Origin of the sequence: Micromonospora sp. MA102 (assembly GCF_025460765.1) — a bacterium.
GTDB classification, from domain to species: Bacteria; Actinomycetota; Actinomycetes; order Mycobacteriales; family Micromonosporaceae; genus Micromonospora; species Micromonospora halotolerans.
The window spans coordinates 112,815-224,779 of the sequence record NZ_JAMWEG010000003.1; the positions used below are offsets into that span (position 1 = coordinate 112,815).

At 74.0% G+C, this 111,965-nt stretch carries 108 protein-coding genes and 1 tRNA gene (1 of these 109 only partly in view); 63 read left to right on the forward strand and 46 right to left on the reverse strand.

The annotated features are described in order from the left end of the window. Positions 1-326 precede the first annotated feature (326 nt). Together ftsH and folE are read left to right on the forward strand one after the other, a co-directional pair. Entirely contained in the window at positions 327-2,336 is a 2,010-nt protein-coding gene (gene ftsH / locus NFX44_RS07045) for an ATP-dependent zinc metalloprotease FtsH (RefSeq protein WP_262282690.1), read from the forward strand. Between the two features lie 35 nt (positions 2,337-2,371). Continuing rightward, complete coding sequence (folE, locus tag NFX44_RS07050; RefSeq protein WP_262283161.1) at positions 2,372-3,037, forward strand: GTP cyclohydrolase I FolE; 666 nt, start codon at positions 2,372-2,374, stop codon at positions 3,035-3,037. 55 nt (positions 3,038-3,092) lie between these two features. Here the strand turns inward: folE and NFX44_RS07055 are convergent, their stop codons facing one another. Then, positions 3,093-3,794, reverse strand: coding sequence for a hypothetical protein (locus NFX44_RS07055; protein WP_262282691.1), 702 nt, complete (start codon positions 3,792-3,794; stop codon positions 3,093-3,095). After that, positions 3,791-6,304: an FtsK/SpoIIIE domain-containing protein gene (locus NFX44_RS07060; protein ID WP_262282692.1), complete on the reverse strand. Its 2,514-nt coding sequence runs from the start codon at positions 6,302-6,304 to the stop codon at positions 3,791-3,793. Before NFX44_RS07060 ends, NFX44_RS07055 begins: the two co-directional genes overlap by 4 nt. Before the next feature lie 257 nt (positions 6,305-6,561). Here NFX44_RS07060 and NFX44_RS07065 point away from each other — a divergent pair, with 257 nt between their 5' ends. Then, positions 6,562-7,122, forward strand: a complete 561-nt coding sequence (locus tag NFX44_RS07065) for a hypothetical protein (protein ID WP_262283162.1) — start codon at positions 6,562-6,564, stop codon at positions 7,120-7,122. Between the two features lie 7 nt (positions 7,123-7,129). Here NFX44_RS07065 and NFX44_RS07070 read toward each other — a convergent pair whose 3' ends face one another. From NFX44_RS07070 to NFX44_RS07100, 7 genes are read right to left on the reverse strand one after another with little or no spacing between them, the layout of a single operon-like run. Further along, positions 7,130-7,720: a hypothetical protein gene (locus NFX44_RS07070; RefSeq protein ID WP_262282693.1), complete on the reverse strand. Its 591-nt coding sequence runs from the start codon at positions 7,718-7,720 to the stop codon at positions 7,130-7,132. A gap of 13 nt (positions 7,721-7,733) precedes the next feature. Next, on the reverse strand, positions 7,734-8,909 hold the full coding sequence (locus NFX44_RS07075) for a M23 family metallopeptidase (protein WP_262282694.1): 1,176 nt from the start codon (positions 8,907-8,909) through the stop codon (positions 7,734-7,736). Next, complete coding sequence (locus tag NFX44_RS07080; protein ID WP_262282695.1) at positions 8,906-9,466, reverse strand: hypothetical protein; 561 nt, start codon at positions 9,464-9,466, stop codon at positions 8,906-8,908. Before NFX44_RS07080 ends, NFX44_RS07075 begins: the two co-directional genes overlap by 4 nt. Then, positions 9,463-11,397 carry an MFS transporter gene (locus NFX44_RS07085; protein WP_262282696.1) on the reverse strand — a complete coding sequence of 645 codons (1,935 nt, stop codon included), beginning with the start codon at positions 11,395-11,397 and terminating at the stop codon, positions 9,463-9,465. The genes NFX44_RS07080 and NFX44_RS07085 overlap by 4 nt, the downstream gene beginning before the upstream one ends. 1 nt (position 11,398) lies before the next feature. Next, entirely contained in the window at positions 11,399-14,842 is a 3,444-nt protein-coding gene (locus tag NFX44_RS07090) for an ATP-binding protein (RefSeq protein ID WP_262282697.1), read from the reverse strand. A 49-nt stretch (positions 14,843-14,891) separates the two neighbouring features. Beyond that, positions 14,892-15,254 (reverse strand): hypothetical protein, encoded by a 363-nt coding sequence (locus NFX44_RS07095; RefSeq protein ID WP_091317037.1) that lies wholly within the window; start codon positions 15,252-15,254, stop codon positions 14,892-14,894. A 13-nt stretch (positions 15,255-15,267) separates the two neighbouring features. Continuing rightward, a complete protein-coding gene (locus NFX44_RS07100; protein ID WP_262282698.1) occupies positions 15,268-15,582 on the reverse strand; it encodes a hypothetical protein in 315 nt (104 codons plus the stop codon). Between the two features lie 361 nt (positions 15,583-15,943). On the opposite strand from NFX44_RS07100, the gene folP reads away from it, so the two are divergent. The 7 genes from folP to NFX44_RS07135 all read left to right on the forward strand — a co-directional run bounded on the left by folP (position 15,944) and on the right by NFX44_RS07135 (position 20,539). Then, the gene (gene folP, locus NFX44_RS07105; protein WP_262282699.1) at positions 15,944-16,810 is read left to right on the forward strand and encodes a dihydropteroate synthase; all 867 of its coding nucleotides are present in this window, start codon (positions 15,944-15,946) and stop codon (positions 16,808-16,810) included. Continuing rightward, entirely contained in the window at positions 16,807-17,166 is a 360-nt protein-coding gene (gene folB / locus NFX44_RS07110) for a dihydroneopterin aldolase (protein WP_148430943.1), read from the forward strand. Before folP ends, folB begins: the two co-directional genes overlap by 4 nt. After that, the gene (gene folK / locus NFX44_RS07115; protein WP_262282700.1) at positions 17,163-17,690 is read left to right on the forward strand and encodes a 2-amino-4-hydroxy-6-hydroxymethyldihydropteridine diphosphokinase; all 528 of its coding nucleotides are present in this window, start codon (positions 17,163-17,165) and stop codon (positions 17,688-17,690) included. Before folB ends, folK begins: the two co-directional genes overlap by 4 nt. Before the next feature lie 19 nt (positions 17,691-17,709). Beyond that, entirely contained in the window at positions 17,710-18,240 is a 531-nt protein-coding gene (locus NFX44_RS07120) for a DUF3180 domain-containing protein (RefSeq protein ID WP_262282701.1), read from the forward strand. A 119-nt stretch (positions 18,241-18,359) separates the two neighbouring features. Then, positions 18,360-19,589, forward strand: a complete 1,230-nt coding sequence (locus NFX44_RS07125) for an ABC transporter permease (protein ID WP_262282702.1) — start codon at positions 18,360-18,362, stop codon at positions 19,587-19,589. 65 nt (positions 19,590-19,654) lie between these two features. Beyond that, entirely contained in the window at positions 19,655-19,957 is a 303-nt protein-coding gene (locus NFX44_RS07130) for a hypothetical protein (RefSeq protein WP_262282703.1), read from the forward strand. Between the two features lie 81 nt (positions 19,958-20,038). Further along, a complete protein-coding gene (locus NFX44_RS07135; RefSeq protein ID WP_262282704.1) occupies positions 20,039-20,539 on the forward strand; it encodes a hypothetical protein in 501 nt (166 codons plus the stop codon). A gap of 33 nt (positions 20,540-20,572) precedes the next feature. Here the strand turns inward: NFX44_RS07135 and NFX44_RS07140 are convergent, their stop codons facing one another. Further along, entirely contained in the window at positions 20,573-21,559 is a 987-nt protein-coding gene (locus NFX44_RS07140; protein WP_262282705.1) for an ABC transporter ATP-binding protein, read from the reverse strand. A gap of 2 nt (positions 21,560-21,561) precedes the next feature. Here NFX44_RS07140 and NFX44_RS07145 point away from each other — a divergent pair, with 2 nt between their 5' ends. The 4 genes from NFX44_RS07145 (at position 21,562) to NFX44_RS07160 (ending at position 26,106) form a co-directional block, all read left to right on the forward strand. Next, positions 21,562-22,248 carry an ABC transporter permease gene (locus NFX44_RS07145; protein ID WP_262282706.1) on the forward strand — a complete coding sequence of 229 codons (687 nt, stop codon included), beginning with the start codon at positions 21,562-21,564 and terminating at the stop codon, positions 22,246-22,248. After that, positions 22,245-22,967 (forward strand): ABC transporter permease, encoded by a 723-nt coding sequence (locus NFX44_RS07150; RefSeq protein ID WP_262282707.1) that lies wholly within the window; start codon positions 22,245-22,247, stop codon positions 22,965-22,967. The genes NFX44_RS07145 and NFX44_RS07150 overlap by 4 nt, the downstream gene beginning before the upstream one ends. Before the next feature lie 157 nt (positions 22,968-23,124). Next, a complete protein-coding gene (locus NFX44_RS07155; protein WP_262282708.1) occupies positions 23,125-24,129 on the forward strand; it encodes a glycine betaine ABC transporter substrate-binding protein in 1,005 nt (334 codons plus the stop codon). A 144-nt stretch (positions 24,130-24,273) separates the two neighbouring features. Further along, positions 24,274-26,106 carry a hypothetical protein gene (locus tag NFX44_RS07160; RefSeq protein WP_262282709.1) on the forward strand — a complete coding sequence of 611 codons (1,833 nt, stop codon included), beginning with the start codon at positions 24,274-24,276 and terminating at the stop codon, positions 26,104-26,106. Between the two features lie 8 nt (positions 26,107-26,114). On the opposite strand, the gene NFX44_RS07165 is transcribed toward NFX44_RS07160, so the two are convergent. Together NFX44_RS07165 and NFX44_RS07170 are read right to left on the reverse strand one after the other, a co-directional pair. Beyond that, the gene (locus NFX44_RS07165) at positions 26,115-27,284 is read right to left on the reverse strand and encodes an NADH-quinone oxidoreductase subunit D (protein ID WP_262282710.1); all 1,170 of its coding nucleotides are present in this window, start codon (positions 27,282-27,284) and stop codon (positions 26,115-26,117) included. Beyond that, positions 27,281-28,294, reverse strand: a complete 1,014-nt coding sequence (locus NFX44_RS07170; RefSeq protein ID WP_262282711.1) for an SAM-dependent methyltransferase — start codon at positions 28,292-28,294, stop codon at positions 27,281-27,283. The genes NFX44_RS07165 and NFX44_RS07170 overlap by 4 nt, the downstream gene beginning before the upstream one ends. Positions 28,295-28,348: 54 nt before the next feature. Between NFX44_RS07170 and NFX44_RS07175 the strand changes: the two genes are divergently transcribed. The 7 genes from NFX44_RS07175 (at position 28,349) to nadC (ending at position 35,700) form a co-directional block, all read left to right on the forward strand. Beyond that, positions 28,349-29,626 (forward strand): phytase, encoded by a 1,278-nt coding sequence (locus NFX44_RS07175; protein ID WP_262282712.1) that lies wholly within the window; start codon positions 28,349-28,351, stop codon positions 29,624-29,626. 145 nt (positions 29,627-29,771) lie between these two features. Next, positions 29,772-30,719, forward strand: coding sequence for a Rossmann-like and DUF2520 domain-containing protein (locus NFX44_RS07180; protein ID WP_262282713.1), 948 nt, complete (start codon positions 29,772-29,774; stop codon positions 30,717-30,719). Positions 30,720-30,762: 43 nt separating this feature from the next. Beyond that, positions 30,763-31,611: a pantoate--beta-alanine ligase gene (panC, locus tag NFX44_RS07185; protein ID WP_262282714.1), complete on the forward strand. Its 849-nt coding sequence runs from the start codon at positions 30,763-30,765 to the stop codon at positions 31,609-31,611. 30 nt (positions 31,612-31,641) lie between these two features. Beyond that, complete coding sequence (panD, locus tag NFX44_RS07190; RefSeq protein WP_099163397.1) at positions 31,642-32,070, forward strand: aspartate 1-decarboxylase; 429 nt, start codon at positions 31,642-31,644, stop codon at positions 32,068-32,070. A gap of 96 nt (positions 32,071-32,166) precedes the next feature. Beyond that, positions 32,167-33,060, forward strand: a complete 894-nt coding sequence (locus tag NFX44_RS07195; protein WP_262282715.1) for a septum formation family protein — start codon at positions 32,167-32,169, stop codon at positions 33,058-33,060. A gap of 61 nt (positions 33,061-33,121) precedes the next feature. Then, positions 33,122-34,807, forward strand: a complete 1,686-nt coding sequence (locus NFX44_RS07200) for an L-aspartate oxidase (protein WP_262282716.1) — start codon at positions 33,122-33,124, stop codon at positions 34,805-34,807. Then, a complete protein-coding gene (gene nadC / locus NFX44_RS07205; protein WP_262282717.1) occupies positions 34,804-35,700 on the forward strand; it encodes a carboxylating nicotinate-nucleotide diphosphorylase in 897 nt (298 codons plus the stop codon). The genes NFX44_RS07200 and nadC overlap by 4 nt, the downstream gene beginning before the upstream one ends. Positions 35,701-35,703: 3 nt before the next feature. On the opposite strand, the gene NFX44_RS07210 is transcribed toward nadC, so the two are convergent. Further along, positions 35,704-36,807, reverse strand: a complete 1,104-nt coding sequence (locus NFX44_RS07210; RefSeq protein ID WP_262282718.1) for a hypothetical protein — start codon at positions 36,805-36,807, stop codon at positions 35,704-35,706. A gap of 118 nt (positions 36,808-36,925) precedes the next feature. Here NFX44_RS07210 and NFX44_RS07215 point away from each other — a divergent pair, with 118 nt between their 5' ends. Beyond that, entirely contained in the window at positions 36,926-37,684 is a 759-nt protein-coding gene (locus NFX44_RS07215) for a type III pantothenate kinase (protein ID WP_262282719.1), read from the forward strand. Between the two features lie 3 nt (positions 37,685-37,687). Here NFX44_RS07215 and NFX44_RS07220 read toward each other — a convergent pair whose 3' ends face one another. Beyond that, complete coding sequence (locus NFX44_RS07220; RefSeq protein ID WP_262282720.1) at positions 37,688-38,428, reverse strand: class I SAM-dependent methyltransferase; 741 nt, start codon at positions 38,426-38,428, stop codon at positions 37,688-37,690. Between the two features lie 60 nt (positions 38,429-38,488). Then, complete coding sequence (locus NFX44_RS07225; protein ID WP_262282721.1) at positions 38,489-39,229, reverse strand: class I SAM-dependent methyltransferase; 741 nt, start codon at positions 39,227-39,229, stop codon at positions 38,489-38,491. 91 nt (positions 39,230-39,320) lie between these two features. On the opposite strand from NFX44_RS07225, the gene lysS reads away from it, so the two are divergent. From lysS to NFX44_RS07240, 3 genes are all read left to right on the forward strand, one after another. Beyond that, positions 39,321-40,829 carry a lysine--tRNA ligase gene (gene lysS / locus NFX44_RS07230; protein ID WP_262282722.1) on the forward strand — a complete coding sequence of 503 codons (1,509 nt, stop codon included), beginning with the start codon at positions 39,321-39,323 and terminating at the stop codon, positions 40,827-40,829. A 112-nt stretch (positions 40,830-40,941) separates the two neighbouring features. After that, a complete protein-coding gene (locus NFX44_RS07235; RefSeq protein WP_091267630.1) occupies positions 40,942-41,292 on the forward strand; it encodes an Lsr2 family protein in 351 nt (116 codons plus the stop codon). 481 nt (positions 41,293-41,773) lie between these two features. Further along, positions 41,774-44,311 (forward strand): ATP-dependent Clp protease ATP-binding subunit, encoded by a 2,538-nt coding sequence (locus tag NFX44_RS07240; RefSeq protein WP_262282723.1) that lies wholly within the window; start codon positions 41,774-41,776, stop codon positions 44,309-44,311. Between the two features lie 98 nt (positions 44,312-44,409). On the opposite strand, the gene NFX44_RS07245 is transcribed toward NFX44_RS07240, so the two are convergent. Then, complete coding sequence (locus NFX44_RS07245; protein ID WP_262282724.1) at positions 44,410-45,315, reverse strand: A/G-specific adenine glycosylase; 906 nt, start codon at positions 45,313-45,315, stop codon at positions 44,410-44,412. A gap of 96 nt (positions 45,316-45,411) precedes the next feature. On the opposite strand from NFX44_RS07245, the gene NFX44_RS07250 reads away from it, so the two are divergent. The 3 genes from NFX44_RS07250 to NFX44_RS07260 all read left to right on the forward strand — a co-directional run bounded on the left by NFX44_RS07250 (position 45,412) and on the right by NFX44_RS07260 (position 47,385). Next, positions 45,412-45,924 (forward strand): glycine cleavage system protein R, encoded by a 513-nt coding sequence (locus NFX44_RS07250; RefSeq protein ID WP_262282725.1) that lies wholly within the window; start codon positions 45,412-45,414, stop codon positions 45,922-45,924. After that, entirely contained in the window at positions 45,921-46,484 is a 564-nt protein-coding gene (locus NFX44_RS07255) for a peptide deformylase (RefSeq protein ID WP_262282726.1), read from the forward strand. The genes NFX44_RS07250 and NFX44_RS07255 overlap by 4 nt, the downstream gene beginning before the upstream one ends. Before the next feature lie 130 nt (positions 46,485-46,614). Next, positions 46,615-47,385, forward strand: coding sequence for a hypothetical protein (locus NFX44_RS07260; protein ID WP_262282727.1), 771 nt, complete (start codon positions 46,615-46,617; stop codon positions 47,383-47,385). Between the two features lie 8 nt (positions 47,386-47,393). Here NFX44_RS07260 and disA read toward each other — a convergent pair whose 3' ends face one another. From disA to NFX44_RS07280, 4 genes are all read right to left on the reverse strand, one after another. After that, entirely contained in the window at positions 47,394-48,578 is a 1,185-nt protein-coding gene (gene disA, locus NFX44_RS07265) for a DNA integrity scanning diadenylate cyclase DisA (RefSeq protein WP_262282728.1), read from the reverse strand. A 142-nt stretch (positions 48,579-48,720) separates the two neighbouring features. After that, positions 48,721-50,169, reverse strand: coding sequence for a DNA repair protein RadA (radA, locus tag NFX44_RS07270; RefSeq protein ID WP_262282729.1), 1,449 nt, complete (start codon positions 50,167-50,169; stop codon positions 48,721-48,723). Positions 50,170-50,275: 106 nt separating this feature from the next. Beyond that, positions 50,276-51,091 (reverse strand): hypothetical protein, encoded by an 816-nt coding sequence (locus NFX44_RS07275; protein ID WP_262282730.1) that lies wholly within the window; start codon positions 51,089-51,091, stop codon positions 50,276-50,278. 142 nt (positions 51,092-51,233) lie between these two features. Beyond that, positions 51,234-52,073 carry a UbiA family prenyltransferase gene (locus NFX44_RS07280; RefSeq protein WP_262282731.1) on the reverse strand — a complete coding sequence of 280 codons (840 nt, stop codon included), beginning with the start codon at positions 52,071-52,073 and terminating at the stop codon, positions 51,234-51,236. Positions 52,074-52,118: 45 nt separating this feature from the next. On the opposite strand from NFX44_RS07280, the gene NFX44_RS07285 reads away from it, so the two are divergent. The 4 genes from NFX44_RS07285 to NFX44_RS07300 all read left to right on the forward strand — a co-directional run bounded on the left by NFX44_RS07285 (position 52,119) and on the right by NFX44_RS07300 (position 55,934). Then, complete coding sequence (locus NFX44_RS07285; protein WP_262282732.1) at positions 52,119-52,874, forward strand: methyltransferase domain-containing protein; 756 nt, start codon at positions 52,119-52,121, stop codon at positions 52,872-52,874. A gap of 43 nt (positions 52,875-52,917) precedes the next feature. After that, positions 52,918-54,084 carry an acyl-CoA dehydrogenase family protein gene (locus NFX44_RS07290; protein ID WP_262282733.1) on the forward strand — a complete coding sequence of 389 codons (1,167 nt, stop codon included), beginning with the start codon at positions 52,918-52,920 and terminating at the stop codon, positions 54,082-54,084. Positions 54,085-54,223: 139 nt separating this feature from the next. Further along, positions 54,224-55,273: a type III polyketide synthase gene (locus NFX44_RS07295; protein ID WP_262282734.1), complete on the forward strand. Its 1,050-nt coding sequence runs from the start codon at positions 54,224-54,226 to the stop codon at positions 55,271-55,273. A 40-nt stretch (positions 55,274-55,313) separates the two neighbouring features. Continuing rightward, positions 55,314-55,934 carry a hypothetical protein gene (locus NFX44_RS07300; RefSeq protein WP_262282735.1) on the forward strand — a complete coding sequence of 207 codons (621 nt, stop codon included), beginning with the start codon at positions 55,314-55,316 and terminating at the stop codon, positions 55,932-55,934. A 7-nt stretch (positions 55,935-55,941) separates the two neighbouring features. On the opposite strand, the gene NFX44_RS07305 is transcribed toward NFX44_RS07300, so the two are convergent. Next, positions 55,942-56,643 carry a hypothetical protein gene (locus NFX44_RS07305; protein WP_262282736.1) on the reverse strand — a complete coding sequence of 234 codons (702 nt, stop codon included), beginning with the start codon at positions 56,641-56,643 and terminating at the stop codon, positions 55,942-55,944. 327 nt (positions 56,644-56,970) lie between these two features. Between NFX44_RS07305 and NFX44_RS07310 the strand changes: the two genes are divergently transcribed. The 3 genes from NFX44_RS07310 to ispF are packed head-to-tail and all read left to right on the forward strand — an operon-like array spanning position 56,971 to position 58,704. Further along, a complete protein-coding gene (locus NFX44_RS07310) occupies positions 56,971-57,456 on the forward strand; it encodes a CarD family transcriptional regulator (protein ID WP_007073334.1) in 486 nt (161 codons plus the stop codon). A 53-nt stretch (positions 57,457-57,509) separates the two neighbouring features. Then, positions 57,510-58,205 carry a 2-C-methyl-D-erythritol 4-phosphate cytidylyltransferase gene (gene ispD, locus NFX44_RS07315; protein WP_262282737.1) on the forward strand — a complete coding sequence of 232 codons (696 nt, stop codon included), beginning with the start codon at positions 57,510-57,512 and terminating at the stop codon, positions 58,203-58,205. Positions 58,206-58,221: 16 nt separating this feature from the next. Then, the gene (ispF, locus tag NFX44_RS07320; RefSeq protein WP_262282738.1) at positions 58,222-58,704 is read left to right on the forward strand and encodes a 2-C-methyl-D-erythritol 2,4-cyclodiphosphate synthase; all 483 of its coding nucleotides are present in this window, start codon (positions 58,222-58,224) and stop codon (positions 58,702-58,704) included. Positions 58,705-58,739: 35 nt separating this feature from the next. Here the strand turns inward: ispF and NFX44_RS07325 are convergent, their stop codons facing one another. Then, positions 58,740-59,267 (reverse strand): hypothetical protein, encoded by a 528-nt coding sequence (locus NFX44_RS07325; RefSeq protein WP_262282739.1) that lies wholly within the window; start codon positions 59,265-59,267, stop codon positions 58,740-58,742. 188 nt (positions 59,268-59,455) lie between these two features. Between NFX44_RS07325 and NFX44_RS07330 the strand changes: the two genes are divergently transcribed. Then, a complete protein-coding gene (locus NFX44_RS07330) occupies positions 59,456-60,811 on the forward strand; it encodes a BTAD domain-containing putative transcriptional regulator (RefSeq protein ID WP_262282740.1) in 1,356 nt (451 codons plus the stop codon). Between the two features lie 52 nt (positions 60,812-60,863). Then, positions 60,864-61,901, forward strand: coding sequence for a tetratricopeptide repeat protein (locus NFX44_RS07335; protein WP_262282741.1), 1,038 nt, complete (start codon positions 60,864-60,866; stop codon positions 61,899-61,901). On the opposite strand, the gene NFX44_RS07340 is transcribed toward NFX44_RS07335, so the two are convergent. After that, positions 61,898-63,064, reverse strand: coding sequence for a homogentisate 1,2-dioxygenase (locus NFX44_RS07340; RefSeq protein WP_262282742.1), 1,167 nt, complete (start codon positions 63,062-63,064; stop codon positions 61,898-61,900). The genes NFX44_RS07335 and NFX44_RS07340 overlap by 4 nt on opposite strands. Positions 63,065-63,158: 94 nt before the next feature. Here NFX44_RS07340 and NFX44_RS07345 point away from each other — a divergent pair, with 94 nt between their 5' ends. The 5 genes from NFX44_RS07345 (at position 63,159) to NFX44_RS07365 (ending at position 67,583) form a co-directional block, all read left to right on the forward strand. Next, entirely contained in the window at positions 63,159-64,025 is an 867-nt protein-coding gene (locus tag NFX44_RS07345) for a hypothetical protein (protein ID WP_262282743.1), read from the forward strand. A 76-nt stretch (positions 64,026-64,101) separates the two neighbouring features. Then, on the forward strand, positions 64,102-65,301 hold the full coding sequence (gene fahA / locus NFX44_RS07350; protein WP_262282744.1) for a fumarylacetoacetase: 1,200 nt from the start codon (positions 64,102-64,104) through the stop codon (positions 65,299-65,301). A 140-nt stretch (positions 65,302-65,441) separates the two neighbouring features. Further along, on the forward strand, positions 65,442-65,651 hold the full coding sequence (locus tag NFX44_RS07355) for a DUF397 domain-containing protein (RefSeq protein ID WP_262282745.1): 210 nt from the start codon (positions 65,442-65,444) through the stop codon (positions 65,649-65,651). A 109-nt stretch (positions 65,652-65,760) separates the two neighbouring features. Then, positions 65,761-66,243, forward strand: a complete 483-nt coding sequence (locus tag NFX44_RS07360) for an SRPBCC family protein (protein WP_262282746.1) — start codon at positions 65,761-65,763, stop codon at positions 66,241-66,243. An 86-nt stretch (positions 66,244-66,329) separates the two neighbouring features. Beyond that, on the forward strand, positions 66,330-67,583 hold the full coding sequence (locus NFX44_RS07365; protein ID WP_262282747.1) for a PQQ-like beta-propeller repeat protein: 1,254 nt from the start codon (positions 66,330-66,332) through the stop codon (positions 67,581-67,583). A gap of 114 nt (positions 67,584-67,697) precedes the next feature. Here NFX44_RS07365 and hisC read toward each other — a convergent pair whose 3' ends face one another. Genes hisC through hppD form a run of 4 tightly spaced genes read right to left on the reverse strand, consistent with a single transcriptional unit; the run spans position 67,698 to position 71,808 of the window. Beyond that, positions 67,698-68,801, reverse strand: coding sequence for a histidinol-phosphate transaminase (hisC, locus tag NFX44_RS07370; RefSeq protein ID WP_262282748.1), 1,104 nt, complete (start codon positions 68,799-68,801; stop codon positions 67,698-67,700). Continuing rightward, a complete protein-coding gene (locus tag NFX44_RS07375; protein WP_262282749.1) occupies positions 68,798-69,853 on the reverse strand; it encodes an RDD family protein in 1,056 nt (351 codons plus the stop codon). The genes hisC and NFX44_RS07375 overlap by 4 nt, the downstream gene beginning before the upstream one ends. Before the next feature lie 22 nt (positions 69,854-69,875). Further along, positions 69,876-70,592, reverse strand: a complete 717-nt coding sequence (locus NFX44_RS07380; RefSeq protein WP_262282750.1) for an RDD family protein — start codon at positions 70,590-70,592, stop codon at positions 69,876-69,878. A gap of 10 nt (positions 70,593-70,602) precedes the next feature. Further along, entirely contained in the window at positions 70,603-71,808 is a 1,206-nt protein-coding gene (hppD, locus tag NFX44_RS07385) for a 4-hydroxyphenylpyruvate dioxygenase (RefSeq protein ID WP_262282751.1), read from the reverse strand. A gap of 140 nt (positions 71,809-71,948) precedes the next feature. Between hppD and NFX44_RS07390 the strand changes: the two genes are divergently transcribed. From NFX44_RS07390 to NFX44_RS07400, 3 genes are all read left to right on the forward strand, one after another. Further along, a complete protein-coding gene (locus tag NFX44_RS07390) occupies positions 71,949-72,440 on the forward strand; it encodes an Lrp/AsnC family transcriptional regulator (RefSeq protein WP_262282752.1) in 492 nt (163 codons plus the stop codon). Positions 72,441-72,512: 72 nt separating this feature from the next. After that, a complete protein-coding gene (locus NFX44_RS07395; RefSeq protein ID WP_262282753.1) occupies positions 72,513-73,946 on the forward strand; it encodes a PQQ-binding-like beta-propeller repeat protein in 1,434 nt (477 codons plus the stop codon). A gap of 77 nt (positions 73,947-74,023) precedes the next feature. Beyond that, complete coding sequence (locus tag NFX44_RS07400) at positions 74,024-75,691, forward strand: fumarate hydratase (RefSeq protein ID WP_262282754.1); 1,668 nt, start codon at positions 74,024-74,026, stop codon at positions 75,689-75,691. Between the two features lie 62 nt (positions 75,692-75,753). Here the strand turns inward: NFX44_RS07400 and NFX44_RS07405 are convergent, their stop codons facing one another. Next, positions 75,754-75,912, reverse strand: a complete 159-nt coding sequence (locus tag NFX44_RS07405) for a hypothetical protein (protein WP_262282755.1) — start codon at positions 75,910-75,912, stop codon at positions 75,754-75,756. Between the two features lie 339 nt (positions 75,913-76,251). Here NFX44_RS07405 and NFX44_RS07410 point away from each other — a divergent pair, with 339 nt between their 5' ends. Together NFX44_RS07410 and NFX44_RS07415 are read left to right on the forward strand one after the other, a co-directional pair. Next, the gene (locus NFX44_RS07410) at positions 76,252-79,233 is read left to right on the forward strand and encodes a BTAD domain-containing putative transcriptional regulator (RefSeq protein ID WP_262282756.1); all 2,982 of its coding nucleotides are present in this window, start codon (positions 76,252-76,254) and stop codon (positions 79,231-79,233) included. 35 nt (positions 79,234-79,268) lie between these two features. After that, on the forward strand, positions 79,269-80,678 hold the full coding sequence (locus tag NFX44_RS07415) for a class II fumarate hydratase (RefSeq protein WP_262282757.1): 1,410 nt from the start codon (positions 79,269-79,271) through the stop codon (positions 80,676-80,678). Positions 80,679-80,705: 27 nt separating this feature from the next. Here NFX44_RS07415 and NFX44_RS07420 read toward each other — a convergent pair whose 3' ends face one another. Then, complete coding sequence (locus NFX44_RS07420; RefSeq protein ID WP_262282758.1) at positions 80,706-81,251, reverse strand: CGNR zinc finger domain-containing protein; 546 nt, start codon at positions 81,249-81,251, stop codon at positions 80,706-80,708. An 82-nt stretch (positions 81,252-81,333) separates the two neighbouring features. Between NFX44_RS07420 and NFX44_RS07425 the strand changes: the two genes are divergently transcribed. Together NFX44_RS07425 and NFX44_RS07430 are read left to right on the forward strand one after the other, a co-directional pair. Next, positions 81,334-82,296, forward strand: coding sequence for a DMT family transporter (locus tag NFX44_RS07425; protein ID WP_262282759.1), 963 nt, complete (start codon positions 81,334-81,336; stop codon positions 82,294-82,296). Further along, positions 82,293-82,991 (forward strand): HAD family hydrolase, encoded by a 699-nt coding sequence (locus tag NFX44_RS07430; protein WP_262282760.1) that lies wholly within the window; start codon positions 82,293-82,295, stop codon positions 82,989-82,991. Before NFX44_RS07425 ends, NFX44_RS07430 begins: the two co-directional genes overlap by 4 nt. Before the next feature lie 60 nt (positions 82,992-83,051). Here NFX44_RS07430 and NFX44_RS07435 read toward each other — a convergent pair whose 3' ends face one another. Both NFX44_RS07435 and NFX44_RS07440 read right to left on the reverse strand, forming a co-directional pair. Further along, on the reverse strand, positions 83,052-84,191 hold the full coding sequence (locus tag NFX44_RS07435; RefSeq protein ID WP_262282761.1) for a hypothetical protein: 1,140 nt from the start codon (positions 84,189-84,191) through the stop codon (positions 83,052-83,054). Between the two features lie 156 nt (positions 84,192-84,347). Next, positions 84,348-84,995 (reverse strand): IclR family transcriptional regulator, encoded by a 648-nt coding sequence (locus NFX44_RS07440; RefSeq protein WP_262282762.1) that lies wholly within the window; start codon positions 84,993-84,995, stop codon positions 84,348-84,350. 63 nt (positions 84,996-85,058) lie between these two features. Between NFX44_RS07440 and cysS the strand changes: the two genes are divergently transcribed. Next, positions 85,059-86,474 carry a cysteine--tRNA ligase gene (cysS, locus tag NFX44_RS07445; protein ID WP_262282763.1) on the forward strand — a complete coding sequence of 472 codons (1,416 nt, stop codon included), beginning with the start codon at positions 85,059-85,061 and terminating at the stop codon, positions 86,472-86,474. Beyond that, complete coding sequence (gene rlmB / locus NFX44_RS07450) at positions 86,474-87,592, forward strand: 23S rRNA (guanosine(2251)-2'-O)-methyltransferase RlmB (protein ID WP_262282764.1); 1,119 nt, start codon at positions 86,474-86,476, stop codon at positions 87,590-87,592. The genes cysS and rlmB overlap by 1 nt, the downstream gene beginning before the upstream one ends. A 57-nt stretch (positions 87,593-87,649) precedes the next feature. On the opposite strand, the gene NFX44_RS07455 is transcribed toward rlmB, so the two are convergent. Beyond that, a complete protein-coding gene (locus tag NFX44_RS07455) occupies positions 87,650-88,741 on the reverse strand; it encodes an ABC transporter ATP-binding protein (RefSeq protein WP_262282765.1) in 1,092 nt (363 codons plus the stop codon). Positions 88,742-89,106: 365 nt separating this feature from the next. Here NFX44_RS07455 and NFX44_RS07460 point away from each other — a divergent pair. Continuing rightward, positions 89,107-89,183: transfer RNA gene (locus tag NFX44_RS07460), tRNA-Thr, on the forward strand. A gap of 116 nt (positions 89,184-89,299) precedes the next feature. On the opposite strand, the gene NFX44_RS07465 is transcribed toward NFX44_RS07460, so the two are convergent. From NFX44_RS07465 to NFX44_RS07475, 3 genes are all read right to left on the reverse strand, one after another. After that, positions 89,300-89,866: a hypothetical protein gene (locus NFX44_RS07465; protein ID WP_262282766.1), complete on the reverse strand. Its 567-nt coding sequence runs from the start codon at positions 89,864-89,866 to the stop codon at positions 89,300-89,302. A gap of 92 nt (positions 89,867-89,958) precedes the next feature. Beyond that, a complete protein-coding gene (locus NFX44_RS07470) occupies positions 89,959-90,483 on the reverse strand; it encodes an HIT family protein (protein WP_262282767.1) in 525 nt (174 codons plus the stop codon). A gap of 39 nt (positions 90,484-90,522) precedes the next feature. Beyond that, positions 90,523-91,164, reverse strand: a complete 642-nt coding sequence (locus tag NFX44_RS07475; protein ID WP_262282768.1) for a TetR/AcrR family transcriptional regulator — start codon at positions 91,162-91,164, stop codon at positions 90,523-90,525. A gap of 136 nt (positions 91,165-91,300) precedes the next feature. On the opposite strand from NFX44_RS07475, the gene NFX44_RS07480 reads away from it, so the two are divergent. Together NFX44_RS07480 and NFX44_RS07485 are read left to right on the forward strand one after the other, a co-directional pair. Further along, positions 91,301-92,038: an SDR family NAD(P)-dependent oxidoreductase gene (locus tag NFX44_RS07480; protein ID WP_262282769.1), complete on the forward strand. Its 738-nt coding sequence runs from the start codon at positions 91,301-91,303 to the stop codon at positions 92,036-92,038. Between the two features lie 84 nt (positions 92,039-92,122). Next, positions 92,123-92,809, forward strand: a complete 687-nt coding sequence (locus tag NFX44_RS07485) for a TMEM175 family protein (RefSeq protein WP_262282770.1) — start codon at positions 92,123-92,125, stop codon at positions 92,807-92,809. A gap of 21 nt (positions 92,810-92,830) precedes the next feature. On the opposite strand, the gene NFX44_RS07490 is transcribed toward NFX44_RS07485, so the two are convergent. Continuing rightward, positions 92,831-93,295, reverse strand: coding sequence for a nuclear transport factor 2 family protein (locus tag NFX44_RS07490; protein WP_262282771.1), 465 nt, complete (start codon positions 93,293-93,295; stop codon positions 92,831-92,833). A gap of 144 nt (positions 93,296-93,439) precedes the next feature. Beyond that, positions 93,440-94,342: a LysR family transcriptional regulator gene (locus tag NFX44_RS07495; RefSeq protein WP_262282772.1), complete on the reverse strand. Its 903-nt coding sequence runs from the start codon at positions 94,340-94,342 to the stop codon at positions 93,440-93,442. Between the two features lie 103 nt (positions 94,343-94,445). Between NFX44_RS07495 and NFX44_RS07500 the strand changes: the two genes are divergently transcribed. After that, the gene (locus NFX44_RS07500) at positions 94,446-95,279 is read left to right on the forward strand and encodes an oxidoreductase (RefSeq protein ID WP_262282773.1); all 834 of its coding nucleotides are present in this window, start codon (positions 94,446-94,448) and stop codon (positions 95,277-95,279) included. A gap of 71 nt (positions 95,280-95,350) precedes the next feature. On the opposite strand, the gene NFX44_RS07505 is transcribed toward NFX44_RS07500, so the two are convergent. Continuing rightward, entirely contained in the window at positions 95,351-95,815 is a 465-nt protein-coding gene (locus tag NFX44_RS07505) for a carboxymuconolactone decarboxylase family protein (protein ID WP_262282774.1), read from the reverse strand. 143 nt (positions 95,816-95,958) lie between these two features. On the opposite strand from NFX44_RS07505, the gene NFX44_RS07510 reads away from it, so the two are divergent. Beyond that, positions 95,959-96,813: a sigma-70 family RNA polymerase sigma factor gene (locus tag NFX44_RS07510; protein ID WP_262282775.1), complete on the forward strand. Its 855-nt coding sequence runs from the start codon at positions 95,959-95,961 to the stop codon at positions 96,811-96,813. Then, a complete protein-coding gene (locus tag NFX44_RS07515; protein WP_262282776.1) occupies positions 96,810-97,238 on the forward strand; it encodes a helix-turn-helix domain-containing protein in 429 nt (142 codons plus the stop codon). The genes NFX44_RS07510 and NFX44_RS07515 overlap by 4 nt, the downstream gene beginning before the upstream one ends. On the opposite strand, the gene NFX44_RS07520 is transcribed toward NFX44_RS07515, so the two are convergent. Then, entirely contained in the window at positions 97,207-99,090 is a 1,884-nt protein-coding gene (locus NFX44_RS07520; RefSeq protein ID WP_262282777.1) for a hypothetical protein, read from the reverse strand. The genes NFX44_RS07515 and NFX44_RS07520 overlap by 32 nt on opposite strands. A 200-nt stretch (positions 99,091-99,290) precedes the next feature. Here NFX44_RS07520 and NFX44_RS07525 point away from each other — a divergent pair, with 200 nt between their 5' ends. Then, complete coding sequence (locus NFX44_RS07525) at positions 99,291-99,710, forward strand: VOC family protein (RefSeq protein ID WP_262282778.1); 420 nt, start codon at positions 99,291-99,293, stop codon at positions 99,708-99,710. Between the two features lie 74 nt (positions 99,711-99,784). Further along, positions 99,785-100,399 (forward strand): histidine phosphatase family protein, encoded by a 615-nt coding sequence (locus NFX44_RS07530; protein ID WP_262282779.1) that lies wholly within the window; start codon positions 99,785-99,787, stop codon positions 100,397-100,399. Positions 100,400-100,495: 96 nt separating this feature from the next. Here the strand turns inward: NFX44_RS07530 and NFX44_RS07535 are convergent, their stop codons facing one another. Next, positions 100,496-101,155: a type 1 glutamine amidotransferase domain-containing protein gene (locus tag NFX44_RS07535; RefSeq protein WP_262282780.1), complete on the reverse strand. Its 660-nt coding sequence runs from the start codon at positions 101,153-101,155 to the stop codon at positions 100,496-100,498. 72 nt (positions 101,156-101,227) lie between these two features. Between NFX44_RS07535 and NFX44_RS07540 the strand changes: the two genes are divergently transcribed. Beyond that, positions 101,228-102,112 (forward strand): LysR family transcriptional regulator, encoded by an 885-nt coding sequence (locus NFX44_RS07540; protein ID WP_262282781.1) that lies wholly within the window; start codon positions 101,228-101,230, stop codon positions 102,110-102,112. A 9-nt stretch (positions 102,113-102,121) separates the two neighbouring features. On the opposite strand, the gene NFX44_RS07545 is transcribed toward NFX44_RS07540, so the two are convergent. Then, positions 102,122-102,574 (reverse strand): protealysin inhibitor emfourin, encoded by a 453-nt coding sequence (locus NFX44_RS07545; protein ID WP_262282782.1) that lies wholly within the window; start codon positions 102,572-102,574, stop codon positions 102,122-102,124. Between the two features lie 171 nt (positions 102,575-102,745). Between NFX44_RS07545 and NFX44_RS07550 the strand changes: the two genes are divergently transcribed. Together NFX44_RS07550 and NFX44_RS07555 are read left to right on the forward strand one after the other, a co-directional pair. Continuing rightward, positions 102,746-105,142 (forward strand): M4 family metallopeptidase, encoded by a 2,397-nt coding sequence (locus tag NFX44_RS07550; RefSeq protein ID WP_262282783.1) that lies wholly within the window; start codon positions 102,746-102,748, stop codon positions 105,140-105,142. A 98-nt stretch (positions 105,143-105,240) separates the two neighbouring features. After that, on the forward strand, positions 105,241-106,008 hold the full coding sequence (locus NFX44_RS07555; RefSeq protein ID WP_262282784.1) for an enoyl-CoA hydratase/isomerase family protein: 768 nt from the start codon (positions 105,241-105,243) through the stop codon (positions 106,006-106,008). A gap of 85 nt (positions 106,009-106,093) precedes the next feature. Here the strand turns inward: NFX44_RS07555 and NFX44_RS07560 are convergent, their stop codons facing one another. From NFX44_RS07560 to NFX44_RS07575, 4 genes are all read right to left on the reverse strand, one after another. Further along, positions 106,094-106,534: an HNH endonuclease gene (locus tag NFX44_RS07560; protein ID WP_262282785.1), complete on the reverse strand. Its 441-nt coding sequence runs from the start codon at positions 106,532-106,534 to the stop codon at positions 106,094-106,096. 215 nt (positions 106,535-106,749) lie between these two features. Further along, a complete protein-coding gene (locus tag NFX44_RS07565) occupies positions 106,750-107,892 on the reverse strand; it encodes a hypothetical protein (RefSeq protein ID WP_262282786.1) in 1,143 nt (380 codons plus the stop codon). Positions 107,893-107,960: 68 nt separating this feature from the next. Next, positions 107,961-109,496: an FAD-dependent oxidoreductase gene (locus NFX44_RS07570; RefSeq protein ID WP_262282787.1), complete on the reverse strand. Its 1,536-nt coding sequence runs from the start codon at positions 109,494-109,496 to the stop codon at positions 107,961-107,963. A 39-nt stretch (positions 109,497-109,535) separates the two neighbouring features. Continuing rightward, a complete protein-coding gene (locus NFX44_RS07575) occupies positions 109,536-110,027 on the reverse strand; it encodes an MSMEG_6728 family protein (protein ID WP_262282788.1) in 492 nt (163 codons plus the stop codon). A gap of 141 nt (positions 110,028-110,168) precedes the next feature. On the opposite strand from NFX44_RS07575, the gene NFX44_RS07580 reads away from it, so the two are divergent. Further along, a complete protein-coding gene (locus NFX44_RS07580) occupies positions 110,169-111,899 on the forward strand; it encodes an NAD-binding protein (protein WP_262283163.1) in 1,731 nt (576 codons plus the stop codon). Positions 111,900-111,905: 6 nt separating this feature from the next. On the opposite strand, the gene NFX44_RS07585 is transcribed toward NFX44_RS07580, so the two are convergent. Continuing rightward, positions 111,906-111,965, reverse strand: the 3' end of a protein-coding gene (locus NFX44_RS07585; RefSeq protein WP_262282789.1) for an APC family permease. Its footprint extends 1,182 nt past the window's final position; the window shows 60 of its 1,242 coding nt (coding positions 1,183-1,242); its start codon lies beyond the right edge, outside the window — the gene reads right to left on this strand; the stop codon is at positions 111,906-111,908.

Here is a 111,965-nt window from a genome sequence, read left to right on the forward strand (position 1 = left end):
CGGTCTACGGTAGAGGCCGGTGACGTGGAGGCACCCTCCATGCCCGACCCCTCGAACCGCGTGACCGGGCGGTCGGGTGGCGGGTGGGGAGCTCCCCGCCACGCCGGCTCAAACCCGGGTTCGCCGTACGCGTAAGTGCCGGGCTCGCAAGCTCGCATCTGGCGCGAACGGTGTACCGTCGAATGACCGTGGCGCGGCAGTTGAGGCGCCCCGGGGTCGGGGCCGGCCCGCACGGCGGCTGCGGCCGCCGCCCGAGGCGGCGACACCATTCAGACGGTCAGGACGTCGATCAGGAGGATGCGGGCGCCTCGGCGCCCGACAACAGCATGGAACGTACGCGTTTCTTCCGCCGACCGGTGGTCTGGATCATCCTGGTCATCCTCGGCGCCGTTGTGCTCAGTCAACTTTTCACGGCTGGCCCGAGCTACCACCGCGTGGACACGTCGGTGGCGCTGGACCAGCTCCACACCGCGAAGATCAACAAGGCGGTCTTCCAGGACAAGGAGCAGACGCTCCAGCTCGACCTGGCCCAGAAGACGAAGTTCGGCGACACCACGACCGACCGGATCGAGGCCCAGTTCCCCTACGAGGTGGGCGGTCAGGTCTGGAACGAGGTCCTGGACGCGAAGGCGGCCAACCGGGTCACCGGCCCGGCCGACACCAAGGTCTCCTCGGACAGCATCTGGGTGAGCCTGCTGGTCAACCTCCTGCCCATCGCGCTGCTCGTGCTCCTGCTGCTGTTCTTCATGTCGCAGATGCAGGGCGGCGGCTCGCGGGTGCTCAACTTCGGCAAGTCCAAGGCGAAGATGATCACCAAGGACACGCCGAAGACGACCTTCGCGGACGTGGCCGGGGCGGACGAGGCCGTCGAGGAACTGCACGAGATCAAGGACTTCCTGCAGAACCCCGCGAAGTACCAGGCCCTGGGCGCCAAGATCCCGAAGGGTGTGCTGCTCTTCGGGCCGCCCGGTACCGGTAAGACCCTGCTTGCCCGCGCGGTCGCCGGCGAGGCCGGCGTGCCGTTCTACTCCATCTCCGGCTCGGACTTCGTGGAGATGTTCGTCGGTGTCGGCGCCAGCCGGGTCCGCGACCTCTTCGAGCAGGCCAAGTCGAACGCGCCGGCGATCGTCTTCGTCGACGAGATCGACGCGGTCGGCCGGCACCGTGGTGCCGGCATGGGCGGCGGCCACGACGAGCGGGAGCAGACCCTCAACCAGCTGCTGGTCGAGATGGACGGCTTCGACACCAAGGGCGGCGTCATCCTGATCGCCGCCACCAACCGGCCGGACATCCTCGACCCGGCGCTGCTGCGCCCGGGGCGCTTCGACCGGCAGATCCCGGTCGACGCTCCCGACATGGAGGGCCGCAAGGCCATCCTGCGGGTGCACGCCAAGGGCAAGCCGTTCACGCCCGACGTCGACCTCGACTCGGTCGCCCGGCGCACCCCCGGCTTCAGCGGCGCCGACCTGGCCAACGTGATCAACGAGTCCGCGCTGCTCACCGCCCGCAAGGACCAGCGGGCGATCACCAACGACTCCCTGGAGGAGTCGATCGACCGGGTGATCGCCGGTCCGCAGCGCCGGACCCGGGTGATGAGCGACCAGGAGAAGAAGATCACCGCGTACCACGAGGGTGGGCACGCGCTGGTCGCCTGGGCGCTGCCGCACGCCGCGCCGGTGCACAAGGTGACCATCCTGTCCCGGGGCCGGTCGCTGGGCCACACCCTGGTCCTGCCGACCGAGGACAAGTACACGCAGACCCGGGCCGAGATGATCGACACTCTGGCGTACGCGCTGGGTGGCCGGGCCGCCGAGGAGCTGGTCTTCCACGAGCCCACCACCGGCGCCGGCAACGACATCGAGAAGGCCACCCAGCTGGCCCGCGCGATGATCACGCAGTACGGCATGAGCTCCAAGCTCGGTGCGATCAAGTACGGCACCAGCGGTGACGAGCCGTTCCTCGGCCGGAACATGGGCCACGAGCGGGACTACTCGGACGCGGTGGCCGCCGAGATCGACGGCGAGATGCGGGCGCTGATCGAGCTGGCCCACGACGAGGCCTGGGAGATCCTGGTGGAATACCGGGACGTCCTGGACAACATCGTGCTCGAGCTGATGGAGAAGGAAACCCTCTCCACGGCCGACATGGCCCGGATCTGCGCCCGGGTGGCGAAGCGCCCGCCGATGGCCCCGTACCACGGCTTCGGCAAGCGTCAGCCCTCCACCGAGCCGCCCGTGCTCACGCCCGCGGAGAAGGAGACCCTCAAGGCGCAGGCCCAGGCCGACGGCGCCTCGGTCGGTGGGGCTCCCTCGAACAACTCGGACGGTACCCACTGACCACCGACCCGACGGCCAGCTCCCCCGACCGGGAGCTGGCCGTCTCCGCGACCGAGCCCGACGGGGACGACGCGCTCGACTACGTCGCCGCGCGCCTGATCAGCGGGAAGCTGACCGGGCGGCCCGTGGAGGAGAGCGTCGACCTGGCCCGCATCGAGAAGGCGGTCCGGGAGATCCTGATCGCGGTCGGTGAGGACCCGGACCGGGACGGCCTCCGGCAGACGCCGGCCCGGGTGGCCCGCGCGTACGCGGAGCTCTTCGCGGGCCTGCGGGTGGACCCGGCGCAGGTGCTCAGCACCACCTTCGAGGCCAACCACGAGGAGTTGGTGCTCGTCCGGGACATCGACGTGATGAGCCTCTGCGAGCACCACCTGCTGCCGTTCCGGGGCAGCGCGCACATCGGCTACATCCCGGGGCCGGACGGCCGGATCACCGGCCTGTCCAAGCTGGCCCGGCTCGTCGAGGTGTTCGCCCGTCGCCCGCAGGTGCAGGAGCGGCTCACCTCACAGATCGCCGATCTGCTCATGAACAAGCTGGCACCGCGCGGCGTCGTGGTGGTGCTCGAGTGCGAGCACATGTGCATGGCGATGCGCGGCATCCAGAAATCCGGCGCCAAGACGATCACCTCGGCGGTCCGGGGCACCCTCCAGCACGACGCCAAGTCGCGCGCCGAGGCGATGGCCCTGATCATCCCGCGCTGACCGCACCGCCACCGGGCCCTTCCCCCACGGGAGGGGCCCGGTGGCGTGTCCGGAGTCAGCCGGCCAGCATGGCCAGCAGCAGGACAGCCGTGGTCAGCACCGCCGGGACCAGGCAGACCAGCGCGCCGAAGCGAGGCGTCCGATCCACCCGGTCGGCCGGGCGGGGCCGGAACAGCCGCCCCACGGCCAGCCAGCCCAGCATGAACGCGACCGCCGGCAGCGGCAGCCCCACCACCAGGGCGACCACCGTCACCGGGCCGGTGCCGGCGACGAGGAGCAGCGTGAGCTGGATGAGCGGCACCACCAGCGCCAGCGGCCCGTAGACCAGCAGGTTGCGCGGATACGCCGGCCAGCGGGCCAGCCGGGGCAGACCCCGCGCGGCGAGGCTGTCGTCCGCCGCGTCCGCCCAGCCCCGGGCGGTCCGCAGGGCCGCCAGCACAGCCGCGGGACCGGCCGCCATCGACCGGGCCGCCTCCGACACCTCCGGGGGCGTCGGCACCAGCGAGATCGCCGGGACGCCCAGCTCCCGCAGCCGGGACTGCTGCGGGGCGAGCCGCTCCCGGACCGCGGTCAGCTCCTCCCGGGCGGCCGCCACGGACCGGGCCTGCTCGCCGGCCGCGGTCGCCGCGGCCCGGCGCACGCCGTCGAGCTGCCGGGCGGCCGCCACGTAGTCCGCCCAGGCCGCACCGGCCGGGTCCAGGTCGACCGTCGGGCCGCCGGACCGGGGCGCGGGCACCGCCGTGCCGGTCTCACTCATGGGGCGTCCTCCCCGAACGGGACCAGCACCGTGCCCTGCTCGCCCGGGCCGTCCCAGAGGACCGCCCGGCCCGGCCGGGGCCGCCAGAGCACCGGCCGGTCGAAGAGCTGCTCCAGCCGGCCGCCCGGCACGTCGGTGACCACCACGGCGGTCAGCTTGTCCACCTCGCCCTCCGGGCCGAGCAGCCCGGCCAGCGGCGCCACCGTCCGCCACCAGCCGAGCAGGTGCCGGCCGGCCGGCGGCCCCTCCAGCAGCAGCGCGCGCAGCAGCTCGGGCGGCAGTTCGGTCGCGTCCGGCACGTCGAGCCCGAACACCACCAGGTAGCCGGGTTCGTCGGCGGCCATCGCCGCCCGCAGCCCGGTCACGTCCACCGTCTCCACCCGGTGCCGGCCGGCCAGCTCGGCGGCGAGGACGCCGGCCGGCTCGGCCGACCCGTTGGCCAGCGGCGCCAGCACGAACCGCGCCGCGCCGGGGTGGGCCGCCGCCGCGCTGCGCACCGCCGTGACCAGCAGCCGCTCGGCCTCCTCGTCCCGGCCCAGCACCGCGAGGTTCCGGCCGGCGGCCGGCCCGAGCGGCACGGCCACCGTGGAGCGCCGGACGTCCACCGCCCGGCCGAGCAGCGCGGCCGGGGCGTGCGCCCGGCCGGCCAGCGCGGCCCGGTGCCGGGGATCGTTGGCGAGCAGCGGGCGGGCGAACCCGGCGAAGACCACCGGCGGGGCGGCCCCCTCGGGCCGGGCCGACCAGAGCCGGTGCCGCAGGTCCGCGAGGACCGCCGGGTCCTCGTGCGGATCGGGGAACCGGATCATCCGCTCGTGACCCCGGGTCGCGCCCCGCGGGCCGCCCAGCCCGCCGGCCGTGTTCACCACGGCGGTGCCCACCGGCAGGCCGGCGGCCGAGTCGTTGGTCGGCTCCAGGACGGCCGACCCGCCCGGCAGCGCCACCCGGACCGGGAACTGGCCGAGCAGCGGGTCGCGCGGGCCGCCGATGCCGAGGTCGCCCTCGCCGGCCAGGACCAGGTGGATCCCGTACGACCGGGCGGCGCGGGCCAGCCCGTCGAGCCGGGCCAGCAGGTCGGCGGCGAGCCGGTCCCGCTCGCGCAGCAGCAGCGGGAAGTTGTCGATCACACAGACGATCCGGGGGAGGGACTGGTGCTGGCGCAGCTCGGCGTAGCGCTGCCCGCCGGCCCGCCGGGCCGCCTCCTCCCGGCGGTGCAGCTCGGCCTCCAGCTCGCCGAGCAGGTCCGCCACGTACTCGCGGTCGGCGGCCATCCCGGCGGCCCGGACCTGCGGCACCCAGGACCGGTCCCGCTCGGTCTGGAGGAACTCCACGAAGGACTCGCCGTCGTCGAGGTCGGCCAGGTAGAGGACCAGCTCGTCCGGGCCGTAACGGGCCGCCAGGCCGAACAGCGCGTCGGTGAGGAACGCCGACCGCCCGGCCTGTGAGCGGCCACTGACCAGCCAGTGCGGGGTCAACTCGGTGAAGCCCAGGCTGACCGGCCGGCCGGCGGCGTCACCGACCGTCGTGGTGAGCCCGTCGACCGAACCCTCCGCCCAGAGGTCGCCCTCGGGCAGCAGGTCGGTGAGGGCCAGGCGGGAGCCGTCCTCGATCTGCCGGGCCAGCCGCCGGCACACGCCGGTGACCAGCTCGGCGGGCGGATCCTCGTCGAGGAAGACCGGGCAGTTCAACCCACCCGGCGACTCCGCCCCCGGGCTGCTGAACCCGGCGGCGGGTGGGTCGCCGACCAGCGCGTACGCGGTGCGCACCGCGAGCGGAGTGGCCTGCGGCAGCGGCACCCCGGCGGGCCAGCCGGCCACCACGAGGTGCAGCCCGGCCCGGGGACCCTGGGCGGCCAGCTCGGCGAGCCGGTCGAGATCGGACGGTGCGGCCCCGTCGGGCAGGGCGGCCACCATGAGCAGCAGGGTGCGGTCGTGCCCGCGCTGGCGGGCGGTGCCGGCGGCCACCCACTGCTCGGCCTCGGCCAGCACCGCCCGGAGCCCGGCCAGGTCGGTGGCGGGCGGCGGCAGCAGACCCGCGTCGGCGAGCGCCGCGTAACCGGCGAAGGTGTCGCCCGGGGCGCCGTCGACCGCGCGGGCCAGCAGGGCGCCGGCCGGACTGGCCGCGAACAGCCGCAGCAGCAGGGCCCGGAGCAGCCCGGCCACGCGGGGATCGCCGGCGTCGGCGTCGATGCCCAGGTGTCCACTGCCGAGCAGCGGCACCAGCGCGGGGAACCGGGCGTCGTCCAGCGGCGCCGCGGCGCCCACCCGGACGAGCGCGGGTGGACCGTCCCCGGGCGGGGCCGTCGGGGCCAGCGTCTCCAGCGGGTCGCCGGCCCAACCCGGCGCGGCGACCGCCGCCGCGGCGCGGAGCCGCTCGGCCAGCTCGTACTGCCGGTGGTGGTCGGCGGGGGCGGGCCGGATCTCGTCGAGGATCCCGGCCGCCGCGGTCGCGGTGGCCTCGGCCCTGCGGTGCAGCGCGGCGGCCCGGCCGGCGCGCGCCTTCGGACTCGCCACCCGTCCACCTCTCTTCCCGAGGCCGACATCTCCTCCCCGGTGGTGACGGTATCCCAGCCGGCGGCCGTCCTCCGGGATGTCGGTCGGCGCGGTGCCCGGCTCCGCGGTGAGCAGCCTCACCCGCCAGCGATCCGCCACGGCCTTCATCCGGACGGAGCGGCGCCGGGCGGGGCGGAGGCCGAACCATGCCGCAGATCCGCCAGTTCTGAGGCATTGGGTACGCGGCGCGCAGCCGATAGCCTCAGGAGGTGGAATCAGTGCAGCCCCCCGCCGGTTCCCAGGTCTCCCGCGTACCGGCGCAGCGGACCCCGCCGGAGCAGTCGGCGCCGCTCGCGCCCGCTCCGGCGCCGGTACCGCCCAGGCGGCGGCTGCGGACCGTGCTCACCGTGGTCGCCGGGGTGCTGGCACTGGTCTGCGCGGGCGGCGGCATCGTCGGGTTCGTGCTGTACGACCGCGCCACCGCGCCCGACCGTAGCGCCCCGGACGTGGTGGTGGCCAACTACATCCAAGCCTTCTTGATCGATCGTGACGACACGAAGGCGCAGGAGTATGCCTGTAAATCCGGTGCGGATCTGGACGCAGTCCGGGCACTTCGGGCTGAGCTAGAGCAACGTGAGGCCAACTTCGATGTTGTCATCAAACTGAGTTGGGGCCCGCTCACCCGCGCAAAGGAAGGGGACGGCGAGTCGGTGACGACGACGCTCGCGATCTCAAGCTCGTCGGACGGGCAGCCGCGGAGCAGCCGCCGGGAGGTCTGGCGGTTCCATGTCGTGAATAGCGACGGCTGGCGAGTCTGTGGGGGCAGCAAGATCGGTTGAGCGACAGTCACTCAAGCCAGAGCAGGTGCACCGGGACCTCCAAGGTGGTGGGCGCCTGGCCGCGCCAGGCCCACCGGTACCACTCCAGTTCCGGGGCCACCCGGACGCAGATGTCCCCGTCCGCGCCGGAGTAGGTCTCGGTGACCGCGCGCAGGTCGCGCTGCTCGGTCGACCCGGCCACGTGCACCACGCGCCGACCCGTGACCGCGTCCGCCTCGAACACCGGAGTCGGCGGGCGCCGGGTGGGCACGTCGAGCGAGACCAGCCGGATGCCCGACTCGGCCGGCGGTCGCCGCTCGCCGACGGTCTCCACCCAGACCCGCTCCACCGGGACCAGCGGGGCGAAGACCTCCACCTGCTCGGACTCGGCGCGGTACCACTCGTGCTCGGGGATGACCGGCACGTAGGTCCGGCTGCCCTGCACGACCCGCTCGTCGGCGCGCAGGTCACCGCGCCAACCGAGGCCGGGCAGGCCGACCAGCACGCGGCGGCCGCGCAACTCGATCCGGCCGGTGGCCGGGACGACCTCGACCGGGCGGGGCGGCTGCGGGGCCCAGTCGGGCCGGTCCGCGAAAGGGTCGGGCAGCGGGTTGCTCATGTGCCGGTGCGCCTCACGAGGTCCCGTCCACCGGGGCGCCACGCTCGCGCATGAACGGCACCGGATTGATCGCCCCCCGGCTGGAGCGGTCGCTGTCCACATGCACCTCGAAGTGCAGGTGGGGGCCGGAGGAGTTGCCGCTGGTGCCGGAGAGCCCGATCACCTCCCCCGCCTCCACGAACTGGCCCGGGACCACCCGGGGGCGCTCGATCATGTGGCAGTAGCGGGTGACGTACCCACCGGCGTGCAGGATGTCCACGAACCAGCCGCAGCCGCCCTTGCCCGGCCAACCGTCGCGGTCGCAGTCGCGCTTCCCGGAGTGGTCGGGGTCGCAGCGGGCCACCAGCACCCGCCCCGTGGAGGCGGCATGGATTTCGGTGCGCTTGTCGGCGGCGAGATCGACGCCGTTGTGGCTGGGCCGCTGGGTGGTGCGGAAGCCGGAGACCACCCCGCCGGGCAGCGGCGCGGTCCAGCCCGAGGCGGCGATCCGTGCGCCGGCGGCGGCGTCGCAGACCGCCTTGCCGGCGATCTCGACGGTCCGGGCGGCCCCGCCGGCGAGCGCGTCCACGATCCGGCCCGCCAGGTCCTCGTGCTTGGCGTAGGCGTCCGGGAAGGCGCTGACCTGCACCCGCTGCGCCACCACGGTCAGCGGCCGGTCCTGCCAGTTCCGCACCCTGACCATCTTCTCGTAGAACTTCCGCGCCGTGTACGAGGGCGTCATCCGCTGTTCGACGCTGCCCCAGCCGGGCCGCTGCTGGAACAGGCCCAGTGAGTCGTGGTCGGCGCCGACGCCCTCGTGCGGCAGGGCCAGCGACGCCGGCACGGTGCTGTTGGCGAGGTTGCGCAGCGCGGATTCCTGCATCGCGGTGGCCAGCGCGATCACCCAGCCGCGGGCGGGCACCTTCATGTCCTGGCCGACCTTGATGATGACGGCGGCGTTGCGGAGCTGGGCGTCGCCGTACTCGGTGAAGCGCGGCATGTCCCCGGTGAGGTTGACCTGATAGGCCGGGTCGCAGTTCAGGCCGGCGAGCACCCCGTCCTTCTGGTCGCCGCCTAGTTCGGTGAGGAGGAACGCGCCCGCGCCGCCGACGCAGCAGAGCAGGGTGAGCACCGTGGTGACCGCGGTGAGCAGCACGCCGACCCGCAGCTTGCGGCGGACCGGCGCGGTGACGCCCGGCGTGGCGTTCACTGCCGCTCCCAGTCGACCGCGTCCACGAGCCACCGGCCGTCGGTGGCCACCAGTTCGAGCCGGAGCCGGCCGTCGTCGAGGGGGACCAGCGCCTCCACGAAGGACTCCGTCCGAGGCCGGAGGGTGACCGCGCCGGCCACCCGGCTGGCGGGCACGCTCTCCGGGTCGGCGCCGGTCATCTTGTCGAGGAGGGCGGGCGTGGAGAGCGGTCGCAGGCGCGACTGCCACGTCTCGCCGCTGCTGCCCGGACCGGTCAGCCACGCGGTGGTGAACCGGCTCGCGGTCTGCTCCGGGGTGGCCTCGCCCGGTCGGGTCTTCGGCGAGACCGCCGCGGGCGGGCTCGACAGGACCCCGTCGTCACCGGCATGCGGGTCCACCGTGCTGATCGGCTGGCTCGGGCGGGTGCTCAGACCGAGGGTCGGGTCGACCGGGCCGGAGACCAGCCGGGCCGCGCCGATCACGCCGAAGACCAGGACGGCGATCACCAGCGCGACACCGAGCCGGGAGCGCAGGACCCGGGTGACGAGGAATTCCAGTGCCCGTCGCACCGGTCTCACCGTGCCTCGGAGCGGATCCGCGGTGCCGGCTTCGGCGCCGGGGCGCGCTCGGCCGAGTCCGGCCGGTAGACGGCGAAGGAGGGCGCCTCCTCGGGCACGTCCGGCCCGGTCCAGCCCGCCGACCCGCGGCGCTGCCGGGGCGCGGCCGTGCGGCCCGAGCCGCGCTCGGCCGGCGGGGCGTCCTCGGGCCCGTCCCGTCCGTCGGGCCGTTCCCGTTCGACCACCCGGACGGTGTGCGCCGGGTCCTCGTGCCGGGCCTCCGGCCGCAGGCTGCGCTGTTCGGCGGTCACGGCGCGCCGCCGGCCCATCGCCGGCTCGGCGGTGCCACCGGGCTCGGCCACGTCCAGGCGGGCCGCGATGCGCATGTCCCGGAAGAACCGCCGGTGCCAGGACCCGGCCGAGCTGACCGCCTCGCTGCTGTCCTTGCCGCCGAGCTGCGTGATCCGCCGGTACGGGCGGAGCAGCAGCCAGCCCACCACGCCGCAGAGCCAGACCAGGACCACCTGGAGCCAGCCGGGCAGGGTGGGCGTGTTCATGATCAGATCGACGGCGAACAGGTAGATGGCCGCGCCGGTGCCGAAGATGGCGATGTTGAACACCGCGGCGACCACGGCATTGGCCAGGCGCCGGAGGCCGGCGCTCGCGGGGCGCATGAGCCCGACCGTGCCCAGGATCGGCGCGGCGATCACCGCCCACCGGAAGATCAGGAAGCCGAGCAGCACCAGCACCGAGGCGGTCAGGTCGAACATCGCGAAGAGCAGCGAGGCCAGCACCGCGATGAACCCGGCCCCGATCCGGTCCATGTCCCGGACGCCCTGGAGGTACTCGTACGCCTCCGGATCTTCCGACTTGATCTGCTCGGCCACCCGGGCCCACTGCTGCTGCTTGGCCTTGATGACCACATCACGGGTTGCGGGGTTCGCGCGGATCGACTCGGCTTCATCCCAGGTCAGCGACTTGGCGTCATAGAGCGCCGGGCCGTACTTCTTGGCGGTCTCGCTGTCGGCGGAGCCGAGCACTCCGCGCAACCAGTTGCGGTAGAGCATCGTCTCAGTCGCCGTGTCGCTGGCCCGCACGGCCGGCGGTCGGTGGTCCTTGCACGCCGCGGGGTTCGGATCATCGCACTGGCCCGGTGGCGTGTCCCGGGAAGCCGGGCCGACGGCGTCGTGCACCACGCCGAGGGTGGTGATCAGGGTGCTGTCGGCGATGTTCGCCGACTTGACCGGCCAGGCGGCCAGGGCGGTCACCGCCACCATCACCAGGATCGCCCAGCCGGCCGTGGTCATGGCGTTGCTCATGTCCGACTGGCGCGAGCGCCACAGCAGGTAGAGGCCGACCACACAGATGGTGATGATGCCGAAGACGCTGAACACCTTCTGGTAGACGGCCTTGGTGGCCTGCTCCACCAGCGGGTCGGCCCAGCGCCACATCGTCCGCGGGTCCCAGGCACGTTCGCGAAGCGCGTTGGACGCCCCGATGATCGCGTTGGCGAACATGAACTCGCCGTTCGCGACCATGGTGGTGAAGCGGTAGTCCGGATGCAGCACCGAGGAGGCGCAGCCGCCGTCGACGTCGTACGTCGTGTAGCTGTATCCGGCGTACCCGTAGTCGCTGTAGAGGCCCTTGGGGCCGGGCTGCTTGGCGGAGTCGGGACGGGAGGCGAACCAGCCGGCCAGACCGGAGTCCGGCGCCCCGGGCACCGGTGCGTTGCGGCACTCGACCTGGTCCTCGCTGACCGCCTTGAGCTTGGCGACGCAGGCGCGGAAGTCGGCCTGCCACTGCTTGGTGCTGCACAGCTCGGCCCGGGCCTGGGCGGTCGGCGCGGCGGCGTACGCGGGTGTCGCCCCGACCAGCGGCCAGGAGATGGTGGCCCCGGCCAACAGGCCGAGTGCGAGGAGGAGCGCCGCGATCCGTGCCCGGGCCCTCGCCATGTCACGCCTCCAGATCAGCCAGGACGGTCGGCAGCTGCCCGGCGGCCTGGGCGACCGCGGCGGGGGTGGTGTCCAGGTGGTCGAGCAGCCCGTCGACGTACGACACGTCGACCCGGACCTTCTGCACGCGACCGTCGACGTCGCGCATGACGAACTCGCGGAAGCCGAGCCGGGCGGCCGAGCCGCTGTCGGCCTGCGACAGCGAGGCGAGGGTGGCCTCGTAGCCGTCGTTGACCGGCACCCGGAGCAGGCGCAGCGCCTCGGAGGCGATCTCGGTGTCCTCGGCGATGCGGCCGACGAAGACGGTGGAGACCAGGTTCTGCACGTCGAGCCCGAGGATGTCCTTCGGGTTCTGCGATGCGACCAGCGCGGCGAGGTTCCACTTGCGGGAGTCGCGGGCCAGGCGGACCAGGAACGACCGGCCGGAGCGCCAGCCCTCCATGAAGTGCGCCTCGTCCAGGCCGACCAGCTTGCGGGAGGACATCGAGCCGCCGTAGCAGCGGCGGACGGCCAGCCGGTGCGCGGTGTGCAGCATCGGCAGGGCCAGGGCCTCCTCGGCCGACCAGTATTCTCGCTCGATCTTGAGGTCGGGCAGCCGGAGCCCGGCCATGGTGATCACGGTGAGCGCCGCGTCGGCGCCGAGCAGCCCCTCCGGTGGCCGGCCGAAGAAGAGCATGGCCAGCGGCATCTCGGCGGTGTCGAGGAGCAGGTTGGCCAGCTCCCGGCCGGCGTCGTCGTCGAGCCCCTGCAGGCAGGCGACCACGTCGTCCAGGGTGGAGGTCTCCTCGGCCGGCACCTGGCGTACGGCGTGCCGGAACAGGGTGGCCGTGGACGCCTCCCGGGCCACCTGCGGCGGCACCAGCATCATGCAGATGTCCTGCACCAGCATCCGGCGCTCGGCGCGGGCGTTGGAGACCGCGATCTCGAATTCCCGGTCGCCGGACGCCCCGGCGCCGAACTCGCTGCGCAGCGGCGTGGGGATCAGCGCGTACGGCGCCAGGGTGCCCTGCTCCGAGCCGGTCAGGTTGAGCACCCGCGAGTACGGCGCGAGCTCGGGCATGGCGCAGAGCCGGGCGAGTGGGCCGGACGGGTCGAGCAGGGTCACCTGCACGCCGCGCCGGGCGGCCAGGTAGCCGAGCGCGCCGAGCAGGGTGGACTTGCCACCGCCCGGCTCGGCGACGAAGACGGCGAGGCCGGAGCGCTCGCGGACCTCCATGGGGAAGTGCAGGTCGAGGAAGACCGGGCGGCGGCAGGTGCCGGCGGTCCGCCCGATCAGGTCGCCGCGCCGGTCGCCGACCGTGGAGGCGGCCTGGGGCAGGGCGGCGGCGAGCAGGTTGACCGGCATCCGCCGGACGTAGCCGGTGTTGGCGATCGGCTCGCCGGGGATGAACTCGCGGGCCAGCCAGTCCTGGTTCTTCGGGTGCTGGAGCGAGATGCGCAGCTCGCGCGAGTAGAGCTGGATGAGCCGGCGGGCCCGCTCCAGGCACTCCTCGCGGGTCCGGCCGCCGACCGCGATCCGGTGCCAGCCGTGCGCGCGGGCCGAGTCCACCGGCAGGCCGGTGGTCATCTCGTCGCCGATCACCAGCGCCCGCTTGGCCAGCCGCTCCAGCTCGGGCGGCGCGTCGATGCCGTGCTCGGCGTAGTCGAGTTGCTGGGAGCGGATCATCCGGAGCCGGTGTTCGAGGTTCCGGAAGGAGTCGCCCGGGCCGAGGATGTCGACCCGGGTGGAGAGCTCCATGGGCCACGGCAGCCGCTCGTGGAAGTGCAGCCAGGGCTCGTGCCGCTCGGGGATCTCCAGTGGCTCCATCCGGCCGACCGCGAGCACGGCCACGTGCCGCTCCTCGCCGGTCATCCGGTTGACCAGCTTCACCGTCGAGCCGTACGGGGTGCGGTAGCGCTCGACCTGCTCGGTGAGGGCCAGCAGGTCGCCGCGTTCCCACCGCCCGTTGGTGATCGGGGACAGCACGCCGGGCGGCGCCATGCACAGCGCCACCGAGCGGTAGAGCAGCCACTCCAGCTCCTGCGCGGTGACCCGGCGGCCGCGCATGCCGAACGCTCCGAGCACCTCGTCGAACTGTTCGACGGTGCGGCCCAGCCGGCGCCGCTCGCCGTCGGCGGTGCCGCGGCCGAAGGTGCGCAGCAGCCGTTCGGTGAGCGAGTCGCCCAGCGAGCGGCGGGCGAAGGTGACGCCGAGGTAGGTCTGCCCCTCGGCGTGGTTGACCGCCATGAGGTGCCGCTGCGCGGCGACCAGGTGGTCGGCCCAGCCGGTGGTGCCGGGCACGTCGGGCAGCGGCGCGGCGGTGTGCGCGTCGATGGTGCGGGCCCACTCGTCGGCCGGGAACGGTCGGGTGGTGCGGCGCAGGTGCAGCCGGAAGCCGGCCAGGCCGGCGTACTGCTCGGAGATCGCCGAGAGCAACGCCTCGCGTTCGGCGTCGGGGCGGAACGCCCAGCGGACCTCGGGCAGCCAGTACCAGGCGGTGACCGTGTTGGGGGTGAAGGTGAGGTGGCCGGCGATCTCCGTGATGGCCAGCTCGACCGAGGGGTCCCGATCGCCGAACTTGATCTTCGGGGCCCGGACCCGGACCGGCTTGGCGGGCTTCCCGCCGCGTTCCGGGGACCGCTGCCGGGGCGGGGCCACCTCCCGGCCGGGCGGCGGGGTCACCTCACGGGTCGTGGCGGTGGCCATCTCGCGCCCGTCGGGACGGGCCGGCTCGGTCGCCCGCCGGTCGGCCCGGCGGCCGGGGCGCTCGACCGGCCTTTCGAACTCGGCCGGCTCGGGCTCGACGGTGGACCGGAGCGCCGGGAGCCGGTCGCCGGCCTGGTGCGGCACCCGGGTGCGGGCGGGCGGCTCAAGAGCGGGCTGCTCGGGCGCGGCGTGCGCCGGCGGCCGGGCCGCCTCAGGCGTTTCGCGTGGCCGGCCCACCGGGCGGACGCCGGGCGCCTCCCGCAGGGCCGTGGTTGGCTCCGAGGGCAGGGCGGGCACGGCGGGCGGTGCCGGCAGGGCCGGCTCGATCGGGGCGGCGGGCGGGGCCGGAAGGGCCGGCTCGGCCGGGGCGGCGTGCTGGTGCGGGATGGGCAGCGGCTCACGGCCGACGCCGCGCCGGGGCGGCGCCACCACCGGCTCCACCGGAACGGGCGGGCCGGCGGGCGGGCTCGCGGGCCGGCGGACCCGGGGCTGCGCGCCGCCGAAGAGGTCGAGGAAGGGGCTGTCGATGTCGCCGCCGTCGGCGACCGCCGGCTCGCGCTGCTCGGCACCGCGGGGAGCCAGCGGCCGGGGCGGCTGGAAGACTCCGACGCGACCGTGCTGGGGGCTGGTCACCAGGGCCGGGTCGAGAGTGGCCTCGTCCAGCTCCTCGTCCGGTGGGTAGTCGAACGACCGCGCACGGTTACCGTAGGGCCCGGCCGGACGTCCGGCCGGGGATCCCGGCGTGGAAGAGCGACTCATGCGACCGCCTCACCCGCGTCGTTCGTCTGCGCCGTCGGCGTACGCCCGGTCATGCCAGTTCCTCCCGGATCCTGATCCGGCTCGCGACGAGGCGCGGGTCGCGCAGCTCGGCGGCCGGCTCCCGGGTGCGTCGCCAGTCGGTCAGCGCGGTCCGGATGACCATGCGCGCCGGCCGGTCCGGGTCGACGTACCGGAAGATGAACGAGGTGGTCACGATGGCGAGCGAGATCTCCCAGGCGGGAAAGAGCTCGACCTGGAGCGTGAACAACCAGTGGATGAACATGTAGAGGGGTACGAGCAGCATGAACAGGCCGTACTGGGCGTACGGCAGGTGGACGGGAAGGGTGTACCCGGGCGGCCCCAGGTAGACGAGGCGTGCCCGGTAGATGTCGTCGTCGGTGCGCAGCCGCATCGTCGCCCAACGCCTATTCGAAGATCAGCTTGATGAGGTAGTCGCCGACGAAGAAGAGTGTGGCGGCGCCGGCGATGAAGGCCAACCCGATGATCGCGATGGCGGAGCTGGTCAGCACCTTGGAGATCTCGCCCCGGCTGGCCCGGCCGATGAAGATCACGCCGAGAACCGCGAGCAGGATCGGCGCGATCTTGCTGGCGAAGAAGGAGACGACACCGCTGGTGTCGATGCCCTTGGGGGCCGGCTCGGCGAGTGGAGTCGACGCCAGGGTGTGGAGCGCGTGGTCGACGGCGGTGGACGCCGTCCCCATGAGCTCGATGGCGATCACTGGAAAACCTCCCCAAGGTCGCGGCCGGCGGCGCCGCGGTGGTGCATGTGGGCAAAGCCTGGCGGGATGGTGCTCGTTCCACACAGCGTCGACGACGCTGCGTTCGTCACCCACCACACAGGGTGGCGAGCTTTGGGGGAATTCGTCCCGCTTCGGCCCTCCCTCCAGGCTTCGCCATCTCGATGCTGGGCAATTCCAAAGCGTACGGCCCGGTCCCCTTTGCGACAACCCGCGAAGAGTCGACCCGGAACGGGCCCGAAGACCGATCGTACACCTGTTCCAATCGGCACGTCAGGGGCGCCGTCCGGCGGGGTCGCCCGGGCCGCCGGAAGCCCCCGTGCCGACCGGTACTGTCGGGTCCGTGACCGATCTGGTACGGGCGGAGGCCCCGGTGGTGATGGGCGTCCTCAACGTCACGCCCGACTCCTTCTCCGACGGCGGCAGATACGCCGACCTGGACGCCGCCGTCGCACACGGAGTGCGACTGCGGGCGGCCGGCGCGGACCTGGTCGACGTGGGCGGGGAGTCGACCCGGCCGGGCGCCGAGCGGGTCGACGCGGAGACCGAGATCGCCCGGGTGCTGCCGGTGATCCGCGAGCTGAGCGCCGCCGGCATCCCGGTCAGCATCGACACCAGCCGGGCCCGGGTGGCCGAGGCCGTCCTCGCCGCCGGCGCGGACGTGGTCAACGACGTCTCCGGCGGCCTCGCCGACCCGGACATGGCGCGGGTGGTCCGGGACGCCGGCTGCCCCTGGGTGCTGATGCACTGGCGGGGCCACTCGCGCGAGATGCGGGACCTGGCCCGGTACACCGACGTGGTGGCCGACGTGCGGGCCGAGCTGAGCCGGCGCGTCGACGACGCCCTGGCCGCCGGGGTGTCCGCCGACCGGATCATCGTCGATCCGGGGCTGGGCTTCGCCAAGACCGCCGCGCACAACTGGGAGCTGAGCGCCCGCCTGCCCGAGCTGGTCGACCTCGGCTTCCCGCTGCTGTTCGGGTCGAGCCGCAAGTCCTACCTGGGCCGGTTGCTGGCCGACACCGACGGCAAACCCCGGCCGACCGCGGAGCGGGAGGCGGCCACCGTCGCCACCAGCGTGCTCGCCGTGGCGGCCGGCGCCTGGGGGGTCCGCGTGCACGACGTGCGGGGCACCGCCGACGCGCTCGCCGTCTGGCGGGCCACCGGCCGCCCCCGCCTGGCCCGGCCCACCACGGAAGAGGACGAGCGATGACCGACCGGATCGAGCTGACCGGCCTGCGTGCGCACGGCCGGCACGGCGTCTACGACTTCGAGCGCGCCCAGGGCCAGGAGTTCGTGGTGGACGCGGTGCTCGAACTCGACCTCGCCCCGGCCGCCCGGTCCGACGAGGTGACCGACACCGTGCACTACGGCGAGCTGGCCGAGAAGCTGGTCGCCGTGGTCACCGGCGAGCCGGTCAACCTGATCGAGACGCTCGCCGACCGGCTGCTCGCGGTCTGCCTGGCCGAGCCGCTGGTCGCCGCCGCGACGGTCACCGTGCACAAGCCGGAGGCCCCGATCCCGCACACGTTCCGGGACGTTGCGGTGACGATGCGGCGTACCCGATGACCCGGGCCGTGCTGTCGATCGGCAGCAACCTGGGCGACCGCCTCGCCCATCTGCGCGCCGCGGTGGCCTCGTTCGGCGACACCGTGCTGGTGGTCTCCGGCGTCTACGAGACTCCACCGTGGGGGGACGCCGACCAGCCCGCGTACCTCAACGCGGCGGTGCTGGTCGGGGACCCGGCGGCGACCCCCCGCGACTGGCTGGCGCGGGCCCGGGCCGCCGAGGCGGCGGCCGGGCGCACGCGCGACCCGGAGCGGCGGTACGGGCCGCGCACCCTGGACGTGGACGTGATCGCGGTCTGGGACGCGGCCGGGGAGCCGGTGCGCAGCGGCGATCCGGAGCTGACGCTGCCGCACCCCCGGGCCCACCTGCGGGCCTTCGTGCTGCGGCCGTGGATCGACATCGAGCCGCACGGCCGGCTGCCCGGGCACGGCTGGCTGACCGACCTGCTCAACGCCGAGCCGCTGGCCTCCGACGCGCTGGAACTCAGTCCGCGCCCCGATCTGGCGTTAGAGTCGGACACATGACCCTGTGGAGCCGGACGGCATGAGCCAGGCGCAATCCCCCCGGGACCCGGACCGTTTCCGGATGGGTCCGACCCGGATCTCCACGCTGGTGGTGGCCGCGCTGGCCGCCGCCGCGCTGGCCTGGCTGCTGATCAGCGCCTTCTACTACGAGATGGCCCCCGACCTGCCCTGGCTGCCGGTCGTCACGCTGGCCGGCCTGGCCGTGCTGGAGGGGTACGCGGCGGTCAACACCCGCGGTCGCATCGAGCGCCGCCCCGGCCGTGACCCGGTGAACCCCCTGCTGGTCGCCCGTTTCGTGGTGCTGGCGAAGGCGTCCGCCCTGGCCGGGGCCATCTTCGCCGGCTTCTACGCCGGGCTGACCGGCTGGCTCTTCGTCGAGCGGACCAACGCCGCCGTCGGCGACCGGCCGGCCAGCGGGGCCGGGTTGCTCGCATCGATCGCCCTGGTCGCGGCGGCGCTCTGGCTGGAGCGGTCCTGCCGGGTCCCCGAGCAGGAGGACGACGAGGACCGCGAGCCCGGCGACCGGGAGACTCCGCGCGGCCGCCTCTGATCAGGGGGTTCCCAGCGTCTCCCCCCGCAGGTACCGTGCCTGGCGACCGGAGAGCAACGGCCGCCGCCGGTCCGCCCGCGCGTCGGACCACGCGGCCGGCCATGTGGGAGGCGCGGGCCATGGGGTACGACGAGACGGGCCGGACTGCGCCGGTGGAGACGTCGTCCGGAATACCCGCGGCCGTGCTGGAGAACGTCTTCGACGACCCCAGCCACGGCGAGCCCGGCCGGGACCGGATCGCCGTGCACGTGGTCTGGGAGTTCCTGCTGCTGCTCGGGCTGGCCGCGGTGACCTGGCTGCTCTGGCGCGAGGACGCGGACGCGCTGCGGGGCGACGCGCTGAAGACGCTGCTGGTCGACGTGGCCGGGCTCGGGCTGCTCACCCTGGCCGCCGGGCTCAGCCTGCGGGCCGCCGCCGTGAACCTGGCGGTCGGGCCGGTCGCGCTGGCCGCCGCGCTGCACTTCGCCGAGCAGGGCGACCGCGGCCTGCGGGAGGCGCTGCTACCGGCGCTCGCGGTGGCGGCGCTCGGCGGGCTGGCGCTCGCGCTGGCCGTGGTGGTGCTGCACGTGCCCGCCTGGGCAGCCAGCCTGGCCGGCGCGGCCGGCGTCATCGTGTACATCGAGCGGCGGACCACCCCGATCGTGGTGCAGGGCGGCTACGACCCCCGCCGCACCGCCCTCTACCTCTTCGTCGGTTTCGCCGCGGTGGCCGTCCTGGGCGGGCTCTTCGGCGCGATCAAACCGGTCCGCCGGCTGCTCGGACGGTTCCGGCCGGTCGCCGACCCGGCCCGGCGGCGCGGTGCCGCGGCCGCCACGGTGGCCGCCCTGGCCCTGGTCGGCTCGACGGTCCTGGCCGTGCTCGGCGGGGTGCTCATCGCCGCCAACGCGGACGGGCCGGTGGCCCCCACCACGGGCCTCGACTGGTCGGTGCTGGCGATCGGCGCGGTCATGCTCGGCGGCACCAGCGCGTACGGGCGGCGGGGCGGGATCTTCGGCACCCTGCTGGCGGTCTGCGCCGTGGAGGTCTTCCTGGCCTGGGCCGTGGCACAGGACTGGACGATCAGCCGGTGGGCCGTCGGCGGGGCGACCCTCGGCGCCGGACTGCTGGTCACCCGGCTCGTCGAGACGTTCGGGCGGCCCCGGCCGGCGCCACCGAACGCGCTCCCGGCCGGCCCGACCGGTCCCGCCGGCGACGGCGCGATCAGCACCGGCTGGGCGCTGACCCCACCGCCCGAACCGGGGGACGCCTGGCCGTCGGTGCTGCCGGTGCGGGACACCGACACGGTCGACTCGTGGGAGTCGCCGCGCTGGGAGAGCGAGCCGCGCCGCTGGGACGCCGGGGACCGCTGACCCCGGCGGCCGCCGGCGCCGAGTCCGGCGGGCCGGAGGTGATCTCGCCGGTTAGGCTCGGCGGCATGACGGACACTCCTGCCCCCGGCGGCCGCACCTTCGACGAGCTGGACAAGCTCTCCACCGAGGAACTGCGCGAGCAGGCGTTCCACCTGGCCCGGGAGCGCCGCGACGTCGAGTTCTTCTGGTCGGTGCTGCGGCACATGCCCAACGCGGACGAGGCCTCGATCCTGGACGGCGCCCCGAACTCGGTCGGGCCGATCATCGACGAGGCCAACGCCCTGTGGCGGGAGATGGCCGGGCACGGCTACGAGGAGTCCGCGCCGCTGCTGCGCGCCGCCTTCATCGACTACCTCATGAAGCACTGAGCGGTGGCCACCCGCCGGCCCTCGGCGGCAGACCGGGTACGCAGGTTTGCCCGGCGCGGTGCGCCGGGAACTGACCGCCCCATGGCCCTCACCAACCGCCCCCGCACCGTGGCCTCGTACGGCACGGCCGCCGGCACCGGCACGCTCGCCGTGCTCCTGCTCGTCGCGGTCGGCGGCAGCCCCACGTACGTGGGCTGGGTGCAGGACCACACCGACCCGACCGGGGCCGGCGGCTGGTTCCTCCGGCTGCTCGCCTGGCCGGCCTGGCGGCTGCACGCCGACGACCCGTCGCAGGGCGTGCTCGCCACCAACCTGCGGGCGATCCTGCTGGTCGTGCTGGCCGCGGCGCTGCTCTACCTGCTGCCCGGCCCGCAGGTGGCCCGGGTGGAGAGCTCGGGCAGCCAGTTCTTCTCCGGCTGGGGCGCGTACGCCCAGGCCGCCGGGGTCACGGCCCTGCTGGCCACCCTCCTCGGGCCGCACGGCTCGCTCTTCGCCGCCTTCCAGTCCGCCAGCACCGGGGTCACCTACGGCTTCTTCGCCGGCTGGATCGTCGGCCTGGCCAGCCTGGGCGGCCGGGCCTGACCGGTCCGCCCCGCGCGGCGTGGGTTGGACCTTTCAGTCCAGCACGCCGAGGCCGAGCACCCGGGCCCGGCTGAGCAGCCCCACCGGCCTGCCGTCCTCGGTGACCACCGCCTGCTCGGCGCCCGAGGTGAGCAAATCGCCCAGCGCGTCGTACGCCGAACCGCCCAGGGGCACGGTCGGCAGGTCGGCCACGCCGCCGGCCGGGAGCGGGTCGAGCACCTCGCGGGTCACCGGGGTGACGGCCAGCCGGCGGATGCCGCGGTCGGCGCCGACGAACTCGCGGACGAACGGCGAGGCGGGCGACCCGAGCAGGGCGGCCGGGACGTCGTACTGCTCCAGGCGCCCGCCCTCGGAGAGCACCGCGATCCGGTCGCCCAGCCGGACCGCCTCGTCGAGGTCGTGGGTGACCAGCACGATGGTCTTGCGGACCTCGGCCTGGAGCCGGAGGAACTCCTCCTGGAGGCGGGTCCGGACGATCGGGTCGACGGCCGAGAAGGGCTCGTCCATGAGCAGCACCACCGGGTCGGCGGCGAGCGCGCGGGCCACGCCGACCCGCTGCCGCTGGCCGCCGGAGAGCTCGTGCGGGTAGCGGCGGCCGAACTGCCCCGGGTCGAGGCCGACCAGCTCCAGCAGCTCGTCCACCCGCGCCCGGGTCCGCTCCCGGGGCCAGCCGAGCAGCCCGGGCACGGTGGCCACGTTGGCGGCGACGGTCTGGTGCGGGAAGAGGCCGACGTTCTGGATGACGTAGCCGATGCGGCGGCGCAGCGTCACCGGGTCGACCCGGGTGACGTCGTCGTCGCCGAGCAGGATCCGCCCGTCGGTGGGCTCGATCAGCCGGTTGATCATCCGCAGGACGGTGGACTTGCCGCAGCCGGAGGGGCCGATCAGCACCACCAGTTCGCCGGCCTTGACCTCCAGGCTCAGCTCCCGCACCGCCTCCGTGCCGTCCGGGTAGCGCTTGCGGATGCGCTCCAGGGTGATCGAGGCCGCGCCGTGTCCGGCGGCCGGGGTAACGTCCACGTGTGTCCCTCCACCTGAGCTACCGGGCCGCGCCCGGTAACCCGTGGTTCTCCTGGCAGTACGTGCGGGACAACTCTGACACGATCCTCGCCGCCTTGCGTGAGCACACCTGGCTGACCGCCCGGGCCGTGCTGATCGCGGCACTCGTGGCGCTGCCGCTCGCCGTGGCCGCGTACTGGTTCCGCTCGCTGGCCGGCCCGATCCTGGCCCTGACCGGGGTGCTCTACACGGTCCCGTCGCTGGCGCTGTTCGCCTTCCTCGCGCCCTACCTGGGCATCGGCGCGATCACCGTGCTCACCGTGGTGGCGCTCTACGCGCTGCTGGTCATCGTGCGCAACGCCCTGGCCGGGCTGAACCAGGTGCCTCCCGAAGTGCGGGAGGCCGCCGAGGGCATGGGCTACGGCCGCTGGGGTCGGCTGCTCCGGATCGAGCTGCCGCTGGCGCTGCCCGGCATCCTCACCGGCCTGCGGCTCGCCACGGTCTCCACCGTGGCGCTGGTCACGGTCGGCGTGGTGGTCGGCCGGGGCGGCCTCGGCCAGCTCATCTTCGCCGGCTTCCAGAACAACTTCTACAAGGCCGAGATCATGACCGGCACGGTGCTCTGCGTGCTGCTCGCGCTGGTGCTCGACCTGATCCTGGCCGGCGTCGGCCGGATGCTCACCCCCTGGCTGCGGAGGCGGAGCTCGTGAACCCGGTGCAGCAGGCGGTCGTCTGGTTGAACGACCCGCTCAACTGGTCCAACCCGGGCGGCATCCTGGACCGGCTGGGCGAGCACCTGACCATGTCCGCGCTGGCGGTGCTGCTCGGCTGCCTGGTGGCCTGGCCCATCGGGCTCTGGCTCGGCCACACCGGCCGGGGCGGCGGCCTGGTGCTGCTGGTGTCCAACGTCACTCTCGCCATCCCGACCCTGGCCCTGCTGACCATCCTGCCGCTGACGTTCCTCGGCTTCGGTCGGCCGGCGGTGGTGGTCGCGCTCGCGGTCTTCGCGGTGCCGCCGCTGTTGGCCACCGCGTACACCGGGGTGCGGCAGGCCGATCCGGAGGCCCGGGACGCGGCGCGCGGCATGGGGCTGTCCGGCGGGCAGGTGCTGCGCCGGGTGGAGCTGCCGCTCGCGGTGCCCTACCTGGCGGCCGGCTTCCGCACCGCCGCCGTGCAGGTGGTGGCCACCGCGGCGCTGGCCTCGTTCGTGAACGGCGGCGGGCTCGGGCAGATCATCCGCGCCGGTTTTGGGCTCGACATCGCGGCCGGCGGCGGCCAGATCATCGCCGGCGGCGTCCTGGTGGCCGGGCTGGCGCTGCTCGTCGAGGGGGTGCTGGCGCTGGTGGAGCGGGCGGCCACCCCGCGCCCGCTGCGCCGGGCCCGCCGGGCGGCGACCCGCCGCGCGGCCGACGCCACGGCGGGCACCTGAGCCGGCACCAATGACGATCCGGTGACGAATCTCGCTCGAAGTTGTCGGTCGGGCCCGGAAGATATTGGCTGGAGTCGCGGGCGTTCGATCGGATCGCCCGTCGGACACGCGGCCGGCCCGGGACGGGCCGCGCCGGGACACGGAAGGCGGGCAACTGATGCGCGCACGTTCACGGTTGGCTGCGGGAGCGCTCGGCGCCCTCGCCGCGGCCAGTCTCCTCACCGGCTGCGGTGGCGCCGGTTCCTCCGGCACCGACGCCCCCGAGCAGGGTGCCTCCGGGGCCGGCTGCGCCCCGGTGGCGGGCGACAAGCTGGTCGTCCTCACCGACGACAAGAAGCTCCAGAACACCGACAACGTCATTCCGGCGATCAACTCGAAGGCGGCCACCCCGCAGCTCGTCGCCGCGCTCGACAAGGTCTCCGCGAAGCTCGACACCCCCAAGTTGATCGAGCTGAACCGGGCGGTCGACGTCGACCGGAAGACCCCGCAGGTCGCGGCGAAGGAGTTCGCCGACGCCAACGGGGTGACCGAGGGCGTCGAGAAGGGCCCCGGCGGCCAGGTGACGGTCGGCGCCGGCAACTTCAGCGAGAGCCAGACGATCGCCGAGCTCTACAAGATCACGCTCACCGCGGCCGGCTACCAGGTCAAGGTGCAGACCATCGGCAACCGCGAGCTCTACGAGCCGGCCCTGGAGAAGGGCCAGATCCAGGTCGTTCCCGAGTACGCGGCGACGATGGCCGAGTTCCTCAACACCAAGGCCAACGGCAAGGACGCCCAGCCGGTCTCCTCGCCCGAGCTGGACAAGACGGTCAGCGCGCTGAAGGCCGCCGGCGACAAGGTCGGCATCAGCTTCGGCCAGCCCGCCCAGGCGCAGGACCAGAACGCCTTCGCGGTCACCAAGGCGTTCGCCGACAAGTACCAGGTCGCCAGCCTCTCCGACCTGGCGGCCAAGTGCTCCGGCACGGCCACCGTGCTGGCCGGCCCGCCCGAGTGCCCGCAGCGGCCGAAGTGCCAGGCCGGCCTCGTCGAGGTCTACGACCTCAAGGCCGGCTCGTTCAGCTCGCTCGACGCGGGCGGCCCGCAGACCAAGAACGCCTTGAAGACCGGCGCGGCCAGCGTCGGCCTGGTGTTCTCCTCCGACGCCGCGCTCGCCGCAAGCTGACCACCGCCGTCGCACCGGCGGGCCCCCGGGCCCGCCGGTGCGGGGCAGCCGCAGGGGCCGGGAGGGAAGCCCAGGTCACCGGCGTTTACATCGATGCTTTCGGCCCGTTCCCTACCGGGGCAACTCTCGGTAGTCTGCTCAGCCATGCCCGCCTCGGTCGCCCCCGCCGAAAACCGCAGTCCGCAGCTGCTGACCGTCCTGTTCTGGATCGGCGTCGCGCTCGCGCCCCTGGCGGCACTCATCCTGCTGGTCGCCGACGGCAACGGCCCGCTCCGGTTCGGCGCCGTGCTGGCGATCCTGGCCGTCGTGCTGATCGGCCTCTCCATCGCCTTGCGGGCGGAGAGCGGCGGCGGGGTCTCCGGTGCGGAGGAACTGCGCGAGGAGATCGAGCAGCTCCGCCGGGAGCTGCGTAGCGAGATCGTGGCCGCCGCCCAGCGCGGCAACCAGGCACTCGACCAGGCCCAGCGGACCCAGGAGTCGGTCACCGCGCTGCGCCGCCGGCTCGACGCCGCGGCCGCCGGCATCGCCGCCGCCGCGGGGCTGACCACGTCCGCCGCCGAGGAACCGCCCGGTGGCCGCGCCCGGGTGCCGGCCGCCGAGCCCTACGACGAGGGGCGCGCCCGCACCGAGCCGGGCCGGGGGCAGCCCACCCGGGACGAGGACGAGGCGAGCCGCCGCCCGCAGCCCGCCGCCCGGTACGGCGCCGACCCCGCCGCCGAAAACCCCCGCCACGGCGCCGACCGCCCCCAGGCCGGGGTCTACGGCAGCGACCGCCCGCAGTCCGGGGTGTACGGCAGCGACCGCCCGCAGTCCGGTGTCTGCGGCGCCGACCGCCCGCAGTCCGGTGTCTACGGCGCCCCCCGCCCTCCGGAGCCGGAGGTCCGGGCGGAGCCCCGGCAGGTCGGGGTGGTCCACCACACCGAGACCGTGCACGTCACCACCCGCCACACGATCGTGGGCGGGGACGCCGACCCGGCCGGCGCCCGCTACGGCGGCTACGCCGGCCGCTGGTCTCCGGCCCCGGAGGAGCGTCCGTGGAGCGGCGCGGAGCCGGAGGAGCGTCCCCGTGCCGGATACCGGAGCGCCGACGACGAGCGGTCCCGGTCCGGGCAGGTGGGCGGCGGCTGGTCCGGCTCCCGGGACGACGCCTCCTGGTCGGGGGCGCCCGGCGGCGAGCACCCGTGGGCGGGCGTCGGCCGGGCCGGCGACGACCGTGGTTGGTCCGCGCGGGAGGCCGACGACCGGGGCTGGTCCGGCGACCCGGCCGAGGACCGGTCCTGGTCGGCCGGTCCGGGCGAGCAGCGATCCCGACCGGCCGCCGATCGGACCTGGCGACCGGGCCCGGAGGGGCCGGCCGGCGACCGGTCCTGGCCGCCGGCGCCCGGCGGCGGCGAGGAGGCCGGCTGGGCCCCCACCCCGCGCGACGAAGCCGTCCACGGCGGCCAGGTGGGCTGGGCGGGGCAGGGCGACCGCACCGGGCCGGGCGGCTGGGCGGGCCAGGGTGACCGGGGCGGCTACGGCGAGCAGGCGGGGACCGGTGCGGGCTGGACGCCGGCCGAGCAGCCCGGCCGGGCGGTGGCCGACGACCCGGACGGTGACTACTGGTCGGAGCTGCGCACCGGCAACCGGTGGGCCGCGGTCCGCGACGACGAGCACGGCCGGGAGATCCGGGTCGGGGAGCGGCGGGCCGAGGTGCACGCCGACGGCGGGGGCACCGAGTACCGGGTCGAGGACCGCTGGGCGGCCGTCCGCGGTGGGGGCGTTTCCGGGGAGGCGGCCGGCGGCCGGATTGAGGACGGCCGGCCGGCGCTCCCGGCCGGCGGGGTGCCGGTGCCGGACGAGTGGCGGCCACCGACGCAGCGCAGCGGCCAGCCCGAGTGGCGTCAGGTCGAGCCCGAGCCGGCCCGCTACGGCTACCCGCCGCGCGACGAAGCCCCCCGGGCCGGGGGAGCGCGGGGCACCGACCGCTGGCGCTGAGCCCCGGGCTACTTGTCGATGTCGCCGACCACGAAGAACATCGAGCCGAGGATGGCGATCAGGTCCGGCACCAGGCAGCCCGGGAGCAGGGTCGCCAGCGCCTGCACGTTGGCGTACGACGCGGTGCGCAGCTTGAGCCGCCACGGGGTCTTCTCGCCCCGGGACACGAGGTAGTAGCCGTTGATGCCGAGCGGGTTCTCGGTCCAGGCGTAGGTGTGCCCCTCGGGCGCCTTGACCACCTTGGGCAGCCGCGTGTTCACCGGCCCGCTGAGCCGGTCCACCCGGTCCAGGCACTGCTCGGCGAGGTCGAGCGAGGCGTACACCTGGTCGAGCAGCACCTCGAAGCGGGCGTGGCAGTCCCCGGCGGTCTTGGTAACCACGGGCACGTCGAGCTGGTCGTACGCCAGGTAGGGCTCGTCCCGGCGCAGGTCCAGGTCGAGCCCGGAGGCCCGGGCGACCGGCCCGGAGGCGCCGAACGCGGCGGCGTCGGCCGCGGACAGCACGCCCACGCCGACGGTGCGGGCCAGGAAGATCTCGTTGCGCCGGATGAGGTTGTCCAGGTCGGGCATCCGGCGGCGGACCTCGCCGATCGCGGCCCGGGCCCGCGTGGTCCAGCCGGCCGGCACCTCCTCCTTGAGCCCGCCGACCCGGTTGAACATGTAGTGGATCCGGCCGCCGGAGACCTCCTCCATGACCGCCTGGATGGTCTCCCGCTCGCGGAACGCGTAGAACATCGGCGTGATCGCGCCGATCTCCAGCGGGTAGGAGCCGAGGAACATCAGGTGGTTGAGCACCCGGTTCAGCTCGGCGAGCGCCATCCGCAGCCAGACCGCCCGCTCCGGCACCTCCATGCCCATGAGCCGCTCGACGGCGAGCACCACGCCCAGCTCGTTGGAGAACGCCGAGAGCCAGTCGTGCCGGTTGGCCAGCACGATGATCTGCCGGTAGTCGCGGACCTCGAACAGCTTCTCCGCGCCCCGGTGCATGTAGCCGACGATCGGTTCGGCGGAGACCACCCGCTCGCCGTCGAGCACCAGCTTCAGCCGGAGCACGCCGTGCGTCGACGGGTGCTGCGGCCCGATGTTGAGCACCATGTCGGTGCCGAGCTGCTCCCCGCCGGCCCCGGTGCCGACGGTCAGTTCGCGGAGGTCGCCGGCGTCGGTGGTCATGCCCGTCATCGTGCCATGAGCGGATCGAGGGCGATGTCGACCGGTTGCAGCAGCCACCAGTGCCCGCCGAGGCCGGCCGGGTCGGTCAGCTCGGCCACCGCCGACGCGGCGGCGAGCGCCCGCACGTAGCCGGCCGGGTCCCGGGAGGCCAGGCTCAGCGGGGGTCGCCCGCCGTCGGCCCCGAGCGCCCGCAGCCCCTCCCGCTGCGACACCAGGGTGTACGCACACCGCGCGACCCGCTCACCGGCGGAGGCGACCGAGTCCATGGCCACGTGCGCCGTCACGTCACACGACCCGTCCGGCACGGGCGCGACCTGCCGCCCGTTCCGGTATCCGGTGAGGCTCCCGGCGACCGGCCGGTCGTCCCGCAGGTGTCCGTAGTCCACGGCCAACGCGAGCCCCCGGTCGAGGTGTCCCACCGCCGCCGCCCACGCTTCGTCGCGGGTTCGGCCGATCTCGGCTCGTGTGCCGGTGGGGGATTCCGGGCGGCCCGACCGGCTCCACCACCACCGGTCCAGCCAGTCGGCGTCCTCGGCGTTCGCCGGATCACCGGTCGACTCGGCACCCGTGGCCGGGTCCACCAACCGATACCGCCAGCCCGCCGGGGTGTACGCGGCGACGTCCAGCGGAACGTTGTCCAGCCATTCGGTGGCCACCAGCAGACCCGTGACGCCTTCCGGGATCTCGTCCACCCACTCGATCTCCGCCGGCAGGTCCACAGGGCGGGGCGCCTTCTCGACGGCGATGAGCCGTACCCGCTCGGCCAGCGGAGCCCCCACGGCGACCGACAACGACCGCAACAGCTCGCCCCGACCGGCACCGATGTCCACCACGTCAAGACGAGCGGGATGACCGAGCGCGGCATCGACGGAAGACAGCAGCCGGGACAGGCAGGAGGCGATGAGCGGGGACGCGTGGACGCTCGTGCGGAAGTGGGCGGCCGGGCCCGGGCCGGAGACGAAGAAGCCGTCCGGCCCGTAGAGGGCCTTCGACATCGCGTCGCGCCAGGGGAGCGCCATCAGTTCATTCCTCGTTCAGGGGGCGTCACCGTGCCGACCCTACGGTCAGCGGACATGAGACGAACCGCAATCCCCGCGCTCGCCGTCGTACCGCTGCTGCTGGCCGCCACGCCCGCGGTGGCCGCGCCGGCGGAAGCCGCGCCGCGCCCGGTCCGGGCCGTGACCGAGACCGCCTCCCTCTTCGACGACGAGGCCGGCGGCGACGCGGACGCCGACGACCCGGCGATCTGGGTGCACCCGACCGACCGGGCGGGCAGCCTGGTCGTGGCCACCGCGAAGAACGGCGGCCTGCGGGTGTACGACCTGCGGGCCCACGAGCGGCAGGCGATCGCCACGCCCCCGGCGCCGGGACCCGACGACGAGTCCGGGCGGTTCAACAACGTGGACCTGGTGGCCGGGTTCCGGCTGGCCGGGCGGGCCGCCGACCTGGCCGTGGTCACCGACCGGGGGCGCGACCAGCTGCGCTTCTACCGGATCGACCCGGGCACCCGGCTGCTCACCGACGTCACCGCTCCGGACGTGCCGTTCGCGTTCAGCCGGGACCAGGCTGAGGTGAACGAGCAGCGCACCGCGTACGGGCTGGGCACGTTCGTCGACACCGACGGCGCCGCGTACGCGGTGGTGAGCCGGCGCAGCACCCCCGAGGTGGGGGTGTTCCGGCTGGTGGAGCGGGCGGGCCGGGTCAGCTACCGGCCGGTGGACCGGCTGGTGCTGCCGTCGACGTTCACCCTGCCCGACGGGACCGCCTGGTCGCCGTGCACCGACCCGGGCGACGGCCCGCAGGTCGAGGGGACCGTGGTGGACCCGGCCACCGGCGTGGTCTACCTGGCCCAGGAGAAGGTCGGCCTGTGGCGGACCCCGCTGGTCGGCGGCCGGTTCGCCGGCGCCCCGCGGTCGGTGGAGCGGGTCCGCGAGTACGGCGTCCCGGCGGCCTTCGGCGCCGAGGAGGACGACTGTGTCACCGACTACTCCGCCGATCCCGGCGTCGGCGGGCGGATCGCCCAGGACGTCGAGGGGCTGACCATCCACCGGACCGGCCGGTTCACCGGCACCCTGATCGTCTCCAGCCAGGGCGACGACACCTTCTACACCTACGACCGGCGCACCAACCGGCCGATCGGGCGGTTCGCGGTGGTCGACGGCCGAGTCGACGGCGCGCAGGAGTGCGACGGTGCGGCCGTGACGGCCACCCCGTTGCCCGGTTTCCCGGGCGGTCTGCTGGTGGTGCACGACGGGCGGAACACCCCGGAGACGCTCGGCGAGGACGGCGGGGCGCGCCCCGACACGGACTTCAAGTTCGTCGACGCGGGGTTCCTCCGCAGCCCGCGCTGACGTAGCAGGAGGGGCCGCTCCGCGCCTCCGGAGCGGCCCCTCCGCGCTGTCGGTGAAGGTTTTCACACATCCTTGTTTCGGCTCTGTGGCCCCGGCGCATACTTGCGATCGACCGGTACCCCCTTCGAGGACTGGATCGATTGCCATGAGCGCACCCCTGCGTTCGCGTACGGCCGCCCCACCGCGGGCCGCCGACGCCCCGCTCGTCTTCCCGCGCACCCTCACGGTCGGCGTGATCGGCGCCGGCCGGGTCGGCGCCGTGCTCGGCGCGGCCCTGGCCGCCGCCGGCCACCGGGTGGTCGCCGCCGCCGGCGCCTCGGGCGCGACCCGGGCCCGGATGGCGCTGCTGCTGCCGCAGACCCCCACCCGCTCCGCCGCCGCCGTGGCGCGCGCCGCCGCTGACCTGCTGGTCGTGGCGGTCCCCGACGACGCCCTCGCCGGCGTGGTGGCCGGCCTGGCCGAGGCCGGTGCGCTCCGCCCCGGCCAGGTGGTCGCGCACACGTCCGGCGCGCACGGGCTGGCCGTCCTGGCCGAGGCGGCGGCCGCCGGCGCCCGGCCGCTCGCGCTGCATCCGGCCATGACCTTCACGGGTACGCCGGACGACCTTTCCCGCCTCGCCGGCATCTCCTACGGGGTGACCGCCCCGGCCGAGCTGCGCGCGTTCGCCGCCCGGCTAGTGGCTGACCTGGGCGGTGTGCCGGAGTGGGTGGCGGAGGGCGACCGGCCGCTCTACCACGCGGCGCTGGCGCACGGCGCGAACCACCTGGTGACCCTGGTCAACGAGGCCGCCGACCGGCTTCGCGACGCCGGGGTGGACCGGCCGGAGAAGGTGCTCGCCCCGCTGCTGCGGGCCGCCCTGGAGAACGCGCTGCGGCTCGGTGACGACGCCCTCACCGGCCCGGTCTCCCGGGGCGACGCGGGCACCGTGCGCCGGCACCTGGAGCGGCTGGCGGCGACCGCCCCGGAATCCGTGCCCCCCTACCTGGCGTTGGCCCGACGGACGGCGGACCGGGCGGTCGCGGCGGGCCGGCTGCGGCCGGTCGACGCGGCGCTGCTGCTGGACGTCCTGGACGGCATGCAGGTGCCGGCGTGAGCCGGTCCTGCGAGCCCCGCAGTCCCGAACCGAGGAGGCACTGATGGCGGAGTTGGTGCACACCCGCAAGGAGTTGGCGGCGGCCCGCGAGGGCCTCACCGGCACGGTCGGCGTGGTGATGACGATGGGCGCGCTGCACCCGGGGCACGAGACCCTGCTGCGCGCCGCCCGGGAGCAGGCCGACCACGTGCTCGTGACGATCTTCGTGAATCCGCTCCAGTTCGGCCCGAACGAGGACTTCGACCGGTACCCGCGCACCCTCGACGCCGACCTGGAGATCTGCCGGCGGGCCGGCGCGGACGTGGTCTTCGCCCCCGCCGTGGAGGACATGTATCCGGAGGGCCAGCCGACGGTGCGGCTGAACCCGGGCCCGCTCGGTGAGGACCTGGAGGGGCTGAGCCGCCCCGGCTTCTTCCACGGCGTGCTGACCGTGGTCATGAAGCTGCTCCAGCTCACCCGCCCCGACCTCGCCTTCTTCGGCGAGAAGGACTACCAGCAGCTCACCCTGGTCCGGCGGATGGTCCGCGACCTGGACGTGCCGACGGAGATCGTCGGCGTGCCGACCGTCCGCGAACCGGACGGGCTGGCCCTGTCCAGCCGCAACCGCTACCTGTCCGCGGAGGAGCGGCGGGCCGCGCTGAGCCTCTCCGCCGCGCTGCGGGCCGGAGCCGAGGCCGCCGACGGGGGCGCGGACGCCGGCGCCGTGCTGGCCGCCGCCCACCGGGCCTTCGACTCGGGTACGCCCGGCGCCCGCCTGGACTACCTGGTGCTCACCGACGCCGACCTGGAGCCCGGCCCGGTCTCCGGCGCGGCGCGGCTGCTGGTCGCCGCCTGGGTCGGCGCCACCCGCCTCATCGACAACACGGCGATCCACCTCGCCCCGCGTTCCTGACCCGACCAGATCCCTCGGAAAGGCACCCCGATGCTCCGGACCATGCTCAAGTCGAAGATCCACCGGGCCACGGTGACCCAGGCCGACCTGCACTACGTCGGCTCGGTGACCGTGGACGAGGACCTGCTCGACGCCGCCGACCTCATCCCCGGCGAGCAGGTCGCGATCGTCGACATCACCAACGGCGCCCGGCTGGAGACGTACGTGATCCCGGGGCGGCGGGGCAGCGGCGTGATCGGCATCAACGGCGCGGCGGCGCACCTCGTGCACCCGGGTGACCTGGTCATCCTCATCTCGTACGGGCAGATGGACGACGCCGAGGCGCGCTCCTACCAGCCGCGGGTGGTGCACGTCGACGCCGACAACAGGGTCGTCGACCTGACCGCCGACCCGACCACGGCCGCCCCGGGCACCGCCGGCGACCCGGTTCCCAACCCGCTGGCCGCCGCCCTCAACTGATCCCGGGCCGCACGCACGGTCTGTCACCGGAAGGTCATTTCCCGCTACCCTTGTCGGACCGTCGGAATCGACGGTCGTCGGGCTGGGGGAGGCGCGATGGGCCGGGCGATGCGGAGCCTCGTCGCCGCGTTGGTCGCGGGGGCGGCGCTGGCCGGCTGTGCGCCGTCGGGCGGGCTGGACGGGGATCTCACCGACGACTGGGCCGCCCCGCCGCCGGCCGGCGCGTTCACCCCGGCCGCCGGGGTCTGCCAGGTCGCCGACTTCACCCCCGCCGTGGGCCTGTCCGGCTACGACCCGGTGGGCTGCGACCTGCCGCACCGGGTGGAGACCGTGCACGTGGGGACGTTCACGGTCGAGCGGGCCGGCCCGCCGGTGCTCGGCTCGCCCGAGCTGCGGACGGCCTTCGCCGACTGCGACATCCGGGCCGGCGGCTACGTGGGCGACAACTGGCGGGCCGGCCGGCTGCGGCTGGCCGTGGCGCTGCCCACCGGGCCCGGCTGGGCGGCCGGGTCGCGCTGGTACCGCTGTGACCTGACCGAGCTGGCCACGGTCGAGGCGGCGGCGACCGTGGTGACCCGGACGGGCAGCCTGCGCGACGCCCTCAAGGGTCCGTCCCCGCTGCGGCTGGGCTGCCAGCGCACCGGCCGGGACGCGCGCCGGGTGCAGACGCTCACGCCGGTCGACTGCCGTACCGCGCACGACGCCGAGTTCGTCGGGGTGTGGGCGGCGCCGGACCGCCCGTACCCGACGAAGGACGCCGACTGGGCGCCCCTCTACACCGGCTGCAACACGGTCCTGGCGTCGTACGCCGGCGTGCCGGACGACCCGACGCTGCGGTTCCGCAGCGGGGTGGTGGTCCGCCCGCCCGGTGCCGGCCGGTGGGCGGTCGGCGATCGGGGTGTGCGCTGTTACCTCTGGCTCAGTGACCGCACGGTGACCGCCTCGCTCAAGGGGGCCGGCCCGGCGGGCCTCCCGGTGCGGACGAGGTAGCCGAAACCACTCGTCCCGCCCCCGGCGCCCGGGACGAGAGCCCTTCGGGTTGACTGTTCCCATGGACCTTCCGACCGTCGACCTGCCGGCCCTGCCGAGGCTGCTCGCCGCGCCCGCACCCGGCTGGGTGGAGACCACCGACGTGGTCGTCGTCGGCTCCGGGGTCGCCGGGCTGACCGCCGCGCTGCACCTGCGCGAGGCCGGCCTGCACGTCACCGTGGTAACCAAGGTCAACATCGACGAGGGCTCGACCCGCTGGGCGCAGGGCGGCATCGCGGCGGTGCTCGACCCGGCGGACACGCCGGCCGCGCACGCGTACGACACCGAGGTGGCCGGCGTCGGCCTCTGCGATCCGGCGGCGGTCCGGGTGCTGGTGGAGGAGGGCCCGACCCGGCTGCGCGAGCTGATGCGGATCGGGGCGGAGTTCGACCGGAACCCGGACGGCTCGCTCATGCTCACCCGCGAGGGCGGCCACCGGGCCGACCGGATCGTGCACGCCGGCGGGGACGCCACCGGTGCGGAGGTGCAGCGGGCGCTGCACGCCGCGGTGCGCCGCGACCCGTGGATCCGGCTTGTCGAGCACGCCCTGGTGCTGGACCTGCTGCGCGCCCCCGGTGACGGGCCGGACGGGCTCGGCCCGGCCTGCGGGATCACCCTGCACGTGCTCGGTGAGGGCAGCGAGGACGGCGTGGGGGCCATCCTGGGCCGTGCCGTGGTGCTGGCCACCGGCGGAATGGGGCAGATCTTCGCGGCCACCACCAACCCGGCCGTCTCCACCGGCGACGGGGTGGCGCTCGCGCTGCGGGCCGGCGCGACGGTCACCGACCTGGAGTTCGTGCAGTTCCACCCGACCGCGCTGATCGTGCCGGCCGGTGAGCCGGGCGCGGGTCTGGCCCAGCAGCCGCTGGTCTCCGAGGCGCTGCGCGGCGAGGGCGCGTACCTGGTCGACGGTGACGGCAAGCGGTTCATGGTGGGCCAGCACGAGCTGGCCGAGCTGGCGCCCCGCGACGTGGTGGCCAAGGGCATCCACCGGGTGCTGCTGACCACCGGCGCGGACCACGTCTGGCTGGACGCCCGCCACCTCGGCGGCGACTTCCTGGCCCGGCGCTTCCCGACGATCGTGGCCTCCTGCCTGGCCATCGGGGTGGACCCGGCCACGGACCTGATCCCGGTCGCCCCGGCCGCCCACTACGCCTCCGGCGGCGTCCGGACCGACCTGCGCGGCCGCACCTCGATCCCCGGCCTGTACGCCTGCGGCGAGGTCGCCTGCACCGGCGTGCACGGCGCCAACCGGCTGGCCAGCAACTCGCTGCTGGAGGGGCTGGTCTTCTCCCGCCGGATCGCCGAGGACATCGCCGCCGGGCTGCCCGAGCAGGCGAAGCCGGCCGAGGTCGGTGCCTGGGTGGGCGGTCAGGGCTGGCTCGTGCCGGCCGGGGCCACGCCGACCCTGCAACGGGCCATGACCCGGGGCGCGGGTGTGCTCCGCTCGGCGCCGACGCTCGCCGGGACCGCCGCCGCCCTCACCGAGCTGGGCCAGGCCCGGGGCGTGCCGCGCACCGCCGACTGGGAGGCGACGAACCTGCTCACGGTGGCGTCGACCCTGGTCGCCGCCGCGTACGCCCGCCGGGAGACCCGGGGCTGCCACTGGCGGGAGGACTTCCCGACGGCCGACGAGCGGTGGCGCGGCCACCTCGTGGCCGGCATCGGGGCGGAGGGCTTGTTGACCGAGCGCTGGGAGGAACAGTGAGGGAGTCGACGGAGCGGGCGCTGCGGGCCGGTGGCCTGGACCCGGAGCAGGTTCGGCGGGTGATCGTCGACGCGCTCACCGAGGACCTGGGCCCGAACTTCCTCGACGTGACGAGCGTCGCCACCATCCCGGACGCGCAGAACGACACCGCCGACCTGGTCGCCCGCGCCGACGGCGTGGTGGCCGGGCTGCCGGTGGCCGCGGCCTTGTTCGAGCTGGTGGGCGAGGTGACCCGGGCGGACCGTACCGTCGAGGTGTCGCTGGTGGCCCGCGACGGGCAGCGGGTGGCGCGCGGCGACGTGCTGGCCACGGTGACCGGCCCGACCCGGCTGCTGCTCACCGCCGAGCGGACGGCGCTGAACCTGCTCTCCCGGATGTCCGGGGTGGCCACCCACACCCGGGCCTGGGCCGACGCGCTGGCCGGCACCAAGGCGACCGTGCTGGACACCCGCAAGACCACCCCCGGCCTGCGCGCCCTCGAGAAGTACGCGGTCCGCGCCGGCGGCGGCACCAACAAGCGGATGGGCCTGCACGACGTCGCCATGATCAAGGACAACCACAAGGTGGCCGCGGGCGGGATCGGCGCCGCGTTCCGCCGGGTCCGGGAGGCGTTCCCGGACGTGCCCGTGCAGGTGGAGGTGGACACCCTGGCCGAGGCGGTGGAGGCGGTCGAGGCCGGCGCCACCTTCCTGCTGCTGGACAACATGACCCCGGCGCAGCTGCGCGAGGTGGTGGCCGCGGTGGGCGACCGGGCGGAGCTGGAGGCGACCGGGGGGCTCACCCTGCCGGTGGCCGCCGGGTACGGGGCGACCGGCGTCGACTTCCTCTCGGTGGGCGCGCTGACCCACTCCTCACCGATCCTCGACATCGCGCTGGACCTGCGGGAGGAGTGAGGGTCAGCCCAGCCGGGCGGTGAGCGCGGTGGCCGGCACCAGGTTGAAGATGACCTGGCTCTCGGTGTCGTCCCGGGCGTCCAGCCCGTACTTGGCGCGGAAGAGCTGGAGCGCGCGGTGGTAGATCTCGGCCTCCAGCTCGTCGGCCTCGGCGAGGGCGAACGCCTGCCCGGCCGCCTCCGGCCGGTTCGGCAGCACCACGGTCAGCCCGGCCAGCCCGTGCCGGGCGACGTTGCGGACGAGGTCGCCGCCGGCGATGTACCAGGTGCCGTCCAGCCGGACGTAGCGGGCGTCGCAGGACTCCAGCTCGGTGTCGCCCCGGCGGAGGCAGACGTTGAGCGTGAGGCAGGCGTCGAGGTCGCGCACCGGGGCGGTCTCCCACAGCTCGCTGAACCGGTCGTCGACGAACTCCCCGAGCGGGGTGGAGACGTAGGCCTCCAGCTGCTGGGCGTCGAAGGTCTTGCCGTGCACGGGAAAGAACGAGATGAACGCCTTGTCGTTCCAGCGGTACATCTGGACCGAGGGGGCGGTGGCGTAGATCCGTACCCGGAGGCGCGAGCGGGCGGCCGGCGCGAGCTGCTGCTGGAGTCGACTGAAGTGGTAGAGGTTGTTCATGATCGCGACGGCGGTGTCGGCGCGGCGCAGCTCCTCGGCGCGGAGCCGGACGGCGGGGGAGTCCGGGTCGAGCAGCAGCACCCTGACCGTGGCGCCGTTGGCCAGGGCGAAGCGCAGCGCGGCGAGGAACCGGGTCGTGTACGGCCCTTCCAGCATGCTGGTGAAGGTCTCCAGGATGGCCACCACCTCGCGGGACTGCGCCACCCGCTGGATCAGCGCGTCCCGGTCCAGCCGCGGGTGCTCGATGATGGTGGCGGTGCGGAGCTCCCGGAAGAGCGGGTTGAGCACCACATAGGTCAGGAGCGTCATGATCAGGGCGGCGCCGATGTTGAGGTAGAGGTCGCCGCGGAAGGTCTGCCCGTGGCGTTGCCACGACTGCCCGGCCTGGACGATCATCCAGAGCGCCCCACCGGCCAGCACCGCGAGCACCAGCACGTGCCGGCGTCGCCGTAGCAGGGCGCTGCGCCCCCGGACCCACCACATCCTCGACATGTCCGCTCCCCGTCCGGCCGTGCCGTGGATAGAACCATGTTCATGCCGCGATGTGTTCAGGATACGGTTCGGCCGCCGCTGCGCGCCCACCCGCCCGGCGGTTGTCTAGGCTGCGATCGTGCTGCTCTGCATCGACATCGGAAACACCAACACCGTGCTGGCGACCTTCGACGGCGACAAGCTGGTGCACAACTGGCGGATCAAGACCGACGCCCGGTCCACCGCGGACGAGCTGGGTCTGATGTTCCGCGGGTTGCTCGCCGGTGACGCCGTGGAGATCACCGGGGTGGCCGCCTGCTCGACCGTGCCGGCCGCGCTGCGCTCGCTGCGCACCATGCTGGCCCGCTACTACGCCGACCTGCCCAGCGTGATCGTCGAGCCCGGCGTGCGCACCGGCGTGCAGCTCGCCATCGACAACCCCAAGGAGGTCGGCGCGGACCGGGTGGTCAACACCCTGGCCGCGTACACCCTCTACGGCGGGCCGTGCATCGTGGTGGACTTCGGCACCACGACCAACTTCGACGTGATCAGCGGCCGGGGCGAGTTCCTCGGCGGTGCGTTCGCGCCGGGCATCGAGATCTCCTTCGACGCGCTCGCCGCCCGCGCCGCCCAGCTCCGCAAGGTGGAGGCCACCAAGCCGCGCTCGGTGATCGGCAAGAACACCGTCGAGTGCCTCCAGGCCGGCCTCTACTTCGGCTTCGCCGGCCAGGTGGACCGGATCGTCGAGCGGATGACCGAGGAGCTGGGCGAGGTGAAGGCCGTGATCGCCACCGGCGGTCTGGCCTCGCTGGTGCTCAGCGAGTGCCGCACCATCACCCACCACGAGCCGATGATCACCCTGATCGGCCTGCGGATGGTCTACGAGCGCAACCTCTGAGCCTCAGCGGCGGCGGGAGCGGAAGACGAGGGTGCGGTAGGGCAGCTCGACCGCCGCGCGGCCGGCCAGGTCGGGGTGGGTGGCGAAGAGTTCGCCCAGCTCACGGTCGACCCGCGCCCGCTCGTCGGGCGGTGCGGTCAGCCAGTACGAGCGGGTGTGCAGCATGCCGACCACCTCGTCCGGGGTCAGCGTGGTCGCGTGGGCGAACTCGCCCACCTCGACCGGCTCGAAGGCGGGACCGAAGTCGGCGTACTTCTCGGTCACGTCGCCGGCGTTGTCACCGAGATGGGCGATCCGGGTCAGCTCCGCCACCCACGTCACCCGCTCGTCCCGGACGTTCCAGAGCGGCGCGAACGTGCCGCCCGGCCGCAGCACCCGGGCGATCTCGGCGTGCGCCGGCTCCCGGTCGAACCAGTGGTAGGCCTGACCCACCAGCACCGCGTCGGCCGATCCGTCCGGAAGCGGCACCGACTCGGCGCTGCCGGCCAGCGCCGTGGTGCCCGCGGTGGCGGCCGCCAGTTGCGCCCGCATCCCCGGATCCGGTTCCACGGGTACGACCTCGTGCGCCAGCGCGAGCACCCCGCGGGTGAGGATGCCGGTGCCCGCGCCGAGGTCGACCACCCGGGCCGGTGCGGCCAGCCCGTCCAGCGCCCAGCGCAGCGCCTCCTCGGGATAGCGGGGCCGGAAGCGGTCGTACTCGGCGGCGGCGGCGCCGAAGGAGAGTGCCGGGGTGACGTCGACCATGAGGCGAGGCTAGTGCGGCGGCCGGCCGCACGGGGGGCGGCTGCGCCCGGCCGGGCGGGGTCAGTTCCGCCGCGCCCGGGCCACCAGCGTGCGGTAGGGGAGGTCGATCGTGTCCCGGCCGGCCAGCTCCGGGTGGCCGGCGAGGAGGTCGCGCAGCTCCGCGTCGACCGCGCGGCGGCGCTCCGGTCCGGCGGTCAGGTAGTGCGAGCGGGTGCGGACCATGCCGAGCAGCTCGTCCGGGGTCAGCGGGGTGGTGTGGTCGAACTCGGCCCATTCGGGCGCCGCGAACCGGGGACCGAAGCCGGTCACGGTCTCACGCAGGTGGTTGACGGTGTCGCCGATCTCGGCGATCCGGTTCAGCTCGGTCACCCAGCCGACCCGGTCGTCCCGGAGGTTCCACACCGCCGCGAAGAGACCGCCGGCCCGCAGCACCCGGGCGATCTCCGGGTGCGCCCGCTCCCGGTCGAACCAGTGGTACGCCTGGCCGACCAGCACCGCGTCCGCGTACCCGTCGGGCAGCGGGACCGACTCGGCGCTGCCCTCCCGGGCGGCGACGCCGGGCGTGGCGGCCTCGAACTGGGCGCGCATCGCCGGGTCGGGCTCGACGGCGGTCACCGCGTGCCCGAGGGCGAGCAGGCCACGGCTGACGATCCCGGTGCCGGCGCCCAGGTCGACGGTGCGGACCGGCAGGGTGAGGTCGCCGAGCGCCCAGCGCAGCGCGGCCTCGGGATAGCGGGGCCGGTAGCGGTCGTAGTCGGCGGCGGCCGCGCCGAACGACAGGGCCTCAGTGGGGTCGGTCATGGCGGGCAGGTTATCCCGTAACGACCCGGCAGCCCCTTGAGTACGCTCGGGGCCTGACCCCGCCCGAATTCTCCGTCTGAGGAAGCGTGCCGTGACCGAGCAGAACGCCCTGCCAGTAGACCCCGCCGACGACCTTCCGGAGCAGATGAAGGTCCGCCGGGAGAAGCGGGACCGGATGCTCGCCGAGGGCGTCGAGCCGTACCCGGTCGGCTTCCCGCGGACCAGCACGCTGGCGAAGATCCGCGAGCGGTACGCCGACCTGCCCACGGACACGGCCACCGGCGACCGGGTCTCGGTCACCGGCCGGGTGATCTTCGTGCGCAACACCGGCAAGCTCTGCTTCGCCACCCTGCGGGACGGCGACGGCACCGAACTCCAGGCGATGCTCTCCCTGGACCGGGTGGGCGCCGAGCGGCTGGACGACTGGAAGCGCCTGGTCGACCTGGGCGACCATGTCGGCGTGACCGGCGAGGTGATCACCAGCCGGCGCGGCGAGCTGTCGGTGCTCGTCGAGGAGTGGGCGGTGACCGCGAAGGCGTTGCGCCCGCTGCCGGTGGCGCACAAGCCGCTCAGCGAGGAGGCCCGGGTCCGCCAGCGCTACGTGGACCTGGTGGTCCGCCCGCAGGCCCGGCAGATGGTCCGCACCCGGGCCACCGCCGTGCGCAGCCTCCGGGACACCCTCCACGCGCAGGACTTCATCGAGGTCGAGACCCCGATGCTCCAGTTGCTGCACGGCGGCGCGGCGGCCCGCCCATTCGTGACCCACAGCAATGCGTTGAACACCGATCTGTATCTCCGAATCGCGCCGGAACTGTTTCTGAAGCGTGCGGTCGTCGGGGGCGTCGACCGGGTCTTCGAGATCAACCGCAACTTCCGTAATGAGGGCATCGACTCCTCGCACTCGCCCGAGTTCGCGATGCTCGAGACCTACCAGGCGTACGGCGACTACAACACGATGGCGGAGCTGACCCGAAATCTCGTGCAGCAGGCCGCTCTCGCGGTCGCCGGCTCGACGGTCGTCACCCACGCCGACGGCCGCGAGTTCGATCTGGGCGGCGAGTGGCGCTCGGTGTCGCTGTTCGGGGTTCTTTCCGAAGCGCTCGGCGAGGAGGTCACCGTCCGCACCGAAAGGTCACGCCTGGTCGAGTACGCGGACAAGGTCGGCCTCTCCGTCGACCCGAAGTGGGGCCCGGGCAAGCTGGCCGAGGAGCTGTTCGAGGAGTTGGTGGTCCCGTCGCTCCAGGCGCCCACCTTCGTCTGTGACTACCCGGAGGAGACCAGTCCGCTCACCCGGGCCCACCGCAGCGAGCCGGGGCTCGCCGAGAAGTGGGACCTCTACGTGCTCGGTTTCGAGCTGGGGACCGCGTACTCGGAGCTGGTCGACCCGGTGGTGCAGCGGGAGCGGCTGGTGGCGCAGGCGCAGCTCGCGGCGCGGGGCGACGACGAGGCCATGCGGCTGGACGAGGACTTTCTCCGGGCGATGGAGTACGGAATGCCGCCGGCCGGCGGTATGGGAATGGGAATCGACCGGCTCCTGATGGCGCTGACCGGCCTGGGAATTCGGGAAACCATCCTGTTCCCGTTGGTCCGGCCGGAGTAGCACACAAGCTTCTCCGGGTCGTTACCGCGTCCTATTGACGGAGCGAGCAGCGGGCGGGCTATTGTGCTCTTGTATTGCAGGAGCACAACCCTGCTCGAAAGGAATGTGGGACGTGGCCAAGCAGATCATTCACAAGCTGGTCGATGACCTGGACGGCGGGGACGCTGACGAGACCGTCAAGTTCGCGCTCGACGGTGTGCAGTACGAGATCGACCTCTCGGCTTCCAACGCTGAAAAATTGCGCGACGTATTCGCGCAGTACATCGCGCACGGCACGAAGGTCGGCCGTGGCGGTGTGGTCGTGGGTGGCCGGGCCGCCCGTGGGCGGGGTGGCGCGACCGCCGACCGCGAGCAGAACAAGGCCATCCGGGCCTGGGCCAAGAAGGCCGGCAAGGACATCTCCGACCGGGGGCGCATCCCGCAGGAGATCGTGGACGAGTACCACGCGAAGGCGGGGCACTGACCCGACGACCCGCAGCGGGCGACACGACGCCGGACCGGAGTGCCACTCCGGGCCGGCGTCGCCGTTTCCGCCCGCGCGCGCCGTCTGTCCGGTCCGTGCCGGGCGGGTGGCGCAGCGTGCTCCGGCACGGGAAGAAACCGGCGCCCGGGGCCGTTGTCCACAGGCGGTGGGGATTCTGTCCACAGGTTGTGGAAGACCGCGGCCGGGCGCCGACGCCCCCGCTCCAGCCCCTCGACCGGGCTTTTCCACCGGCGGTCGAATTTCGCTCTGCGCGTACAGGCGGGGGTACCGGAACACCTCCTGAGCGCGGACGGTTGTCAGAAACGACGCGTGCACGACCATTCGCGGGGACACACGACCTCAGCGGAGTCGGTCCGCGGCGATAGAGTAAGGAGGCACGGACGCCCGTCCCGGACGTCCGCGCACCGGCCCCGCCGAGATCTGACCATCAAGGCGCACGGCACGTGAGGAGCACGAGGGCATGTTCGAGCGGTTCACCGACCGAGCGCGACGGGTTGTCGTCCTGGCCCAAGAAGAGGCCCGGATGCTCAACCACAACTACATCGGTACGGAGCACATCCTGCTGGGCCTGATCCACGAGGGTGAGGGTGTCGCGGCAAAGGCCCTGGAGAGCCTCGGCATCTCCCTGGAGGGCGTCCGTCAGCAGGTCGAGGAGATCATCGGCCAGGGCCAGCAGGCGCCGAGCGGGCACATCCCGTTCACGCCGCGGGCCAAGAAGGTGCTGGAGCTGTCGCTGCGCGAGGCGCTGCAGCTCGGCCACAACTACATCGGCACGGAGCACATCCTGCTCGGCCTGATCCGTGAGGGCGAGGGCGTCGCCGCCCAGGTGCTGGTCAAGCTCGGCGCCGACCTCAACCGGGTCCGCCAGCAGGTGATCCAGCTGCTCTCCGGCTACCAGGGCAAGGAGCCGGCCGCGGCGGGCGCCGCGCCGGGCGAGGCCGCGCCGTCGACCAGCCTCGTGCTGGACCAGTTCGGCCGGAACCTGACCCAGGCCGCCCGTGAGGGCAAGCTCGACCCGGTCATCGGGCGCGAGAAGGAAATCGAGCGGGTCATGCAGGTGCTCTCCCGCCGGACCAAGAACAACCCGGTCCTGATCGGTGAGCCCGGCGTCGGCAAGACCGCCGTGGTGGAGGGGCTGTCCCAGAAGATCATCAAGGGCGAGGTGCCCGAGACGCTGAAGGACAAGCAGCTCTACACCCTCGACCTCGGTGCACTGGTCGCCGGTTCCCGCTACCGCGGTGACTTCGAGGAGCGCCTCAAGAAGGTGCTCAAGGAGATCCGCACCCGCGGCGACATCATCCTGTTCATCGACGAGATCCACACCCTGGTGGGTGCGGGTGCCGCCGAGGGCGCGATCGACGCCGCCAGCATCCTCAAGCCGATGCTGGCCCGTGGCGAGCTGCAGACCATCGGCGCCACGACGCTCGACGAGTACCGCAAGCACCTGGAGAAGGACGCCGCTCTCGAGCGCCGCTTCCAGCCGATCCAGGTGGGTGAGCCCTCGCTGGCCCACACCATCGAGATCCTCAAGGGCCTGCGGGACCGCTACGAGGCGCACCACCGGGTGAGCATCACCGACGCGGCTCTCGTGGCTGCCGCCACCCTGGCCGACCGCTACATCTCCGACCGCTTCCTGCCGGACAAGGCGATCGACCTGATCGACGAGGCCGGTGCCCGGATGCGCATCCGCCGGATGACCGCGCCGCCAGACCTGCGCGACTTCGACGAGCGGATCGCCCAGGTCCGCCGCGACAAGGAGTCCGCGATCGACGCGCAGGACTTCGAGCGGGCCGCGCAGCTCCGCGACAAGGAGAAGCAGCTCCTCGGGCAGAAGGCCCAGCGGGAGAAGGAGTGGAAGGCCGGTGACCTGGACGTCGTCAGCGAGGTCGACGACGAGCAGATCGCCGAGGTGCTCGGCAACTGGACCGGCATCCCGGTCTACAAGCTGACCGAGGAGGAGACCTCGCGCCTGCTGCGCATGGAGGACGAGCTGCACAAGCGCGTCATCGGCCAGGAGGACGCGGTCAAGGCGGTCTCGAAGGCGATCCGGCGGACCCGGGCCGGCCTGAAGGACCCGAAGCGCCCGTCCGGCTCGTTCATCTTTGCCGGCCCGTCCGGTGTCGGTAAGACCGAGCTCTCCAAGGCGCTCGCCGAGTTCCTGTTCGGCAGCGAGGACGCCCTCATCCAGCTGGACATGTCCGAGTTCCACGACCGGTACACGGTGTCCCGGCTGGTGGGTGCCCCTCCCGGCTACGTCGGCTACGACGAGGGCGGGCAGCTGACCGAGAAGGTGCGTCGTCGGCCGTTCTCGGTGGTCCTCTTCGACGAGATCGAGAAGGCTCACCCGGACGTGTTCAACACGCTCCTCCAGATCCTGGAGGACGGGCGGCTCACCGACGGCCAGGGTCGGATCGTGGACTTCAAGAACACGGTCATCATCCTGACCACCAACCTCGGCACGCGGGACGTCGCCAAGGCGGTGTCGCTGGGCTTCCAGGCCTCTGACGACTCCGAGTCGAACTACGACCGGATGAAGCAGAAGGTCAACGACGAGCTCAAGCAGCACTTCCGGCCCGAGTTCCTCAACCGGATCGACGACACCATCGTCTTCCACCAGCTGCGCGAGAACGAGATCCTCCAGATCGTGGACATCATGATCGCCCGGATCGAGACGCAGCTGAGGAACAAGGACATGGGCCTGGAGCTGACCGACAACGCCAAGAAGTACCTGGCGAAGAAGGGCTTCGACCCGGTGCTGGGCGCGCGGCCGCTGCGTCGCACGATCCAGCGCGACATCGAGGACAACCTGTCCGAGCGGATCCTCTTCAACGAGCTGACCCCGGGTCAGATCGTGGTGGTGGACTGCGAGGGCGACCCCGACAACATCGACAAGTCCAAGCTCGTCTTCCGGGGCGCCGACCGGCCGGTGGCCGTGCCGGACGCGGTCCCGGCGGACCTCGGCGGCACCGCCGCCACGGGCGCGGACGACGCCGCGTAGGTTCGGGCAACAGATCGAGGGCGACGGCCCCGGCAGGCGAAAGCCGCCGGGGCCGTCGCCTTTTCTCGTGCTGAGCCGGCCGGGACCGGGCCGGCGGGTCAGGGGCGGGGGAGCGGGACCGGAGGGCCGTCGCCGACGAGCCGGAAGGACTCCTCGCCGACCGGCTCGACCAGGCCGTCGGTGACCAGCCCGGCCAGCGCCCGGGCCCGCTGCACGTCGTCGTGCCAGACCTGGTCCAGCCGCTGGTGCGGCACCGGGGCGGAGGCGTCGCGGAGCACCGCGAGGAGCAGGCCGCGCACCTGCCGGTCGGTGCCGGCGTAGCGCTGGGGGCGGCGGGTCGGGCCGGCCGGGGCCGGCTGGCCGGAGGCCCGCCAGGCGCAGCTCGACTCCACGGGGCACACCCCGCAGCGCGGGGCCCGGGCGGTGCAGACCACCGCGCCGAGTTCCATGAACGCCGCACTGGCCAGGGCCGCCGCGGCCGGCTCGCCGGGCAGGAGCTCCTCGGTGGCGACCAGGTCGGCGGGGCGGGTGGCGGGTCCCGCATCGGGTTCGCCGGCGATCGCCCGGCACACCACCCGCCGGACGTTGGTGTCGACCACCGGGTGCCGCTGCCCGTACGCGAAGGCCGCCACCGCCCGGGCCGTGTACGTGCCGACCCCGGGCAGCGCCAGCAGGTGGTCGAGCCGATCCGGCACCTCACCGCCGTGCCGTTCCACGATGGCCACCGCACAGTCGCGCAGGCGTACGGCCCGGCGGGGGTAGCCGAGCCGGCCCCACATCCGGATCGCCTCGGCCGGCGTGTCCTCCGCCAGCGCGGCCGGCGTCGGCCAGCGGGACAGCCACGCCTCCCAGGCCGGCAGCACCCGGACCACGGGTGTCTGCTGGAGCATGACCTCGCTGACCAGGATCGCCCAGGCGCCGATGCCAGGCTCGCGCCAGGGCAGGTCGCGGGCGTTGCGTTCGTACCACCGGCTGACCAGGGTGGCGAAGGTGGGCTCAGACATCGCGCCGCCAAGGATGTCACGGGCGGCTTTCCCGCGGGTTGGGCGGGGCGGGCGGGCCGTCGCGGCCGTTCGACGGCGACGGGGCAGAATGTCCGGATGAACGAGCTCGCGATCACCGTCATCGGCCGGGACCGGCCGGGCATCGTGGCCGACGTCGCCGAGGTCCTCGCGCGGCTCGGCGCGAACCTCACCGACTCGACGATGACCCGGTTGCGGGGACACTTCGCCATGACCCTGATCTGCGTGGGGCCGGCCGCCGCCGACGTCGAGGCCGCGCTGGCGCCGCTCGCCGCCGAGGGCCAGCTGCTGGCCACCGTACGCGCGGTCACCCCCGACGGGGAGAACGCGCCCGGCGGCGAGCCGTACGTGATGGCGGTGCACGGCGCGGACCGGATGGGCATCGTGGCGGCGATGACCCGGGTGCTGACCGACGCGGGCGGCAACGTGACCGACCTGAGCACCCGGTTGACCGGTTCCCTGTACGTGGTGGTCGCCGAGGTCGAGCTGCCGCCGGGCAGCGCCGACGAGGTGGCCGGCCGGCTCGCCCGTACCGCCGCGGAGCTGGGCGTGGGGGTCAGCCTCCGCCCGGCGGACACGGACCTGCTGTGACCGCGGAGGAGTACGCCGGCCTGGGCGGCTGGACGCCGGAGAAGCTCGACGCCCCCGGAGCGGTACGCCCGGTCGTGTCCGCGCCGGACCCGGTGCTCAGCCGGCCCGGTCCGGCCGTCGACCCGACCTCGGCCGAGGTCGTCCGACTGGCCGCCGACCTGGTCGCCACCATGCGGGTGTCGCCGGGCTGCGTGGGCCTGGCCGCGCCGCAGGTGGGGGTGAGCGCCCAGGTGTTCGCGGTGGATGTGACCGGGCACCCGAAGGCCGTCACCGTGCACGGCGCGTTCGTGCTGTGCAACGCCACCGTGGTGGAGGCGAGCCGCTGGAAGGCCGGGCGGGAGGGCTGCATGTCGGTGCCCGACCTGACCGGTGACGTGAAGCGGGCCAGCCGGCTGGTGGTCGAGGGTGTGCTGCCGGGCAGCGGCGACCCGGTGCGGCTGGTGACCGACGGGTTCGAGGCGCGGGCGCTCCAGCACGAGATCGACCACTGCGCCGGCCTGCTCTTCCTGGACCGGGTCGCGGGGGCGCACGCCGTCTACCAGCGCAAGGTCTACCTCTGACCGGTCGTGACCGGGTGGCGCCGCTCAGCGAGCCGCTTCGTCCCCTGTGGAGTGTTGTGGAAGCCGGGCGGAGGGCCTTCGGCGCGTCGGACCGGCGGGCCGGGCGTCGCGCCGCTACGGTGAACGCATCATGCGTCTGACGGTCGGCCCACTGCCTCCCGCCGTGTACTGGCGGCGTCGAGCCGTCGTCTTCGGAGCCGGGCTGCTTTTCCTGATTGTCCTGCTCTATTCGTGCACCGGCACCGATCGCACCGACACCCCGTCGGGCAACGCGGGGGGCAATGCGGGCGGCTCGCCGTCGGCGGCCGCTCCCGGGCCGACCGGTTCGCTGCTGACCCCGCGGTCCACCAGCCCGTCGCCCACCCCGGGCGAGTCGGGCGGCGGCAACGGGACGAGCGACGGGGGCGGCACGGGCACCGACAACGGCGGCGGCCAGAACGGTGGCGGCACGAACGGTGGCGGCACGAACGACGGTGGCGCGCCGGCCGCCCCGGTGGCCGACGACGGCACCTGCGCCGACTCGGAGATCCAGGTGACCCCGGTGGCGCTGCCGGCCTCCGCGCAGCGGGGCACGGTGGTCACCCTGCGCCTCAGGGTCAAGAACATCTCGGAGCGCACGTGCAGCCGGGACGTCGGGGCCGACCTGCAGGAGCTCTACATCAAGGCCGGCGCGGCGAAGGTGTGGTCCTCGGACACCTGCGGCACCGGCAAGGGCTCCGACGTCCAGTCGTTCACGCCCAACTTCGAGCGCTCCTACGAGCTGGGCTGGAACGGGCGGGACGTGAGCCGCTGCGCCAACGGCGTGGCCGCCGGCCCGTACGCCCCGATCGGCACGTACCAGCTCTTCGCCCGGGTGGGCACCAAGCTCAGCGAGCCCGTGAAACTCACCATCACCGGCTGACCCGAGGGTCAGACGTAGCGCTCCAGGATGGACGCCTCGGCGAGGCGGGACAGCCCCTCACGCACGCCCCGGGCGCGGGCGTCGCCAACCCCCTCGACCGCCTGGAGGTCCTCCACGGTCGCGCCCAGCAGGCGCTGGAGGCTGCCGAAGTGCACCACCAGCCGGTCGACCACGGCCGCGGGGAGCCGGGGCACCTTGGCCAGCAGGCGGAAGCCGCGCGGGCTCACGGCGGCGTCGAGCGCGTCCGAGGCGGACGGGTAGCCGATCGCCTTGGCCACCGCGACCAGGTCGATCAGCTCGGTGGCGCTGAGCAGGTCCAGCTCGACAAGCGCCTCGTCGAGGGTGCGCGACTTCCGGCCCACCGGCAGGTAGTCCCGGATGACGAGGGTGCGGTCGGCGTCCACCCCGGCCATCAGCTCGTCGAGCTGGAGGGCGAGCAGGCGGCCGTCGGTGCCCAGCTCCACGACGTAGCCGGCGATCTCGTCGGCGATCCGCCGGACCATCTCCAGCCGCTGCACCACGGCCACGGCGTCGCGGACGGTCACCAGATCCTCGATCTCCAGGGCGGAGAGCGTGCCGGAGACCTCGTCCAGCCGGAGCTTGTAACGCTCGAGCGTGGCCAGCGCCTGGTTGGCCCGGGAAAGGATCGCCGCCGAGTCGTCCAGCACGTGCCGCTGGCCGTTCACGTAGAGGCTGATGATCCGCATGGACTGGCTGACCGAGATGACCGGGTAGCCGGTCTGCCGGGCCACCCGCTCGGCCGTGCGGTGCCGGGTGCCGGACTCCTCGGTGGGGATCGACGGGTCGGGCATCAGGTGCACCGCGGCCCGGACGATCCGGGTGCCGTCGCTGGAGAGCACCACGGCGCCGTCCATCTTGCACAGCTCGCGGACCCGGGTCGCGGAGAACTCGACGTCCAGCGGGAAACCGCCGGTGCAGATCTGCTCGACGATCTTGTCGTAGCCGAGAACGATCAGCGCGCCCGTGCGGCCGCGCAGGATCCGCTCCAGGCCGTCGCGCAGCGCGGTGCCCGGCGCCATGAGGGCGAGGTTGGCCCGCAACGGGTCGCCGCCGGCCCCGCCGACGCTTCCGGTGACGCTCACGCTGATGGGACGGGCGGGAGAGCCCACGGCGCCGGTGCGGGCGTGCGGCGTCGTCGCGGCGGGCTTGGTGGCATCGCGGTCGATCGGCACGGGCACAGTCTACGGACTGCGGTGCGGTGGGTGCTCTCGTGGTTACTGTGATGTGTCACGATGTCCGGCTCCCCCCGTCGCCGACCCGCTGCGCCGGCTGTCCGGAATCGCCCGGCCGGTCCCACCGTACGCCTACGGACGGTCACTCCGCCGACGCGCGCGCGGCAGCCTGGAGGGCCGCCCGGACGTCGGTGACCTCTATCACCCGCATGTTCTCCGGGGCCACCCCGCTGCTGCCCGGGCCGCAGCCGGGCGGCACGAGGGCCAGCCGGAAGCCGAGCCGAGCCGCCTCGGCCAGCCGGCGGGGCACCGCACCGACCCGGCGCACCTCGCCGGTCAACCCGACCTCGCCGATGGCCACCAGCTGCGGGTTGAGGGCCAGGTTGAGCCCGCCGGAGGCGACCGCCAGGGCCACGGCCAGGTCGGCCGCCGGCTCGACCACCCGGATGCCGCCCACCGTGGCGGCGAAGACCTCGCGGTCGTGCAGCGTCAGCCGCTCGGTGCGCCGCTGGAGCACCGCGAGCACCATGGCCAGCCGCGCGCCGTCCAGCCCGGAGACCGTGCGCCGGGGGGAGCCGGCGACCGTGGCGCCGATCAGCGCCTGCACCTCGGTGACCAGGGCGCGCCGCCCCTCCATGGCCACCGTCACACAGGTGCCCGGGACCGGCTCGGAGTAGCGGGTCAGGAACAGGCCGGACGGATCCGCCAGGCTGCTGATGCCACCCTCGTGCATCTCGAAGCAGCCCACCTCGTCGGCCGCGCCGAACCGGTTCTTCACCCCGCGGACCATGCGCAGCGAGGAGTGCTTGTCGCCCTCGAAGTGCAGCACCACGTCGACCAGGTGCTCCAGCACCCGGGGCCCGGCGACCTGGCCGTCCTTGGTGACGTGCCCGACCAGCACGGTGGCGACACCACGCTCCTTGGCGACCGCGACGAGCGCCGCGGTGACCGCCCGGACCTGGGTGACCCCGCCCGGAACGCCCTCGGTGCCGGTCGTCGAGATGGTCTGCACCGAGTCGAGGACCAGCAGCCCCGGCTTGACCGCGTCGAGGTGGCCGAGCACCGCCGAGAGGTCGCTCTCGGCGGCCAGGTAGAGCTGGTCGTGCAGCGTGCCCATCCGCTCGGCGCGCAGCCGCACCTGGCTGACCGACTCCTCACCGCTGACCACCAGCGACGGGCTGCCCGCGTTGGCCGCCCACTGCTGGGCGACGTCGAGCAGCAGGGTGGACTTGCCGACCCCCGGCTCCCCGGCCAGCAGCACCACCGCGCCGGGGACCAGGCCGCCGCCGAGCACCCGGTCGAGCTCGCTGACGCCGGTGGCCCGGGCCCGGGCGGGCGCGGCGCTGATGGTGGCGATCGGGCGGGCCGGCTCGGCGGGCATCCGGGAGCTGACCACCCGGCCGGAGACCAGCGGGCCGGTCACCGTGCACTCGACCACCGAGCCCCACTCGCCGCACTCCGGGCAGCGCCCGACCCACTTGGGGGGCTGGTGGCCGCAGGCGTCGCACTCGTAGGCCGGGCGGGGCTCGCGGGCGGCGCCGCGGCCGCGGCCGGCGGCGGCGCGGGGGGAGGTCGATCGGGGCTGGCTCACCCCAGGACGCTAACCGGACGGTACGACGAAAGCCCACCCGGAAACGACGACACCGCCGGGCGTGGCGCTGGCCACACCGGCGGTGTCGTCGGAGCTGGGTCGGGCGTCAGCTGTGGTTGCCGCCCTCGGTGCCGCCCTCGATGAGGCCGCCCGGGTGGCCGGCGCCGCCCTCCTCCTCGCGGGGCTGCACCACCGCCGAGGGCGGTGCGGCCGGGGTCAGCGGGACGCCGACCGCCGCGCCGGTCTTGATGACCTTGCCGCCCCCGAAGTCGAAGGTCAGGTTGACCGGCTGGCCGACGCGCAGGCTCTGGTTCAGGCCGACGAGCTGGAGGAACCGCGGGCTGCTGCCGGTCAGTTGGACGTAGCTGTTGGCCGGGATCTCGATCCGGGCCGGCTGGCCGGCCGGCGCCGACTCGCTCGCCGACGGCGACGGGTTCGCCGAGGCGGAGCCGCTGGCCGAGGCGGAGCCGCTCGCCGACGGGGACTCGCTGGTGCCCAGCGACTGGCTGGGCGAGGCGCTCGGGTCGGTCGCGGTGGGTGACGCGGAGGCCGGCTCGGTCGGCGAGCCGGTCGGGGTGGCCGCCTCGCTGCCCGCCCCGGCGCCGCTGAGCACGATCTCCCGGGCGCCGTCGGTGGTGACGGTCACGGTCACCGGCTGCTGGCTGTCGTTGTAGATGACCGCGTTGAGCCGCGCGTTGGCGCCGGACTTGTAACCCTCCGGGCCGGGGAACTCCATGTAGAGGCCGCGCACCTTGTAGAGGTTGTCGGGGGTCTGGACGCTGACGCCCTGCACCGACGGGATCTTGTTGGCGGTCTCGGCCACCTGGCCGGCGCCACACCCGGACAGCAGCAGGCTCGCTGCCGCCGCCGTACCGGCCAGCAACAGGGCCGCCGGCCGGGAACCCCTGATCGAGCGCGTCACGTCGGTCCTCCTCGTCACGATCCCCACCCGGCCGGACGCCGGACACGGGGGTGGCCATACCCGCGCAGACCGCGCTCCAGGGTAGTTGGAGCTGATCGAGGGCCGCACGCCGACCCGGTAATGCCACCTTCCAGGGGACCGGTCAGACCACCCGACCGCTCGCCACCAGGAGCACCACATCGATCAGCGCCACCACCAGCACCGCCCGGAAGGCGGCCACCGGCCGGGCGCCGGTCCCGGTCGGCGTGCGTCCGACGTACCAGCCGACGGCCGGCACCCCGACGGCGGCGGCGACCGCCGCCAGCCCGGCCCACGACGGCGGTCCGGGTGGCCCGACGACAAGCGCGACGGTGGCCGCGAGGAGCAGCCCGGCGGCGGCCGCCCGGCTGCCCGCGGGCCCCAGCCGGTGGGGCAGCCCGCGCACGCCGGTCCGCGCGTCGTCGGCCAGGTCCGGCAGCACGTTGGCGAAGTGCGCCCCCGCGCCCAGCAACGCCGCGGCGGCGACCAGCCAGACCGGTGGCGCGGGCGTGCCGGGCAGGGCCAGCACCACGAAGGCGGGCAGCGCGCCGAACGAGACCGCGTAGGGCAGGACCGAGACCGGGGTCGACTTCAGCGGCCAGTTGTAGAGCAGCGCCGCGACCAGGCCGAGGGTGGCGCAGAGCGCCGCCGCCGGGCCGAGGGCCAGCGCCAGCAGCGGGGTGGCCACGGCGGCCGGCACGGTGGCGCGGGCCAGGACCCGCCGCGAGACCGCGCCGGTGGCCACCGGTTTGTCGGTACGCCCCACCGTGGCGTCCCGGTCGGCGTCGATCAGGTCGTTGCTCCAGCCCACGGCGAGCTGGCTGGCCAGCACCGTGAGCGACACGACGGCGACCCCGCCCGCACCGTGCCCGACCGCCCGGGCGAGCAGCCCGGCCACCACGGTCACCGCGGCGGCCGGTTCCGGGTGGCTCGCCCTGACCAGCCCTAACACCGACATCGACATAAGAGAAGTCTGGTCGTTACCGGGGAGTCGTGCCACGCTCGGTCCATGCGAGACGCGGCACCGGTGTCCACCCCGCCCCGGGTGCTGCCGCCCAACGATCCCCGCCAGTACGACGACCTGGCCGGCGAGTGGTGGCGACCAGACGGCGCCTTCGCGATGCTGCACTGGCTGGCCCGGGCCCGCGCGGCCATGGTGCCGCCGGCGTCCGAAAGGGACGCACTGCTGGTCGACCTGGGCTGTGGCGCCGGGCTGCTCGCCCCGCACCTGGCCGGCAAGGGCTACCGGCACGTCGGGGTCGACCTGACCCGCTCCGCCCTCGACCAGGCCGCCGCGCACGGGGTGACGGTGATCCAGGGCGACGCCACCGCGGTCCCGCTCGCGGACGGCTGCGCCGCCGTGGTCTCCGCCGGCGAGCTGCTGGAACACGTGCCGGACTGGCGGCGCGCGGTGGCCGAGGCGTGCCGGCTGCTGCGGCCCGGCGGCCTGCTCGTGCTCGACACGCTCAACGACACCCTGCTGGCCCGGCTGGTCGCGGTGGAGCTCGGTGAGCGGCTGCCCACCGTGCCGCGCGGCATCCACGATCCACGGTTGTTCGTGGACGCCCGCGCGCTGGTCGCCGAGTGCGCCCGGCACGGCGTGACCCTGCGGCTGCGCGGTGTCCGCCCCGAGCTGGGCGGGACAGCGGCCTGGCTGTGGCGCCGCTGGCGCGGCGACGGCCGTCCCGCCCGGAGGGAACCGCGCATCCTGCCGACCCGGTCGACCGCCGTGCTCTACCAGGGCCGTGGGCACCGGAGCGGGTAGCGCGGGCCGCCCGGGGTAAAGGGGACGCCGAGAAGGGGGCTACATGACTGTGCACGCGCTGGAGGCGGCGCGCAGGTTGGCGCCGCGACTGGCCGCCCGCGCGGCCGACCACGACCGGGACGGCTCCTTCCCGGTCGAGGACTTCGCCGACCTCCGGGCGGCCGGCCTGTTCGGGCTCATGGTGCCGCGCGAGCTGGGCGGCCTGGGCGCCACCTTCGCCGAGTACGCCGCGGTCGCCACCGAGCTGGCCCGGGGCAACGGTGCGACCGCGCTGGTGTTCAACATGCACGCCTCGGTCACCGGCGCGCTCGGCGCGGTGAACGAGGAGCTGGCCGAGACGCTCGGCGTACCGGACGAGGCGCTGGCCGCCCGGGACCGGCTGCTCCGGGCGGCGGCCGGGGGCGCCTGGTACGCGGTGGCCATGAGCGAACGCGGCGCCGGCGCCCGGCTGTCCCAGCTCAGCACGGTCTACGAGGCGGTCGAGGGCGGCTGGCACCTCAAGGGCAGCAAGGCGTTCTGCTCCGGCGCGGGCCACCCGGACGGCTATCTGGTGGCCGCCCGCAGCGCCGCCGACCAGTCGGTGGTCTCCCAGTTCCTGGTGCCGGCCGGGGAGGGGATAACGGTCGAGCCCACCTGGGACTCGCTGGGCATGCGCGCCACCTCCTCCCACGACGTGCACCTGGACGTGACCGTGCCGGCCGACCGGCTGCTCGGCGGGGTGGAAGGGCTGGCCCTGGTGGTCGCCCAGCTCATGCCGCACTGGCTGGTGGCCAGCTACGCGGCCGTCTACGTCGGGGTGGCCCGGGCCTCGATCGACGCCGCGGCCGAGCACCTGAACGCCCGCGACCTGGCCGGCCTGCCGGCGGTCCGGGCCCGGCTGGGTCGGGCCGACGCGGCCGTGGCGGCGGCCGAGCTGGTGGTGGCCGAGGCGGCCCGCCGGGTCGACGAGGCGCCCGGCGATGCGGAGACCAACCGCTGGGTGTGGCGCGCGAAGCTGCTCGCCGGCACCACCGCGAACGACGTGGCGGCGTCCATGCTGGAGGCGGCCGGCACCTCGGCCACCCGGCGGGGGCATCCGTTGGAGCGGCTCTACCGGGACGCCCGGTGCGGCTCGCTGCACCCGGCCACCTCCGACGTCTGCGCCGACTGGCTCGGCATCGCCGCGCTCGGCGGCGATCCGGACCGGGACGGCGCGACGCCCCGGTGGTGAGCGGGAGGAGTGGGCAGGTCCGGCGAACGCGGTCGCGGACGGAGAGCGGTTTGGTGAATCGGTTTTTGCCGGGCCCGCAGTCGGAAGCGGGCGGGCCTCGTTGGTGAAGCGTGGGGTTGCGGGTCGAGAGGTGGGGGACATGGGCGTGCCGGTGATCGCGGGCCTGGGTACGGCGCAGCCGCCGTCCGCCGCGCAGGACGAGCTGTGGGCGGGCTTCTTCGCGAAGCACTTCTCCGGGACCACCCGGGCGCTGGCCGAGCGCATCTTCGCCAACTCCGGGGTGTCCCGGCGGCAGGCGGCGGTGAACCCGCTGCTGGAGGACGTCTCCGAGTGGCCCACCGAGCGCCGGATGCGGCGCTACCAGGTCGAGGCGTTGCCGCTGGGCAAGGAGGCGGTCGGCCGGGCGCTGACCGCCGCCGGTCTGGACGCCGGTGACGTCGGCCTCTTCGTGGTCTGCTCCTGCACCGGGTACGCCACCCCCGGGCTGGACATCCTGCTCGCGCGGGACCTGGGCATGGCCCCGGACACCCAGCGCATGTTCGTCGGGCACATGGGCTGCTACGCGGCCCTGCCCGGGCTCGGCGCGGCGAGCGACTTCGTCGCGGCCCGGGGCCGTCCCGCGCTGCTGCTCTGCGCGGAGCTGACCAGCCTGCACATCCAGCCGCCGGGCGCCCGGGTGGACACCCAGCAGATCGTCTCGCACGCGCTCTTCTCGGACGCCGCGGTCGCCGCCGTGGTCGTCCCCGGCGGCCGGGGGTACGCGCTGCGCGAGGTCACCTCGGTCACCGACACCTCCACGGCCGACCACATGACCTGGGACGTCACCGACACCGGCTTCCGGATGGGCCTGTCACCGAAGGTGCCGCAGGTGCTCTCGCGCCATGTCCGGGGGCTGGTGGACGACCTGCTGGCCCGGCACGGGTGGCACCGTGACGAGGTGGACGGTTGGGCGGTGCACCCGGGCGGCCCCCGCATCCTCAACGTGGTGGAGCGGGAGCTGGCCCTGCCGCCGACGGCGCTCGCGGCGTCCCGGGCCGTCCTGGACGAGCACGGCAACTGCTCGTCGCCGACGGTGCTGCTGATCCTGGACCGGCTGCGCCGCGCCGCGACGCCGCCGGAGCGGGTGGTGATGCTGGCCTTCGGGCCGGGCCTCACGCTCTACGCCGTCCTGCTGGAGCGCACCGACTGACGGGACGGTGGCCGGGGCTCCGCGCCGATACGCTCCATGCGTGGCTCCCGACGAGCGGATCCGGCGCGCGCTGCTGGCCGGGCTGACGGTGGCGGCGTTGGCGGCCGGCGCGGCCTGGTGGCGGGCGGCGGCGCCGGAGCCGGGACGCACCGGGCCCCAGCGCACCCCGTCGGCCGGTGCCTTCCTCGAACCCGGTTTCCGGGTCGACCCGGGCGGCTCCCCGGTCCGGTCGACGGTGCTGGTGGACCCGAAGACCGGACGCCTGCTGGACCAGGCCGTCCGGCCCGGGCCGGAGGCGGATGCGGACGCGCCGGTGGTGATCCACGAGGAGCCCGGCGGCGTGGCGCGGCCGAGCGAGGTCCTCTACGAGGTGTGGCGGGAGCGGTCCCGCCTGACGCCCGGCGAGGCTCCGGTGACGCGCTGGGCGAACGCGTCGGACGGGAACCGCTTCCTGCTGACGGTCAGCTGCTCCGGCGCGGGCGCGGTGGTCGTCGGGTTGACCGGTTCGTCCGACGACGGGACGGAGCGGGTGGTGAGCTGCGGCGGGCCGACCGCCGCCTCGATCTCGGTGGTGGGCGCGAGCGGCGGGCCGCTGCTGGTCCGGTTCGTCGCGCTCCGGAACCAGGTCGACCTCGAAGCCCGGCTGGACGGGATGGGCTGAGCGGCGGTCAGCCGCCCAGCCGGACCAGGTCGTCGCGGTAGTCCGCCGCCGGGCCCAGCTCGGGCACCACCCGGACCAGGGTGCCCTGCCGGTCCACCAGCAGGGCGGCGGCCGTGCCGGGGTGGGGTGACAGGTGCAGGTAGGAGCGGAGGCCGCCGGCCGGGTCGGCGAGCGGGCGTACCCCCGGTGCGGTGGCGGCCGCGGCGGTGCGGTCCCCGGTGACGGTGACCACGGTGACCCCCGGCGGCGCGGCGGCCGCCGCGGTGCTGACCTGCTCCGTGCAGGCGCACGCGTCCACCAGGACGATCATGGCGGGCAGCAGGCCGCGCAGCGGCACCGGCGCGTCGTCGGGGCCGACGAGGTCAAGGGCGGGCAGCGGCCCGACGGGGGCCGTCGGGTACGGCAGCACGGTGGGTGCGCCGCCGGAGCGGCTCGACCGGGGCCAGGTGACGGCGGCCAGCCCGGTGAGGGTGATCAGCACGGCGGCCAGCAGGACCAGCACGGGGAGGCCGACCGACGGCCGGCCGGCGGGGTCGAGGCGGGGTCCGCGGCCGGCCGGGCGGTTCGCCCGGCGTAGCTCGCGGCGGACCCGGCGAGCCTCCTCGGCCAGCGCCGAGGCGTCGTCGGGGACGACCACCCGGCCCCACTCCGGGGGCAGGTCGGGAAGCCCGTCCGGTGGCCCGTGGCCTTCAGCGTCAGGCATGCCCATCGGACCCCCAGGAACCGTCTCGGTGAGCGGACGTCAGTCCCTCCCCAGGGTCCCGCACCGGTGGTCGTACCGCCACACCTGGGCGCATGTGGAATTCCGGAGCTACCATGGAAGGAGCGCATAGCCCTAGATATGAACGCTTCCGTCACTCTTACCGGGTTGTCATCCGATGGTCACGGAGCGTGTCGGAACCATCGGCTTGACCGCCTGTCAAGCTGAAGAAATACCTCTCACAGGGCCCCTGAGCTGCGCCAACGGTCAGGACAGCGGTGAGACATCGGTGCCTGAGCGTGTTACCCTAGACACAGCGAAAGGGGTTTCGAACCTATGGTTTTCAGTGTCGGCGAGACCGTTGTTTACCCCCACCACGGGGCCGCACTCATCGAGGCAATCGAGACTCGGGTCATCAAGGGCGAGCCTAAGCAGTACCTCGTCCTGAGGGTCGCGCAGGGTGACCTGACGGTCCGGGTGCCCGCCGAGAACGCCGAGATCGTGGGTGTGCGCGAGGTGGTCGGCGAAGAGGGCCTGGGCAAGGTCTTCGACGTGCTCCGTGCACCGCACACCGAGGAGCCGACCAACTGGTCGCGGCGTTACAAGGCGAATCTGGAGAAGCTGGCCTCCGGTAACCCGCTGAAGGTCGCCGAGGTCGTCCGCGACCTGTGGCGCCGGGAGCGGGAGCGGGGTCTCTCCGCGGGTGAGAAGCGCATGCTGGCCAAGGCGCGGGACATTCTCGTCGGCGAGGTCGCGCTGGCCGAGAAGAGCACCAAGGACGAGGCGGAGACGCTGCTCGACAAGGTGCTGACCGAGGCCTGATCCACAGCAGTCGTCGTACCCACCCCGTAGCAAACGAATCCGAGGACCGCGACGTGACCGCGCAGCTCAATCCGCGCGGTGACGTCGCGGTCCTTGTTCCTGCCGCCGGAGCCGGGGTACGCCTCGGCCCGGGCGCTCCCAAAGCGCTCCGGCCGCTCGCCGGCGAGCCGCTGCTGGTGCACGCGGTCCGCCGGATCGCCGCCGCGCCCTCGGTGCACACGATCGTGGTGGCCGCCCCGGCCGCCGACGTCGAGTCGGTCCGGCTGATGCTCGCGCCGGTGGCCCCGGTGACCGTCGTCCCCGGCGGCGCCGAACGCCAGGCGTCGGTGGCCGCCGCGCTGGCCGCCGTCCCCGCGGGGCCGGAGATCGTCCTCGTGCACGACGCGGCACGTGCGCTCACCCCACCCGCGCTGGTCGAGTCGGTGGCCGCGGCCGTCCGCGCCGGCCATGGCGGGGTGATCCCGGTGCTGCCGGTGGTCGACACCGTCAAGGAGGTCGACGCGGACGAGCGGGTCCTCGGCACGGTCGACCGGGCCGCCCTGCGCGCGGTGCAGACCCCGCAGGGCTTCCGCCGGTCGGTGCTGACCGCCGCCCACGAGGCGGCCGGCGATCCGCTCACCGACGACGCCGGCCTCGTCGAGAAGCTGGGCGTCCCGGTGGTCTGCGTACCCGGGTCGGAGCTGGCCCTGAAGATCACCCGCCCGTTCGACCTGGCCCTGGCCGAGCACCTGCTGGCCACCGGCGCCTGACGCGTACCCTCGGCTCATGATCGTTCCTCGGGTGGCCATCGGCACGGACGTGCACGCCTTCGCGGCCGGGCGGCCCTGCTGGGTGGCCGGCCTGCACTGGCCCGACCAGGACGGCCTGGCCGGCCACTCGGACGCCGACGTGGCGGCGCACGCGGCCTGCAACGCCCTGCTCTCCGCGGCCGGCCTCGGCGACCTGGGCGCCAACTTCGGGGTGGACCAGCCGGAGTGGGCGGGCGCGTCCGGGGTGGCCCTGCTGACCGAGAGCGCCCGGCGGGTCCGGGCGGCCGGCTTCGAGATCGGCAACGTGTCCGTCCAGGTGGTCGGCAACCGGCCGAAGATCGGTCCGCGCCGGGAGGAGGCGCAGCGGGTGCTCTCCGCGGCGGTCGGCGCGCCGGTCACCGTCTCCGCCGCCACCACCGACGGCCTCGGCTTCACCGGGCGCGGCGAGGGACTCACCGGGATCGCGGTGGCGCTGGTCTACGAGCCGCCGGTGGTGTGACGCGGCGACCGGGACGGCCCGGTCGCCGCGCCCGGTCAGTCGACGTCCGTGCAGACGTTGTGGGTCGTGCCGTGCAGCATGGTGATGGTCTTCTCGAAGGTGGGCGTGAACTCCACGGTGAACTGGCCGTCCACGATCCACAGCCCCTTCGGCAGCGAGCCCGCGTTCTCCCGGAAGCCGAGCAGCACCGGCCCGGTCACGTACCAGGTCATCGAGCCGTCCGTGCCGTAGACGACCAGCGACGTGCCGCTCGCGTCCGCCGTGGACGTGGCTCCGGTCTCCAGGTTGGTCACCCGGTCGACCAGGGCGCCGGTGAACAGCTCCCGCTTCGGCGAGCCGTCCGGGTACGTCGCCAGGGTCAGCTTTCGGACCTCGTCGACGATCGGTTCGACCCGTACCGCGAAGTCGCACCGGGCTCCGGCGGGCATCTCGAACGCCTCCTGCGGGGCCGGCTCCCAGGCGCCGGGGCCGCTGCCGCCGCTCGCGGCGGACGCCGAGCCGGGCAGTGCCGCGACGATCGCGGCCAGGACCGACGCCACCGCGACGCTCATCTTCAGACGCATGGTCACTCCATCCGTGTTCCAGGTCAGGGCCGTACCAGGATCGCCAGGCCCGCTCACCACGGACTCACCACTCGTCCGCCTCCCGCCGGGCCGAGTCCGCCCGGGTGCCGGGCCGTGCGCCGGGAAGCCCACCATCCGCTCACCGCCGGATGACAACCGGCGGCCCGGGCCAGACCGTCCTGTCCGGTATGGAATTCCGACTGCTCGGACCCTTCGAGGCCCGTCACCGGGGCCGGCCCGTCGAGGTCGGCAGCCGCCGCCAGGAGCGCTGCCTGCTCGGGGTGCTGCTGCTCGACACGGGACGGGTGGTCCGGACCGAACGCCTCATCGACCTGCTCTGGAACGGCCGGCCGCCGGCGTCGGCGCGCGGCGCCGTGCAGACGTACATCGGGCGGTTGCGGGGGGCGTTGACGCCGTACGGGGTGCGGATCAGCACCCGGGGCGAGGGCTACCTCGTGGAGTCCGACGGGCACCACGTCGACGTCGACGAGTTCGGCGAGCTGGTGCGGGCGGCGGGCGCCACCGCCGACCCGGCTGAGCGGGTACGGCTGCTCGACCGGGGATTGGCCCTCTGGCGGGGGCCGCTGCTCGCCGACGCGGCGGACGGCGAGCTGCGGGACCGGCTGCACGGCACCGTCGAGGAGCTCCGGCTGGTCGCCGTCGAGCTGCGCGCCGAGGCGCAGCTCGCGCTGGGCCAGCACGCCCGGGCGATCGCCGAGCTGATGCCCCTGGCCGTCCGGCACCCGACCCGCGAACAGCTCGTCGCCGTCCTGATGACCGCCCTGTACCGGGGCGGCCGGCAGGCCGACGCGCTGCGGCTGTACCGGACCACCCGGCGGCTGCTCGTGGACGAGCTGGGCGTCGAGCCGGGGCCGCGCCTGCGGGAGGTGCACCGCCGGATCCTGCGCGGCGACGACCGGCTGGACCGGCCCGGCCGGCCCGTCTACGAGGTCCGGGTACGCGACGAGTGCCTGCCGTGGAGCGTCGGCGGTCACCCGGCGCTGGACTTCTGCAACACCTTCGCCGGGTGGGGGCACGAACCGCCGTTGCCGGGCGCCGAGTGGCTGCGCGGCTACCGCACCCTGGCCGTGTGGGCCGGGCACGTGGGGCTGATCGACGACGTCTCGGTGAGCCGGCTGATGCACCTGGGCCGGCGGGACCCGGACCAGGCCGAGGCGGTGCTCGCCGAGGCCCGGGAGCTGCGGCACGCGCTGTACGGGTGCCTCACCGGACCGGACGACCGGCACGGGTTCGAGGCGGTCGCCCGGTACGCGGAGGCCGCCGCGAAGGAGCTGGTGTTCCGCCGCGAGACCGACGGTCGCGGGCGCTGGTGGCCGGAGCTCGCGGCCGGGCTCCGGATGCCCCTGCACGCGGTCGCGTGGAGTGCCGCCCAACTGCTCGCCGACCCGCGCCGGCTCACCCTCCGGATCTGCCCGGACGAGCGGTGCGGCTGGCTCTTCCTGGACGACAGCGGGCTGCGGCGCTGGTGCAGCCTGGGCACCTGCGGGCGCTCGCTGGACCGGTCCCGCTGCCACAGCGCCTGACCGCCGTTCGGGCCGGCGGCGGGGGCGGCGGCCGGCGGTTACGCTCGGCGTGATGCCCAACGACGCCGCCCCCGACCAGTCCGCCGCCGACGGCTACGTCCAGCGCGCGCAGCTCCTCGCCGAACTGGGCCGGTACGACGAGGCCGCCGAGGAACTGGACGGGGCGCTCGCCACCGACCCGGGCAACGCCGGGGCGTTGACCATGCTGGCCCGGGTGCACCTCGCCGCCGGCCGGGCGGCGGACGCGCTGCCGGTCGCCGAGGCCGCCGTGGCCGCCGCCCCCGGTGCCCTGTCGCCGCTGGTGGCGCGCGGCTTCGCCCTGGTCGACCTGGGCCGGTGGAAGGCCGCGGCGAGCACCGGGGACGAGATCCTGGCGCTCGGCCCGGACGACGCGTACGCCCAGCGGAGCGCCGCCGCCATCCTGGCCGGCGCGCGCAACGGGCAGGCGGCGCTCAACGCCGCCTGGCGCGGTGTGGAGCTGGCTCCGGAGACCGCCCAGGCGCACCTGGTGCTCGGTCTGGTCGCGGCCCGGCTGGAGCTGTACGACCTGGCCGAGCGGGCCTACCGGGAGGCGCTGCGGCTGGACCCGGAGCTGGCCGAGGCGCGGCACGACATGGGCGTGATCCGGCTGGAGCAGCGCCGCTACGCGGTGGCGCTGGAGCACCTGGCCGAGTCGGCGGTCCTGGACCCGGCGGGCGGCCACGCCAGCCGGACGGTCGCGGACGGGTTGCGCGAGCTGATTCTGTACGGCGCGGGCTGGTCGCTGGTGGCCACCGTGCTGGTCGCCTTCCTGGCACCGGTCGCTCCGGGCCCGTCGCGGATCTTCGCGGTGCTGACCGCGCTCGGTGGGGCCCTGCTGGCCTGGCGGTACGCGGTCCGGCTGCCCGGCCGGCTGGACACGATCGTGCCGGGGCTGTTCCGCGCCGATCCGGCCCTGGCCCTGGCCGTGTGCGCGGTGGCCGCCGCCCCGGTGCTGCTGGTGCTCTACGCGCTGGTCGGCGGCCCGTGGCCGCTGGTCACCGGTATCACGGCGACGGTGGTGGCCGAGTTCGTCGTGCTCGCACGGCCCGGCCACCACCCCCGGCGCTAGGCCCGGCGCGCCCAGGTCCAGGCGTACGCGTCGTCCTCGCAGGCGGTCGCGGCGTCGCAGAGGTCGAGCGGGCGGAAGGTGTCCACCATGACCGCCAGCTCGTCGAAGAACTCCGCCCCGATCGACCGCTCGGCGGCGCCCGGCTGGGGGCCGTGGGTGAAGCCGGACGGGTGCAGCGAGATCGAACCCTGCTCGATGCCGGAGCCGCGCCGGGCCTCGTAGTTGCCGCCGGTGTAGAACAGCATCTCGTCGGAGTCGACGTTGTGGTGGTTGTACGGCACCGGGATGGCGCCCGGGTGGTAGTCCACCTTGCGCGGCACGAACGAGCAGATCACGAAGTTCGGGCCCTGGAAGGTCTGGTGCACGGGCGGCGGCTGGTGGATCCGGCCGGTGATCGGCTCGAAGTCGTGGATGGAGAACGCCCACGGGTACATGTGCCCGTCCCAGCCGACCACGTCGAACGGGTGGTTCGCGTACACGTACCTGGTCCAACCCCGCCGGTGGCGGACCAGCACCTCGACGTCGGTCTCGTCGACGAGCAGCGGGGTGTCCGGCCCGCGGACGTCCCGCTCGCAGTAGGGCGAGTGCTCCAGGAACTGCCCGCGGACCGAGAGATAGCGCTTGGGCGGGCCGACGTGGCCGGCGGCCTCGATGGCGAGCAGCCGGGTCGGCTCGTCGCCGGTGGGCACGAGGCGGTGGATGGTCGAGGTGGGGATGATGACGTAGTCACCGGCCACCACCTCCAGCAGGCCGAACGGTGACTCCACCCGCAGCGTCCCGGACTCCACGTAGAGGCAGTGGTCGCCGGTGGCGTCCCGGAACAGCGGCGACGGCCGGTCGGCCAGCACGTAGGCGATGCGCACGTCGTCGTTGGCGAGCAGGTACTGCCGGCCGAGCACCGGGTCGGCGCCGGCGCCGTCGAGCTTGTGGGTGCGCAGGTGCCGCGGCTTCAGCGGCAGGTTGGGGACCCGGGTGAACGCGTTCGGGGTGAACTCCTCGGCGGCCACGATCGCCGTGGGCGCGTGCCGGTGGTAGAGCAGCGACGAGTCGGAGGAGAAGCCCTCCTGGCCGACCAGCTCCTCGGCGTAGAGGGTGCCGTCGGGTTGGCGGAACTGGGTGTGGCGCTTGCGGGGCACCTCGCCGACGCTGCGGTAGTACGGCATCTCGCCTCCCGTTATGTCCCGTTCTCCGGCCGGTGACGTCCGATAATCGGACGTAGTTGTCCGTTCCTTGTAGCGTCCCGTAGATTCTTGTCTCGTGTCAACGCAGGTGCCCCGCCTCTTCGCCGGCCTCGTCGACGACGCGGCGGTCTTTCCGCCCGGCAGCGCCGCGCTGCCGGACGCCGTGACCGCGCATCGCCGGCACCGCGCCGGGTGGTACGCCGACCTGGTCGGCCCGCTGCTGCTGCCCGCCTCGTCGGTTGCGGCCGGTGAGCTCAGCGGCCTGGTCGACCCGGCCGAGGGCTTCGTGATCGGCCTGATCGGCGACACCGGCGTCGAGGGCCTGCCCTTCGCCATGTCCTTCCTGCCGCCGGACGGGGTCACCGCCAGCCAGGTCGAGGCCCCGGTCGCCAAGCGGGGTGAGGACCCGCAGCCGGGCCTCACCGACCTGGTCAAGCTCGCCGAGCGCCTCGGCGGCACCACCGTCTACGCCGAGATCCCGCTGACGTTCGGCCTGATGAGTGCGCTGGACGCCCTCGCCGCGGCGCGGGCCGGCGGGCTGCCCGTGGCCGCCAAGTTCCGCACCGGCGGGCTGGCCGCCGAACTCTTCCCGACCCCGGTGGAGCTGGCCGCGGTGATCTGCGCGTGCCGGGACCGGGGGCTGCCGTTCAAGCTGACCGCCGGGCTGCACCAGGCGATCCGGCACCGGGACCCGGAGACCGGCTTCACCCACCACGGGTTCGTCAACGTGCTGGCGGCGACGCTGGCGGCCACCGGGGGCGCCGAGGTCGACGCGGTGGCCGAGCTGCTCGCCGTCACCGACCCGCTCCGGGTGGTCGAGCAGACCCGGGCACACCAGGACGCCGAGCGCCCGCTCTGGGTCGGCTACGGCTCGTGCAGCATCTCCGAACCACTTACCGATCTGATCCGGCTGGGGCTGGTGAACGGGGGCTTCGAGGAATGAGCGAGCGCAGCGAGCGAATCAGCAGGTTCAGTGCGTCGGTGCCTCATGGCGCCACGGAGCGGAGCGGAGTGGCGGCATGAGCTGGGTGACGGGTGCCGCGGGTTCGGCCTACGGGGTGGCCAACCTGCCGTACGGGGTGTTCCGGCAGGGCGACCGCGAGCCGCGGATCGGCGTGCGGATCGGCGACTTCGTGCTGGACCTGGCGGGCGCGGAGGCCGCCGGGCTGGTGCTGGCCGCCGGCGCGCTCGGCCGGCACACCCTCAACGACTTCATGGCCCTCGGCCGTCCGCAGTGGACCGCCGTGCGGCAGCGGGTCACCGAGCTGCTCACCGACCCGGCGCACCGGCCGGCCGTGGAGCCGCTGCTGGTGCCGCTGCGCGAGGTGGAGCTGCTGCTCCCGTTCGAGGTCGCCGACTACGTCGACTTCTACTCGTCCGAGCACCACGCGTCGAACGTCGGGCAGATCTTCCGCCCCGGCCAGCCGCCGCTGCTGCCGAACTGGAAGCACGTGCCGATCGGCTACCACGGCCGGGCCGGCACCGTGGTCGTCTCGGGCACCTCCGTGGTGCGCCCGACCGGCCAGCGGGCCACCGCGCAGGGCCCGACCACGGGCGCCTCCGTCCGGTTGGACATCGAGGCCGAGGTGGGCTTCGTGGTCGGGGTGCCGAGCCGGCTCGGCGACCGGGTCCCGGTCGCGGACTTCGCCGACCACGTCTTCGGCGTGGTGCTGGTCAACGACTGGTCGGCCCGGGACATCCAGGCCTGGGAGTACCAGCCGCTCGGCCCGTTCCTGGGCAAGTCCTTCGCCACCTCGGTCTCGGCGTGGGTCACCCCGCTGGACGCGCTGGCCGACGCCTTCGTGCCCGCGCCCGACCAGGACCCGCCGGTCCAGGACTACCTGCACGACACCCCGCACCTCGGACTCGACCTGAGCCTGTCGGTCGAGTGGAACGGCGAGCGGGTCGCCGAACCGCCGTTCGCCACCATGTACTGGACCCCGGCCCAGCAGCTCGCCCACCTCACCGTCAACGGCGCCTCCCTGCGGACCGGCGACCTCTACGCCTCCGGCACCGTCTCCGGGCCCGAGCGCGGGCAGGTCGGCTCGTTCCTGGAGCTGACCTGGGGCGGGGCCGAGCCGGTCAAGTTCGCCGACGGCGCCGAGCGCACCTTCCTGGAGGACGGCGACACGGTCACGATCACCGCTACCGCGCCCGGCCCGGACGGCACCACGATCGCCCTCGGCGAGGTCACCGGCAGCATCCTGCCGGCGCGCTGAGTCGCCCTGTTCACTCTCCGTCCCCGGTCGCACCCGCTGTGCGACCGGGGACGTTGCCTTCGCCGTTGATCGTCGCGGATTGCGTACGCCCCGGCGGTGCGGGCCGGGGCGCACCCGAGTGAACAGGAAGGACCGCGAGGATGACCGAGTTGACCGGCGCCATCTGGCGCACCAGCAGCCGCTCCAACGATCAGGGCCTCTGCGTCGAGGTGGCGACCAACGTGGTCGCCGCGCACGGCGTGGTGGGCGTACGCGACTCGAAGGACCCCCAGGGTCCCGCGCTCGCGGTGAGCCCACCGGGCTGGACCGCGTTCGTCGCCGCGATCCGGGGTGACGCCTTCCGCTCCTGACCGCTCACCACGCCGGTGCCCCGCGATCGGGGCACCGGTGGTGGAAATGTCACCGCAAGGCTCCCCTTACCCGGTGACGGCCCGTACCGTGGACGACACGGGAGGTGCCATGTCGACGGTGACGGTTTCCGCATTCATCGAAGCGCAGGACGTCGACGTCTGGCGGCTCCTCACCGACCTCCCGGCGCGGGCCGACTGGCTCTCCGCGGTCGGCGACGTCGAGATCCTCACCTCGGGCGACCTCGGGGCCGGCACCGCCTGGCGGGAGACCCGGGTGCGACCCGATGGCGTCGCCGAGCCCGAGGAGTTCCTGGTGGTCGAGGCGGTCGCCCCGGCGCGGCTGGTGCTCAGCTCGCGGGGCGCGGGTGCGGACTACCGGATCACCTGGACGCTGCGCACCGTCGAGCGCCGGCGGCGCGGCTGCACCGAGGTCACCGTCGAGCACGAGGCGGTGCCGACCCGCCCGTACGGCCGGGTGCTGGCGCTGATCCTCGGCGGTCTGGCGGCCCGTGCGGTCGAGGGCGCCCTCCGCCGGGACCTGGCCGACCTGGCGCTGGCCGTCGGGCCCACCCGGTCGGCCGAGGCCGCCTGAGCCGACCCCGCCGGCGGGTCTGACCCCGGCCGGGCGCGCGGCCCCCGGGGACCGCCGCTGGGTAGGGTGCCGGGCGGAGGTGCGGCATGGGCAAGCCCGCGGGGCGGCGGATCATGGTGGCGGTCGTGGCGGTGCTGGCCGTCGCGGCGGCGGTCGCCGTGGTCGTCCGGGTCCTCGCGCCCGCCGAGGTCGAGACGGTCGCCCGGGGAGCGTACCCGGCCGCGCCGACCCCGCCGGTGGGGGTGATCGGCCGGCTGCCGGTCGCGCCGCTGGTCGTGGACGGCCGGCTCCGCGTCTACGCGGGCGCCCGCCAGGTGTACGCGGACCAGCCCGTCTCCGGGAAGCACCGGGTCACCCCGTTCTGGTCGTACCGTCGCTGGCCGGCCAAGCTGGTCGGGGTGCTCGCCGAGGGCACCACGGTGGTCAGTCGCTGGTCCGACGGGAAGCTGGTGGCGCTGGACGCGCGTACCGGGCGGGTCGCCTGGCGGGCCGACGGGCCGGCGCCCGGCGACGTGCCGAAGCCCCGCCGCACCTACGCCGCCACGGTCTGGGATCCGGTCGGCCTGCACGTCACCCGGTCCGCCGACGGCCGGACGGTGCTGGTCGCGGCCGGTCCCGGCGGGATGGGCGGGTACGCCCTGGCGGACGGCCGCCGGCTGTGGCGGTCGGAGGTGGCGCGGGGCTGCCGCGCCGACGTGGGCACCACGGCCGCCGGCGAGCTGCTCGGGGTCGACTCCTGCGCGGGGCCGGCAACTGTCGAGTTCCGGGACGCCGCCACCGGCGCGGTACGGACCCGCTGGCGCCCTCCGGACGCCCCGGAGCAGCTCGTGGTGACGCCGCTCGGCTGCCGGGACGGGCACTCGGCCTGCCGCGGGCTGCGTACCTCCGGGCGGGGCGACGAGACCGGCCGGGGCTGGCTGGTCCCCGGCGCGGGTGAGCCGGTTGCCGCTCCCGCGCTGGACGGCCCGGACAGCGAGCTGGACGGCGAGCACGCGGTGGGCGCCGCGGGCGGCGTGGTCACCGGACGGTCTGCCCGCACCGGCGCGCAGGTGTGGCGCCGGGACGACCTGGGGCAGGTCCGGATCCTGGCGGTCGAGCCGGGCCGGGTGCACCTGCTGACCGGGGCGCGGGAGCTGGTCACCATCGATCCGGCCACCGGGGCGGAGCGGTCCCGGTTCACCATGGATCTCGGCCGCGACGGGACCGGGTGGCAGCCCGGCCGGGCGCACGCGGTGGACGGCTACGTGGCGGTGGAACGGCTCCGCGAGCGGGCCCGCCCGGACGACGACGACCAGGGGTACTTCCTGATGGCCGAGCCAGTGCTGCTGGCCCGCACCTGATCACCTCAGGTATTCGGCAAAACGGACAAAAGGTATTGGAGTTCCCATATCGTCTGGTGAGACGTCCGGGGCCGGTCCGTAGGGGGTTGACGGACCGGCCCCGGACCTGCGCCGTCAGGCCAGCGCGGCCTCGGCGGCGACCAGGAAGGCGTCGTTCTCGGCCGGGGTGCCGATGGTGACCCGCACACCGTCGCCGGGGAACGGCCGGACGATCACGCCGCGCGCCTCGCACGCCCGGCCGAACTCGACGGCCCGCTCGCCGAGCGGCAGCCAGACGAAGTTGGCCTGGCTCTCCGGCACGTCCGGGACGAACTTGCGCAGCGCCTCGGTGACCCGGTCCCGCTCGGCGACGACCAGCGCGCAGCGGCGCTCGACCTCGTCGGCCTGCGCGAGCGCGGCCAGCGCGCCCGCCTGCGCGGCCATGCTGGTCGAGAAGGGGGTGACCACCTTGCGCACGGCGGCGGCCACGGTCGGCTCGGCGACCAGCCAGCCGATCCGCAGGCCGGCCAGGCCCCAGGCCTTGGACAGGGTGCGCAGCACCGCCACGTTCGGCCGGTCCAGGTAGCTCAGGCCGTCCGGCACCTCGGGGTCGGTGACGAACTCCCGGTACGCCTCGTCGATCACCACGAGCACGTCGTCCGGCACCGCGTCGAGGAAGCGGTCCAGCTCGGCCTTGCGGACCGCGGTGCCGGTCGGGTTGTTCGGGTTGCAGACCAGGATCATCCGGGTCCGGTCGGTCACCGCCGCCGCCATCGAGGCCAGGTCGTGGCCGTGGCCGGCGTCGTTCGGCACCCGCACGCTGGTCGCGCCGCTGGTCGCCGCGATGATCGGGTACGCCTCGAAGGACCGCCACGAGTAGAGCAGCTCGTCGCCGGGCAGGCAGGTGGCCCGGACCAGGTGCTCGGCCAGCGCCACCGAGCCGCAGCCGGTGGCGATCCGGTCGGCGTCCACGCCGTACCGCTCCGCGAGGGCCTGGCGCAGCGCTACCACGCCCATGTCGGGGTAGCGGTGCGAACCGGCGACCGCCTCGGTGACCGCCTCCACGACCCCGGGCAGCGGGCCGTACGGGACCTCGTTGCTGGCCAGCTTGATCGCCTCGGGCAGGCCCAGCTCGCGGGCCAGGTCGGCCGGGCTGCGGCCGGGCACGTAGTTGGGCAGCGCGTCGAGGTCGGCGCGGGTGAGCCGCAGCGGAGGCTGGTGACGTCCGGTGTCGGTCATGGGGTGTCTCCCGGGGGGTTGGCGCGGTCGCGCGGGGTGGTGCGGGTGTCGGGCCGGGTGCGGGGCAACTGGACCACCACGGTCTGTGCCCGCTTGTCGTGCAGGGCCTGGCGCAGCGGCTGGTCGAAGAGCGGGGAGACCGCGTCCACGAACTGGAGCAGCAGGCCCAGGCCGCAGCAGTACCAGAGCAGGGTGGGCAGGCCGAGGGTGCTCCAGCGCCGGGTGGCCCGGCCGAAGCCGAGCGGTTGGTCCGCCTCGATCGGCAGCGCCCGGACGCCCACCAGCCGCTTGCCGAAGGTCTGGCCGCGGGCGGCCATCGAGGGCACCTCGTACGCGAACCAGAGCGCGGTGGCGATCAGCAGGATGGCGATCTGGAGTCCGGCGGCCTGCTCGCCCGGCTGGGGCAGCCCGTCGGTGGAGGTGTCCCCGGCCAGCGACCGGCGCACCGACTCCCTCAGGTACGGCGAGATCTCCTCGACGTAGCGCCAGACGAACCAGCCGTTGACCACGGCGTTGAGCAGGAACACCACGCCGAGGTCGATCAGGCGGGCGACCAGTCGGGCGCCGTACGAGGCGAGCGGCAGCCCGTGTGGGCGCGGCACCGGGGGTCGCCCCGGCCAGCCGGGGTACGGCCAGCCCGGCGGCGGCCCCTGCTGGCCCTGCTGGCCCGGTTGGCCGGCCCACGGGCCGGGCTGTCCCGTCGGGCCGGGCTGTCCGGGCTGTCCGGGCTGTCCGGGCTGTCCGGGCTGTCCGGGCCACGGGCCGGTCTGCCCGGGCCACGGCTGTCCCGGGCCACCGGCCGGCGGGCCCGGGTACGGCCCGGGCGCCGGCGCGCCGGGGTGCGTCCCCGGCACCGGGGCCGGCTGGCCCGGGTGCGGCGCGGCTGAGGTGGGGGCCGGCGCTGCGGTGGCGGGGGCCGGCTCGGGCGGCGGTGGTCCGTCGGGCGGGGTGGCGTCGACGGGGATCGGCGCGCCGAGCCACCCCTCGCCGTCCCAGTACCTGCGGGTCTCGGGGTCGGCGGGGTCGACGTACCAGCCGGGTTGCACGCTCACGGCCGTGCCTCGCGGTGCTCGCTCACGGTGCAACCTTAACGACGACCGTTCCGGCGAACTTGTCGTGCAGGCACTGCTGCCAGGGCTTGTCCCAGAGCTGCCAGAACCCGTCGACGTAGTTCGCGAAGGGCACCAGCGATCCGGCGACGAACTCCACCAGGTACCGCCGGCCGAGGACGCCCCGGGTCAGCGGCGCGCTCGGGTCGAGCGGGACGATGCGCAGCTTCATCGCCTTCTTGCCGAGCGTCTGGCCGGTCCGGCGGGCGTACTCGACGTGGTAGAGCCAGTAGAAGGCGAACATCACCAGCAACAGGCCGGCCTCGGCCAGCAGCATCGGCAGGAAGAAGTCGGTCATCATCATGGCCGGGTCGGGCTCGGGCACCGTTCCGTCCGGGGCGACCGTCATCATCTCGTTGAACATCCGGAACCAGAGCCAGAGGAAGACCGGCGCGAAGAGCACCATGGCGACCGCGGTCGCGACCGTCATGTCGATCAGCCAGGCCACGAGCCGCTCGCCGAAGCCGGCCAGCGGCTGCCCGTTGGGGGCCCGGGTGGGCGGCACGAAGGCGGCGTGCGGGGCGTACCCCGGGGGTGGCGGGGGGTAGCTCGGCAGCCCGGCGTACGTGGGTGGGGTGTGCTGCTGCGGCGGCAGGTACGGCCCGGACGGCGGCGCGAAACCGCCGCCCGCGGGCGGGGGCCCGGCGGGCGGCGGCGTCGACATGGGGGGAGGCTGGGTCACGCGGACAGTGTTACAGGTTGCCGCGCTTCTCCTGCTCCCGCTCGATGGCCTCGAACAGGGCCTTGAAGTTGCCCTTGCCGAAGCCCAGGGAGCCGTGCCGCTCGATCAGCTCGAAGAAGACGGTCGGGCGGTCCTGCACCGGCTTGGTGAAGATCTGGAGCAGGTAACCGTCCTCGTCCCGGTCGACCAGGATCTTGCGGGACTTCAGCTCCTCGATCGGCACCCGCACCTGGCCGATCCGGGCGCGCAGCTCCGGGTCCTCGTAGTAGGAGTCCGGGGTGTCCAGGAACTCGACGCCGGCGGCCCGCATGGCGTCGACGCTGGCCAGGATGTCGTTGGTGGCCACGGCGATGTGCTGGGCGCCCGGGCCCTGGTAGAACTCCAGGTACTCGTCGATCTGCGACTTCTTGCGGGCGACGGCCGGCTCGTTGAGCGGGAATTTCACCTTGCGGGTGCCGTTCGCGACCACCTTGCTCATCAGCGCGGAGTAGTCGGTGGCGATGTCGTCGCCGATGAACTCGGCCATGTTGCTGAAGCCCATGACGCGCTTGTAGAACTCGACCCACTCGTCCATCCGGCCCAGCTCCACGTTGCCGACCACGTGGTCGACGGCCTGGAAGAAGCGCTTCGGCTGGATGCCCGCGTCGATCATCGGCTGCCGGTCCACGATCGGGCCGCGGGCCACGAAGCCGGGCAGGAACGGGCCGGTGTACCGGGCCCGGTCGACCAGCGTGTGCCGGGTGTCGCCGTACGCGGCGATGGCCGCCATCCGGACGATGCCGTGCTCGTCGCTGACGTCGTGCGGCTCGACCAGGCCGGTCGCGCCCTGGGCGGTGGCGTGCGCGTACGCGGCGTCCACGTCCGGCACCTCCAGCGCGATGTCGGAGACGCCGTCGCTGTGCTTCGCGACGTGCTCGCTGCCCTCGGCGTCCGGCCGGACCGCGCCGGTCAGCACGAATCGGGCGGAGCCGCTGGTCAGCACGTACTGGGCGTGGTCCCGGTAGCCCTGCTCCGGCCCGCGGTACGCCACGCAGGTCATGCCGAAGGCGGTGGAGTAGTAGTGGGCGGCCTGCTTGGCGTTGCCCACCAGGAAGTGCACGTGGTCGAGGCCCTTGACCGGGAACGGGTCGCGGGTGATGTCGTGGTCGACGGCGCCGACGAGGGCGTCGACGTCGACCTCCTCGGTCGACTGGGGTCGGTCGATCGCCTGGGTCATGATGGCCTCCCTTGCGTACCGGCCGGCCTCGTGGGCCGCCGTTGCTCTGGTGTTCTGGCGAGGATCGCTGCGTCGCCGCCAGTTGGGCAATAGTCGGCGGAAACTCTGGTCAGGTTGTGCATTCAGTAATATGAAACCCCATGAATACTGGTCAGGATGTACAGCTCGACGCGCTGGACGCGCGCTTGATCGATCTGCTCGCCGAGGAACCCCGGATCGGGGTGCTGGAGTGCTCGCGGCGGCTCGGCGTGGCCCGGGGCACCGTCCAGGCCCGGCTCGACAAGCTGGTCGAGCGGGGGGTGGTCGCCGGGTTCGGGCCGGACATCTCCCCGGCCGCGATCGGCTTCGGGGTCACCAGCTTCGTGACCCTGGAGATCAGCCAGCGGCACGGCCACGACCCGGTGACCGCGCACCTGGCCGCCATCCCCGAGGTGCTGGAGGCGCACACCATCACCGGCTCCAGCGACCTGCTCTGCCGCATCGTGGCCCGGTCGAACACCGACCTCCAGCGGGTCATCGACCAGATCGTCGCCTCGGAGGGCATCCGCCGCGCCTCCACGATCATCGCCCTGGCCGAGCAGATCCCCTACCGCACCCTGCCGCTGGTCCGTTCCGCCGCCCGCGGCGCATAACACGGCGGCCGACCGAGAAAGCGGCGCGACACGGCCGTTCGGGGGGCCGGCGCACCGGTGATCGTCGCTACCGTGTGCGGTGTGAAGGGCCTTGGCGTACGCGGCTGGTTGCTGCTGGGGCTCATCACCGTGGTCGTCCTCGCCGCCACCGGGGTGTGGAACCCGTTCCCCGCCCTGTGGGACTGGGTCGACCGGAGCAAGCCGATCTCCGAGCCGGACGTGGTCTGGCAGCAGCGGGTCGGCGGCACCCCGAAGAGCGTCACCATCGCCGGCGACACCGTGATCGTCGAGCAGCGCACCCGGGTCGAGGCACGCGGCCTGGCCAACGGCACGCAGCTCTGGGAGCGCAAGGCCGACTGGGCGGCGGTGGCCGGCGGCGACCGGGACGCGGTCGTCGCCGTGGGCAAGCTCCTGGACAAGGGCTACGAGGTGCTCGACCCCGCCACCGGCGTGGTGCGCCGCCGCGACGAGCGGGCGGTGGCCGTCTGGACCTACCGCAACCTGCTGCTCGACGCCTACTGCGTGCAGTCCACCGACTGCACCCTGCGGGCCTGGGACCCGCGCGGCACCGCGCCGCGCTGGAGCGCGTTCCTGCCCGGCGTGAACAGCGGGGTGCTCGCCGACAACCCCGAGCTGCTGGGCACCCGGCGGCTCGGAGCGCCGCGGATCGACAGCGGGGTGGCCGGGCCGGAGCCCGTCCCGCCGTTGCTCGGCTTCCCGGTCGACGACCGGGTGCACGTGGTGGACACCGCCACCGGGCGGGTTCTCCAGAACGTCGAGCCCGGCCGCGAGGAGCGGCTCGCGGTGGTCGGCGGCCGGTTGCTCCGGATCGCCGCCACCTCCCGCGACGGGACCTGCTACTTCACCCTCACCGCCGTCGACCCGGCCACCGGCCAGCAGGTGTGGCGCCGCAACGGGGTGAACCTGCGGACCGCCGACTACGCCGGCTGCGTGCAGCGGGAGGACCCGCAGGGCGCCCGGAACGTGCTCATCGGGGTCGCCCCGGACGGGCGCGAGGCGGTGATCGACGGGTACGACGGCCGGCTGCTCCAGGTCGGCGCCGAGGGCGAGAAGCTGCTCGCCGTCGACGACCGCTACGCGCTCGTGCGCAGCGCCGACAAGGACTCGCTCCTCGGCCGGGAGCTGTCGGCCGACCGCACCCGGTGGACCCGGCCGGCCGGCGGGAAGACCGGCGCGGCGCTCACCCCGTACGCGGCGCTGATCGCCGAGGACAAGCCGTCCCGGCTCATCGCGGTCGAGCCGCGCAGCGGTCGGGAGCTGGTCCTCCTGCGCACCTCGGCCAACGCCCTGGCGGTCGGCCCGAACGGCATGATCATCGGGGAGGGCCGGGAGATCGGGTACGTCCGCTGGGGCGCCGGCGCCGCCGGGGTGCCCCCGCCGGACGAGGGTGCGGTGCCCGCGCCGGACCCGGGCGACACCTGGCGCCCCCCGACCGACCAGGGCCGCTGCGGCCCGAAGAACGAGCTCTGCGCCGACGGCAAGTGACGCCGGGTGAGAGCGGCGTCCCACGACCCACCCGGCGGGTGTCACCGATCGACGGCTCTGCCCTAGGCTTTTCGGTCATGAGCAGTGCCGCCGCCTTCTCGTACGCCCCCCTGCTGCCGACCGGACCCGACCAGACGGAATACCGCCTGGTAACCGATGAGGGCGTCGACGTCGTCAACGGCCCGGGTGGCCGACGGTTCCTCACCGTGGAGCCCGCCGCGCTGACCGCGCTGACCGCCGAGGCGATGCACGACATCGCCCACTTCCTCCGCCCGGCCCACCTGGCCCAGCTCCGGTCGATCATCGACGATCCGGCGGCCTCGCCGAACGACCGGTTCGTCGCGCTGGACCTGCTGCGCAACGCCAACATCGCCGCCGGCGGCGTGCTGCCGATGTGCCAGGACACCGGCACCGCGATCGTCATGGGCAAGCGGGGCCGGCACGTGCTCACCGACGGCACCGACGCCGAGGCCATCTCGCGCGGCGTCTACCAGGCCTACACCCGGCTCAACCTGCGCTACTCGCAGCTCGCCCCGTTGACCATGTGGGACGAGCGGAACACCGGCAGCAACCTGCCCGCCCAGGTCGAGCTCTACGCCGAGGACCCGGACGGGCACGCCGACGCGTACAAGTTTCTCTTCATGGCCAAGGGCGGTGGCTCGGCCAACAAGTCCTACCTCTACCAGGAGACCAAGGCCCTGTTGAATCCCACGCGGATGATGCAGTTCCTGGAGGAGAAGCTGCGCCTCATCGGCACCGCGGCCTGCCCGCCCTACCACCTGGCCATCGTCATCGGCGGCACCTCCGCCGAGTACGCGCTGAAGACCGCCAAGTACGCCTCCGCGAAATACCTCGACGCCCTCCCGACGCAGGGCTCGATGAGCGCGCACGGCTTCCGCGACCTCGAACTGGAGGCCGAGGTGCTGGAGCTGACCCGAAACTTCGGCATCGGCGCGCAGTTCGGTGGGCGCTACTTCTGCCACGACGTCCGGGTGGTCCGGCTGCCCCGGCACGGCGCGTCCTGCCCGGTGGCCATCGCGGTCTCCTGCTCGGCGGACCGCCAGGCGGTCGCCAAGATCACCCCGTCGGGTGTCTGGCTGGAGCGCCTGGAGACCGACCCGGCGCGCTACCTGCCCGACGTCACCGACGCCCACCTGGACACTTCCGAGGTGGTCCGGGTCGACCTCAACCGGCCGATGGACGAGATCCGCGCCGAGCTGTCGAAATACCCGGTGAAGACCCGGCTGTCGCTGACCGGCCCGCTGGTGGTGGCCCGGGACATCGCGCACGCCAAGATCGCCGAGCGGCTGGACGCCGGCGAGCCGATGCCGCAGTACCTGCGCGACCACGCCGTCTACTACGCCGGCCCGGCCAAGACCCCGGAGGGCTACGCCTCCGGCTCCTTCGGCCCCACCACGGCCGGCCGGATGGACGCCTACGTGGAGAAGTTCCAGGCCGCCGGCGGCTCGATGGTGATGCTGGCCAAGGGCAACCGCTCCGCCCAGGTCACCCGCTCCTGCCAGACCTACGGGGGCTTCTACCTCGGCTCGATCGGCGGCCCGGCCGCCCGCCTCGCCCAGGACTGCATCAAACACGTCGAGGTGCTCGAATACCCCGAGCTGGGCATGGAGGCCGTGTGGAAGATCGAGGTGGAGGACTTCCCGGCCTTCATCGTGGTCGACGACAAGGGTGAGGACTTCTTCGCCGAGGTCACCAAGCCGGTGCTCACCGTCGGGCGGCGCTGACCTTCGACGTACGCGAAAGGGCGCCGGGTGGATCGCACCCGGCGCCCTTGTCGTGTGGTCGGTCAGTCCGGGTTCGCCACGGTCCGGCTGGAGACGTACAGGTAGTTGTCGCCCACCTCGGTCGGGGTGCGGGTGATCGTGGCGGCGCAGTCCGCGCCGGCCGGCACGGCCGCCGGCTCCCCGTCGTTGAGCCGCCAGGTGTACTCGACCACGTTCTCCATGCCCGGCGCGAAGGTCAGCTCGCGCCGCTCGCCGAGGCCGCCGGTCGGGTTCCTGGTTGGTGTCGTACCTGGTCGGCGTCACCGAGATGGTCGCCGTGCCGGCGGCGCGGGCGTTACGCCGTCCCGGTGCCCGGCCGCCCATCGACATCGGTGCGCCCGTCCGGGCGCGGAGCCCGGGCGGGCGCACCGCCCCCGTCGGATGCCGTCACCGACAACCGCGCCCAGTCTCCGGTCCGGTGCTGTCGATCCGCTATCACATCGCTATCGTCTGCCCGAGGCGATCCGTGACCGTCGGGCTACGCTGCTGGAAGTTGCACAAGAAGGCATGCGGGGGCGCAGATGCGGTTCGCGATTCTGGGCCCGCTGCGGGTGGGCGGTGGCGAGGCCACCATCACCGCAGGTCGGGACCGGACGGTGCTCGCCGTGCTGCTGCTACGGGCGGGCCGGGCGGTGCCGGTCGAGGAGCTGATCGACGCGGTCTGGGAGGACCACCCGCCGGCCACCGCGCGCACCCAGCTCCAGATCTGCGTGTCGCGCTTGCGACAGCGTCTGGCGGCGCTCGGATCACCGGCGGACATCATCATCACCGACCCGGTCGGCTACGGCGTCCGGATCGAGCCCGACGACCTCGACGCCGAGGTCTTCGCCCGCGCCGTGGAGGCCGGCCGGGCCGCGGCCACCGCCGGCCGGCTCGCCGAGGCGCGCCAGCACTACCGCGCCGCGCTGGCGCTGTGGCGCGGCCCGGCACTGGGCGGGATCGCCAGCCGGAGCGTACGGCGGCGTGCGCAGGCCCTCGACGAGCAGCGACTGGCCGCGCTGGAGGAGTCCGTCGACGTCGAGCTGCGCCTGGGCGGGTCGGCCGACGTGATCGACGAGCTGACCGAGAGCGTGGAACGCAATCCGCTCCGCGAGCGGCTGCGCGGTCAGCTCATGCTCGCGCTCTCGGGGGTGGGCCGGCAGGCGGACGCGCTCGCCGTCTACCGCGAGGGCCGCCGGATCTACGCCGAGGAGCTGGGCATCGAGCCCGGTGCGGCGCTGCAGGATCTGCACCAGCGGGTCCTGGCCGGCGACCTGGCGTTGGCCGGCGCGGCGCCCCTGCCGGTCGCCCCGGTGCGCGCCCTGCCGCCGACGATCAGCGACTTCACCGGCCGGGAGCAGACGATGGCCCGGTTGGTGAAGGAGATCGAGGAGGACGCCGCCCGGGTCCACCTCATCGACGGGATGGCCGGAAGCGGCAAGACCACTCTGGCCGTGCGGGTGGCGACCGCTCTGGCCGACCGCTACCCGGACGCGCAGCTCTTCGTCGATCTGCACGGGCACAGCGAACGGACGCCCGTGCCCCCCGGCGCGGCGGTGGCCACCCTGCTGCGCCAGCTCGGTGTCCCGGCGGAGCGGGTGCCACTGGAACTCGACGACCGGCTCGCGCTCTGGCGTAGCGAACTGGCCGGGCGGCGGGCCCTCGTGGTGCTGGACAACGCCGCCGACGCCGACCAGGTGGCGCCGCTGCTGGCGAACGGTCCCGACTGCCTGATGCTGATCACCAGTCGGCGCCGGTTGGTCGGCCTGGACGGGGGTCGGCCGTCGTCGCTGCCCGTGCTGGATCCCGAGGAGGCGATCGAGCTGCTCGGCCGGGTGGCCGGCGACGACCGGGTGGCCGCCGAGCCGGAGGCCGCCGCCGAGGTGGCCCGGCGGTGCGGGTACCTGCCGCTGGCCATCCGGCTGGCCGGTGCCCGGCTGGCGCACCGGCCCCGCTGGCGGGTCGCCGACCTGGCCGGGCGCCTGGTCACCGGCTCCGGGCCGCTGGCCGAGCTGGCCGCCGGTCAACGATCGGTGGGGCAGGCGTTCGCGCTGTCGTACGCCCAGATCTCCCCGGCGGCGCAGCGGGTGTTCCGGCTGCTCGGCCTGCACCCCGGTCAGCGGTTCGACAACCGGGTCGCCGCCGCGCTCGCCGATGTCGGCCTGCCGGTGGCGCAGGACCTGCTCGACGAACTGGTCGACGCCCACCTGGCCGAGGAGGTGGAGCCTGGCCGGTACCGGCTGCATGACCTGATCCGGGAGTACGGCCGGACGCTGCTCGGCGCTCCGGAGCGGGCCGCCGAACGGAAGGAGGCCCTGGAGCGGCTGCTCGACCACCACCTGCACGTCACCGTGGCGATCGCCCGGACCGTCGAGGCGGCGGGCAGCCGGAAGACGCTGCCGGCGGGCACCTCCGCTCGCCGCGATCTGGTGGAGGCGGCCGCCTCCGAGGGGCGGCCGTGGTTCGAGGAGAACCTGGCCGTACTCACCGCCCTGGTCCGCCTCGCCGACGAAGAGGGCTTTCCGGAGCGGTGCTGGCAGTTGGCCCGGGCCTGCTGGCGGCTCAACTTCGACGGCGGGCACCTCGACGAGCTGATCGAGACGCACACGATCGGCCTCCGGGTCGCCGAGCGGATCGGCGACGACATGGCCGTCGCCTCCATGCTCAACTACCTGTCCTCGGCGTACTTCCGACTGGGTCGCTTCCCGGAGGCGATCCGGCTCATGGAGATGGCACTCGACCTGCGCCGCCGCCTCGGGCTGCGGAGCGAGGTGCTCAGCACCCTGTGGAACCTCGGCATCTCCTACGCGGTCAACGGTGACTTCCGCCAGGGCATGGCGCGGTTCGACGAGGCGCTCGGGCTGGTGCGGGGTCTCAGCGACGCCGGCGACCTGACGAATCTGCAGAACAACCTCTGCATGGCACTGCTGGCCTGGGGCCGGTACGAGAAGGCGTTGCACATCGGTCGGCTGCACCTCCTGCTGGCCCGCCAGACCGGGGACCTCCGGCAGACCTCCCACGCCGTGGGGCACCTGGGCATGGCCAGGCACCGGATGGGTGACGTGGCACCGGCCCGCCGGCTCCTGCGGGTCGCGCTCCACCTCAAGCGCCAGTTGGGCAACCGCTACGGCGAGGGCGAGGTGCTCAACGAGATGGGCATGATGGAGCGGGAGGACGGCCGTCCGGAGCGGGCCGCCGCCCTGCACCGCGAGGCGCTGGTGGCGATCACGGAGGTGGGTGACCGGATCGGGCAGTGCGCCTCCCGCAACCTGCTGGCACTGGCCATTCGCGACCAGGGGGACGTGGCGAGCGCGCTGGACCTGCACCGCCGGGTGCTCGCCGACGCCACCCGGCTGGGTGCCCGCTACGAACAGGCCCGAGCGCTGGACGGCATCGCCCGCTGCCTGCGGGACACCGACCCCGAGGGCGCCCGCTCACACTGGACCCGGTCACTGGCGCTGTTCCGCCAGGTCGAGTCGCCGGACCGGCACGAGGTGGAGCGGCTGCTGGCGGAGCTGGACTGAGCGATCATCTGCGAGTCGGCGGCGGGCGCGGCAGGATGGTACGCGTGACGACTCCAGAGGCGACCGGCTACCGGATCGAACGCGACTCGATGGGTGAGGTGGAGGTGCCCACCGAGGCGCTGTGGCGGGCGCAGACCCAGCGCGCGGTGCAGAACTTCCCGATCTCCGGGCGGGGCATCGAACCGGCCCAGATCAAGGCCCTGGCGCAGATCAAGGGGGCGGCCGCCCAGGTCAACGCCGAGCTGGGGGTGATCGGCGCGGACGTGGGCGAGGCGATCGCCACGGCGGCCGCGCACGTCGCCGACGGCGGCTACGACGACCAGTTCCCGGTCGACGTCTTCCAGACCGGCTCCGGCACCTCGTCCAACATGAACACCAACGAGGTGATCGCCACCCTGGCCGGCCGGGAGCTGGGCCGCAACGTGCACCCGAACGACGACGTCAACGCCTCCCAGTCCAGCAACGACGTCTTCCCGTCCTCGATCCACCTGGCTGCCACCCAGGCGGTGGTGGAGGACCTGCTGCCCGCGCTGAAGCACCTGGCCGGCGCCCTGGAGGACAAGGCCGCCGAGTTCGAGACCGTGGTGAAGGCGGGGCGTACCCACCTCATGGACGCCACCCCGGTCACCCTGGGGCAGGAGTTCGGCGGTTACGCCGCGCAGGTTCGCTACGGCGTCGAGCGGCTGGAGGGGGCGCTGCCCCGGCTGGCCGAGCTGCCCCTCGGTGGCACCGCCGTGGGCACCGGCATCAACACCCCGTTCGGCTTCGCGGCGAGGGTGATCGAGAAGCTGCGCGCCTCGACCGGGCTGCCGCTGACCGAGGCCCGCAACCACTTCGAGGCGCAGGGCGCCCGGGACGCGCTGGTGGAGACCTCCGGCCAGCTCCGCACCGTCGCCGTCGGCCTCTACAAGATGGCCAACGACATCCGCTGGATGGGTTCCGGCCCTCGCGCCGGCCTGCGTGAGCTGCGCATCCCCGACCTCCAGCCCGGCTCGTCGATCATGCCGGGCAAGGTGAACCCGGTGGTCGCCGAGGCGATGCGGCAGGTGTGCGCGCAGGTGATCGGCAACGACGCCACCGTGGCGTTCGCCGGCTCACAGGGCGACTTCGAGCTGAACGTGATGCTTCCCGTGATGGGTCGCAACCTGCTGGAATCGATCCGGCTGATCTCCGCGGCGAGCCGGCTCTTCGCCGACCGCCTGGTGGTCGGCCTGGTCGCGGACGCCGAGGTCTGCCTGGCGTACGCGGAGGGCTCGCCGTCGATCGTCACCCCGCTCAACCGCCACCTCGGGTACGACGAGGCCGCCTCGATCGCCAAGGAGGCGCTGGCCAAGCAGGTCTCCATCCGCGAGGTGGTGATCTCCCGTGGGCACGTCGACTCGGGCAAGCTCAGCGAGACCCAGCTGGACGAGGCCCTGGACCTGCTCCGGATGACCCACCCCTGAGTCGGGGCGCCGCCCACCGCGGCTGCGTCAGGGGTGGGCGGCCGCCTTGCGGGCCCGGTAGGCGCTCACCGCCGCCCGGTTGCCGCAGCCGCCGTCGCAGAACCGGCGGGACCGGTTCTTGGAGAGGTCGACCAGCACGTTCTGGCAGTCGGGGTGGTCGCAGAGGCGCAGCCGGCTCAGCTCGCCCATGCGGATCAGGTCGGCCAGCGCCATGGCGGCCTCGACCGCCATGCGGGTGGCCAGTGGCGCGTCCCGCGGCACCGCGTGCAGGTGGTACGGCTCGTCGTCGTGCCGGACGAGCTGGGGCAGGGCGTGCGACTCCCGGAGCAGCCCGTTGACCACGGTCACGACCTCGTCGGTGTCGGCGTACCAGATCCGGCGGAGCCGGGGCCGCAGCGCGCGGACCTCGCGCAGTTCCGCCTCGCTGTGCTCGTGCCGGCCGGTCCACCCGTACGCGGTGAAGAACTCGTCGAGGGCGGTCACGTCGGGCAGCCCCTCCCGGTCGGGGCCGGCCGTGTTGACCAGCGCCGTGGCCGCGATCAGGCCGCATTCGGTGTCATGAGCGAAAAGCAACTTGACTCCTGTCGGGGTGCCGGCCTAGCGTCATCAGCATAACGCCACTTGACCCATGTCCGGTCGACCCTAGGAGCTGTCGATGCGTGAACGGCCCGGTGTCGGCCTCGGCCTGGCGCTGCTCTCCGCGCTCACCTTCGCCACCTCGGGCACCTTCGCCCGACCGCTGATCACCGGCGAGTGGTCCGCCGAGGCGGTGGTGCTCGCCCGGGTCGGCATCGCCGCGCTGGTGCTCGCCGTGCCCGCCCTGCTGGCGCTGCGCGGCCGGTGGCCGGTGCTGCGCCGCAACGCCGGCACGCTCGTGGTCTTCGGCCTGCTCGGGGTGGCCCTGGCCCAGGCGTGCTTCTTCAACGCCGTCCGCTACCTGCCGGTCGGCGTCGCCCTGCTGCTCGAATACCTGGGCATCGTGCTGGTGGTCGGCTGGATGTGGCTGGTGCACGGCCAGCGGCCCCGGGTGCTCACCGTCGCCGGTTCCGTGACCGCCCTGTGCGGGCTGGTGTTCGTGCTCGACCTGACCGGCGCCGGCAGCCTCGACCCGGTCGGCGTCCTGTGGGGGCTCGGCGCCGGGGTCGGTCTGGCCGGCTACTTCGTCATCGCCGGCCGGGTCGATCCCGCCCTGCCGTCGGTGGTGCTGGCCAGCGGTGGCATGGCCGTCGGCGCCGTGGTGCTGCTCCTGCTCGGGCTGGTCGGGGCGCTCCCGCTGCGCGCCGGCACTGCCGACGTGAGCTTCGCCGGGCACGAGGTGAGCTGGCTGGTGCCGATCGCCGGCCTGTCGCTGATCGCCGCGGTGGTCGCCTACCTCACCGGCGTCGCCGGGGCCCGGCTGCTCGGCGCGCGCCTCTCCTCCTTCGTCGGGCTGACCGAGGTGATGTTCGCGGTGCTGATCGCCTGGCTGGTGCTGGGCGAGCTGCCGAGCGGCGTGCAACTGCTCGGCGGTGCGCTCATCGTGGCGGGTGTGGCCCTGGTCCGGGTGGACGAGCTGCGCGCGCCGGCCGACGCCGCCCCGCCGGCCCCCGCCGAGCCGGCCCTGGCCGGCGAACGATGACCGACCCGCGCAGCGCCGTCGTCTTCGACGCCGACGAGACCCTGCTCGCCCTGCGCCCCGCGCTCACCGGCGCGCTGTCGGCCGTGCTCGACGAGATGCGGCGGCGGGCCACCGACGCGGCCGAGGTGTCGCTCGCGGACCTGGAGGCGGACTGGGGCGCGGTGTTCGGGGCGCTCAGCGCCGCGCCGGTGCAGGAGATCCGGCGGGCGGCGCTGGCCCGGTCGCTGGCCCGCGCCGGGCTGGACACCCACCTGGACGAGTTCGCCGCGCTCTTCTTCGCCCGCCGGTTCGCGCTGACCCGGCCGTTCCCGGACGCGCTGCCCGCGCTGGCCGCGCTGCGCCCCCGCCACCTCCTGGGCTTCGCCACCAACGGCAACAGCCGGGCCGAACGCTGCGGGCTCGCCGGCGAGTTCGCCTTCGAGCTGTACGCGCACGAGAACGACCTGCCCAAGAAGCCGGCGCCGGAGTTCTACGCGGCCGTGGTGGCCGCCGCCGGCCTCCCGGCCGAGCACATCGTCCACGTGGGGGACTCGCCGGAGCACGACGTGCTCGCGGCCCAGCGCGCCGGGCTGCGGGCGGTCTGGTTGAACCGGGACCGGCTGCCCCGCCCGCCTGGGCTGACTCCGGACGCCGAGGTGTCCACCCTGGCCGATCTGCCGGACGTGCTCGCCCGCCTCGAAGCCGCGAAGGCCTGACCGCGGTCGGTGCGCGTCCGGGGACATCCGGATGCCGCCACGTCAGCGTCGGGGCGGGCCTCACGGCCGCCAGCCGCGGGCCACGAGGACGGCGCGGATCTCGCGGACCAGGACCGGGAAGTTCCGGTGCAGGCGGCGGCCGGTCACGGGCAGCACCAGCCAGCCGGCCGCGACGAGCTGCTGGAGCCGGTCCCGGTGCGGCTGATCCGGGTCGACGCGCCACCGGCCGTCGTGCTCGACGGCGACGCGGAACTCCGGCCAGGCCAGGTCGGGGTGCAGGACGAGACCCGACGGGGCCGGCACCGGGTGATGCGCCACCGGGCGGGGCAGGCCGGCCAGCACCAGCCGGACGCGCAGGTGCGACTCGGCCGGGGACCGCGCCCCGGGATCCGCCAGGCCGAACACCCACCGCGCCCGCCGGCCACCCGGCCGCCCGGCGTTCCGGTCCGCGACGTCGGCCAGCTCCACCCGGCGGACCAGACCGATCCGCAGCAACGCGTCGACGACGCCGACCGCCCGCACCGGGTCGGACCAGACCGCGGTCTCCCAGGCGCAGGCGGCCGGCTCGGTGCGCGGCAGCCGGACCGGTCCGCTCGGCTCGCCGCCCGTCGGCCCGACCGCACCGGCCACCGCTGCCGGAACCGTCTCCGTCGGCACGACAGCAGCGCCGTCCGCACCGGGAGAGGCGCCCGGCGCACCGCCGGCAGGGGTGGTCTCCGCCGGACCGCGGACGGGGCCGTGCCGGGCGGAGGTGGTTTCCGCCGGACCGCCGGCGGGGCCGTGCCGGGAGGGGGTGGTCGGGGCGGAGCGGGCCAGGCTGCCGGACGCGACGAGGAGACCGACGCGTTCGGGCGCCGACGGGGCCTGGTGCACCCGGATGCCGGGCTGCGCCTCGGCCCGCGCCGTCGCCGGCAGCAGGACGTGTACGTCGTCCCGCGGGCCGGCGGCGTGCGCGACCCCGTGCAGGTACGCCGCCGAGGGCCCGGCGAGCAGCGTCCCCGGCGGCAGGCGGAGCAGCGCGGCGCGGCAGGCCAGCGCGTGGTCGTGATCGAGGCGGGCATCGGCGTAGACGTCCTGCCGGAGCCGGACCCAGGAGGCGCCCCGGAGCTGGTGCCGGGTCAGCAGCTCGCGCCGGACCGCGTCCGAGCCGCGGAAGACCTGCCAGGCCAGCTCGGGCGGTCGAAGGGGTTGAGGTGGCATGCCGACCAGCCTGGCGGCGAGAGAGCACCGTCCGGCACCCCTGTGGACAACGGCGGCCGTGCGGGACGCGGGGCCCTGTGGACAACGACCACCGCGCCCGGCCGATGTGCTAGCGGCCACACGCCACATCGCCACCGGCTGGGCCGGCAGAGCCGGTCAGGACAGCGCGGCGGCGATCGACTCGGCGGCGGCGGCAACCTGGGTGCCGACCTCGGTGACGTCGAGCGGGGTCAGCGAGACCACCCCGACGCTCGCCTCCAGACCCGGCACACCGAGCACCGGCGCGGCCACCCCGTACGCCCCGGACTGGAGTTCGCCGCTGGTGCTCACCGGGGCGGCGGCACCCGCGCGCCCGGCCAGGATGGCCCGCCCGGCCGCGCCCCGCTCCAGCGGGTGCCGCGATCCGGTCCGGTACGCCACGTGGAACGAGGTCCAGGTCGGCTCGACCACCGCGAGGGCGACCCCCTCGCCGCCCTCGACCACGGTCAGGTGGGCGGTCGCCCCGGCCTGCTCGGCGAGCCGGCGTAACGCGGGCAGCGCCCCCTCGGCGAGCAGCGGCTGGGCCCGCCGGGCCAGGTGCAGCACGCCGGCGCCCAGCCGGAGCCGGCCCTCGCCGTCGCGGCGCAGCATGCCGTGGTCGGTCAGCGCGCCGACCAGCCGGTAGACGGCCGCCCGACCGATGCCCAGCCGGTTCGCCGCCTCGGTGACGGTCAGTCCGCCCGGCGCGTCGGCGACCAGGTGCAGCAGCCGCAGCCCCCGGTCCAGGGTCTGCGCCGTCTCTCCCGCACGTGCCGCCGTGTCCACAGCACGCAGCGTACGACCCAGCTCCGGCCTACCCCGAAATCCGCGGACGGCTACCCTTGTGAGGTGACGCTACGCCTGTATGACACCGCCACCCGTTCGGTGCGGGACTTCGTCCCACGGGAAGCCGGCAAGGTGGGGGTCTACCTGTGTGGTCTCACTCTCCAGGCCCCGCCGCACATCGGCCACCTTCGTTCCGGCGTCAGCTACGACGTGCTGCGCCGCTGGCTCACCGCCTCCGGTTTCGAGGTCACCTTCATCCGCAACCTGACCGACATCGACGACAAGATCCTCGTCAAGGCGACGGAGCAGGAGCGCCCGTTCTGGACGATCGCCTACGCCAACGAGCAGATCCTGGCCGACTCCTACCGGGCGTTGAACGTCCTGCCGCCGACCTACGAGCCGCGGGCCACCGGTCACATCCCGGAGATGCACGAGCTGATCGCCCGGCTGATCGAGACCGGTCACGCCTACCCGGCCACCGACGGCTCCGGCGACGTCTACTTCGACGTGGCCTCCTGGCCGGCCTACGGGTCGCTGTCCGGCCAGTCGCCGGAGGACATGCAGTCCGCCGGGGACGCCCCGGAGCGGGGCAAGCGTGACCCGCGTGACTTCGCGCTCTGGAAGGGCGCCAAGCCGGAAGAGCCGGCCGACGCCTACTGGCCGTCGCCGTGGGGCCGGGGCCGGCCGGGCTGGCACATCGAGTGCTCGGCGATGTGCTGGCGCTACCTGGGGCCCGAGTTCGACATCCACGGCGGCGGCCTTGACCTGACCTTCCCGCACCACGAGAACGAGATCGCCCAGTCGCAGGCCGCCGACCTGCCGTTCGCCCGCTACTGGGTCCACCACGGCCTGCTCGGCATCGGCGGCACCAAGATGGGCAAGTCGCTGGGGAACACCCTCGACCTCGACTACGTGGCGTCCCTCGGGGTGCGCCCGGTGGAGCTGCGCTACTACTACGCCGCCGCCCACTACCGGTCCCGCATCGACTACTCGGAGGACGCGCTGCGCGAGGCCGCGGTCGCGTACCGGCGGATCGAGGGCTTCGTGCAGCGGGCCGCCGAGCGGGTCGGCGCGGGCCAGCTCGGCGAGCTGCCCGTCGGCTTCGTGGCGGCGATGGACGACGACCTCAACACGTCGGCCGCGCTGGCCGTGCTGCACGAGGTGGTCCGGGACGGCAACACCGCCCTGACCGGCGGCGACGATGTGACGGTCCGCACCACCCTCGCCGCTACCCGGGCGATGCTGGATATCCTCGGCGTCGACCCCCTGGACCCGGCCTGGACCGGCGGCGGCCGCGCCGATGACCTGCGCGGTGTCGTGGACTCCCTGGTCGCGCTCGCTCTGGAGCAGCGCGCCCAGGCCCGCAGCCGCAAGGACTGGGCCGCCGCCGACGCCGTACGCGACCAGCTCAAGCAGGCCGGCGTGGTCGTCGAGGACACCGCCCAGGGCCCCCGTTGGACTATTGGAGAGCAGGACTGATGGCCGGCAACTCGCAGCGCCGTGGCCGGCGACTGACGCCGAAGGCGGGCGCCTCGAAGGGCTCCGGCGGCAAGAACAAGGACTCCCTCGCCGGCCGGGGCCGCACCCTCCCCGCCGACGAGCGGCCCTGGCACAAGGCCTACTCGGGCACCGAGAAGCTGCCCCAGCGCACCGCCTGGAAGCAGGACAAGGAGCGCCGCGCGGCGGCCGAGGAGGGGCGCGCCCCCAAGATCGGCCAGCCGGGCAGCAAGGACACCACCTGGGGCAAGGGTGGGGGCCGGGGCGTCCCCGCCGCGAAGGGCCGTGGCGGCAAGCCCGCCGGCCGGTCCGGGCCGCGGGTCGCCCCCGGCCGTAAGTCGAACCCGGTCAAGGACAGCCCGGAGCTGCTGGTCGGGCGGAACCCGGTGCTGGAGTCGCTGCGCGCCCAGGTGCCGGCGACCGCGCTCTACACGGCCCAGGGCATCGACATCGACGACCGGGTCAACGAGATCATCCGCACCGCCGCCGACCGGGGCATCGCGATCCTCGAGATCAGCCGGGCCGAGCTGGACCGGATGACCGGCGGCGTGCTGCACCAGGGCGTCGGCCTCCAGGTGCCGCCGTTCGCCTACGAGCCGTTCGAGGACCTCATGGCGGCGGCGCTGGAGCAGGCCGCCCCGCTGCTGGTCGCGCTCGACGGGGTCACCGACCCGCGCAACCTCGGCGCGGTCATCCGGTCGGCCGCCGCGTTCGGCGCGCAGGGCGTCTTCGTACCCGAGCGGCGGGCCGCCGGGATCACGGCGACCGCCTGGCGGACCAGCGCAGGCGCGGCCGCGCGGGTGCCGGTCGCCCAGGTCACCAACCTGACCCGCTCGCTGAAGGCGTGCAAGGACGCCGGCTTCATCGTGGTCGGCCTGGACGCCGACGGGCAGACCGACCTCTACGACCTGGAGGCCGCGGTCGGCCCGCTGGTCGTGGTGGTCGGCTCGGAGGGGCGCGGGATGTCCCGGCTGGTCGGGGAGACCTGCGACCTGACCGTCAGCATCCCGATGGTCTCCGACGTCGAGTCGCTCAACGCCAGCGTCGCCGCCGCGGTCACCCTCGCCGAGGTCGCCCGCCGCCGCGCCGTCGAGGCGTAACAGGGGCACGAAAAAGGGGCGGTCCGCCGTGGCGGGCCGCCCCTTTTCTCGCGTACGTCAGATCCGGTTGCCGGTGGCGGCGTGGAAGACGTGGCTGCGGCCGGTGCGCGGCTTGACGAACACGGTGTCACCCATGTTCGGCATGGTGCGCCGGTCGGTGCGGACCACGAACCGCTCGTTGTGGCCCTCCAGCGCGGCGTGGCCGTAGACGTTGGCGTCGGAGCCCAGGTCCTCGACCAGCTCGACCACGACGGGCATGCCGCCCTCGGTCGGGCTGACCAGGTCGCAGTCCTCCGGACGGAAGCCGACGGTCACCTTGCCGTCGCCGCCCTCGGCGCGGGCCGCCTCGACCTGCTCGCGGGTCAGCGGCACGTTCAGCTCGGCGAACGCGGCGCCGTTGTCGGTCAGCGGCACGGTCTTGATGTTCATGGCCGGGGAGCCCATGAAGCCCGCGACGAAGACGTTGGCCGGGGTGTCGTAGAGCGTCCGGGGGGTGTCCACCTGCTGCAGGACGCCGTCGAGCATGACCGCGACCCGGTGACCCATGGTCATGGCCTCGACCTGGTCGTGGGTGACGTAGACGGTGGTGACGCCGAGCTTGGCCTGGAGCGACGCGATCTGCGTACGGGTCTGCACCCGGAGCTTGGCGTCGAGGTTCGACAGCGGCTCGTCCATGAGGAAGACCTGCGGCTCGCGGACGATCGCGCGACCCATGGCGACCCGCTGGCGCTGACCACCGGAGAGCGCCTTCGGCTTGCGGCTGAGGAACTCCTCCAGCTGGAGCAGCCCGGCCGCCTCCTTGACCCGCCGGTCGATCTCCGACTTCGAGGTCTTGCGCAGCTTGAGGGCGAACGCCATGTTCTCGTACACCGTCATGTGCGGGTAGAGGGCGTAGTTCTGGAAGACCATCGCGATGTCGCGGGCCTTCGGCGGGAGGTGGGTGACGTCCCGGTCGTCGATGTAGATCGCGCCGTCGTCGACGTCCTCCAGGCCGGCGAGCATCCGGAGGCTGGTGGACTTGCCGCAACCCGACGGGCCGACCAGGACGAGGAACTCCCCGTCGCCGATCTGGAGGTCGAGCTGGTTGACCGCGGGGCGTTCGGTGCCCGGGTAGATCCGGGAGGCCTTCGCGTAGGTGACCGTAGCCATGGTGGAGCGCTTCCTTTCACCGGCAGGAACGTGCCGGACGATCCGAGTGAAGGAGCGACCGGCACCCGAGGTGCCGGCCAGACGGGCGGTCGACCGGGCAGCCGAAGCCAACCGGAGTGTCGTCCGTGTCACTGCACCGTAAACGGGTTTCGCGAGCCTGCCAAGACGGGGTGCGGTCGATGGGATCGAGGGCATAACGCATAACGGTCACCAGGGCACGGGCAGGCATCAATCTCCACGGTGCGGAGGCCCCATGGGCGTCGATCCGGTGGTGTCTAGGTCGGGAAATTGACGTTTTCCGTGCTCGGGAGGCCTGCTGAACGGGATTATCGGCCCTCAGTCGCTATGCTGACCCCGGACCACACGCCCCTGTAGCTCAGCTGGCCAGAGCACTCGCCTTGTAAGCGAGATGTCGCCGGTTCGATCCCGGCCGGGGGCTCCAATATCACCAGGCACTTCGCGGCGGCAGCCGCCGCGAAACGGCCGGTTGACAGCAACGCTGACAGCAGCGGGGGTCACGACAGCCGCCCGTGACGGACTGATGCCGGACGTTGGGTGTCAGGAGTGGGAGGGCGAGGGCAGCAGGCGCATGATGCGGTCGTCGGCCGCGTTCTTCATTGCCGGGTCGATTGCGGCGTTGAATGCAGCCTCCTGTAGGGGTTTCGGAAAGATCCGCCGGATGCTGTCCCCGTACACCCCTTCTCCCTCTTCCGGCTCCTGATGGGTGACCGGCGGTCCCAAGTGCAGGGCGATCGGCATCGACACGCCGCTGAGCGAGCCGAGGTCGATACCAGGTCCCTTCCCGATGTCGGCCTTGGGGAGGTACTGGCAGAACACCAGCGTGTAGATGGTGCGGACCTCGTCGACGGTGTCAGCCGAGTCCGGCGCCACACCGAACACCGAGGCGGCGCAGACCGGCCGCGCATCGGGGTCGTATCCCCCGTCGAAGGTCGAGTCGTGCTCGATTATGTCCACCACGCGCGCTGCCAGCTGCTCCCGGAACGGCTCGGGCAGCTTCGGCGGGTCGGGCGCCGACAGCCACCGCAGCACGAAGACGCCGGACGCCACCAGGACCAGAGGGACGAGCGCCGCCAGCGCCCACCGTCGGGCCCGCTGTCCATCCACGGGCGTGACACTAAACCACGACGGAACCTCGGGAGCCCCGCTGGGTCGCCTACAGGCCACCGGCTGCGCTGCCGGCGGTCGCGGGGTTGCGGTCAGGGCGCCTCCGGCGGGGGCGCTCCGGCTCGAAGGCGGCGGCGAATGTTCCGGGCGATGGCGGCCTGGGTGTCGTCGTCGACCTTCAGGACGCCGTTCTGCGCCATCACCGCCTGGAACTGCTGCTGCTCGTACGGCACCCCGGGGGGCAGCGGTGCCAGGTGCCAGTGCAGGTGGGCGTTGCCCTGCTGGCTGCCGAGGCTCATCGAGTACATCCGCTCGGTCGGCAGCGTCGCCGCGATGGCACGCGCGACCCGGTGCACGGTGCCCTGGAAGCGGAGGAACTCGGGCTGCTCCATGTCGTGCACCCAGCTCTCCAGGTGGCGCTTCGGCGCGACGAGGCAGTAGCCCAGCAGCGTCGGGTAGCGGCCGAGGAAGGCGATGGTCTCGTCGTTCTCGTGGACGACGTGGTGCCGGTAGTCAGGATCGCCGGCGAGGAACGCGCAGACGAAGCACGGCCCTTCGCTCACCCGACGCGCGTACCGCGCGAAGTCGAACGTGGTCTTCCGGGGTTGGTTCGCCATGCGAGGAGGCTAGGTCGGCCGACGCAGCCGCGGCGCGGGTCAGCCGGCCTCCGGTGAGTCGTCGAGCGGAAGGCGGCGGGGCGGTTGCTCCGGCAGTGTGCGGGGGTTCGGCACGTGCAACCCGTCGAGGGCCAGTTCGAGGTAGCGGCGCCAGGCCTGCGGCTGTGCGGCGAGCAGGGGTGCCGCCGTCTGGTGGATGCCGCCGAGCAGCAGCACGATGTCCGTCCCCGTGACGTCGTCGCGCACGGCGCCGTGCTCCCGCGCCCGAGCGGTGAGCGCCTCGGCGACCTCGCAGAGCTGGTTGATCGCCTGGCGTACCTCGGGATGTTGCAGTGACGGGCGCCCGACGACCTCGCAGAACGCGCGGTCGGCGGCGAGCGCCTCGACGCCGCTGGTCATGAACTCCCGGAGCGCCAGCGCCGGGTCGTCGGCCTGGAGTAGTCGGTCGGCGGTGCCGGTGAGCCGGTCGAGCAGTTGGAGCATGATCGCCGCGAGCAGGTCGTCCTTCGAGGCGAAGTGCCGGAACACCGTGCCCTTGGCGAGGCCGGCGCGCTGGGCGATCTCGCCCATCGACACCTCCACCCCGCGCTCGGCGAAGGCCTCGGTCGCGGCCCCGAGCAGGAGTCGCCGGTTGCGCACCAGGTCCGCTCGCTGGCCCGCGGCGGCGGTCGTCTCGGTCATGCGCGCCTCCCTCCCTGTGGAGCCTATCACCAACATGACCGGGCGGTCAGGTTAGCTGCTACGGTGAACCTGACCGACCGGTCATCTTTGGGTCCGCCCGGCCGTGGGCCGCGGACCGCAACCTGGGGAGGAACACATGGACAAGCCGCTGGAAGGAAAGGTCGTCCTGGTCACGGGCGCTTCGTCGGGCATCGGTAGGGCCACGGCGCTCGCACTGTCGGGCGCGGGCGCACAGGTCGCCGTCGGCGCCCGGCGGGCCGACCGGCTGCGAGCCCTCACCGGGGACGCGCCCGGCGAGATGCTGGCGCTCGACCTGGACGTCACCGACCCGGAGTCGGTGCGGGGCGCGGTCGCGGCGACGGTGGCGCGCTTCGGAACCCTCGACGTGCTGGTGAACAACGCCGGCGTCATGCTCAACGGTCCGATCCTCGGGGCGGACACCGCGGAGTGGACACGGATGGTCGAGACCAACCTGCTGGGCTCGATGTACGCGGTCCACGCCGCCCTGCCGCACCTGCTCTCGGCGAGGGGCGCGGTGGTGCAGATCTCCTCGACCTCGGGCCGCACGGCATCGGCAGCGAGCGGCGTCTACGCGGCCACCAAGTTCGGCGTCACCGCCTTCGCCGAGGCGCTGCGGCAGGAGGTCACCGCGCAGGGGGTGCGCGTCGTCGTCATCGAGCCCGGATTCGTCGCGACCGAACTGACCAGCCACCTCACCGACCCGACCATGCGGGCCGTGGCGCGGGAGATGGCGGACTCCATGCGGACCCTGCGGGCCGAGGACGTCGCCGCCGCGGTCCGGTACGCGCTCACCCAGCCGGAGCACGTCGCCGTCAACGAGATCCTGATCCGGCCGACCGACCAGACCCGCTGAGCCGGGCCGCGGCGGACCTGCCCGGGGCGGGGACGTTTCGGTGATCGATCCCGCCCACGGTCCCCGCGCTGTTAGCGTGCGGCAGTGTCCGCAGGTCCCGAGGAGGCTCAGCCGGGAGGTGCCGCTCGCCTGGCCGACACCGGTCGGCTGGCGGCGTTCAGCGACGGTGTCTTCGCCATCGTCATCACCCTGCTGGTGCTGGACCTGCGGGTGCCGGAATACCACCAGGGCGAGCTGCTCGCGTCGCTCCTCAGGGAGGGCCCGTCCTACCTGGCGTTCGCGGTGTCGTTCATCTACATCGGCGTCCTCTGGCTCAACCACCACGCGCTGCTGCGGATGGTCCGCGGCACGACCCTCGCCCTCAGCTGGATCAACATCGCCATCCTCTTCGGCGTGGTGATCATCCCGTTTCCGACCGCGGTTCTGGCGTCGGCGCTCGTCGACGGCGACACCGACGACCTCCGGGTCGCCGTCGTCATGTACGCGCTCGCGGCGGCGCTGATGTCGGCGCCCTGGTTGGTGTTCTTCGGCTACCTGCGCCGTCACCCGGCGCTGCGCGCCGGCCACATCGACCAGGCCCACGTTCACGCGCAGGAGGCCCGCCCGATCACCGGCCTTCTTCTCTACGGTCTGGCCGGGCTGCTCGGCTGGATCGTGAACCCGCTGCTGGGGCTGCTCGGCATCATTGTGATGATCATCTATCACGGTGTCACCAGCGAAGGTCTCCGCCCCGGAGCGCTCCGGCGGGTCCGGACCGGTCGCCGGGGCTGACGCCCCGCCGGCCGTCCGGGCCTACGGCGTGGAGGCTCGGCGGTCGATCCAGTCGGTGATGAGCCTGCGTTCGGCGAAGAGCCACCGGCCGTCCTGGCGGACGAAGGTGTCGTGGTACCGGATCGACATGACCATGAGGGTGCGCTGCCCCTCCTCGGTCCAGAGGTGGTGCGCCAGGCAGTACGTCTCTCCGGTGGCGCGGTCCCCGTCGACGGTCACCGTGCGCTGACCGTTGAAGTGGGTCGTCCGGTCGTAGTTCCGCAGCGCACCGAAGGCGTCGGCCAGTTCGTCCCGGCCGTTCAGGACCTGCGTCGGCTCGGTCGTGTCCGGCTCGCCGTCGTACACGGCGACGCGGGCGTCGGCGGTGAAGAGCGCGGCCTGTCCCCGGGCGTCGCGTCGGTCCGCCAGGCGGGCGTAGGCGTCGACCAGTTCGCCGAGTGCCACCCGATCGGCGGCCTGCTCGGGGGAAAGAGTGGGATTACCCATGGTGGTTCCTCGTGCTTCGCGGGACCGTGATCCCGATCCGTATTGACAATGACGATACTGGTCCAGTTCGGGCCGAACCGGCCAACACGGATTACCTGGCACGGCGGCAGTCGCAGCCTGTGGACCGACTGCCGGTGCGGGCACTCAGCCGGTGGCGGTGAGGTCCGTCGTGGCGGCCAGCTCGGTCACCACGTCCGTCACGCGGCGCAGCGCGGGCGAGGAATTGCCGGCCAGCCACACCATCTCGGTGGTGGCGAATTCCCCGGCCAACGGCACGAACACCACACCGGTACGCCGCAGGTTGTGCGCCGACCAGCCGAGCCGGGTGATCCCGACACCGGCCGCGACCAGGCCGAGCAGCCCTTGAACGCTCGCGTCCCGGGCGACGATGTCGGGGGTGAACCCGGCGGCGCGGAAGTTCTCGTCGAACGCCCGGTGCCAGGGTTCCCAGGAGCTGCGCGGAGTCATGACCCACCGTTCGTCCGCCAGCTCGGACAGGGTCAGCTCGGTGCGGTCGGCGTGCGGATGCCCCTCCGGCAGGACGACGCACACCTGTTCGGTGGCGATGGTCCGTGCGGCCAGGCCCGGGACCCGTGGCGGTCGGGTGAACGCGAGGTCGTACCGGCCGCTGAGCACGCCGTCGACCAGTGGGGCGATGGTGGTCTCCTCGGTGACCATCTCCAGGTCGGGGAGGCGTTCCCGGGCGGCCCGGACCACCGGCGGCAGCAGGTGGTTCGCCGTGGTGGCCAGGAACGCCAGGTGGAGCCGGCCCGTCTCGCCGCGGACGGCCCGCCGGACCACGGCGACGGCCTCGTCCGCGCGGTCCAGCACCGCGCGGGCCTCGGGCAGGAACAGCGCCCCGGTGTCGGTGAGTCGGGTGCCCCGGCTGTCCCGGTTGAACAGTTTCGCGCCGAGGATCCGTTCCAGCGCGTTGATCTGCTGGGAGAGCGACTGCTGCGTGATCATCAGGCGGCTGGCCGCCCGGGTGAAGCTCGACTCCTCGGCAACGGCCACGAAGTACCGGAGCTGCCGAAGATCAGGGGTCACAGGCCGAGACTACCGCCGTGGCAGGTAACCGGTGTTGGCCGCGCCAGACCGCCCGCCAGCAGCATTGCTCCTGTTCACGACCCCACGTAACGGGAGCAGGAAGATGCAGGACGACACGCAGGGCCGGGTCTGGTTGATCACCGGCTGTTCCTCCGGCTTCGGCCGGGAACTGGCGCTGGCGGCGGTGGCCGCCGGCGACCGGGTGATGGCCACCGCCCGCCGGCCGGAGACCCTGGCCGACCTGGCGGAGCGGGACGGGATCACCACGACGGCGCTGGACGTCACCGATCCGGCCTCGATCGACGCCGCCGTCCAGGCCACGCTCGCTGCCCACGGCCGGATCGACGTACTGGTGAACAACGCCGGTTCGTTGGTCCTCGGCGCGGTGGAGGAGGTCACCATGGCGGAGCTGCGCCAGCAGATGGAGGTGGTCTTCTTCGGTGCGGCCGCGGTCACCAAGGCCGTCGTACCGCTGATGCGCGAGCGGGGCAGCGGGACCATCGTGCAGATGAGCTCGCTGGGCGGGCAGAAGACGTACCCGGGGTTCGGGGCGTACCACGCCGCCAAGTGGGCCCTCGAAGGCATGTCCGAGACGCTGGCGTCCGAGCTGGCGCCGCTGGGCGTACGGGTGCTGATCGTGGAACCGGGCGCGTTCCGTACCGAGTTCAACAACAACAAGTACGTCACCGCGCAGACGGCGGCGTACCAGGACACGGCCGGGGCGACCCGCCGCTTCACCCACGAGTTGTCCGGCGCGGAGCCGAACGACCCGGCGACGGGCGCGGCGGCGATCCTGACCGTGCTGAACAGTGACCGCCCGCCGTTGCGGCTCCTGCTCGGCAATGACGCGGTGGACGGGCTGCGCGAGCACCACGAGGCGCTGCTCACCGAACTGGCCGCCTGGGAGGAGACCAGCCGGTCGACGGCGGTCGCCTGACCGCTGTCCGCGGATGCGCGGCTCCGGCCCGGGGCGGAGGTGCGCACACCCCGCCCCGGGCCGGTCGCCGGTCAGCCCCAGTTCTGCGGGGCCGGCTGCCGGGTGGTGGCGTTGATCCGGTTGAAGAAGTTGGTGGTGGCGATCCAGAGCACCAGCGCCGCCAGCTCCTTCTCCCCGAAGTGCCGGGCCGCCTCGTCCCACACCGGGTCCGGCACCGGGTCGCTCCGGTCGGCGAGCCGGGTCGCGTGCTCGGCCAGGGCGAGCGCGGCCCGCTCGGCGTCGGTGAAGTACGGCGTCTCCCGCCAGACGGCCACCGCGAAGAGCCGCTCCTCGGTCTCGCCGTTCTTGCGGGCGTTGCGCGCCCCGGAGTCCACGCAGGCGCTGCACCCGTTGATCTGGCTGGCCCGCAGGTGGACCAGCTCCAGGGTGGTGGCCGGCACGCCGGCCGAGTGCGCGGCCTTGTAGAGCAGGTTGACCGCCTTCACGGCGTCGGGGAGGAGAGCGGCCGGGTTCTGGATGCGAGCGTCGAGAGACATGTTCATTCGTCCTGTCCTGTTACGCTGGCCGGCGTTTCGCCGCGCGGCCGCTGTCGTCGTCCGTCATCTGGTTGTCGAGGGCCGGACCGGCGACGTGACAGATGTGACCGCGGTCACCCGGGGCCGTGGGGGATGGCGAGGCCGTGAGCGACACCGACCTGTTGGTCCGCAGCTTCGAGGAGCAGCGCCCGCGCCTGCGCGCGGTGGCCCAGCGCATGCTCGGCTCGGCCGCCGAGGCCGACGACGCCGTGCAGGACACCTGGCTCCGGCTGAGCCGCGCCGATGTCGACGCCATCGACAACCTGCCCGGCTGGCTGACCACCACGGTCGGCCGGGTCTGCCTCGACCGGCTGCGCTCGGCCAGCGTCCGGCACGAGGAGGCCGCCGACGAGGCGGGTGAGGCGGCCGGCGGGCGGGACCCGGAGCAGGAGGCGCTGCTCGCCGAGTCGGTCGGCCAGGCGCTGGAGGTCGTGCTGACCACCCTCGGCCCCACCGAGCGGCTGGTGTTCGTGCTGCACGACATGTTTGCCGTCTCGTTCGAGGAGATCGCGCCGGTGGTGGACCGCAGCACCCAGGCGGTGCGGCAGATCGCCAGCCGGGCCCGCCGCCGGGTGCAGGCCCGCTCGGCCGACCCGGTCGTCGACCCCGCCCGCCAGCGCCGGGTGGTCGAGGCGTTCCTCGCCGCCTCCCGGGACGGCCGCTTCGACGACCTGGTCACCCTCCTCGACCCGTACGTGGTGATGCGCGGCGACGCCGCCGCGGTGCGGATGGGCGGTATCGCCGAGACGCGCGGCTCCTCGGCGGTCGCCGGCTTCTTCAACGGCCGGGCCCAGGCCGCCGTCCCCGCGTTGGTGGACGGGCTGCCCGGTGCCGTGATCGTCGTGGACGGGCGGGTCCGCCTCGCGGTCAGCTTCACGGTCACGGACCGGATCATCGGCATCGAGTCGGTGGCCGACCCCGACCAGCTCCGCGCACTCGACCTGGTGGTGGGGGGATGAGCCGGGCCGTCGAGGAGTCGAACCGGGCGATGCTGCGCGCCCGGGACGCCATGGACCGGGCGTACGCGGAGCCGCTCGACGTGCCGGCGCTGGCCCGGATCGCGCACGTCTCGCCGGCGCACTTCATCCGCACCTTCCGGGCCACCTTCGGCGAGACCCCGCACCGCTACCTGCAGCGGCGGCGCGTCGAGCGCGCCATGTACCTGCTGGTGCAGACGGACCAGCCGGTCACCGAGATCTGCCACCTGGTCGGCTTCGGCAGCCTCGGCACGTTCAGCCGGACGTTCCACGACATCGTCGGCGAGTCACCGTCGACCTACCGGCGCCGCCGGGCCGCCGGGGTGGCCGTGCCGAGCTGCTTCACCAAGGCGTGGATGCGGCCGAGCCCCGCGGTCACCGCCCGCGAACGCGACGCCGCACGCTGACCCAGAGGCGGTCGCCGAGCCGGGTCCGCCGGATCCAGCGCAGCGCGCCCAACCGGCCCTTCGCGGGGGTACGCGGGCGCGGCGGTGCGGTGAGGCGGGCGTAGGTGGCGCCGGTCGACGGGCGGGTGGTGCCCGGTTCGAGCCGCTCCGAGGCCACCGCCAGGGCGGTGAACTGCTGGAGGACGCGCGGGTCGGGCCCGCCGCCCCGGACCGCCTTGCGCAGCGCCTGTTTCACGGCGGGACGGCGCATGAGCCCGGTGAGCGGCCCGTGCGCGGTGTCCAGCAGGTCGGCGACCGTGCTGACGCCGTCGCCCTCCCAGACCCGGGGGGCGGTGGACGGCCCGGTGGCGGCGCTCACGAAGGGCACCTCCGCCCACTCCGGCACCAGCCGGGCGATCAGCGCGGTGTGCAGCAGCCGCTCCCGCTTCTGGGCCACGCTGAGGGCGAAGGTCGTGGCGACGAAGCCCGGCGCCAGGAACGGGGTCACCATCCCGGTGAGGTAGGCCGAGGTGCACCACCGGCGCATCCGCTCGACCAGGTAGAGGTAGTCGATCAGGTGCTCGTCACGCAGGCCGAGGCCGCGGGCGTGGGTCAGCACGGCCCCGACCCGCTCCCGTTCGGCGGCCAGCGCCTCGGGTGCCGCGGCGGCGCGCGGCACACCGGCCAGCAGGCGGGTCATGCCCGCCTGCTCGGGGGTGGGGTACGGGTCGGCGTCGGCCGCCGGGTACCAGTAGCCGACCGCGAGCTCGCCGGCCGCGCCGGTGAGGCTCGCCGCGCGGGTCGTCTCCGGCAGGTGGGCGCGCGCCGGCGGACGGGCCAGGTAGGTGGACGGGAACTGGTAATCGTGGAGGTCGGCGAGGCGCCGGGCCCGGTCGCGCAGGCCGGTGCCGAGCACGCTCGCCGGCGCGGCACCGGCCACCGAGCGGTGGTCCAGGTGCAGCCCCCGCTTGTCCCGCACGAGCTGGACCAGGCGGCGGGCCACCTCGCCCTCCGCCCGGGTGTCGTCGTTGGTGACCAGCCGGGGCGCGCGACCGGCGGCGATCAGCGTGGCGGCGATGAGCCGCGAGTCCTTGCCGCCGGAGAGGCCGAGCGTGATCTCGGCGTCGTGCAGCGGGTGCAGGCTGGCCGCCGCCCGGGTCAGGGCCTCGGCCGCCCGGTCCAGCCGCTCGTCCACCGGCCGGCCCTGCTCCGCGTGCCCGCCGCACACCACGTCGTCGGTGGCGTACCGCAGCTCGGTGTCGAGGCGCCAGCCGCCCTCGGCCCGGCGGCGGCCGGTGACCCGCTCACCGGGGCGGAGCAGCCGGGTGCCGGCGAGCGGCGAGAGGTCGCCGCCGAAGTGCCCGCAGAGGGTGTACGACGTCCAGCCGGCCACGTCCGGCCGGGCCTGCCCGTGCAGGAACGCGGCCAGCAGGCCGGGGCGGGTGCACCAGGCGGTCACCCCGTCGGCGGCGCCGGTGAACACGCGGGCCATGCCGAGCCAGTCCTGTTGCAGGGCGAACGCGTCCCGGTCCAGCGCCAGGAGCGCGAACGGCGGCACCACCTCGCGGTGCACGTCCTCGCCGCCGAGCAGCCGCCGGGCCACGGCGGCCGGGCCGGCCGCCGCGTCGAGCCCCACCGGGATCCCCAGCGACACGGCGGTGACGGCGCCCTCGGTGGCGACGGTCGGCCATCGGTACGCGCCCGGGTCGGCCGGGTGCCGGACCAGCACCCCCCAGTCGGGGCCGCCGAACTCGTGGTGTCGCCAGCTGTCGGGCACCACCTCGGCGGCGGCGCGCGTGAACCGGCCCACGTGGGCGGCCCGCACGGGCTCCGGCAGCGGAGCGGCGGCGAACCAGGCGAGCGTCACGTGCATCTGCGATCCTTCGGAGTCGCCGGACGAGCAGCTGCGTGACCCGCAAGCTAGCAGTTGATCACGCTAAGTGGTGTCCCCTGGGGACAAACGACGCAGCAAGGGCCTCGTCGCTGTCGGCCCCGCTCCGGCAGGGTGATCGCGGGTGAACCGGTCACTTTTGGATAAGCAGCAGGTCAGCGGGCTGCTCTAGCGTTTCGGGCATGACGATGACCTCGATTTCCCGCTCCCAGATCTACGTCCTCGACCAGGACGAGGCGCTCGACTTCTACGTCGGCAAGCTCGGCCTCGAGGTGAACACCGACCAGGACCTCGGCTTCATGCGATGGCTCACGGTCAACGTGCCCGGCGACCCGGAGCACGAGATCCTGCTGGAGAAGCCCGGTCCGCCGGCCCTCGACCCGGCGACCGCCGAGCGGGTCCGCGAGCTGCTGACCAAGGGCGCGATGAGCGGCTGGCTCTGCCTCACCACCGACGACGCGCGCAAGGCGTACGAGGACCTGGTGGCCAAGGGCGTGGACATCACCGATGAGCCGACCGAGCGGCCGTACGGGATCGACTTCGGGATCCGCGACCCGTTCGGCAACCGGATCCGCATCGGACAGATGCACCCCCGCGCCTGACCAGCGGACCCCCCCCCCCCCGGGTCGGGAGTCGGCGGCTATTCTCGCCTCTCCCGACCCTGGAGGTGACCCGAGTGCCCAGCCGACTGCTCTACCTGGTCCGGCACGCCGAGCAGGATCAGACGGGGGAGGAGGAGGCGGACACCGGCCTGTCGGCGCGTGGCCGGCGGCAGGCGACGCTGCTGGGCGAGCGCCTGCGGGGCACCGACTTCGCCGCGGTCCACCACGGACCGTCCCGCCGCGCCGCGGAGACCGCCGCGCTGGTCGCCGCCGCGCTGCCGGGCGTCCCGGTGTGCGAGGACGACCGCGCCGGGGACCACATGCCGCACGACACCGATCCGGCCGGCCAGCCCGAGCCGTACGCGAACTTCCTGGCGGGGTTCACCGAGCGGGACCGACTCGACGGACCGCGCGTGACGGCGGAGGCCGTCTCCCGTTTCGCGACCGCGCCCGCCGAGGGCGACGTACGCGAATTGATCATCACGCACAACTTCCTGGTCGCCTGGCTGGTCCGGCACGCCCTGGAGGCCCCGGAGCGCCGGTGGATCGGCCTGAACCACCAGAACGCCGGCCTGACCGTGATCCGCTACACCCCCGCCGCCCCGCCCACGCTGATCGCCCTCAACGACGTCGCCCACCTCCCCCCGGACCTCCGCGCCACCGGCCTCCCCCCGGCCTACCACCTCTGAACCCCGGCCACCTCACCGGCGATCATGAGGTTGACGGCGTCGAGTCGGACATCCCGCACCGCCAACCTCATGATCGCCGAGCCGGGGCGGCCGGGGTCAGGCCGCGAGCAGGTTGACGACCGCCTGGGCCAGGGCGCGGGCGGACTGGGGGTTCTGGCCGGTGACCAGCCGGCCGTCCACCACCACCTGCTCGGTGAAGTTCGGCGCCGGGACGTGCTGGGCGCCGGCCTCGGTCAGCTTGTCGGCGAGCAGGAACGGAACCTCCCCGGTGAGGCCGACCGCCGCCTCCTCGTCGTTGGTGAAGCCGGCCACCCGCTTGCCGGCGACGAGGTGGGAGCCGTCGGAGAGCTTCAGGTTCACCAGCGCCGACGGTCCGTGGCAGACGGCGGCCACCACGCCGCCGCGCTCGTAGATCGAGCGGGCGATCCGGGCCAGGTCCGGGTCGTCGGGGAAGTCCCACATGGTGCCGTGGCCGCCGGCGAAGAGGATCACGTCGTACCCGCTCGGGTCGACGTCGGCGGCCTTCGGGGTGTCCGTCACCCCGGCCGTGGCGAGGAAGTCGTTCTGGGTCCGGTCGTTCTCGTCCCGGCCGTCGAGCGGCGGCTGTCCACCGGCCACCGAGACGAGGTCGACCTGGTGGCCCGCGGCCCGGAACACCTCCCACGGTTCCGCGGCCTCGCCCACGTAGAAGCCGGTCCGGCGGCCGGTCCGGCCGAGCTCGGAGTGACTGGTCAGCGCGATGAGTACACGAGTCATGCCGACCATGCTGGCGCGCGGATCCATAGCTGACCAATAGGTGAAACCGGAGCCGGCGATAGGTTTTCTGATGTGAAGGCATCCCTGGACCTGCTCCGCAGCTTCCTCGCCGTGCACCGATCGGGGTCGATCACCGGCGCGGCTGAGCTGCTCGGCCTGGCCCAGCCCACGGTGACCGCCCAACTGCGCGCGCTGGAGGAGGCGGTCGGGCGGCCGCTCTTCGAGCGGCTGCCCCGGGGCGTCACCCCGACCGCCGCCGGGAACGAGCTGGCCCGCCGGGTCGCCGATCCGGTGGACCGGCTCACCGCGGTGCTGGCCGAGGATGCGACCACGGCGTACCCGCGGACCGTGTTCCTCGGCGGGCCGGCCGAGTTCCTCGCCGAGCGGGTGCTGCCGGCGCTGGCCGGTCCCGTCGCCGGCGGCCTGGAACTGCGGGTCTCGGCCGGGCTGCCGGAGCAGTTGCTGGACGACCTGGTGGCCGGGCGGCTCGACCTGGCGGTGACCAGCGTGCGTCCGCGCCGTCGGGGGGTGGCCGGCGAACCGCTCTACGACGAGGAGTTCGTGCTGGTGGCGGCGCCGGCCTGGGCCGGGCGGCTGGCTGACCCGGTGACCGCCGCGGCGCTGCGCGACGTGCCGCTGGTGGCGTACGGCGAGGAGGCCCCGATCCTGCGCCGGTACTGGCGGACCGTCTTCGACACCCGGCTCACCCGGACGCCCAGCCTGGTCGTGGCCGACCTGCGGGCGGTCCGGGCGGCGGTGGTGGCCGGTGCCGGGGTGAGCGTGCTGCCGACGTACCTCTGCCGGGGTGAGCTGGCCTCCGGCGCGTTGCGGGCGCTGCTCGCGCCGCCGGTGCCCCCGCTCAACACGCTCTTCCTGGCGGCCCGGCCGGGCGTGATCGGGCGGCGGGAGGTGCAGGCGGTTCGCCGGACGCTGCTGGCGGCGGCGGCCGGCTGGTGACGACCGGGTTCAGCCGGTGGCGCGGGTGAGCAGGTCGACCAGGGCCGCGGTGGCGGGCGGCGGGGTGGCCTGCGGTGGGCAGTCCACGTACCCGGTGGTGGTCGGGCCGACGGTGAGCCGGTAGCTGAACGCGTCCGCGCACATGGTGGCCGGGACGGTGGCGGCGGCCTCGGCGGCCAGCCGCGAGTCGGTGGCGAGCTGACGCAGGCGGTCGAGGTCGGCGTCGCTGAGCCGGCCGGTGCGGGAGGCGCCGGCCCGGTCGACCCGGGTCCACCGGCCGTCGGGCTGCACCGTGACGGTGTCGTCGAGCCCGACGATGCCGCCGGACTTCGTCAGCACCACCGGCGCGGCGGTGGCCGGCGCCGGGCCGTCGGACGCGGGCGCCCCGCCGTCCCGGGCGCAGCCGGCGAGCGGGGTGAGAAGCGCGGCGAGGAGGGTCGCCGCGACGGGGATGGCTCTCATGCCGATCGGACGCACGGCGGGGCCACCCGGTTCCGACACGCTCCGTCGCATCGTCCGAACGGTCAGTGTCTCCGGCAGGAAAGCGCTCGCACCCTTTCACGTTCTTCGATGTATCGCTATATCTACATCAGTGACTACCCCCGTCACAACTTCCCCCCTTCAGGAGGGCCCGTGAAAAGATCTCTCGCCGCCGTCAGCGCAGCGCTGCTCACCAGCGGCGTGCTGACCTGCGTCACCACCACGGCGTACGCGGCACCCCCGAGCGCACCGTCCCCCGAGTCCGCCGCAGCCCGGGCGGAGACCCTGCTCCGCGCCAACCCCGGTGCCGTCCAGGGCGCCGCCGGGGAGGCGTACCAGGCCGTCCGCACGAAGGTGGACGCCTCCGGGGCCACCCACACCCGCTACGCCCGGACCTACCACGGCCTGCGCGTCTACGGCGGGGATTTCGTCGTCCACACCGCCCCGAACGGGACGCTGGCCGGGACGTCGGTCGGCCTGGCCGCGCCGCTCACGCTGGGCACCACCGCCAAGGTGGGCGTGGCCGCGGCCAAGGCCAGCGCGCGCAAGGCGTTCTCCGGCTCGCTCACCTCGGTGGGCACACCGGAGCTCTTCGTCGACGCCAGCTCCGGCCGGGGCCGGCTGGCCTGGGAGACCGTCGCCACCGGCTGGCAGGCGGACAAGCAGACGCCGTCCAGGCTGCACGTCGTCACGGACGCGACCACCGGCAAGGTGATCGGCTCCTACGACGAGATCGAGAAGGTGGTCGGCAGCGGCCAGGGCATCTACACCGGCACGGTCAGCATCGACACGACGCTCTCCGGCAGCACCTACCAGATGGTGGACCCGGCGCACGGCAACGGCCGCACCTGCGACATGAACAACAGCACCGGCGGCACCTGCACCACCTTCACCGACCCGGACAACAACTGGGGCAACGGCACCAACTCGAACCGGCAGTCCGCCGGCGTCGACGCCCACTTCGGCGCCGCGAAGACCTTCGACTACTTCAAGAACACGCATGGCCGCAACGGCATCTTCGGCAACGGCACGGGCGTGCCGAGCCGGGTGCACTACGGCAGCAACTACGTCAACGCCTTCTGGGACGGCGCCCAGATGACCTACGGCGACGGCTCGGGCAACTCCCGCCCGCTGGTCTCGCTCGACGTCGCGGGCCACGAGATGAGCCACGGCGTCACCGAGGCGCTCTCCGGCCTGGTCTACTCCGGCGAGTCCGGCGGCCTCAACGAGGCCACCAGCGACATCTTCGGCAACATGGTGGAGTTCTACGCCGCCGCGCCGAGCGACCCGGGTGACTACCAGGTCGGCGAGAAGATCAACATCAACGGCAACGGCACGCCGCTGCGCTACATGTACAACCCGTCGCTGGACGGCTCGTCCGACTCCTGCTGGTCGACCAGCACGAAGAACAAGGACGTCCACTACTCCTCCGGCGTGGCCAACCACTTCTACTTCAACCTCGCCGAGGGCACCGGCTCGACCGCGTACGGCACGTCGCCGGTCTGCGGCTCGGCGCCGGCGGTGACCGGCATCGGCCGCGCCAAGGCCGAGAAGATCTGGTACCGGGCGCTCGACGTGTACTTCACCTCGAACACCTCGTACGTCAACAACACCACCCCGTCGAACACCGCCCGGGCCTACACCCTCAAGGCGGCGACCGACCTGTACGGCAACTGCTCCACCGAGTACAAGACCGTCCAGGCGGCGTGGACCGCGGTGAACGTGGCGGGCAACGACGCGCCCTGCGGCTCCACCGGCAACGACTTCTCCGTCGCGCTCTCCCCGACCTCCGGCTCGGTGACCGCGGGCGGTTCGATCTCCACCACCGTCGCCACGACCACCACGAGCGGGACCGCGCAGACCGTGACGTTCTCCGCCTCGGGCCTGCCGACCGGCGCCACCGCGTCGTTCAGCCCGTCCTCGGTGACCTCGGGCGGCTCGTCCACGCTCACCATCGCCACCTCGGCGAGCACCCCGGCCGGCACCTACTCGGTGACCGTCACGGGCGCCGGCTCGGTGAACCACTCGGCGACCTACACGCTGACCGTGAACGGCACCGGCGGCGGCTGCACCGGCGCCGGCCAGAAGCTCGGCAACCCGGGCTTCGAGTCCGGCAACACGGGCTGGTCGACCACCTCCGGCGTCATCGGCCAGTACGGCTCCAGCGGCCAGCCGCCGCGTACCGGCACCTGGAACGCCTGGCTGGACGGCTACGGCAGCACCCACACCGACACGCTGGCCCAGTCGGTGAGCCTGCCCAGCGGCTGCACCTCGTACAACTTCACCTTCTGGCTGCACATCGACTCGGCCGAGAGCACCACGAGCGTCCAGTACGACAAGCTGACCGTGCAGGTGCTCAACTCGTCCGGCGGCGTGCTCGCCACCCTGGCCACCTACTCGAACCTGAACAAGGCCACCGGCTACAGCCAGAAGTCCTTCTCCCTGGCCTCGTACGCCGGCCAGACCGTCACCCTGAAGTTCACCGGCACCGAGGACTCCTCGCTCCAGACCTCGTTCGTCGTGGACGACACCGCGGTCAACGTCTCCTGACCTGACCGCCCGACCCCGGGCCCGGCGGCCACCCACACGGGTGGTCGCCGGGCCCGCCCGTTACGGTCGCCGGAGAACCGGCGGCGCGAGGGGGAGACATGTCGGACGCGGAGCTGACCGTCACGGTGAGCGGACCGGTGGCCACCGTGGTGATCCCGAACCCGGCCCGCCGCAACGCCCTGACGCCGGCCATGTGGCGGCAGCTCCCGGTGCTGCTCGACGGCCTGGAGGCGGACCCGGCGGTGCGCGCGCTGGTGCTCACCGGCGCGGGCGGCACGTTCTGCGCCGGCGCCGACCTGGGCGACCTGGACGAGCTGCTGGAGGCGGGGGACGGCAGCATCGCGGTGGCCGCCGAGGAGCGGCTGGCCGCGTTCGGCCGGCCCACCGTGGCCGCCATCGAGGGGGCCTGTGTGGGCGGCGGCTGCCAGCTCGCCGTCGCCTGCGACCTGCGCCTCGCCGCGGCGGACGCCCGGTTCGGCGTACCCCCGGCGCGGCTGGGACTGGTCTATCCCGCGCCGACCACCCGGCGGCTCGCCCGGCTGGTCGGGCCGTCCGCGGCCAAGCACCTGCTGTTCACCAGCGAGCTGGTCGACGCCGAGCGGGCGCTGCGGATCGGGCTGGTCGACGAGGTGCTGCCGGCCGACGGGCTCGCGGGGCGGGTGGCGGCGCTGACCGCCACCATCGCCGAGCGCTCCCGGCTCACCGTGGCGGCGGCCAAGGAGATCGTCGACGGCCGCGCCGAAGACGATCGCATCGCCTGGTGGCACGCGCAGGTGCGGGAGAGCGGCGAGGCCCGCGAGGGGATCGCGGCGGTCAACGGCCGCCGGTCGCCGCGCTTCGGCTGGACCCCGCCGGCCGCCGGCTGACCGTCACCCCGTCACCCGTGGGACCGGCGGGCGCCGCGCCGGAGGCGTACCTCCGACGCGACCCCCTGTGCCCGCCGGCCGTCCGTCACCGCGCCAGCGAGGCCCAGCTCGGCGTCACCGGCTCCCGCCGCAGCGGCATGCCCGCCTCGGCCGGGGTCCGGTCGCCCTTGCGCTGGTTGCACCCGTAGCAGGCGGCGGTGGTGTTCCCCCAGGTGTTCCGGCCACCGCGCGAGCGGGGCAGGATGTGGTCGACGGTGCTGGCCGGGCCGTCGCAGTAGGCGCACCGCCGGCCGTCGCGGCGCAGCACCCCGCCCCGGGACCAGGCCGGGCCGGCGCTGAACCGCCAGCGGGTCACCACGTACCGGACGAGGCGCACCACCCGCGGCATCGGGAAGACGCCGATCACCTGGTCCGGCTCGGCCTCGTGGATCTCGGCGACCCGCCGGCAGAGCATCCGGATCGCGTGCTGGACGGTGACCCGGTGCAGCGGGCCGAGGTCGGCGTTGATGACGCGGACGGCGTCCACCGGGCTCTCCCTTCACGATCGGTGGTACGGCAGCAAAAAGCCGCCCGGTCCGTGGCGGACGGGCGGCGACGACGGGGACGCGCGGGCGCGTCAGTCGGGCCACCCGACCGGGGGACCTTCGGCTCGGCAGCCGTCGCTGAGCAGCCACGACGGCATCGTGGTGGCGTGTCGCAGCGACATCGACGGCTCCCGGAGCGGTGGTTGACCTTGCGCGCTCACGGTAGATCCACGCCGGAAAGGCGGGCAACGTATTTCGATCCGCCGTCGGACGGGGGCCGCTGCCGGCCGGCCCGCCCGGCCGCCCGCGCCGCGGCGAGGGGCCGGCCGACCCGGGCGGCCATCTGCACCACCAGCTCGCTCTCCAGCAGCGGCCCGTTCACCTCGGCGGCCACCGAGAGCGCCGGCGTGGAGACCGACCGCCAGATCGCGGTGAGGCCGGCGCCCAGGCCGACCAGGGCCACCGCCGCCCGGGTGGTGGGGGAGCCGGCCGCCGCGGCGGCGCTCACCCCGACCACCGCGAGCAGCACCAGCAGCAGGGGTACGAGCACCGGCCAGAAGATGCCCCGGGCCGCCTGCACCACCAGCCTGCGGTCCCGGATGATGAGGTTCCGGGCCACCACGGCCCAGTTCTCCTCGTCCAGCAGGTCGCGCGGGTGCAGGCCGCCGGTGAGCACGCCCCGCCACAGCTCACCCTGGTTGCGCAGCTCGCGGGCCAGCTCCGCGAGCCCGGCCTCGCCCGGATCGCCGACCGCGGCCCGGGTGACCGCCGCCGCCCAGGCGGCCAGCGAGTGACGCACAACCGCCGCCGAGTACGGGGGCAGCACGGTGGCCAGCTCGTCCAGCCACCGGCTGATCTGGATCTGCCGCCCGCCGAACCGTCCGACCAGCTGGTCGGCGTCGCCGTGGCGCACCGTGTCGGCGAGCGACCGGCCGAGCCGGTACGCCAGCCCCACCCGGTGGTTGGTCGCCATCGTCCAGCGCAGCACGTCCACGTTCAGCTCGTCGAGGGCGAGCAGCAGCGGCTCCCGGTCCGCCCCGGTGGCGGCCCGGGCGGCGGCGGTGGCGGGCAGTGGCCGACCCGGCGCGGTGAGCGCGGCGATCTGGGCGAGCGCCACCTCCACCCCGTCGAGGTTCATCCGGAGCCGGAGCCGCCCCGGCATCTCGGTGACGTTGGAGAGCTTCGGCGGGGCGGTCGCCGGCCGGTCCGCGCCGTCGACCAGGTCGGCGGTCTGCGCGTGGTGGTACGTGTCCGCCATCGACCAGCCCAGCCGCAGCGCCGTGACGACGCACGCCCGCTCGTCGCGGAGCAGCCCGTACGCGTCGTCCCGCTCGCCGTCCACCCGCAGCGCGGTGCTCACCCTCCCGACCTCCCGTGCCGTCGGAGTCAGCCGAGCCTAGTGCAGCTTTTGGCAGCTTATGACCGGTTTCAGGTTCGGCGCCGGCCGGCCAGCAGGCCGCGCGGGCGGACCGAGTGGACCGGCTCGGCCGCCGCCCCCTCCGCCCGCAGGATGTGGTTGGCGGCCACGATCCCGGTGGCCGCCGATCGCTCCATGAGCGCGCTCGGGAAGTCGGTCCGGATCCCGTCGCCAGCCAGATAGAGGCCGGCCGCGTCGGTGCACACCCCCGGCCGTCGCGCGTGGCTGCCCGGGCTGAACGCGGGGGCCTGCGCCTCGACCCGGGCGCGCAGCTCGCGCACCCGCAGCCCGGCGGCCTCCGGCCACAGCGCGGTCAACTCGGCCCGCATCCGCTCGGCCAGCTCCTCGGCCGGCACGTCCGGCTCGCAGGCGTACGCGTGCAGCTCGACCACCGCGCCGCCGGTCCGCCGCGCCCAGCGCCGCGGCTCGTCCTCCAGCCGGTGGTAGAGGGTCACCGAGTCCAGGGTGGGCTGCCGGGACACCCCGCTGAACACCGCCCGGTCCGGGCGCACGTCGCCGTCCATCCAGTAGCGCGCCACCGCGTACGGGGGGCCGGGCCGGCCGAACGCGGGCATCCGCGCCACCAGCTCGGGCGCCGCCGCGAGCAGCCCGGGCGAGGCGGCGACCAGCGCGGCGAGCGCGGGCGGGTCGACGGCCAGCACCACGTGCCCGGCCTCGTGCGCGTCGCCGCCGGCGGTGGTCACCCGCCAGCCGTCCGGCGTCCGGTCCAGCCGCGCGGCGGCCGTGCCGGTGCGTACGCGGGCGCCGCGCTGCTCGACGTGCCGGGTGAGCGGCTCCCAGATCGCTGTCGCATAGTCCCGGTCCGGGCAGTCGAAGGCCAGCCCCTCCGGGTTGCCGAGCAGGTAGAAGTGGAACTGGGCGATCATCTCGGCGGCCGACATCTCCGCCTCGTGGTTGAAGAACGAGTGCGAGAAGACCTCGAAGAGCATGGCCCGGGCCCGGTCCGGCAGCCGCAGCGAGACGAGCAGGTCGTCGGCGGTCCGGGTGTCGAACTCGGCGTACGTGCGCACCGGGTCGTAGGTGAGCAGCGGCAGCGCGGCGTCGCGGTCCATCGCCCGCAGGTCGGCCAGGCGCAGGCTCGGGCTGCGCAGCAGCAGGGCGAGCAGGTTGGCCGGCGGCGCGGGCGGCAGCTTGCCGAACTCCTCGGTCGGCCACTGTGCGGAGAGGATCGGGTAGCCCGGCACCGGCCTGAGGAAGCCCAGGGCGGGGTCGGCGCGGCGCAGGATGTTCCGCCAGTTCCAGTACTGCCGGAAGAAGGCGTGGAAGCCGTGCTCGTTGCGCTGGGCGCCGTCCGGCAGCTCCTCCGGCCAGGCGCCGAGCCGGCCGCCCAGGTGCGGCGCCGCCTCCAGCACGGTCACCTCGACGCCGCGCTCGGCCAGCACCACCGCCGCCGACATGCCGGCGATGCCGCCGCCGACCACCACGGCCCGCACCGGCCGGGGCACGCGCGGGGCGCCACCGCCGCCGGGGTCCACCAGGTGCCGTCGTACGCCGATGAGCCGACCGACCACCCGCGACAGTGCCATGCGCGCCTCCGACCCGACGGGAGCCCCCAGTCTGCCGGCTCACGCCGTCGGCGGCAGCAGACAGCGGCGCGACCGGTCCGAGGCGGGCCAGACGTACTCCAGGTCGGGCGGGACGTCGCCGAACTGCGGACCGTAGTGCGCCGGGTCCTTGCGCAGCAGCGACGACCGGTGGCTGAGGTGCAGGTCCTCCCGGCCCAGCCAGGGCGGCAGTTCGCCGGCCTCGGCCAGCTCGGGCTGGGTGCGGATGAGCGCGATGCCGCAGGCGGTGGCGAGGTCGGTGGCCATGGTGGCCGCGCAGGTGTCCGCCCGGCCCGGCTCGCACCACACGGCGCACATGTCCAGGCCGTACCGGGTCAGCGCCTCCTCGTACCCGGCCCACATCTTCACCGCCGGGTGGTTGCGCCAGCCGTAGTCCGGCCGGGTCAGCCCGCGCAGCACCTGGATGGTCTCCACCCGCTGCTTGCCCAGCCGCTTCTGGTCCAGCGTCCGGGCGCTGGCCAGGAAGTCCGGATACGGCAGGAACGTCTGCATGCCGGTGCTCTACCCGTACTGGCGGGCGGCATGCGTTCATGATCGAGGGGGCTGCGCGCGCTGCGAGCGACTGACTACGATCCGGGCATGGCCGAGCCCCTCCGCGACCGCGCGCGCCGGGCGACCGGGTGGCGGCTCAAGATGAACGGCGACGCCCGTCCGCACTACGTGGTCTGCGGCTCGGACCCGCTGGCCTACTGGGTGGTCCGGTCGCTGCTCGCCACCGACCCACCCGCCGGCCGGGTCCGGGTGACCCTGGTCGTGCCCGAGCGCCGCCGCTCCGACGGGCCGGACGGTCGGGACATCCCCGGCGTCCAGGTCGTCCGGGCCGACCGGCTCGACGAGGCCACCTTCCGTCGGGCCGGGCTGGCCGGGGCGGACGGGCTGGCCCTGCTGCACCAGGACGACGTGGGCAACATGCACGCCGCGCTCTGCGCCCAGGAGGTCGAGCCCCGGCTGCGCCTGGTGGTCCGGATGTTCAACACCAGCCTGGCCAACGGCGTGCGGCAGCTCTTCCCCGACTCGGCGGTGCTCTCCGACGCGTCGATCTCCGCCCCGGCGTTCGTGGCCGCTGCCCTCGGTGAGCTGGCCCCCACCCACTTCCGGCACGCCGGCCGCACCCTCTACGTGGCCCGCCGCGCCGACGTACGCCCGCAGGACGTGGTCAGCGGGCTGGCCGTCACCGGCGACCCGGAGCTGGTCCGGGTGCTGCCCGCCGACGAGGACTCCGCCGACGTGGTGCTGGCCGAGGCGACCGGCCGGCCGCCCGGCACCGAGCTGGCCGCCCGCCGGCTGGTCCGGGCCCGCCGCCGCCGGCAGCCGGCCGTGGTGCTGCTCCGCGCGCTCCGCAGCTTCGCCACCCGCAAGATCGGCCTGGCCGTGCTGGTGCTGCTGGCGGTGATCGCCGTCCTCGGCTGGCTCAACGCCCGGGCGGCCGACGTGACCTGGTCCGAGGCGCTCTACCTGACGCTGGTCACCACCCTCAGCGGGCAGGACCCGGACGTCAACAAGCCGCTGGCCGCCCAGATCATGCAGGTGGTGCTCAACCTGGCCGGGCTGGCGCTGATCCCGCTGATCACGGCCGCCGTGGTCGACGGCATCGTCAACGCCCGGCTCGCCCTGCACGCCGGCCGGATCCAGCCCGACCGCTCCGGGCACGTGGTGGTGGTCGGGCTGGGCAACATCGGCACCCGGGTGATGGCCCAGCTGCAGGACTTCGGCGTCGAGGTGGTGGCCATCGACAAGAACCCGGAGGCGCGCGGCGCGCCGCTGGCGCACCGGCTCGGCGTGCCGCTGATCGTCGGGGACGCCGGCCAGGAGGAGACCCTGCGCGCCGCCTCCGTCGACACCAGTCAGGCGCTCGTGGTCGTGTCCACCGACGACGGGGTCAACCTCCGCGCCGCGCTCAACGCCCGCTCCCTCGACCCCGAGCTGCGGGTGGTGCTGCGCCTCTTCGACGGCGACTTCGCCGAGCGGATCCAGCAGGCGTTCGGCATCGGCATCTCGCGCAGCGTGTCGTACCTGGCCGCTCCGGCGTTCGCGGCGGCCATGCTGGACCGCGCGGTGATCGCCACCATCCCGGTCGACCGGCATGCGCTGCTGGTCACCGAGGTGCCGGTGGTCGCCAACTCGCCGCTCGACGGCCGGCCGCTCGCCGCGGTGGCCCGCCCCGGCGAGGTGCGCCTGCTGGCGCACACCCGGGCCGGGCAGAAGACGGAGTGGTCGACCGACCCGCGGATGGTGATCCACGCGGGCGACCGGCTGACCGTGGTGGCCCGGCGGGCCGGGCTGACCGCGCTGCTCCGGGAGACCACCCCGGTGCCGCCGCCCGCGCCGGCGGGCGCGCCGGCCGCCCGCCAGCCGGACGACTGACCGGATTCAGGCCGCGCGGGTGGCGTGGCGGAGGGCGTACCAGGCGGCGCCGAGGGCGAGCACGCC

Excerpts from the sequence above, each read along its gene's own strand:
- NFX44_RS07225 (WP_262282721.1), bottom strand. The coding sequence starts at position 39,229 with ATGACCGACCCCACTGAGGCCCTGTCGTTCGGCGCGGCCGCCGCCGAC.
- NFX44_RS07435 (WP_262282761.1), bottom strand. The coding sequence starts at position 84,191 with ATGCCACCTCAACCCCTTCGACCGCCCGAGCTGGCCTGGCAGGTCTTC.
- NFX44_RS07475 (WP_262282768.1), bottom strand. The coding sequence starts at position 91,164 with ATGACCGAGACGACCGCCGCCGCGGGCCAGCGAGCGGACCTGGTGCGC.
- folB (WP_148430943.1), top strand. The coding sequence starts at position 16,807 with ATGACCGACCGGATCGAGCTGACCGGCCTGCGTGCGCACGGCCGGCAC.
- NFX44_RS07515 (WP_262282776.1), top strand. The coding sequence starts at position 96,810 with ATGAGCCGGGCCGTCGAGGAGTCGAACCGGGCGATGCTGCGCGCCCGG.
- panC (WP_262282714.1), top strand. The coding sequence starts at position 30,763 with ATGGCGGAGTTGGTGCACACCCGCAAGGAGTTGGCGGCGGCCCGCGAG.
- NFX44_RS07260 (WP_262282727.1), top strand. The coding sequence starts at position 46,615 with ATGCGTCTGACGGTCGGCCCACTGCCTCCCGCCGTGTACTGGCGGCGT.
- NFX44_RS07520 (WP_262282777.1), bottom strand. The coding sequence starts at position 99,090 with ATGCACGTGACGCTCGCCTGGTTCGCCGCCGCTCCGCTGCCGGAGCCC.
- NFX44_RS07340 (WP_262282742.1), bottom strand. The coding sequence starts at position 63,064 with ATGCCGTACTACCGCAGCGTCGGCGAGGTGCCCCGCAAGCGCCACACC.
- NFX44_RS07390 (WP_262282752.1), top strand. The coding sequence starts at position 71,949 with ATGAATACTGGTCAGGATGTACAGCTCGACGCGCTGGACGCGCGCTTG.
- hppD (WP_262282751.1), bottom strand. The coding sequence starts at position 71,808 with ATGACCCAGGCGATCGACCGACCCCAGTCGACCGAGGAGGTCGACGTC.
- NFX44_RS07400 (WP_262282754.1), top strand. The coding sequence starts at position 74,024 with ATGAGCAGTGCCGCCGCCTTCTCGTACGCCCCCCTGCTGCCGACCGGA.
- NFX44_RS07470 (WP_262282767.1), bottom strand. The coding sequence starts at position 90,483 with ATGGCGAACCAACCCCGGAAGACCACGTTCGACTTCGCGCGGTACGCG.
- NFX44_RS07490 (WP_262282771.1), bottom strand. The coding sequence starts at position 93,295 with ATGGGTAATCCCACTCTTTCCCCCGAGCAGGCCGCCGATCGGGTGGCA.
- NFX44_RS07570 (WP_262282787.1), bottom strand. The coding sequence starts at position 109,496 with ATGGCACTGTCGCGGGTGGTCGGTCGGCTCATCGGCGTACGACGGCAC.
- NFX44_RS07055 (WP_262282691.1), bottom strand. The coding sequence starts at position 3,794 with ATGAGTGAGACCGGCACGGCGGTGCCCGCGCCCCGGTCCGGCGGCCCG.
- ispF (WP_262282738.1), top strand. The coding sequence starts at position 58,222 with ATGATCGTTCCTCGGGTGGCCATCGGCACGGACGTGCACGCCTTCGCG.
- NFX44_RS07070 (WP_262282693.1), bottom strand. The coding sequence starts at position 7,720 with ATGAGCAACCCGCTGCCCGACCCTTTCGCGGACCGGCCCGACTGGGCC.
- NFX44_RS07305 (WP_262282736.1), bottom strand. The coding sequence starts at position 56,643 with ATGGGCATGCCTGACGCTGAAGGCCACGGGCCACCGGACGGGCTTCCC.
- NFX44_RS07405 (WP_262282755.1), bottom strand. The coding sequence starts at position 75,912 with ATGGAGAACGTGGTCGAGTACACCTGGCGGCTCAACGACGGGGAGCCG.
- NFX44_RS07575 (WP_262282788.1), bottom strand. The coding sequence starts at position 110,027 with ATGCAGACGTTCCTGCCGTATCCGGACTTCCTGGCCAGCGCCCGGACG.
- ftsH (WP_262282690.1), top strand. The coding sequence starts at position 327 with ATGGAACGTACGCGTTTCTTCCGCCGACCGGTGGTCTGGATCATCCTG.
- rlmB (WP_262282764.1), top strand. The coding sequence starts at position 86,474 with ATGGCCGGCAACTCGCAGCGCCGTGGCCGGCGACTGACGCCGAAGGCG.
- NFX44_RS07165 (WP_262282710.1), bottom strand. The coding sequence starts at position 27,284 with ATGACGGGCATGACCACCGACGCCGGCGACCTCCGCGAACTGACCGTC.
- NFX44_RS07250 (WP_262282725.1), top strand. The coding sequence starts at position 45,412 with ATGAACGAGCTCGCGATCACCGTCATCGGCCGGGACCGGCCGGGCATC.
- NFX44_RS07365 (WP_262282747.1), top strand. The coding sequence starts at position 66,330 with ATGGGCAAGCCCGCGGGGCGGCGGATCATGGTGGCGGTCGTGGCGGTG.
- NFX44_RS07280 (WP_262282731.1), bottom strand. The coding sequence starts at position 52,073 with ATGTCGATGTCGGTGTTAGGGCTGGTCAGGGCGAGCCACCCGGAACCG.
- NFX44_RS07085 (WP_262282696.1), bottom strand. The coding sequence starts at position 11,397 with ATGGCGAGGGCCCGGGCACGGATCGCGGCGCTCCTCCTCGCACTCGGC.
- NFX44_RS07220 (WP_262282720.1), bottom strand. The coding sequence starts at position 38,428 with ATGGTCGACGTCACCCCGGCACTCTCCTTCGGCGCCGCCGCCGCCGAG.
- NFX44_RS07155 (WP_262282708.1), top strand. The coding sequence starts at position 23,125 with ATGCGCGCACGTTCACGGTTGGCTGCGGGAGCGCTCGGCGCCCTCGCC.
- panD (WP_099163397.1), top strand. The coding sequence starts at position 31,642 with ATGCTCCGGACCATGCTCAAGTCGAAGATCCACCGGGCCACGGTGACC.
- NFX44_RS07295 (WP_262282734.1), top strand. The coding sequence starts at position 54,224 with ATGGGCGTGCCGGTGATCGCGGGCCTGGGTACGGCGCAGCCGCCGTCC.
- NFX44_RS07535 (WP_262282780.1), bottom strand. The coding sequence starts at position 101,155 with ATGACTCGTGTACTCATCGCGCTGACCAGTCACTCCGAGCTCGGCCGG.
- NFX44_RS07425 (WP_262282759.1), top strand. The coding sequence starts at position 81,334 with ATGCGTGAACGGCCCGGTGTCGGCCTCGGCCTGGCGCTGCTCTCCGCG.
- NFX44_RS07160 (WP_262282709.1), top strand. The coding sequence starts at position 24,274 with ATGCCCGCCTCGGTCGCCCCCGCCGAAAACCGCAGTCCGCAGCTGCTG.
- NFX44_RS07170 (WP_262282711.1), bottom strand. The coding sequence starts at position 28,294 with ATGGCGCTCCCCTGGCGCGACGCGATGTCGAAGGCCCTCTACGGGCCG.
- folK (WP_262282700.1), top strand. The coding sequence starts at position 17,163 with ATGACCCGGGCCGTGCTGTCGATCGGCAGCAACCTGGGCGACCGCCTC.
- NFX44_RS07135 (WP_262282704.1), top strand. The coding sequence starts at position 20,039 with ATGGCCCTCACCAACCGCCCCCGCACCGTGGCCTCGTACGGCACGGCC.
- NFX44_RS07480 (WP_262282769.1), top strand. The coding sequence starts at position 91,301 with ATGGACAAGCCGCTGGAAGGAAAGGTCGTCCTGGTCACGGGCGCTTCG.
- NFX44_RS07290 (WP_262282733.1), top strand. The coding sequence starts at position 52,918 with ATGACTGTGCACGCGCTGGAGGCGGCGCGCAGGTTGGCGCCGCGACTG.
- NFX44_RS07195 (WP_262282715.1), top strand. The coding sequence starts at position 32,167 with ATGGGCCGGGCGATGCGGAGCCTCGTCGCCGCGTTGGTCGCGGGGGCG.
- NFX44_RS07355 (WP_262282745.1), top strand. The coding sequence starts at position 65,442 with ATGACCGAGTTGACCGGCGCCATCTGGCGCACCAGCAGCCGCTCCAAC.
- NFX44_RS07330 (WP_262282740.1), top strand. The coding sequence starts at position 59,456 with ATGGAATTCCGACTGCTCGGACCCTTCGAGGCCCGTCACCGGGGCCGG.
- NFX44_RS07245 (WP_262282724.1), bottom strand. The coding sequence starts at position 45,315 with ATGTCTGAGCCCACCTTCGCCACCCTGGTCAGCCGGTGGTACGAACGC.
- NFX44_RS07430 (WP_262282760.1), top strand. The coding sequence starts at position 82,293 with ATGACCGACCCGCGCAGCGCCGTCGTCTTCGACGCCGACGAGACCCTG.
- NFX44_RS07335 (WP_262282741.1), top strand. The coding sequence starts at position 60,864 with ATGCCCAACGACGCCGCCCCCGACCAGTCCGCCGCCGACGGCTACGTC.
- NFX44_RS07120 (WP_262282701.1), top strand. The coding sequence starts at position 17,710 with ATGAGCCAGGCGCAATCCCCCCGGGACCCGGACCGTTTCCGGATGGGT.
- hisC (WP_262282748.1), bottom strand. The coding sequence starts at position 68,801 with ATGACCGACACCGGACGTCACCAGCCTCCGCTGCGGCTCACCCGCGCC.
- NFX44_RS07545 (WP_262282782.1), bottom strand. The coding sequence starts at position 102,574 with ATGAGAGCCATCCCCGTCGCGGCGACCCTCCTCGCCGCGCTTCTCACC.
- NFX44_RS07130 (WP_262282703.1), top strand. The coding sequence starts at position 19,655 with ATGACGGACACTCCTGCCCCCGGCGGCCGCACCTTCGACGAGCTGGAC.
- NFX44_RS07090 (WP_262282697.1), bottom strand. The coding sequence starts at position 14,842 with ATGAGTCGCTCTTCCACGCCGGGATCCCCGGCCGGACGTCCGGCCGGG.
- NFX44_RS07095 (WP_091317037.1), bottom strand. The coding sequence starts at position 15,254 with ATGCGGCTGCGCACCGACGACGACATCTACCGGGCACGCCTCGTCTAC.
- NFX44_RS07200 (WP_262282716.1), top strand. The coding sequence starts at position 33,122 with ATGGACCTTCCGACCGTCGACCTGCCGGCCCTGCCGAGGCTGCTCGCC.
- NFX44_RS07410 (WP_262282756.1), top strand. The coding sequence starts at position 76,252 with ATGCGGTTCGCGATTCTGGGCCCGCTGCGGGTGGGCGGTGGCGAGGCC.
- NFX44_RS07325 (WP_262282739.1), bottom strand. The coding sequence starts at position 59,267 with ATGCGTCTGAAGATGAGCGTCGCGGTGGCGTCGGTCCTGGCCGCGATC.
- NFX44_RS07125 (WP_262282702.1), top strand. The coding sequence starts at position 18,360 with ATGGGGTACGACGAGACGGGCCGGACTGCGCCGGTGGAGACGTCGTCC.
- NFX44_RS07500 (WP_262282773.1), top strand. The coding sequence starts at position 94,446 with ATGCAGGACGACACGCAGGGCCGGGTCTGGTTGATCACCGGCTGTTCC.
- NFX44_RS07580 (WP_262283163.1), top strand. The coding sequence starts at position 110,169 with ATGAACGGCGACGCCCGTCCGCACTACGTGGTCTGCGGCTCGGACCCG.
- NFX44_RS07505 (WP_262282774.1), bottom strand. The coding sequence starts at position 95,815 with ATGTCTCTCGACGCTCGCATCCAGAACCCGGCCGCTCTCCTCCCCGAC.
- NFX44_RS07210 (WP_262282718.1), bottom strand. The coding sequence starts at position 36,807 with ATGTCGAGGATGTGGTGGGTCCGGGGGCGCAGCGCCCTGCTACGGCGA.
- NFX44_RS07525 (WP_262282778.1), top strand. The coding sequence starts at position 99,291 with ATGACGATGACCTCGATTTCCCGCTCCCAGATCTACGTCCTCGACCAG.
- fahA (WP_262282744.1), top strand. The coding sequence starts at position 64,102 with ATGAGCTGGGTGACGGGTGCCGCGGGTTCGGCCTACGGGGTGGCCAAC.
- NFX44_RS07285 (WP_262282732.1), top strand. The coding sequence starts at position 52,119 with ATGCGAGACGCGGCACCGGTGTCCACCCCGCCCCGGGTGCTGCCGCCC.
- NFX44_RS07415 (WP_262282757.1), top strand. The coding sequence starts at position 79,269 with ATGGTACGCGTGACGACTCCAGAGGCGACCGGCTACCGGATCGAACGC.
- NFX44_RS07455 (WP_262282765.1), bottom strand. The coding sequence starts at position 88,741 with ATGGCTACGGTCACCTACGCGAAGGCCTCCCGGATCTACCCGGGCACC.
- NFX44_RS07180 (WP_262282713.1), top strand. The coding sequence starts at position 29,772 with ATGAGCGCACCCCTGCGTTCGCGTACGGCCGCCCCACCGCGGGCCGCC.
- NFX44_RS07360 (WP_262282746.1), top strand. The coding sequence starts at position 65,761 with ATGTCGACGGTGACGGTTTCCGCATTCATCGAAGCGCAGGACGTCGAC.
- NFX44_RS07310 (WP_007073334.1), top strand. The coding sequence starts at position 56,971 with ATGGTTTTCAGTGTCGGCGAGACCGTTGTTTACCCCCACCACGGGGCC.
- NFX44_RS07175 (WP_262282712.1), top strand. The coding sequence starts at position 28,349 with ATGAGACGAACCGCAATCCCCGCGCTCGCCGTCGTACCGCTGCTGCTG.
- NFX44_RS07240 (WP_262282723.1), top strand. The coding sequence starts at position 41,774 with ATGTTCGAGCGGTTCACCGACCGAGCGCGACGGGTTGTCGTCCTGGCC.
- NFX44_RS07555 (WP_262282784.1), top strand. The coding sequence starts at position 105,241 with ATGTCGGACGCGGAGCTGACCGTCACGGTGAGCGGACCGGTGGCCACC.